This is a genomic window from Streptomyces sp. NPDC058195, from assembly GCF_042883525.1.
Classification (GTDB): domain Bacteria; phylum Actinomycetota; class Actinomycetes; order Streptomycetales; family Streptomycetaceae; genus Streptomyces.
Window position 1 is genome coordinate 55,586 of the sequence record NZ_JBHVVM010000007.1, and the last position, 115,343, is coordinate 170,928.

Annotated in this window: 87 protein-coding genes and 1 pseudogene (2 of these 88 running past the window's edge); 52 read left to right on the forward strand and 36 right to left on the reverse strand. The window is 72.4% G+C overall.

Going from position 1 to position 115,343, the window contains the following annotated elements; genetic code table 11:
- The 3 genes from ACFVWY_RS11270 to ACFVWY_RS11280 all read right to left on the reverse strand — a co-directional run.
- Window positions 1-1,152, reverse strand: partial view of an MFS transporter gene (locus ACFVWY_RS11270; RefSeq protein WP_389869848.1) — the 5' portion only. The gene continues 135 nt to the left of window position 1, outside the view; the window shows 1,152 of its 1,287 coding nt (coding positions 1-1,152); it begins with the start codon at window positions 1,150-1,152; the stop codon falls past the left edge of the window.
- Window positions 1,153-1,321: 169 nt separating this feature from the next.
- Window positions 1,322-1,549, reverse strand: a complete 228-nt coding sequence (locus tag ACFVWY_RS11275) for a hypothetical protein (RefSeq protein WP_389869850.1) — start codon at window positions 1,547-1,549, stop codon at window positions 1,322-1,324.
- A 163-nt stretch (window positions 1,550-1,712) separates the two neighbouring features.
- Window positions 1,713-2,333, reverse strand: coding sequence for an L-threonylcarbamoyladenylate synthase (locus ACFVWY_RS11280; protein WP_389869852.1), 621 nt, complete (start codon window positions 2,331-2,333; stop codon window positions 1,713-1,715).
- Window positions 2,334-3,108: 775 nt separating this feature from the next.
- Between ACFVWY_RS11280 and ACFVWY_RS11285 the strand changes: the two genes are divergently transcribed.
- The 3 genes from ACFVWY_RS11285 to ACFVWY_RS11295 all read left to right on the forward strand — a co-directional run bounded on the left by ACFVWY_RS11285 (window position 3,109) and on the right by ACFVWY_RS11295 (window position 7,359).
- A complete protein-coding gene (locus ACFVWY_RS11285) occupies window positions 3,109-4,542 on the forward strand; it encodes a purine-cytosine permease family protein (RefSeq protein WP_389869855.1) in 1,434 nt (477 codons plus the stop codon).
- A 79-nt stretch (window positions 4,543-4,621) separates the two neighbouring features.
- Window positions 4,622-6,253 (forward strand): amidohydrolase, encoded by a 1,632-nt coding sequence (locus ACFVWY_RS11290; protein ID WP_389869857.1) that lies wholly within the window; start codon window positions 4,622-4,624, stop codon window positions 6,251-6,253.
- Window positions 6,250-7,359 carry a C45 family autoproteolytic acyltransferase/hydolase gene (locus ACFVWY_RS11295; RefSeq protein ID WP_389869858.1) on the forward strand — a complete coding sequence of 370 codons (1,110 nt, stop codon included), beginning with the start codon at window positions 6,250-6,252 and terminating at the stop codon, window positions 7,357-7,359. The genes ACFVWY_RS11290 and ACFVWY_RS11295 overlap by 4 nt, the downstream gene beginning before the upstream one ends.
- Before the next feature lie 63 nt (window positions 7,360-7,422).
- Here ACFVWY_RS11295 and ACFVWY_RS11300 read toward each other — a convergent pair whose 3' ends face one another.
- From ACFVWY_RS11300 to ACFVWY_RS11310, 3 genes are all read right to left on the reverse strand, one after another.
- Entirely contained in the window at window positions 7,423-7,782 is a 360-nt protein-coding gene (locus ACFVWY_RS11300) for an anti-sigma factor family protein (RefSeq protein WP_389869861.1), read from the reverse strand.
- A 162-nt stretch (window positions 7,783-7,944) separates the two neighbouring features.
- A complete protein-coding gene (locus ACFVWY_RS11305) occupies window positions 7,945-8,628 on the reverse strand; it encodes a response regulator (protein ID WP_389869864.1) in 684 nt (227 codons plus the stop codon).
- A complete protein-coding gene (locus tag ACFVWY_RS11310; RefSeq protein WP_389870377.1) occupies window positions 8,600-9,838 on the reverse strand; it encodes a sensor histidine kinase in 1,239 nt (412 codons plus the stop codon). Before ACFVWY_RS11310 ends, ACFVWY_RS11305 begins: the two co-directional genes overlap by 29 nt.
- 411 nt (window positions 9,839-10,249) lie before the next feature.
- Here ACFVWY_RS11310 and ACFVWY_RS11315 point away from each other — a divergent pair, with 411 nt between their 5' ends.
- The 5 genes from ACFVWY_RS11315 to ACFVWY_RS11335 all read left to right on the forward strand — a co-directional run bounded on the left by ACFVWY_RS11315 (window position 10,250) and on the right by ACFVWY_RS11335 (window position 24,057).
- A complete protein-coding gene (locus ACFVWY_RS11315) occupies window positions 10,250-17,110 on the forward strand; it encodes an SDR family NAD(P)-dependent oxidoreductase (protein WP_389869867.1) in 6,861 nt (2,286 codons plus the stop codon).
- On the forward strand, window positions 17,107-21,654 hold the full coding sequence (locus ACFVWY_RS11320; RefSeq protein ID WP_389869869.1) for a beta-ketoacyl synthase N-terminal-like domain-containing protein: 4,548 nt from the start codon (window positions 17,107-17,109) through the stop codon (window positions 21,652-21,654). Before ACFVWY_RS11315 ends, ACFVWY_RS11320 begins: the two co-directional genes overlap by 4 nt.
- A complete protein-coding gene (locus ACFVWY_RS11325) occupies window positions 21,644-21,991 on the forward strand; it encodes an acyl carrier protein (protein WP_389869872.1) in 348 nt (115 codons plus the stop codon). Before ACFVWY_RS11320 ends, ACFVWY_RS11325 begins: the two co-directional genes overlap by 11 nt.
- Before the next feature lie 90 nt (window positions 21,992-22,081).
- On the forward strand, window positions 22,082-22,891 hold the full coding sequence (locus ACFVWY_RS11330; RefSeq protein WP_389869875.1) for an alpha/beta fold hydrolase: 810 nt from the start codon (window positions 22,082-22,084) through the stop codon (window positions 22,889-22,891).
- Window positions 22,888-24,057 (forward strand): glycosyltransferase, encoded by a 1,170-nt coding sequence (locus ACFVWY_RS11335; RefSeq protein ID WP_389869878.1) that lies wholly within the window; start codon window positions 22,888-22,890, stop codon window positions 24,055-24,057. The genes ACFVWY_RS11330 and ACFVWY_RS11335 overlap by 4 nt, the downstream gene beginning before the upstream one ends.
- Window positions 24,058-24,328: 271 nt before the next feature.
- Here the strand turns inward: ACFVWY_RS11335 and ACFVWY_RS11340 are convergent, their stop codons facing one another.
- Window positions 24,329-25,102 (reverse strand): SGNH/GDSL hydrolase family protein, encoded by a 774-nt coding sequence (locus ACFVWY_RS11340; RefSeq protein ID WP_389869881.1) that lies wholly within the window; start codon window positions 25,100-25,102, stop codon window positions 24,329-24,331.
- A 308-nt stretch (window positions 25,103-25,410) separates the two neighbouring features.
- Between ACFVWY_RS11340 and ACFVWY_RS11345 the strand changes: the two genes are divergently transcribed.
- Entirely contained in the window at window positions 25,411-27,339 is a 1,929-nt protein-coding gene (locus tag ACFVWY_RS11345) for a DUF4139 domain-containing protein (RefSeq protein WP_389869883.1), read from the forward strand.
- Between the two features lie 7 nt (window positions 27,340-27,346).
- Window positions 27,347-28,909, forward strand: a complete 1,563-nt coding sequence (locus tag ACFVWY_RS11350; RefSeq protein ID WP_389869886.1) for a mucoidy inhibitor MuiA family protein — start codon at window positions 27,347-27,349, stop codon at window positions 28,907-28,909.
- 119 nt (window positions 28,910-29,028) lie between these two features.
- On the opposite strand, the gene ACFVWY_RS11355 is transcribed toward ACFVWY_RS11350, so the two are convergent.
- On the reverse strand, window positions 29,029-29,370 hold the full coding sequence (locus ACFVWY_RS11355; protein WP_389869889.1) for a DoxX family protein: 342 nt from the start codon (window positions 29,368-29,370) through the stop codon (window positions 29,029-29,031).
- Between the two features lie 94 nt (window positions 29,371-29,464).
- Between ACFVWY_RS11355 and ACFVWY_RS11360 the strand changes: the two genes are divergently transcribed.
- A complete protein-coding gene (locus ACFVWY_RS11360; RefSeq protein WP_389869891.1) occupies window positions 29,465-29,908 on the forward strand; it encodes a MarR family winged helix-turn-helix transcriptional regulator in 444 nt (147 codons plus the stop codon).
- Between the two features lie 113 nt (window positions 29,909-30,021).
- On the opposite strand, the gene ACFVWY_RS11365 is transcribed toward ACFVWY_RS11360, so the two are convergent.
- Window positions 30,022-32,280 (reverse strand): serine/threonine-protein kinase, encoded by a 2,259-nt coding sequence (locus tag ACFVWY_RS11365; RefSeq protein ID WP_389869893.1) that lies wholly within the window; start codon window positions 32,278-32,280, stop codon window positions 30,022-30,024.
- A gap of 401 nt (window positions 32,281-32,681) precedes the next feature.
- Window positions 32,682-33,674: an alpha/beta fold hydrolase gene (locus ACFVWY_RS11370; protein ID WP_389869896.1), complete on the reverse strand. Its 993-nt coding sequence runs from the start codon at window positions 33,672-33,674 to the stop codon at window positions 32,682-32,684.
- Window positions 33,675-33,936: 262 nt separating this feature from the next.
- Here ACFVWY_RS11370 and ACFVWY_RS11375 point away from each other — a divergent pair, with 262 nt between their 5' ends.
- Window positions 33,937-34,374, forward strand: coding sequence for a DUF6083 domain-containing protein (locus tag ACFVWY_RS11375; RefSeq protein WP_389869898.1), 438 nt, complete (start codon window positions 33,937-33,939; stop codon window positions 34,372-34,374).
- 55 nt (window positions 34,375-34,429) lie between these two features.
- On the opposite strand, the gene ACFVWY_RS11380 is transcribed toward ACFVWY_RS11375, so the two are convergent.
- Window positions 34,430-35,005, reverse strand: coding sequence for a helix-turn-helix domain-containing protein (locus ACFVWY_RS11380; protein WP_389869899.1), 576 nt, complete (start codon window positions 35,003-35,005; stop codon window positions 34,430-34,432).
- Window positions 35,006-35,119: 114 nt separating this feature from the next.
- Here ACFVWY_RS11380 and ACFVWY_RS11385 point away from each other — a divergent pair, with 114 nt between their 5' ends.
- The 3 genes from ACFVWY_RS11385 to ACFVWY_RS11395 all read left to right on the forward strand — a co-directional run bounded on the left by ACFVWY_RS11385 (window position 35,120) and on the right by ACFVWY_RS11395 (window position 37,554).
- Window positions 35,120-35,956 (forward strand): EamA family transporter, encoded by an 837-nt coding sequence (locus ACFVWY_RS11385; RefSeq protein ID WP_389869901.1) that lies wholly within the window; start codon window positions 35,120-35,122, stop codon window positions 35,954-35,956.
- Between the two features lie 36 nt (window positions 35,957-35,992).
- On the forward strand, window positions 35,993-36,700 hold the full coding sequence (locus ACFVWY_RS11390) for a B3/4 domain-containing protein (protein ID WP_389869904.1): 708 nt from the start codon (window positions 35,993-35,995) through the stop codon (window positions 36,698-36,700).
- Window positions 36,701-36,954: 254 nt separating this feature from the next.
- Window positions 36,955-37,554 carry a GPP34 family phosphoprotein gene (locus tag ACFVWY_RS11395; protein WP_389869907.1) on the forward strand — a complete coding sequence of 200 codons (600 nt, stop codon included), beginning with the start codon at window positions 36,955-36,957 and terminating at the stop codon, window positions 37,552-37,554.
- A gap of 323 nt (window positions 37,555-37,877) precedes the next feature.
- Here ACFVWY_RS11395 and ACFVWY_RS11400 read toward each other — a convergent pair whose 3' ends face one another.
- Entirely contained in the window at window positions 37,878-38,033 is a 156-nt protein-coding gene (locus tag ACFVWY_RS11400; RefSeq protein WP_283850580.1) for a DUF6131 family protein, read from the reverse strand.
- Window positions 38,034-38,516: 483 nt separating this feature from the next.
- Between ACFVWY_RS11400 and ACFVWY_RS11405 the strand changes: the two genes are divergently transcribed.
- Window positions 38,517-39,575 carry an AI-2E family transporter gene (locus ACFVWY_RS11405; RefSeq protein ID WP_389869910.1) on the forward strand — a complete coding sequence of 353 codons (1,059 nt, stop codon included), beginning with the start codon at window positions 38,517-38,519 and terminating at the stop codon, window positions 39,573-39,575.
- Between the two features lie 208 nt (window positions 39,576-39,783).
- Here the strand turns inward: ACFVWY_RS11405 and ACFVWY_RS11410 are convergent, their stop codons facing one another.
- A complete protein-coding gene (locus ACFVWY_RS11410) occupies window positions 39,784-41,358 on the reverse strand; it encodes an FAD-dependent monooxygenase (protein WP_389869914.1) in 1,575 nt (524 codons plus the stop codon).
- Window positions 41,359-41,457: 99 nt separating this feature from the next.
- On the opposite strand from ACFVWY_RS11410, the gene ACFVWY_RS11415 reads away from it, so the two are divergent.
- The 7 genes and pseudogenes from ACFVWY_RS11415 (at window position 41,458) to ACFVWY_RS11445 (ending at window position 49,227) form a co-directional block, all read left to right on the forward strand.
- Window positions 41,458-41,994 carry a CGNR zinc finger domain-containing protein gene (locus tag ACFVWY_RS11415; protein ID WP_389869917.1) on the forward strand — a complete coding sequence of 179 codons (537 nt, stop codon included), beginning with the start codon at window positions 41,458-41,460 and terminating at the stop codon, window positions 41,992-41,994.
- Between the two features lie 274 nt (window positions 41,995-42,268).
- Window positions 42,269-42,478 carry a hypothetical protein gene (locus tag ACFVWY_RS11420; protein ID WP_389869920.1) on the forward strand — a complete coding sequence of 70 codons (210 nt, stop codon included), beginning with the start codon at window positions 42,269-42,271 and terminating at the stop codon, window positions 42,476-42,478.
- Window positions 42,475-43,200, forward strand: coding sequence for a restriction endonuclease (locus ACFVWY_RS11425; RefSeq protein WP_389869922.1), 726 nt, complete (start codon window positions 42,475-42,477; stop codon window positions 43,198-43,200). Before ACFVWY_RS11420 ends, ACFVWY_RS11425 begins: the two co-directional genes overlap by 4 nt.
- A gap of 320 nt (window positions 43,201-43,520) precedes the next feature.
- Window positions 43,521-43,936 (forward strand): annotated as a pseudogene (locus tag ACFVWY_RS11430) (hypothetical protein).
- 372 nt (window positions 43,937-44,308) lie between these two features.
- Window positions 44,309-45,676: a GH1 family beta-glucosidase gene (locus tag ACFVWY_RS11435; RefSeq protein ID WP_389869925.1), complete on the forward strand. Its 1,368-nt coding sequence runs from the start codon at window positions 44,309-44,311 to the stop codon at window positions 45,674-45,676.
- A 14-nt stretch (window positions 45,677-45,690) separates the two neighbouring features.
- Complete coding sequence (locus ACFVWY_RS11440; protein ID WP_389869928.1) at window positions 45,691-46,947, forward strand: MFS transporter; 1,257 nt, start codon at window positions 45,691-45,693, stop codon at window positions 46,945-46,947.
- Window positions 46,948-47,154: 207 nt separating this feature from the next.
- Window positions 47,155-49,227: a discoidin domain-containing protein gene (locus tag ACFVWY_RS11445; protein ID WP_389869931.1), complete on the forward strand. Its 2,073-nt coding sequence runs from the start codon at window positions 47,155-47,157 to the stop codon at window positions 49,225-49,227.
- Between the two features lie 188 nt (window positions 49,228-49,415).
- Here ACFVWY_RS11445 and ACFVWY_RS11450 read toward each other — a convergent pair whose 3' ends face one another.
- The 3 genes from ACFVWY_RS11450 to ACFVWY_RS11460 form a co-directional block, all read right to left on the reverse strand.
- Window positions 49,416-50,078 (reverse strand): TetR/AcrR family transcriptional regulator, encoded by a 663-nt coding sequence (locus tag ACFVWY_RS11450; protein ID WP_389869934.1) that lies wholly within the window; start codon window positions 50,076-50,078, stop codon window positions 49,416-49,418.
- A 200-nt stretch (window positions 50,079-50,278) separates the two neighbouring features.
- A complete protein-coding gene (locus tag ACFVWY_RS11455; protein ID WP_389869937.1) occupies window positions 50,279-51,370 on the reverse strand; it encodes a glutamate--cysteine ligase in 1,092 nt (363 codons plus the stop codon).
- A gap of 96 nt (window positions 51,371-51,466) precedes the next feature.
- Window positions 51,467-52,051 carry a hemerythrin domain-containing protein gene (locus ACFVWY_RS11460; RefSeq protein WP_389869940.1) on the reverse strand — a complete coding sequence of 195 codons (585 nt, stop codon included), beginning with the start codon at window positions 52,049-52,051 and terminating at the stop codon, window positions 51,467-51,469.
- 528 nt (window positions 52,052-52,579) lie between these two features.
- Here ACFVWY_RS11460 and ACFVWY_RS11465 point away from each other — a divergent pair.
- Entirely contained in the window at window positions 52,580-52,729 is a 150-nt protein-coding gene (locus tag ACFVWY_RS11465; protein WP_389869943.1) for a CsbD family protein, read from the forward strand.
- A 279-nt stretch (window positions 52,730-53,008) separates the two neighbouring features.
- Here ACFVWY_RS11465 and ACFVWY_RS11470 read toward each other — a convergent pair whose 3' ends face one another.
- Together ACFVWY_RS11470 and ACFVWY_RS11475 are read right to left on the reverse strand one after the other, a co-directional pair.
- On the reverse strand, window positions 53,009-55,204 hold the full coding sequence (locus ACFVWY_RS11470; protein WP_389869946.1) for an NACHT domain-containing protein: 2,196 nt from the start codon (window positions 55,202-55,204) through the stop codon (window positions 53,009-53,011).
- A gap of 8 nt (window positions 55,205-55,212) precedes the next feature.
- The gene (locus ACFVWY_RS11475; RefSeq protein ID WP_389869948.1) at window positions 55,213-56,115 is read right to left on the reverse strand and encodes a DUF6801 domain-containing protein; all 903 of its coding nucleotides are present in this window, start codon (window positions 56,113-56,115) and stop codon (window positions 55,213-55,215) included.
- Window positions 56,116-56,463: 348 nt separating this feature from the next.
- Here ACFVWY_RS11475 and ACFVWY_RS11480 point away from each other — a divergent pair, with 348 nt between their 5' ends.
- Both ACFVWY_RS11480 and ACFVWY_RS11485 read left to right on the forward strand, forming a co-directional pair.
- A complete protein-coding gene (locus tag ACFVWY_RS11480; protein ID WP_389869951.1) occupies window positions 56,464-57,447 on the forward strand; it encodes a helix-turn-helix domain-containing protein in 984 nt (327 codons plus the stop codon).
- 378 nt (window positions 57,448-57,825) lie between these two features.
- Window positions 57,826-58,266, forward strand: coding sequence for a hypothetical protein (locus ACFVWY_RS11485; RefSeq protein WP_389869954.1), 441 nt, complete (start codon window positions 57,826-57,828; stop codon window positions 58,264-58,266).
- Window positions 58,267-58,604: 338 nt separating this feature from the next.
- Here the strand turns inward: ACFVWY_RS11485 and ACFVWY_RS11490 are convergent, their stop codons facing one another.
- From ACFVWY_RS11490 to ACFVWY_RS11500, 3 genes are all read right to left on the reverse strand, one after another.
- On the reverse strand, window positions 58,605-59,009 hold the full coding sequence (locus ACFVWY_RS11490) for an FKBP-type peptidyl-prolyl cis-trans isomerase (RefSeq protein WP_389869956.1): 405 nt from the start codon (window positions 59,007-59,009) through the stop codon (window positions 58,605-58,607).
- A 155-nt stretch (window positions 59,010-59,164) separates the two neighbouring features.
- Window positions 59,165-59,494, reverse strand: coding sequence for a transposase (locus ACFVWY_RS11495; protein WP_389870380.1), 330 nt, complete (start codon window positions 59,492-59,494; stop codon window positions 59,165-59,167).
- A 142-nt stretch (window positions 59,495-59,636) separates the two neighbouring features.
- Window positions 59,637-60,164, reverse strand: coding sequence for a DapH/DapD/GlmU-related protein (locus ACFVWY_RS11500; protein ID WP_389870381.1), 528 nt, complete (start codon window positions 60,162-60,164; stop codon window positions 59,637-59,639).
- Window positions 60,165-60,278: 114 nt separating this feature from the next.
- Here ACFVWY_RS11500 and ACFVWY_RS11505 point away from each other — a divergent pair, with 114 nt between their 5' ends.
- Window positions 60,279-61,208 (forward strand): LysR family transcriptional regulator, encoded by a 930-nt coding sequence (locus ACFVWY_RS11505; RefSeq protein ID WP_389869958.1) that lies wholly within the window; start codon window positions 60,279-60,281, stop codon window positions 61,206-61,208.
- Between the two features lie 43 nt (window positions 61,209-61,251).
- On the opposite strand, the gene ACFVWY_RS11510 is transcribed toward ACFVWY_RS11505, so the two are convergent.
- Window positions 61,252-63,528, reverse strand: a complete 2,277-nt coding sequence (locus ACFVWY_RS11510; protein WP_389869961.1) for a DUF262 domain-containing protein — start codon at window positions 63,526-63,528, stop codon at window positions 61,252-61,254.
- A gap of 578 nt (window positions 63,529-64,106) precedes the next feature.
- Between ACFVWY_RS11510 and ACFVWY_RS11515 the strand changes: the two genes are divergently transcribed.
- Complete coding sequence (locus tag ACFVWY_RS11515; protein WP_389869963.1) at window positions 64,107-65,195, forward strand: FAD-dependent oxidoreductase; 1,089 nt, start codon at window positions 64,107-64,109, stop codon at window positions 65,193-65,195.
- A 93-nt stretch (window positions 65,196-65,288) separates the two neighbouring features.
- Here ACFVWY_RS11515 and mltG read toward each other — a convergent pair whose 3' ends face one another.
- A complete protein-coding gene (gene mltG / locus ACFVWY_RS11520) occupies window positions 65,289-66,137 on the reverse strand; it encodes an endolytic transglycosylase MltG (protein ID WP_389869966.1) in 849 nt (282 codons plus the stop codon).
- A gap of 441 nt (window positions 66,138-66,578) precedes the next feature.
- On the reverse strand, window positions 66,579-68,384 hold the full coding sequence (locus ACFVWY_RS11525; RefSeq protein ID WP_389869968.1) for an ABC transporter ATP-binding protein: 1,806 nt from the start codon (window positions 68,382-68,384) through the stop codon (window positions 66,579-66,581).
- Between the two features lie 150 nt (window positions 68,385-68,534).
- Between ACFVWY_RS11525 and ACFVWY_RS11530 the strand changes: the two genes are divergently transcribed.
- The 3 genes from ACFVWY_RS11530 to ACFVWY_RS11540 all read left to right on the forward strand — a co-directional run bounded on the left by ACFVWY_RS11530 (window position 68,535) and on the right by ACFVWY_RS11540 (window position 73,713).
- A complete protein-coding gene (locus tag ACFVWY_RS11530; RefSeq protein ID WP_389869971.1) occupies window positions 68,535-68,978 on the forward strand; it encodes a MarR family winged helix-turn-helix transcriptional regulator in 444 nt (147 codons plus the stop codon).
- A gap of 81 nt (window positions 68,979-69,059) precedes the next feature.
- Complete coding sequence (locus tag ACFVWY_RS11535; RefSeq protein WP_389869972.1) at window positions 69,060-72,011, forward strand: FAD-binding and (Fe-S)-binding domain-containing protein; 2,952 nt, start codon at window positions 69,060-69,062, stop codon at window positions 72,009-72,011.
- 250 nt (window positions 72,012-72,261) lie between these two features.
- Window positions 72,262-73,713, forward strand: a complete 1,452-nt coding sequence (locus ACFVWY_RS11540; RefSeq protein ID WP_389869974.1) for a Gfo/Idh/MocA family protein — start codon at window positions 72,262-72,264, stop codon at window positions 73,711-73,713.
- Between the two features lie 69 nt (window positions 73,714-73,782).
- Here the strand turns inward: ACFVWY_RS11540 and ACFVWY_RS11545 are convergent, their stop codons facing one another.
- Window positions 73,783-74,574 (reverse strand): metal-dependent hydrolase, encoded by a 792-nt coding sequence (locus ACFVWY_RS11545; RefSeq protein WP_389869977.1) that lies wholly within the window; start codon window positions 74,572-74,574, stop codon window positions 73,783-73,785.
- An 83-nt stretch (window positions 74,575-74,657) separates the two neighbouring features.
- On the opposite strand from ACFVWY_RS11545, the gene ACFVWY_RS11550 reads away from it, so the two are divergent.
- Entirely contained in the window at window positions 74,658-77,231 is a 2,574-nt protein-coding gene (locus ACFVWY_RS11550) for a DEAD/DEAH box helicase (RefSeq protein WP_389869980.1), read from the forward strand.
- A 55-nt stretch (window positions 77,232-77,286) separates the two neighbouring features.
- Window positions 77,287-78,159 carry an acyl-CoA thioesterase gene (locus ACFVWY_RS11555; protein WP_389869982.1) on the forward strand — a complete coding sequence of 291 codons (873 nt, stop codon included), beginning with the start codon at window positions 77,287-77,289 and terminating at the stop codon, window positions 78,157-78,159.
- 15 nt (window positions 78,160-78,174) lie between these two features.
- Here ACFVWY_RS11555 and ACFVWY_RS11560 read toward each other — a convergent pair whose 3' ends face one another.
- Complete coding sequence (locus ACFVWY_RS11560; RefSeq protein WP_389869985.1) at window positions 78,175-78,426, reverse strand: DUF6011 domain-containing protein; 252 nt, start codon at window positions 78,424-78,426, stop codon at window positions 78,175-78,177.
- A 66-nt stretch (window positions 78,427-78,492) separates the two neighbouring features.
- Here ACFVWY_RS11560 and ACFVWY_RS11565 point away from each other — a divergent pair, with 66 nt between their 5' ends.
- Window positions 78,493-79,158, forward strand: coding sequence for a hypothetical protein (locus ACFVWY_RS11565; protein ID WP_389869987.1), 666 nt, complete (start codon window positions 78,493-78,495; stop codon window positions 79,156-79,158).
- Window positions 79,159-79,170: 12 nt separating this feature from the next.
- On the opposite strand, the gene ACFVWY_RS11570 is transcribed toward ACFVWY_RS11565, so the two are convergent.
- Entirely contained in the window at window positions 79,171-79,467 is a 297-nt protein-coding gene (locus ACFVWY_RS11570; protein ID WP_389869989.1) for an SHOCT domain-containing protein, read from the reverse strand.
- Window positions 79,468-79,502: 35 nt separating this feature from the next.
- Window positions 79,503-79,952 carry a DUF6325 family protein gene (locus ACFVWY_RS11575; protein WP_389869992.1) on the reverse strand — a complete coding sequence of 150 codons (450 nt, stop codon included), beginning with the start codon at window positions 79,950-79,952 and terminating at the stop codon, window positions 79,503-79,505.
- 232 nt (window positions 79,953-80,184) lie between these two features.
- Here ACFVWY_RS11575 and ACFVWY_RS11580 point away from each other — a divergent pair, with 232 nt between their 5' ends.
- The 3 genes from ACFVWY_RS11580 to ACFVWY_RS11590 all read left to right on the forward strand — a co-directional run bounded on the left by ACFVWY_RS11580 (window position 80,185) and on the right by ACFVWY_RS11590 (window position 83,243).
- The gene (locus ACFVWY_RS11580; RefSeq protein ID WP_389869995.1) at window positions 80,185-81,954 is read left to right on the forward strand and encodes a cation:proton antiporter; all 1,770 of its coding nucleotides are present in this window, start codon (window positions 80,185-80,187) and stop codon (window positions 81,952-81,954) included.
- 70 nt (window positions 81,955-82,024) lie between these two features.
- Window positions 82,025-82,555, forward strand: a complete 531-nt coding sequence (locus tag ACFVWY_RS11585) for a GNAT family N-acetyltransferase (RefSeq protein WP_389869997.1) — start codon at window positions 82,025-82,027, stop codon at window positions 82,553-82,555.
- 199 nt (window positions 82,556-82,754) lie between these two features.
- On the forward strand, window positions 82,755-83,243 hold the full coding sequence (locus ACFVWY_RS11590; RefSeq protein ID WP_389870000.1) for a glutathione peroxidase: 489 nt from the start codon (window positions 82,755-82,757) through the stop codon (window positions 83,241-83,243).
- Window positions 83,244-83,331: 88 nt separating this feature from the next.
- On the opposite strand, the gene ACFVWY_RS11595 is transcribed toward ACFVWY_RS11590, so the two are convergent.
- The gene (locus ACFVWY_RS11595; RefSeq protein WP_389870003.1) at window positions 83,332-84,558 is read right to left on the reverse strand and encodes an acyl-CoA dehydrogenase family protein; all 1,227 of its coding nucleotides are present in this window, start codon (window positions 84,556-84,558) and stop codon (window positions 83,332-83,334) included.
- Window positions 84,559-84,731: 173 nt separating this feature from the next.
- Here ACFVWY_RS11595 and ACFVWY_RS11600 point away from each other — a divergent pair, with 173 nt between their 5' ends.
- Complete coding sequence (locus ACFVWY_RS11600; protein ID WP_389870005.1) at window positions 84,732-85,382, forward strand: TetR family transcriptional regulator; 651 nt, start codon at window positions 84,732-84,734, stop codon at window positions 85,380-85,382.
- 83 nt (window positions 85,383-85,465) lie between these two features.
- Here ACFVWY_RS11600 and def read toward each other — a convergent pair whose 3' ends face one another.
- Window positions 85,466-86,011 carry a peptide deformylase gene (def, locus tag ACFVWY_RS11605; RefSeq protein WP_389870008.1) on the reverse strand — a complete coding sequence of 182 codons (546 nt, stop codon included), beginning with the start codon at window positions 86,009-86,011 and terminating at the stop codon, window positions 85,466-85,468.
- Window positions 86,012-86,126: 115 nt separating this feature from the next.
- Here def and ACFVWY_RS11610 point away from each other — a divergent pair, with 115 nt between their 5' ends.
- The 6 genes from ACFVWY_RS11610 to ACFVWY_RS11635 all read left to right on the forward strand — a co-directional run bounded on the left by ACFVWY_RS11610 (window position 86,127) and on the right by ACFVWY_RS11635 (window position 92,414).
- On the forward strand, window positions 86,127-87,365 hold the full coding sequence (locus tag ACFVWY_RS11610; protein ID WP_389870010.1) for a MurT ligase domain-containing protein: 1,239 nt from the start codon (window positions 86,127-86,129) through the stop codon (window positions 87,363-87,365).
- Between the two features lie 34 nt (window positions 87,366-87,399).
- Window positions 87,400-88,128 carry a type 1 glutamine amidotransferase gene (locus tag ACFVWY_RS11615; protein WP_389870012.1) on the forward strand — a complete coding sequence of 243 codons (729 nt, stop codon included), beginning with the start codon at window positions 87,400-87,402 and terminating at the stop codon, window positions 88,126-88,128.
- A 143-nt stretch (window positions 88,129-88,271) separates the two neighbouring features.
- Window positions 88,272-89,300, forward strand: coding sequence for a 6-phosphofructokinase (locus tag ACFVWY_RS11620; protein WP_389870015.1), 1,029 nt, complete (start codon window positions 88,272-88,274; stop codon window positions 89,298-89,300).
- A gap of 111 nt (window positions 89,301-89,411) precedes the next feature.
- Window positions 89,412-90,362, forward strand: coding sequence for a cytochrome c oxidase assembly protein (locus ACFVWY_RS11625; protein ID WP_389870018.1), 951 nt, complete (start codon window positions 89,412-89,414; stop codon window positions 90,360-90,362).
- Between the two features lie 66 nt (window positions 90,363-90,428).
- Entirely contained in the window at window positions 90,429-90,587 is a 159-nt protein-coding gene (locus ACFVWY_RS11630) for a hypothetical protein (protein ID WP_356481634.1), read from the forward strand.
- 456 nt (window positions 90,588-91,043) lie between these two features.
- Window positions 91,044-92,414 carry a glycoside hydrolase family 6 protein gene (locus ACFVWY_RS11635; protein ID WP_389870022.1) on the forward strand — a complete coding sequence of 457 codons (1,371 nt, stop codon included), beginning with the start codon at window positions 91,044-91,046 and terminating at the stop codon, window positions 92,412-92,414.
- Window positions 92,415-92,498: 84 nt separating this feature from the next.
- Here the strand turns inward: ACFVWY_RS11635 and ACFVWY_RS11640 are convergent, their stop codons facing one another.
- Complete coding sequence (locus tag ACFVWY_RS11640; RefSeq protein ID WP_389870024.1) at window positions 92,499-94,097, reverse strand: alkaline phosphatase D family protein; 1,599 nt, start codon at window positions 94,095-94,097, stop codon at window positions 92,499-92,501.
- A 314-nt stretch (window positions 94,098-94,411) separates the two neighbouring features.
- Here ACFVWY_RS11640 and ACFVWY_RS11645 point away from each other — a divergent pair, with 314 nt between their 5' ends.
- From ACFVWY_RS11645 to ACFVWY_RS11665, 5 genes are read left to right on the forward strand one after another with little or no spacing between them, the layout of a single operon-like run.
- Window positions 94,412-97,243: a family 78 glycoside hydrolase catalytic domain gene (locus ACFVWY_RS11645; protein ID WP_389870027.1), complete on the forward strand. Its 2,832-nt coding sequence runs from the start codon at window positions 94,412-94,414 to the stop codon at window positions 97,241-97,243.
- Window positions 97,240-98,544, forward strand: a complete 1,305-nt coding sequence (locus tag ACFVWY_RS11650; RefSeq protein ID WP_389870030.1) for an extracellular solute-binding protein — start codon at window positions 97,240-97,242, stop codon at window positions 98,542-98,544. The genes ACFVWY_RS11645 and ACFVWY_RS11650 overlap by 4 nt, the downstream gene beginning before the upstream one ends.
- Entirely contained in the window at window positions 98,541-99,503 is a 963-nt protein-coding gene (locus tag ACFVWY_RS11655; RefSeq protein WP_389870033.1) for a carbohydrate ABC transporter permease, read from the forward strand. The genes ACFVWY_RS11650 and ACFVWY_RS11655 overlap by 4 nt, the downstream gene beginning before the upstream one ends.
- Complete coding sequence (locus ACFVWY_RS11660; protein WP_389870035.1) at window positions 99,500-100,375, forward strand: carbohydrate ABC transporter permease; 876 nt, start codon at window positions 99,500-99,502, stop codon at window positions 100,373-100,375. Before ACFVWY_RS11655 ends, ACFVWY_RS11660 begins: the two co-directional genes overlap by 4 nt.
- Before the next feature lie 9 nt (window positions 100,376-100,384).
- Window positions 100,385-104,464, forward strand: coding sequence for a hypothetical protein (locus tag ACFVWY_RS11665; RefSeq protein WP_389870038.1), 4,080 nt, complete (start codon window positions 100,385-100,387; stop codon window positions 104,462-104,464).
- Window positions 104,465-104,560: 96 nt separating this feature from the next.
- Here ACFVWY_RS11665 and ACFVWY_RS11670 read toward each other — a convergent pair whose 3' ends face one another.
- From ACFVWY_RS11670 to ACFVWY_RS11690, 5 genes are read right to left on the reverse strand one after another with little or no spacing between them, the layout of a single operon-like run.
- Entirely contained in the window at window positions 104,561-106,765 is a 2,205-nt protein-coding gene (locus ACFVWY_RS11670; protein WP_389870041.1) for a trehalase family glycosidase, read from the reverse strand.
- Window positions 106,762-108,792: a beta-galactosidase gene (locus ACFVWY_RS11675; protein ID WP_389870044.1), complete on the reverse strand. Its 2,031-nt coding sequence runs from the start codon at window positions 108,790-108,792 to the stop codon at window positions 106,762-106,764. The genes ACFVWY_RS11670 and ACFVWY_RS11675 overlap by 4 nt, the downstream gene beginning before the upstream one ends.
- Window positions 108,789-109,646: a carbohydrate ABC transporter permease gene (locus ACFVWY_RS11680; protein WP_389870047.1), complete on the reverse strand. Its 858-nt coding sequence runs from the start codon at window positions 109,644-109,646 to the stop codon at window positions 108,789-108,791. Before ACFVWY_RS11680 ends, ACFVWY_RS11675 begins: the two co-directional genes overlap by 4 nt.
- Complete coding sequence (locus tag ACFVWY_RS11685; protein WP_389870050.1) at window positions 109,643-110,563, reverse strand: carbohydrate ABC transporter permease; 921 nt, start codon at window positions 110,561-110,563, stop codon at window positions 109,643-109,645. The genes ACFVWY_RS11680 and ACFVWY_RS11685 overlap by 4 nt, the downstream gene beginning before the upstream one ends.
- A 4-nt stretch (window positions 110,564-110,567) precedes the next feature.
- Entirely contained in the window at window positions 110,568-111,905 is a 1,338-nt protein-coding gene (locus ACFVWY_RS11690; protein ID WP_389870053.1) for an ABC transporter substrate-binding protein, read from the reverse strand.
- A gap of 144 nt (window positions 111,906-112,049) precedes the next feature.
- Here ACFVWY_RS11690 and gcvPA point away from each other — a divergent pair, with 144 nt between their 5' ends.
- The 3 genes in view from gcvPA to ACFVWY_RS11705 are tightly spaced (each overlapping or abutting the next) and all read left to right on the forward strand, a layout consistent with a single transcriptional unit that may run on beyond the window.
- The gene (gene gcvPA / locus ACFVWY_RS11695) at window positions 112,050-113,441 is read left to right on the forward strand and encodes an aminomethyl-transferring glycine dehydrogenase subunit GcvPA (protein WP_389870056.1); all 1,392 of its coding nucleotides are present in this window, start codon (window positions 112,050-112,052) and stop codon (window positions 113,439-113,441) included.
- On the forward strand, window positions 113,438-115,036 hold the full coding sequence (gene gcvPB / locus ACFVWY_RS11700) for an aminomethyl-transferring glycine dehydrogenase subunit GcvPB (RefSeq protein WP_389870059.1): 1,599 nt from the start codon (window positions 113,438-113,440) through the stop codon (window positions 115,034-115,036). Before gcvPA ends, gcvPB begins: the two co-directional genes overlap by 4 nt.
- On the forward strand, window positions 115,033-115,343 hold the 5' portion of the coding sequence (locus tag ACFVWY_RS11705) for an ATP-NAD kinase family protein (protein ID WP_389870062.1). Its footprint extends 817 nt past the window's final position; 311 of the gene's 1,128 nt are visible here — the first part of the coding sequence; its start codon is at window positions 115,033-115,035; its stop codon lies beyond the right edge, outside the window. The genes gcvPB and ACFVWY_RS11705 overlap by 4 nt, the downstream gene beginning before the upstream one ends.

Sequence of the window (115,343 nt, forward strand, 5' to 3'; positions counted from 1 at the left end):
CCCCAGCGAGGCGGCCGGCATGACACCGATGGCGAGTTCCTGGAGCCCGAGGGCGCGTCCGCGCACCTCGGGCTCGGTCGTCATCAGCAGCAGGGTGGTCTGGAGCACCCCGAACGACGCGCTCATCAGACCAATGCAGGCCATCAGCGCGAAAGAGAGCGGCACACTCCGGGACAGCGCGAACAGTGACCACAGGGCGCCCCAGGCCGCCGTGCCCAGCACGAACAGGCCGCCCTTGAACCTGAAGTCGCCGAGCATGGCGATGGCCAGCGAGCCCACCAGACCGCCCAGCCCGCTACAGGTCAGCAGCCAGCCCAGCCCGGCGGCGTCCAGTCCCAGCGCGTCTTTCGCGAAGACCGGCATGAACCCCTGGTAGACGGGCCACAGCAGAACGTTGGCCGCCAGCGTGACGAACAGGACGGCCGCGGTGAGCCTGCTGGTCAGGACGGCACGGAATCCGCCGACAAGCATCCGCAGCACCGGCTCCGGACGGCCCCGCACCACCCGGCCCGTGCTGCGCAGCGGCCAGAGCGCCAGCAGGGACACCGCGTACCACGTCGTGGAGATCCAGAGCGCGGCAGGCGCGCCGAAGGCGCTGATCATCGCGCCGCCGACCGCCGGGCCGACGACCTGCGTCATGTTCATCGCCAGAGCGTTCAGCGCGTTGGCGTTGCTGAGGTTCTCCCGTCCGACGAGATCGAGGACGAGCGAGCCGCGCGCGGGCTGGGACGGGGACTGCGCCAGGCCGATCGCCAGTCCCCCGGCGACCAGCGCCCCGTACGACACCTGGCCCGCGGACGCCATGGCCGCCACCACGACGACGGCGCACAGGGCCCACAGGCAGGCGGCCATGAGCAGCCGCACCCGGTCGTACCGGTCGGAGAGCACCCCGGCGACGGGGCCCAGGAGCATGGGGGCGAGCCGTACCGCGGTGAACACGGCGAGCAGGAACTCGGAGTCGGTCGTGTCGAAGACCAGCCAGCCGAGCACCATGGTCTGGGTCCAGGCCCCGCCGTAGAAGAACAGGTTCGAGACCCACAGCAGGCGGAATCCCGGGCTGCCGCGCAGCGAGGCGATCGCCGCCTGCCCAGCCCCCGCCCCGCGCGGCCTCCCCGCTCCGGGCGACGTCTCCACCGGTTTTTCCCGCGACACCGCGCTCCTCCTCACCCGATACCGGCGAAATGGTATACCGAATGTGCCGCCGGGTACCGGGCGGGTCCGCGGGTACCGGAACACGGCGGCGGGCCGCCATGGCTCGCGCCCCTGCCGGGGCGCGCCTCGGGGCACCGGTGCCGGGAGCGCTTCCGCGCGCCCTCCCCGCTCAGCCCGCCCCGAGCGCTCCCGCGACGCGGGCGACGCGGCCGCTGGAGACGGCGGCCCCCGCCGTGAGCTCCGCGACGCGCTCCGTGGCCACCGCGAGCAGGTCATCACCGAGGACCGCGACGTCGCCCAGCAGGCCCTGGGCGAGGGCCGCCTCGATGTGCCCCTCGCGAACGGCGCGGGCCGGGCGGCCGAGCGCACATCGGACGGCCCGCCGACGCCCCCGCACGCGGGACGGGACGCCTCCCCTCGCGCCCGCGCCGCCGCCCGCGCCCCGGCCGGCGTCCCGCGCGCCGTCCGCGAGGAGCGGGCGGGGCAGCTCCCGGAGCCGCGATCAGGGAATCCGGTGGCCCCGGGGCCGGACCGGTGCGGGGCCGTGCGGGGCGGTGCGGTTACTCGAAGCGGCTGACGTCACCCGCGCCACGGCGGACGATCTCCGGTTCACCGCTGGAGAAGTCGACGACCGTGGTGGGCTCGGTGCCACAGTCGCCGGAGTCGACCACGGCGTCCACCACGTGGTCGAGCCGTTCCTTGATCTCCCAGCCCTGGGTCATCGGCTCGTCCTCGTCGGGCAGCAGCAGAGTGCTGGAGAGGAGGGGTTCGCCGAGTTCGGCGAGGAGGGCCTGGGCGACGACATGGTCGGGAATCCGCACCCCGACGGTCTTCTTCTTCGGGTGCAGCAGCTGGCGCGGCACCTCCTTCGTCGCGGGGAGGATGAAGGTGTAACTGCCCGGGGTCGCCGCCTTGATCGCCCGGAACACGTCGTTGTCGATGTGCACGAACTGCCCGAGCTGCGCGAAGTTCTGGCAGACGAGCGTGAAGTGGTGGCGATCGTCGAGCTGCCGGATCGACCGGATGCGGCCGATGCCGTCACGGCTGCCGATCCGGCACCCCAGCGCGTAGCAGGAATCCGTCGGGTACGCGACGAGCGCGCCGGAACGGATGCTGTCGGCCACGCTGCTGATGGTGCGCCGCTGAGGGTTCTCGGGGTGCACGTCGAAGTATTTCGCCATTCGCGGAGTCTAAGGGCTGTCTCCTGGCCGCCGACGGATCCGCGTGCGGCGTCAGGGGCGGGCACGGAGGGTGGCGGGGGCGAGGCCGGGCAGGCGTCCGGCCGTCGCGATGGCCATGTCCTCCAGCACCGGATGCCCCAGTGGTGCGCCGTCGTTCGCGTACACGCCGGGGCCGTCGGCGGTGACCGGGGCGTACAGGGCCGCTCGAACCGCGCCGCCGGTGGTGAAGGCCCGGCGCGCCGCCCCTCCTCGACGTGGTCCGCCAGGGCATGGCGGGTCGCGGACTCCTCGGTGCGCACCGCCTCACGCGGCCCGGGAAGGATTCCGCTGGCGTGCCGCGCGTCGAGCCGCAGCCGGCCGAGGCCACGGCAGGCACCGTCGGCGAGGCGGACGAGGAGGCGCGCGAGCCCGTACGTCGGCCGGGAGCCCGTGCCCGCCGGGCGGCAGCAGGGCTCCGCGTTCCTCCGTCGCCGCGCGCGAGAAGACCTCGCTCACCGGTCGGTCGGCGGCCGGGAAGCAGTGGCCGATGAGCCCGGGGCAAACGCCCAGCTCGTCCGCGACACGGCGCGGCGTGATGCCCTCCAGTCCCTCTCCCAGGGCGATGGCCGCCCGCCGGTCCGCAGGATCTCCGCGCGGCGCTCACCGGCCTGCTTGCGCGTCCGGACCGGTCTGAGGTCTTGACGTCACGGAGGACACGCTATTGGATGTGTGACCAACATGCAGTTGGCCATTCGCCCAATAGTGGTCGACGGCTGGCGGAACGCGAGAGGCCCCGATGACCACGCAAGAGACCGGCTCCTGCGCGAGCCCCCTGGACGAACCCGGCTCCGAACGCGCGGGGCACGTCGAGACCCGGGGTATCGGCCTGGTCCCGGCGGACGAACGCGGCGGACGCCCCCGTCAGTTGTTCGCCGTCTGGGCGGCGCCCAACGTCAGCTATCTCAGCTTCGTCGTCGGTGCCGCGCTGATCCTCATGGGCCTCACGCTCCCCCAGGCCCTCGGTGTGATCGCGGCCGGGAACCTGCTGTGGATCTGCACCGGCGTCCTCGCGGCGAGCGGCCCGGCCGCCGGAACGAGCGGGTCGGTGATCAGCCGCGCGTTCTACGGGGTCGTGGGCAACAAGGTGGTGCTGGTGGTGACCGGCTGGCTGATCGCCGCCGCCTACCTCGCGCTGAACTGGTCGGCCGCCTCCGTCGCCGGGATCGGCCTGGCGGGCCGGTTCGGCCTGCCGGACAACCCGGCCGTCGACGCCACGGTCATCTGCCTGATCGCCGGTGGCACACTGCTGATCGCGATCTTCGGATACGCGACGATCATCCGCCTCTACACCGCCCTGAGCGTGCTGCTGACCGTGGTGTTCGTCGTCGTCACGGGGTACGTGCTCGCCCGCACCGACTGGGCCTACGCACCGGCCGTACCGCTCAGGGGCGGCGCGCTCGCCGTGGCGCTCGGCACCGGCTTCACCCTCATCGCCTCCACGCCGCTCTCGTACAGCAACAGCCCCGATCTCGCCCGCTATCTGCCCCGCGACAGCAGCCCGTTCGCCGTCGCCGGGTGGACGGCGCTGGGCGCGTACCTGCCGAGCACCCTCTTCACCATGGTCGGCGCGCTGGCCGCGACCACCCTCGACATGAGCGAGCCGGAAGCGGCGCTGGAGAGCATCCTGCCGGGCTGGTTCATCCCCGTCTTCGTCCTCGCCGTCGTCGTCAACACCATGACGAACAACGGCATGACGGCCTACAGCGCCAGCCTCTCCATCCAGTCGGTCGGCGTCCGCCTGGCGCGCATCCCCGCGGTCCTGATCATCGGGGTGCTCGGTACGGTCATGACGCTGTACGCGATCCTCGTCTTCGACTTCCTGACCAGCGTCCAGACCATGCTCCAGCTGGTGGCCGTGGTGACCGGCCCGGCCATGGCGGTGGCGGTGTGCGACCTGCTCCTGCGGCGCAACCGCTACAGCGGGGCGGACCTCCTCGAACAGCGGCGCGGCGGCCCGTTCTGGTACCGCCACGGCGTCCACTGGGCCGGATTCCTCGCCATCGCGGCCGGCGGCCTCCTCGCCGCGCTGTGGGTGAACACCAGTTTCTGGGTCGGCCCGATCGCCGCGGCGCTGGGCGGCGTCGACCTGTCGATCCCCGCCGGGATGACCACCGCCGCCGTCGTCTACCGGGCGACGGCCCGCGCCCTCGGCAGCATCCCGCGCGGCTGACCCGCGCCCGGTCCGCGTACCGGGCCGGACACCTCGTCCGCACCCTCCGCCCCCCTCCGTACAACCCGAAGGAAACCCTGTGTACGCCGATGTCATCGTGCTCGCCCAGCACATCGAGCACCTGGCCGGGGAGGCCGTCGACGCCTTCGCCGACGCGATCGCGATCACCGACGGCCGGATCGTCGCGGTCGGCGCCGCGGCGGAACTCGGCGGGCTCCGGGGGCCCGGGACGGTCGTCCACGACTTCCCGGGCGCCACCGTCCTGCCGGGCCTCACCGACGTCCACGCCCACCCGGTGTGGGGGTCGGTCTCCCTCGGCAGCGGGGTGGACCTGTCCGGCGCCGCCACCCTGGAGGAGGTGTGCGCCCGTCTGGCCGGGGCGGCGGGCACCGGCCCCGCGGACGACTGGATCACCGGCTACGGCCTCGATGTGAACGTCTTCGACGGTGAACCAGACGGCTCCGTGTTCGAGGAACGCTTCCCCGGGCGTCCGGTCTCGCTGATGACCTGCGACGCGCACGCGCTCGTCATCAGCCCCGGGGCGGTGGAGCGCGCCGGGCTGACCGGCCGGGAGACCTTCACCGACGCCTCCTGCGTCACGGTCGGCCCCGACGGCCGCCCCACCGGCCACGTGGTCGAACTCCAGGCGATGGACCTGGTCTTCGCGCACTACCCCGACGTGCCCGTGGAGACCGCCGCCGGATACGTGCGCGAGCAGCTGGAACGGCTCGCGCGCGGCGGGCTGACCGGCCTGCACGCGCTCGACTTCTCCGATCCCTCCGAAGCGGTGTACCGGCATCTGGAGGAACACGGCGAGCTGCCGCTGCGCATCCGCTGCTCCCCGCTGGTCCCGGCCGACTCGCCGCCCGAGGTCTGGCAGCGGATCGCCGGTCTCCAGGGCCTGCGCGGGCGGCGCTGGCACGTCGAGGGCGCCAAGTTCATGCTGGACGGGACCGCGGACAACGGAACGGCCTGGTTCGAGGAGCCCGATATCCACGGCGAGAACCGCGAGCCGCTGTGGCGGGACACCGAGGCGTACCGGGCGGCGGTGCGCTTCTTCGCCGAGCGCGGCATCCCCACCGCCACCCACGCGATCGGTGACCGGGCCGTCCGCTTCGCCCTCGACGTCATCGAGGAGGCGGGCCCCGCCGCCCGCGGCCCGCACCGCATCGAGCACCTGGAGTCCGTCCCGGACGACCTGCTGGACCGGTTCGCCGAGCTCGACGTCGTGGCGAGCCTCCAGCCCGTGCACGGCACCCGGCACACCCGTGCGGACGGCACCGACAACTGGTCGCGGCGCATCGGCCCCGAGCGCGTCGCCCACGGCTGGCGCACCCGCGACCTGCTGGACCACGGCGCCGTCGTCGCGCTCGGCTCCGACTGGCCCATCGGTCCCGGCGATCCGCGCGTCGGCCTGGCCGACTGCCAGCTGCGCCGCCCGGTCGAGGAGTCCGGCGCCACGCCCGTCCAGCCCGGCCAGGCCGTCACCGCGCGCGAGGCGTACACCGCGATGACCGCCGCCGCCGCGTACGCCGCGGGGGCCGGGGCCGAGCTGGGGCGGATCGCCCCCGGCTGCCTCGCCGACCTCACCGTGTTCGCGGCCGACCCGCTCCGCCTCGCCCCCGAGGCACAGCCCGCCAACGCCGTGCTCGCGACGGTCGTCGGCGGTGCCGTACAGCTCCACCCGCACACCGCGAAAGGACCGTCATGACCACGACGCCGATACCCCGCCCCGCACACCGCCGCCACGTCGGGGCCACCGGCACCGACCCGCGCGCCCGGGGCATCGCCCGCGGCGAGCAACTGCGTGACGCCCTGCCCGCCACGGTCGACACGTACGACCGGCTCTTCGCGCTCGGTGGCATCGCCTCCGCCCGGGTGCGTGAGGACGCCGAGCGCGCCCTCGACGACATCGGCCGGTTCCGCCCCGGCGCCCGCGCCGAGATCGAGGGCATCGCCCACGGCTCCGGCCTCGACACCTGGCGCATCGGCGCCCTCAACGCGCGCACCGAGATCCTGGCGCGCAGCACGGCCGTGCCGCCCGGCGAGTGCACCACACTGGTGCGCCGGACCACCGGGGCCGACGGTTCGGCTCCGCGCACCTTCGGCGTCCAGACCTGGGACTGGCACGTGGAGCTGAGCGGCGCCTGGCACACCCAGGAGGTCCGCGGCGGCCGGCACGCCGTCGTCGGCCTCACCGAGGACGGCATCCTCGGCAAGATCGGGATCAACAGCGCCGGTCTCGCCCTGCACTTCAACATTCTCGGGCACGTGCGCGACGGCGTGGGCGGCATCCCCGTGCACGTGCTCGCGGCGGTCGTCCTCGAAGAGGCGGGCAGTGTCGCCGAGGCCGTCGAGCTGGTGCGCGCCGCTCCGCTGGCGTCCTCCGGCTCGTTCGCCCTGTTCGACGGGGCGGACGCGGTGCTGCTCGACCTGAGTCCGGTCGGGGTGTTCCCGGTGCGGGCCGGGAACGGCACGTTCGTACGTACCAACCACTTCCTGACCCCGGAGCCCGCCGCGGACGAGAAGTACTGGCTCTACCAGCCGGATTCGGGCGAGCGCCACGACTTCGTCCGTGCCCGGCTCGACCGGGGGCGGGCGCCCGCCACACCCGAGGAGCTCGCCGGTCTGCTGGTGACGGGCGAGAAGGAACCCCCGGTGACCTGTCTGCCGGACCTGGACAAGCCGCTCGGCCAGCGCTGGGCCAGTCTGGCGACGGTCGCCCTGGACCCGGCGTCGCGTACCGCCCGGATTCTCGACGGCACCCCGGCGGACATCGGCTCGCGCGACTGGCGTGTGCTCACCGCCGCCGCCTGACCGGGCCCGCGCCCGCCCGTCGCGGCCCCGGTGGGCCTGCCGGGCGGGGCCGGTCCGCGCCGCTCACCTGCTGTACGCGCAGGAGGCGGTCTTGCTGACCCACTGGGAGAGCGTGATCTGCCGGGTCGTGGCCCGCTGCGCGGAGCCGTCTCCCCGGCCCGGCCCGGCCGCCGGGCACGCGCGTCGGCGGCCCTGGCCGCGGGCGAGGGCTTCGCACAGCAGGGTCAGATGGGCCGGGACCGCCGCGGGGCGGCCGTACCTCCTGCGGCAGGCGGCGCAGACCGCCAGATGGGCGCCCACGGCGCGCGCCTCGTCGGGGGTGAGGGTCTCGGGGGCGTTCGCGGCCAGCTGTTCACGGATCGTGCGGCATTCCTCGGCAACGGGCTTCTCGCCTGACATCGTCAGGCCGTCGGCTCCGGTCATGGCGACACCTCCGTTCCTGGCCCCACCTTCCCTCCGTGAGGGCCCCCGGCACATCGTCCGCACACAGTGATTCGCGCCTACCACGGCTGCGGTATCCGGTGTGCCGCAGTACTGCCGCGGCCGGGCGGTCACGGCCGCCGGGCGCGGGCGCCATGCCACCGCTCAGGCGAGCGTCCCCGGGCCGCTCGGGCTCACCAGTCCGCACTGGTAGGCGGCGACCACGAGCTGGGCGCGGTCCCGGGCCGCCAGTTTGGTCATCGCCCGGTTGACGTGCGTCTTGGCGGTCAGCGGACTGACGAACAGGCGGTCGGCGATCTCCTCGTTGGACAGGCCCAGCGCGGCGAGCGCCGTGACATCGCGCTCCCTCGGCGTCAGGGAGGCCAGCCGCTCGTGCACGGCCACCGGGCAGGGGTCCGGCTGGGCCAGGAAGCGGGTGATCAGGGCCCGGGTCGCGGTCGGCGACAGCAGTGCCTCGCCGCTCGCGACCGTGCGGACGGCGTCCAGCAGTTCCTCCGGCCGGGCGCCCTTGCCGAGGAAGCCGCTGGCGCCCGCGCGCAACGCCTCGGCGACGTGCTCGTCGTTCTCGAAGGTGGTCAGGATGAGCACCTTGACCCCGGCCGGGCCGTCCGCCTCGGTGATCAGCCGGGTGGCCTCCAGCCCGTCCATCTCCGGCATGCGGATGTCCATCAGGACGACGTCCGGCTGCTCGGCGGCGGCCAGGTCGACCGCTTCGCGCCCGTCGGACGCCTCGCCCACGGTCTCCATGTCCTCGGTGGCGTCGAACAGCATCCGGAAGGTGCCCCGCAACAGGGCCTGGTCATCGGCAAGCAGTACGCGAATCGTCATGCCCGTCCCTCTGGTCCCGTGCTGGTCCGGCGCGGGACCGGCCGGGGCGCAGCGGCAGTTCGGCCGTCACCACGAATCCGCCCTCGGGGCGTGGTCCCGCGTGCAGGCGTCCGCCGAGGGCGGCGGCCCGTTCGCGCATGCCGATCAGTCCGTGACCGGCACCCGGATGCGGACGGCGCGGTCCGGCGGACCCGTCGTCCTCGACGGTGATCGTAAGGCGTTCGCGGTGGTAGCGCAGGGACAGCCGGGCGTGGTCGGCTCCGGCGTGCTTGCGCACATTGGTCAGGGATTCCTGCACGATGCGGAACGCGGCGAGGTCGACGGCCGGGTCCAGCGCTCCGGCGTCGCCGCGCCGGGTGTGGCTGACGGACAGCCCGGCGCGTTCGAACGAGGCCAGCAGGGCGGGCACCTGGGCCAGGCCCGGCATGGGGTCGCGGGGTGCCACCGGGTCGTCGGACTGCCGGAGCAGGCCCACGGTCACGCGGAGTTCGTCCAGGGCGGAGCGGCTGGTGTCGCGGATGTCCTCCAGCGCGGTGAGGATCTGTTCCGGCCGTTGGTCCACCAGGTGGACGGCGACGCCCGCCTGAGCGTTGATGAGGGCGATGTGGTGGGCGACGATGTCGTGCAGTTCGCGTGCGATCCGGACCCGCTCGGCGGCCACGCGCTGCCGTGCTTCCTGCTCACGGGTGCGTTCCGCGTGCTCCGCCCGTTCCTCGACGGCCATCACGTAGGCGCGGCGCGAGCGGACGCCCTCGCCCACGGCGACTGGCAGGGCGGTCCAGGCCAGCATCGCTACGGTGTCGGGTTCCAGCCAGGAGCCCGTGGCGCTCATCGTGGCGGCGGTCACCAGGACGGCGGCCGAGAGGGCGGCCGCGGTCCAGGCGGTACGCCGGTCGGTGCGCACCGCCACGGTGTAGACGGAGACCAGGACCGGGCTCGCCACCAGCGGGCTGTAGCGGACCCCGAGCAGCTGGAAGGCCACGCCGCAGACGGTGGTCACGGCCAGTACGCCGAGCGGGTGGCTGCGCCGCCGCACCAGGGCGGCGCAGCCGATCGCCGCCACGAGCACCGTGGGCCAGCTGACCTGGAACGTGCGCTGGCGGGGGTCGACCGAGGCCACCACGACGGACAGCGTGAACAGCACCACCGCGCGTGCCGCGTCCGCCGCGAGGAGCCGGGCCGGGCCGCCCGGCCGCCACACATTGATCATGGCCATTCCCCCACGGTAGGGGCGGGGGACGAATCGGGCATCGGGAGAGCCGGGAGCCTGGCCGGGGCGCCCCGGTCCGGGCCCCTCACCGGGCGTCCGTGTCCGGCTTCGGAGGCCCGCGCAGACGGAAAGCCCTTTCGGGTTGCTGTGACCTTCGACACATTGCTTGTTTCGTGCCGTACACACTCACGTCGTACACGTGTCATGGCCATGACTTGCAGGTGACGGCCGGTACACACGCGCGCGAGGAAGTCCGCATTGCCGCGCCTCGGGGTCTTTTCGGTTCACACCCGCTTAACGCGCGTAGACACCGAGGGTCAGACGGAACATCACGACCTGTTGACCCCGCCGAGTCCCCACCAGTTAACTACCGCAGATCACGCCCAACGGACCCTTGAATCGGGGGACTTCATGTCGATGCCGTTACCCGGCGCACCCGTTTTGCTCTCGGCGCCGGACCTGGTCATCGCGGTCAATCCGCTCCACCGCCCCTCCCCCCGGCTGACCGCCGCGGCGGCGCGGGCGGGCGCACTCGGCGTGCTGGAGCTGCCCATCGGGGACGCGCGTGAGGCCGAGGAGTTACTGGCCCGTACGGACCGCTGGACCCGGGCACCGTTCGGCGTACGGCTCCGCCCCGGCTGCGTGCTGCCGGACGGCGACAGCGCGGACTCGCTCCCCGGAGGCGCGGCCACCGTCCTGCTGGCCGATTCCGCCCGCAGCCCCGCGGGCTTCCCCGGCCGCCGGGTCCTGGTGGAGGTCACCTCCCTGGCCGAGGCCCACGAGGCGGCCCGTGACGGGGCACATGGCCTGGTGGCACGCGGCCACGAGAGCGGCGGCCGCGTCGGGGAACTGAGCACGTTCATCCTCCTCCAGCAGATCCTGGCCGACGAGGCGCTGGACCTCCCGGTGTGGGCCTGCGGGGGCATCGGCCCCTACAGCGCGGCGGCGGCCGTCGCGGGCGGCGCCGCCGGAGTGGTGATCGACACCCAGCTGGCGCTGTTCGACGAGGCCGAGTCCCCTGCCGGGGCCGCGGACGCCCTGCGCGGGCTCGACGGTTCCGAGACCGTGGTGCACCACGGCCACCGGGTGCTGCGCCGCCGGGGCCCCGGGGCGCCCCGGCCGCCCGAGGACGCCGCGGAGTTCGCCGCCCGGATCGGCGCGGACGATCTGCGCACCCAGTTCCTCCCGGTGGGGCAGGACGTCTACCTGGCCGGTTCGTTCGCCCGGCGCTACCCCAACGTCTCGCGGGCCCTGCGCGCGGTCCGCGACGCCGTCGCCGGGGCGCTGTCCGAAGGCGCCCGGGGAGACGCGCTGGCGGCGGGCTCGCCCGGGGCCCGGACGCTCGGCTGCGCCCTGCCCATCGCCCAGGGGCCGATGACCCGGGTCAGCGACCGGCCCGCGTTCGCCGCGGCCGTCGCGGACGAGGGCGGACTGCCGTTCCTCGCACTGGCGCTGGCGGGGCCCGAGCGCACCCGCGCCATGCTGGAGGAGACCAGGGACCTGCTCAAGGAGCGCGCCTGGGGCGTCGGCATCCTGGGCTTCGCGGACGACGCGGTGAAGGACGCCCAGCTGGAAGTGGTCCGTGAGCTGCGGCCCTCCCACGCGATCATCGCGGGCGGCAGGCCCGCGCAGGCCGCCGCCCTGGAGGCCGAGGGCATCACCGCCTTCCTCCACGTTCCCTCGCCGGGGCTGCTGCGGCAGTTCCTGGCCGCCGGGGCCCGCCGGTTCGTCTTCGAGGGCTCGGAGTGCGGCGGCCATGTGGGCCCGCGCGGCAGCTTCCCGCTGTGGCAGGCGCAGACCGAGGTACTGCTCGATTTCCTCGCCGAGTCCGGCGGCCGGGGCGCGGACGAGCTGACCGTGCTCCTCGCGGGCGGTATCCACGACGCGCGGTCGGCGGCGATGGCGGCGGCCCTGGCCGCCCCGCTGACCCGGGCCGGGGTGGGCTTCGGCGTACTGATGGGCACGGCGTACCTGTTCACCGAGGAGGCCGTGACCGCCGGGGCGATCCAGCCGCTGTACCAGCGTCAGGTGATCGCCGCGGACCGTACCGACCTCCTGGAGACCGCCCCCGGGCACGCCACCCGCTGCGCGCACTCCGCGATCACCCGGGACTTCGCGGCCCTCAAGGACGGTCTGCGCGAGCGCGGGGTGCCCGACCGGGAGGCGTGGGAACAGCTGGAGCGGTTCAACGTCGGGCGGCTGCGGCTGGCGTCCAAGGGCATCGAGCGGGCCGGCGACGAGCTGCTGGCGGTGGGTGAGGACCGCCAGGCGCACGAGGGCATGTTCATGGCGGGCGAAGTGGTGGTGCTGCGGCACGGCCCGACCAGGGTGGCGGCGCTGCACGCCTCGGTGACCGAGGACGCGGCCCGTCTGCTGCGGGAGCGCTCCGCAGGTCCGGACGCCCCCGCCGAGAAGCCCGCGCCGCTGCGGATCGCGGTGATCGGGATGGCCGGGATGTTCCCCGGCGCGGCCGATCTGGCCGAGTTCTGGGCCAACGTCCTGTCCGGCGCGGACTGTGTGACGGAGGTTCCGGCGGACCGCTGGGACGCGGAGCTCTACTACGCGCCGGACGGCGACGGCGAGCGCACTCCGTCGCGCTGGGGCGGCTTCCTGCCCGAGATCCCCTTCGACCCGCTGGTGTACGGCATCCCGCCGGCCTCGCTCGCGAGCATCGAGCCGGTGCAGCTGCTGGCGCTCGAAGCGGCCCGCCGGACGCTGGTGGACGCCGGGTACGACGCGCCGGGCACCGACCACCGGCGCACCTCGGTGATCTTCGGGGCTGAGGCGGGCAGCGACCTGTCCAACGCGACGACGCTGCGCACGGTGCTGCCCGCCTACACCGGGAGTGTTCCGGCGGGACTGGACGAGCAGCTGCCGCGCCTGACCGAGGACTCCTTCCCGGGGATGCTGGCCAATGTCATCGCGGGCCGGATCGCCAACCGGCTCGACCTGGGCGGCGCCAACTACACGGTGGACGCGGCCTGCGCCTCCTCGCTGACGGCGGTGGACGCGGCCTGCAAGGAACTGGTGACCGGTACCAGCGACCTGGTGCTGTGCGGCGGCGCCGATCTGCACAACGGCATCAACGACTACCTGCTGTTCTCCTCGGTGCACGCGCTCTCCCCCTCCGGCCGCTCGGCCACCTTCGACAGCGGCGCCGACGGCATCGCGCTCGGCGAGGGCGTGGGGTGCGTGGCGCTGAAACGGCTCGCCGACGCGGAGCGCGACGGGGACCGGATCTACGCCGTCATCGACGGGGTGGGCAGCGCGAGCGACGGCCGGGCGCTGGGGCTGACCGCGCCCCGTCCCGAGGGCCAGCGCGCGGCGCTGGAGCGGGCGTACGCGGGCGCGGGCGTCTCCCCCGCCGAGGTGGGCCTGATCGAGGCGCACGGCACCGGCACCGTCGTCGGTGACCGCACCGAACTCGCCACGCTCACCGAGATGTTCACCGAGTCCGGCGCACCGGCCGGGAGCTGTGCGGTCGGGTCGGTCAAATCCCAGATCGGGCACACCAAGTGCGCGGCGGGCATGGCTGGTCTGATCAAGACGGCGCTCGCCCTCCACCACGGGATCAGGCCGCCGACGCTGCACGTCCGCGAACCCAACGCGGCCTGGGACAAGGCGTCGAGCCCGTTCGTCTTCCACACCGAGGCCCGCCCCTGGCCGGCGGAGCCGGACCGGCGGATCGCCGGGGTCAGCGCCTTCGGATTCGGCGGCACCAACTTCCATGTGGTGATGCGCGCCCACGAGCAGGCACCGGCGCCCCACGCCCTGGACAGCTGGCCCGCCGAGCTGTTCGTGTTCCGCGGCGACGACCGGGCCGCCGCCCGCTCCGTACGGCGGCTGCTGGATCTGCTGGAGCGGGGCGGGACGTGGCGGCTGCGGGACTACGCCCGGCACGCCGCGCTCCGCGCCGACCGGGCCGCGCTGAACGGGGAGCCGGTCCGGTACGCGGTGGTGGCCGAATCGATCGAGGCGCTGCCCGGCCTGCTGGAACGGGCCGCCGCCGGTGAACACGCCCCCGGTGACGGGGTCTTCGCGGCAGAACGGGAACGGGAGGGGCTGTACGGGGACGCGGCGGAGAATCCCGCCGGGGCGCTGGCGTTCCTCTTCCCCGGACAGGGCAGCCAGCGGCCGGGCATGCTGGCGGACCTCTTCGTCGCCTTTCCCGAGCTCCACCGCTACCTGCACCTCGGCGCGCGGTGGGCCGAGGCGCTGCACCCGCCCGCCGCCTTCGACGCGGACACGAAGGCCGGGCAGCTGGCCCGGATCACCGACACGGCGGTGGCCCAGCCGGTGCTGGGCATCGTGGAGCTGGCCGCCGCCGAACTGCTCGGCAGCCTGGGCGTGCGGCCCGCGATGGCGGCGGGGCACAGCTACGGCGAACTGGCCGCGCTGGGCGCCGCCGGGGTGTTCGCGCCGCAGGACCTGCTGGCGGCGAGCGCCGCCCGCGCCGCGGCGATCCTCGGCGCGGCCGACGGCGGCGACCGGGGTGCGATGGCCGCCGTGAACGCCTCCGCGGAGCGGATCGAGGAGGTGCTGCGGCTCTCCGGCCGCCACGGCGACGTCGTGACCGCCAACCACAACTCGCCGGAACAGACCGTCATCTCGGGCCCGGCCCAGGCGGTGGACGCGGCCGGTGCCGCACTGCGGGACGCCGGTCACTCGGTCACCGGGCTCCAGGTGGCCTGCGCCTTCCACAGTCCGCTGCTGTCGGGGGCGGGCGAGACCTTCGCCGGGCATCTGGCGGGGGTCGTGATGCATCCGCCCGCCTTCGGCGTATGGGCGAACCGGACCGCCGCGCGCTACCCGGACGCGCCCGAGGAGATCCGCGCCTGGCTGGCGGCCCAGATCGAGGCGCCGGTGCGGTTCACCGAGCAGATCGAGGCCATGTACGCGGCGGGCGCCCGGGTCTTCGCCGAGGTCGGCCCCGGCCGCATGATGGCGCGGCTGGTGGACGCGATCCTCAAGGACCGCCCGCACCGCACCGTCTGCCTGGCCGCCGACCGCCGGGGCGGGCTGCGCGGACTGCTCGACGCCCTGGCCCGGCTCGCGGTCCTCGGCATCGACGTACGCCTGGCCCGGCTCGTCCAGGGCCGCGACTGCGTCGACCCCGAGACCGCCGCCGCGCCGCGCGCGGCGGGCTGGACGGTCGACGGCCATCTGCTGCGCCGCGCCGACGGCACCATTCCGTCGGGCGCCCTCCATCCCCCCACCCAGATATCGGAGTCGGTCGTGCCGGAGCATCCCCACCCCAGCGGTTCCCTGTCCGGCCCCGACGCCCTGATCGCTGAGTTCCTGCGCAGCAGCCGGGACATGGTCGCCGCCCAGCGCGACGTGCTGCTGCGCTATCTGGGCGGTCCCGAGGGCGGCCACCCGGCGGCGGTACCGGGCACGCCGGTGTACGCCCCGGCCGTGGCGTACGAGCCGCCCGCGCGGCCCGTACCCGCGCTCCAGGCCGCTGCGGCTCCCGCCGCGGCGGAGACGGCCGTGGCGTCCCCGCCCGCCACCGACCGGGCCGGGGTCCTCGGCGCCGTCCTCGATGTCGTCGCCGACCGCACCGGCTACCCGGTCGACATGATCGAACCCGAGCTCGACCTGGAGGCGGACCTCAGCGTCGACTCCATCAAGCGCGCCGAGATAGCGGGCGAGCTGGCCGGACGGCTCGGGCTGCCCACCAACACGCCCGACGGTCTGGACCGCCTCAGCGCGGCCCGTACCGCCGCCGCCCTCACCGACCTGCTCGTCGAGGCACTCGGCACCGGCACCCCGCGGCCCGAGGCCGCCGCGCCGGCACCGGCGGTGGCCGAACCGGCCGTGCCCGGGGCGGCCGAGCCGGAGATCATCGCCCCCGTCCGGCTGGAGTTCACCGAGGAGCCGCTGCCCGCGGTGACCGCCGCGCTCCCGGCCGGGGCCCGGGTCCTGCTGCTCGGCGGCGGCGCGTGCGCCGAAGCCCTCGCGAACCGGCTGCGGGAGGCGGGCGCCGATCCGTTCACCGCCGACGACGTGCCCGCCGACCTCCCCGGCACCGTGATCTACCTGGGCGCCCTGGACGCCGACACCCCGCCGCTGCCCGACGCCCTGCCGCTGTTCCAGAAGCTGCTCGCGGCGGCCCCGGCCCGGCTGATCGCGGTGGAGCGGCGCGCCGGGGGCGCGGTCAGCGGGCTGCGCGGCTTCTTCCGTACGGTCGCCCGCGAGTACCCCGCGTGCGACGCGACCCTGCTGGAGGTGGCGGAGGGCGCCGATGCCGGGGATGTCGCCGGGGCCCTGCTCACCGAGGCCGCGGCCACCGACCGGGAGCCGGTCGTGCTCACCGACGCGGCCGTACGGCGGGCGCTGCGGCTGACCCCGACCGGGCTGGGCGCGCTCGCCGAGACCGGTGCGGGCCCGGCCGGGGACGGGGTGGCGGAGGCGGAGGCCGTCGGTCTCGACCGGGACGCCGTGGTGCTCATGGTCGGCGGCGCGCGCGGCATCACCGCCCGGTTCGCCCGGACGCTGGCCGCCACCAGCCGCTGCCGCCTGGTCCTGATGGGCCGTACGCCGGTGCCGACGGAGGCCGAGGACCCGGCGACGGCGGGGGCCCAGGGCCGTGACGCGCTGCGCCGGGCGCTGCTGGCGACGGGGCTGACGCAGCCCGCCGAGATCGAGCGCAGGCTGCATTCCCTGCTGGCGGCCCGCGAGGTGCGCGGCACCCTGCGGGAGTTGCGGGAGCTGGGCAGCCAGGCCCGCTACCTCTGCGTGGACGTGCTGGACACCGAGGCCGTCAGCACCACGGTGAAGGAGGTGCACCGGGAGTACGGCCGTCTCGACGGGGTCGTCTACGCGGCCGGGGTCATCGAGGACAAGCTGATCGCGGAGAAGACCGCCGCTTCCTTCGACCGGGTCTTCTCCACCAAGGTCCAGGGGGCCAGGGCGGTGCTGGACGCGGTGGACACACTGCCCAGCGGGCCGCGTTTCGCGGTGCTCTTCGGCAGCATCGCGGCGGCCCTGGGCAACCGCGGCCAGTGCGACTACGCGAGCGCCAACGACGCCCTGGAGGAGCTGGGCCGCCGGTGGACCAGGCCCGGCCGTCGCGGGTTCACCGTGCACTGGGGCCCCTGGGCCGCGGAGGAGACCGGCGGCGGCATGGTGACCCCCGAGCTGATGCGCTCGTACGCGGCCCGCGGTATCAAGCTGATCGACCCGGACGAGGGCCCGCTGAGCCTGCTGCGGGAACTGGCCTGGGGTCTGCCCGAGACGCACGCCACGGTCTACACCGCCTCGGGCTGGTGACCGGCGTGCCCGCATCCACCCCGGTCGCGGTCGTCGGCATGGACGTCTTCCTCCCGGGCGCCGCCGACCTGGACACGTACTGGCAGAACATCGTCGGCGGGGTGGACGCCATCACGCAGGTGCCGGACGACTGCTGGGACGCCGGCTTCTACGCGCCGGGTGCCACGGACGGGGACCGGCGCAGCGACCGGATCTACTGCCGGCGCGGCGGGTTCGTGGACCGGACGGCCGAGTTCGACGTGGCACGGTTCGGGATCATGCCGTCGTCGGTGGCGGGGACCGAGCCGGACCAGCTGATCGCGCTGGAGGTGGCGCACCGCTCGCTCCAGGACGCCGGGGGCGCCGGTGTCCTGCCGTCCGCGCGGGAGCGGGCCGGGATCGTGCTGGGCCGGGGCGGCTACCTGACACCCGGTCTGGTCCGCCTGGACCAGCGGGTGCGTACCGCGCACCAGTTGGTGCGGACGCTGGGCGAGCTGGCCCCGCAGCTCGGCGCGGACCAGCTGGAGCGGGTGCGTGCGGCGTTCACCGAGCAGCTCGGGCCCGAGCAGCCGGAGTCCGCGATCGGGCTGGTGCCGAACCTGGTGGCCTCCCGGGTCGCCAACCGGCTCGATCTGCGCGGGCCCGCGTACACGGTCGACGCGGCGTGCGCGTCCTCGCTGATCGCGGTCGACCACGCGGTGCGCGAACTGGCCTCGGGGCGCTGCGACCTGATGCTGGCGGGCGGGGTGCACCACTGCCACGACATCACTCTGTGGAGCGTCTTCAGCCAGCTCGGGGCGCTCTCCCCCTCCGAGCGCATCCGCCCCTTCCACAGCGGCGCGGACGGGGTGCTGATCGGCGAGGGCACCGGGGTGGTCGTCCTGAAGCGGCTCGCCGACGCCGAACGGGACGGGGACCGTGTCTACGCCGTGATCACCGGTACCGGTGTGGCGGCGGACGGCCGCACGGCGAGCCTGCTCGCCCCGGACCCGGGCGGGCAGGTCCGTGCGGTGCGCCAGGCGTGGCAGGCCGCCGGGCTCGATCCCAGGGCCGCCGGGTCGATCGGCCTGCTGGAGGCGCACGGCACCGCGACCCCCGCCGGTGACAGGGCCGAACTCGCCACGCTCGCCGAGGTGTTCGGCCCGGCCGGGCCGGACGGCCGGGCGGTCATCGGCTCGGTGAAGTCGATGATCGGGCACACCATGCCCGCCGCCGGGATCGCCGGGCTGATCAAGGCGGCGCTGGCCGTGTACCACGGGGTGCTCCCCGCGACACTGCACTGCGAGGACCCCCATCCGGCGCTCGCGGACACCCGGTTCGCCCCGCTGGCCCAGGCCCGCCCCTGGCAGGACCCGGCGGACGGTGCGCCGCGCCGGGCGGGGGTGAACGCCTTCGGCTTCGGCGGCATCAACGCCCACGTGGTGCTGGAGCAGCCGGTTACGGCGGCGTCCCGGGCCGTGCCCCGGGTGGTGGTGAGCGAGCCGGAGCGGGTGCTGCGGCTGACCGCCGGCACGGTCGACGAGCTGGCCGGGCTGCTGGCCGGTGACGACGCCTCCGTCCTGGCCGCGGGCCGGGACGAGCGGGCCCCGGGCGGTGGCCCGGTGCGCCTGGGCATCGTCGCCCCGACCGAACGCAGGCTGAAGCTGGCCCGCAAGGCCGTGGCCAGGGGCGTGCCGTGGCGGGGGCGCAGTGACGTGTGGTTCACCCCGCGTCCGGTGCTGGGGGCGGGCGGCGGGCTGACCGCGTTCGTCTTCCCCGGGCTGGAGGCCGAATTCACGCCGCGCGTCGAGGAGCTGGCCGCCCGCTTCGCACTCCCCTGGTCCCCGGGCTCCGACGCGCGGGTCGGTGACGTGGGTCGGCACGGTGCCGCCGTCTTCCAGCTCGGCCGCCTGCTGGACACGGCACTGCGCCGGGTGGGTGTGGTGCCGGACGCCGTCGCCGGGCACAGTGTCGGCGAGTGGACGGCGATGGCCTGCGGCGGCATCCACGCGGCCGACGAGGTCGACGCGTTCCTCTCCGCCTTCGACCCGGACGCGCTGCGGGTGCCGGGCGTCGCCTTCGGGGTGCTGGGCATGCCCGCCGGACAGGTGCTGGAGGCGCTCGGGGACCGGGAGGACGTCGTGCTCTCGCACGACAACGCGCCGCGCCAGTCGATGATCTGCGGCCCCGAGGAGGCGGTGACCGCCCTGGTGCACCACTTCCGCGCCCAGGGCGTCATCTGCCAGGTGCTGCCGTTCCGCTCCGGGTTCCACACCCCCCTGCTGTCACCGTATCTGGGGCCGATCCGGGAGGCCGCCGAGCGGTACTCGCTGCACCCGCAGACCACCCCGGTCTGGTCCGCGACCACCGCCGCGCCCTTCCCGGCCGAGGAGGCGGCGGTGCGCGAGCTGTTCGTGCGCCATCTGCTGGAGCCCGTCCGCTTCCGCCAGACCGTCCTCGCGCTCCACGCGGCCGGGTTCCGGGCCTTCGTGCAGCTCGGCGCGGGCCAGCTCGGCTCGCTCATCGACGACACCCTCGCCGGGCAGGACCGGCTGGTCGTCTCGGCGCACTCCGCGGCGCACGACAGCCTCGCGCAGCTGCGCCGGGTGGTGACCGCGCTGTGGACGGAGGGCGCCGCCCCGGACGCCGCCCCGCTGCTCACCCCCGGCGCGACCGGGGCCGGGGCCGGGGCCCGCGCGGCGGAGCGCACCGCGCGTTCCGGGCGGCCGGGGGTACGCCTGGACCTCGGCGGGGCCCTGGTGTCCCTGCCCTCGCGGGAGCACGGTCTGCTGGCCCGGACATCCGGGGCCGGGACCAGCACCGCGCTCCCGGTCCCCGGTGCGGCGCACGACCCGCTGAGCGCCGAGCTGTCCGCGCTGCTCGACGACACCGTGTCGGTGGCCAGGGAGCTCATCGGTGCCCGCGGCCTCGGCCGCCGGGCCCCCGGCGCCCGGCCGGTCCGCCCGGCGAGCCCGGTCCCGCCTCCCCCGGCCCCGGGGGGACCGGGCCCCGGGGAACCGGCCCGTTCGGCGGGCCCGGTGCGGGCGGAACGGGCACTGCGGGTGGACGTGGCCACGATGCCCTATCTGCTGGACCACTGCTTCTTCCGCCAGCGCCCCGGCTGGCCCGACGAGGGGGACCGCTGGCCCGTGGTGCCCGCCACCACGGTCATCACCCACCTCATGGAGTTCGCCGAGCGGGCCCGCCCCGGGACGCGTGCCGTCGCCGTGCACGACGTGCGGCTGCTGAAGTGGATCGCCGCGATCCCCTCGGTACAGGTGCCGGTGGAAGTGCGGGACGTGGCCCCGGACCGGGTGGAGGTCGCCCTGACCGGCTACTCACGGGCGGTCGTCGAGCTGGCGCCGCGCTATCCCGAGGCCCCGGCGATGTGGCCCACCGCCCCGGCCGCGGAGCGCAGGCCCGAGCTGCGCGCGGAGCAGCTGTACACGGACCGGTGGATGTTCCACGGCCCCCGCTTCCAGGGGGTGAGCGAACTGACGGCCGAGGCCGACCACTACGTACGAGGAGTGCTGACCACTCCCGAGGCGCCCGGCGCGCTGCTGGACAACGTGGGCCAGCTGCTCGGCTACTGGATCATGTCGAAGCTCGACGAACGCACCACGGTCTTCCCCGTCGCCATGGAACGCATCCGCTTCTTCGGCCCCCACCCCGCCCCCGGGACCAGGCTGACCTGCGCGATCCGCATCACCGAGGTGACCGGTTCGACGCTCACCGCCGATATGCGTCTCAGCCATGAGGGCCGGGTGTGGGCCGAGTTCACCGGCTGGCAGGACCGGCGCTTCGACAACGACGCGACGATGCGGGCGGTCGACCGCTTCCCCGGCGCCAACACGCTCTCCGAGCGGCACCCCGGCGGCTGGCTGGCGGTCCGGGAGCGCTGGCCCGACCTCGCCACCCGCGAACTGGTGATGCGCAACATGCTGGGAAGCGCGGAACGCGAGGTGTACGACGGGCTGAAGCCCATGGTCCGCCGCCGCTGGCTGCTCGGCCGGATCGCCGCCAAGGACGCGGTGCGCACGCTGCTGTGGCAGGAGGGCCGGGGCGACATCTACCCGGCGGAGGTGGCCGTGCACAACGCCGCGTCCGGCCGGCCGCTGGTGCGCGGGGTGCACGGGTGCGAGCTGGGCGAGGGGCTGGTCGTCTCGCTGGCGCACTGCCGGGAGACCGGTGTGGCCCTAGCACGCCGGGGCCCCTGCGGGATCGACATCGAGGAGATCGCCGAACGCTCGCGCGACACCATGACGGCCTCCTGCGGTCCGGCGGAACTGGCCCTGCTGGACGGGCTCGTGGCAGCGGGCGAGGAGAGCGCGGCGGTCTGGTTCACCCGGTTCTGGACGGCCAAGGAGGCGGTCTCCAAGCGGCTCGGGACCGGGCTGCGGGGCCGCCCAGCCGACTTCCGGGTGGTCTCCGCGACCCCCGGACGGCTGAGCGTGGCGGCCGAGGGGGTGACGTACGAGGTGAGCAGCGCCGGGATGACCGGCGGGGTACGGGAGCCGGACGGACGGCGGTTCATCGTCGCCTGGACGACGGACGACAGAACGACAGGAGCCCAGAATGACCACTGAAGCGACCGAAGCGATCGGACGGAGCGCCGCGACGGCCACCGTCCCACCGGACGAACTGCGCGCGAGAACCCTCGACGACATCGCGGGCATGCTCCGCGAGCTGCTGGCCGAGGAGGGGCTGGACGATGTCGGGATCGAGCGGGGAACCCGGTTCCACGACGATCTCGAACTGGAGAGCATCGACCTGGTCACGCTCGCCGGTTCGCTGCGCGAGCACTATGGCGAAAAGGTCAATGTGGCCCTGTTCATCGCCGATCTGGAGCTCGACGAGATCATTGCCCTGACGGTGGGTCAGCTCGTCGATTTCGTGACGGACTCACTGCGGGCCGCGCCGTGAGCCGGGGCGCCTTCCCCGCCGGGTGAGGCGCCCGCTCCCGTGCCCGTCCGGCGCCCCCGCGCCACCACCCCACGAAAGGGCCAACCCCCCATGCCCAAGATCCGTACCGGCGAGATCACCACCCACGTCCAGCAGTTACCCGCCACCGCCGTGCCCGCTCACGGCGGTGAGCCACAGGTCGTCGTCTTCGTCCACGGACTGCTGACCGACAGCCTCGCCAGCTACTACTTCACGCTCGGCCCCGCCTTCGCCGCCGCCGGGCACGATGTCGTCATGTACGACCTGCGCGGCCACGGGCGCAGCGACCGGCCGCGCACCGGCTACCGCCTGGAGGCGTTCGTCGACGATCTGGCGGCGCTGCTGGACGGACTGGGCCGCACCGGCCGGGTGCACCTGGTCGGCAACTCCTTCGGAGGGACGGTCGCCGCCGGGTTCGCCGCCTGGTATCCGAACCGGGTGGCCACCATCACCATGATCGAGTCCGAACCGCCGGTCGCCCTGTGGAACGAGCACATGAAGGCGGGGCTCGCGGACGCCAAGGAGCATCTGGTCCTGGAGGAGTCGCTCAGCTGGATCGCCGCCCACCACGGCGCTCACACCGCCCGGCTCTCGCGCAACGCGGGCCGCATCCTGCGGGCGACGACGCTGGCCGAGGACGTGCCGCTGAGCCGGACCATCGAGGACGACCTGTCGGCGCTGGCCTGCCCGCTGCTCGCCGTCTTCGGGGACGAGTCGGGGCTCAGCGCCCAGGTGCCGGACCTGGAGGAACGGGTGGCTGGCTGCCGCACGGTGGTCCTGCCGGAACAGGGGCACTCGGTGCTGGTCGAACAGCCTGCCGTCACCCGGGACCTCATCCTGGGATGGATCGCCGAGCACACCCCGGCGGGAGCGTTGCGGTGACGCGTTTCCTGCTGGTCGTGCCGCCCCTGGTCGGTCACATCAACCCGCTGGTCGGGGTGGCCGACGAGCTGGCCGGGCGCGGGCACGACATCGCCTGGTGCGGGAACGCCGAGCAGCTCGGGCGGCTCGTGGGCGGGGACGCGCGGATCTACGACTGCCCGATGCCGGTCGACGGACGGATGGTCCGGCCGCCGGGACTGACCGGTCCGGCCGCGTTCCGGTTCCTGTGGGAGAACTTTTTCGTCCCGCTCGCCGAGGCGATGGCCCCGGGCGTCGATGCCGCCGTCGGCGACTTCGCGCCCGACCTGGTCCTCACCGACCAGCACACACTGGCCGGTGCGCTCGTCGCGGAACGGAGGGGCATCACGTACGTCAGCTCGGCCAGCACCTCGGCCGAACTCATCGACCCGCTCGCCGCGTTCCCGAAGATCGGTGCGTGGCTGCGGGAGCTGATGGACGGGCTGCGCCGCCGCATCGGAGACCCCGGCGCCGAGGGTGATCCGCGGTTCTCCCCTCACGGGGTGGTGGCCTTCACGGGGCGCGAACTGCTCGGTGACGCGCCGCTGCCGCACGACCGGGTCCGGCTGGTCGGCCCGGTCATCGCACCGCGCCCCGGCGACGGCGACTTCCCGTGGGAGGCGCTGGACGAGGGCCGCGCACTGGTGCTGGTCTCGCTGGGCACCGCCAACACCGACGCGGGGGGCCGCTTCCTGCGGGAGGCGGTCACCGCCCTCGACGCGCTCCGCGACCGGGTCCAGGGCGTGATCACCGACCCGGGCGGCCTGCTGGAGGACGTACCGGACGGCATTCTCGTACGGGGGTACGTGCCCCAGCTCGATCTGCTGGCACGGGCGTCCGCCGTGGTGTCGCACGGCGGGCACAACACCGTCTGCGAATCGCTGTGGCACGGGCTGCCGCTGGTCCTGGCCCCGATCCGGGACGACCAGCCGATCGTCACCGAGCAGGTGGTGGCGGCGGGCGCCGGTGTCCGGGTCAGGTTCGGACGGGTGGACGCGGCCCGGCTTCGAACGGCGCTGGAGACCGTCCTCGACGACACCGGAGGGCACCGGACCGCGGCCCGCGCCATCGGCCGCTCCCTGCGGGCGGCCGGTGGCCGGCGGGCCGCGGCCGATCTCGTGGAGAGTGCCGCGGCCGGCCGGGCCTGAGGTACGTCCGCCGCACCGGAGCGGGGGCGCCCGGCCGACCGGCCGAACACCCCCGCCCCCGCTTTCCCGGTCATTTCCCTTAATTATCACCCGGCGAGCCATCTGGATTCCCACCGGATTTCCACCGGATCTCCACCCGGACCTCCACCCAGATCTCCATCCGGATTTCCACCCCGGCAGGAAGGTCGGTATTTATTCTCCATCCCGCGGGCGCATCATTCCGCATGCCCTTTTCCAGGTTTCATCGCGGGGGAAATGAAGGCCGGTCGATTCAGCCGGTAATACCGTTGAGCAGTGCGAGATACCCGTCGCGGTGCCCGGCCGTGTTCGGGTGGTAGGACTCGTCCAGCTTGCTCCACTCCAGGCTCGTGACCCATTCGGGCCCCTTCGAGCAGATGGTGTGGGGGTCGAACGAGGACCTCGGGTCGAGGTAGGTGAACCCGGCGGCGGAGGCGGCCGCCGACTCCACCGCGGCCAGGGTGTCGGCCGCCGAGTTGAGCGCCGTGCGCTCCTTGTCGCTCAGCCCGAGGATGCCGCAGCTGCCACCGATGGTGTAGAGGCGCGGGTAGCCCACGACGACGACCCGGGCCTGGGGGGCGCGGGCCCGGATCGCGGCGTAGACCTGCTGGAGCTTGCCCGGGAGGTACCCGGTCGCGGCGGCCTTGGCGGCATCGACGCCCGCGACGCAGTCCTTGTCGTCGATGGTGAGGATGCAGTTCTTCAGCACCTCGACGAAGCCGACGTCGTTGCCGCCGACCTGAACGGTCACCAGGGTGGTGTCCGCGGTCACCTTGGGCACCTGGTTGGCCAGCATCTCCGTGGTGGTGTCACCGGAACACGACGCCTCGACGAAGGCGTAGCCGGTGTGCTGGGCCGCCCAGAGCCTGCTGTACGCCAGCGGCCCGCGGCGGCACGCGTCACCGGAGTTGTCGTACGTCCGTGTGCCGACACCCACCGCATAGGAGTCACCGAGCGCCACGTACTTTCCGCCCGCCGCTTGCGCCGGGGCGGCCGATATCGCTCCGGCCAATAAGGCGGAAGCCATAGCGAGAATGATCTTCAGGGATCTCATGGGGCCCTCTCCGATTGAGAAAATTTCCGACCCCCATGAAATACCATCGATGAATGCGACGGGAATACCCGTTCATCGGAAAAATCGAGAACTCCCGATGACGCCCGCGCGAACGGACACCGCTTTCTCCCGTCCCTCCCGGTACGGCACGGACGAGCGGATCGCCCCGGGCGTAGGCTGCGCTCAACATGGACACGGCAGGGGGGGCTGGACGGATGACGGCTGCGTCGCGTGAGTCGCTGGATTCGCCACCGAGGTGGGGTTCGGCCCTCGATTCGGTCGTGGTGTACGCGCGAGGCGCCGTCTGCCGTCGCCTGGCCCGGGGCAGTGTGCCGCCCGGCGGCCGGGTGCGGGTGACCGGACTGCCCCGCTCGCTGGATTCCGGCTCGCTGCGGGCCCGGGTCCTGGGGGACTCCGGAACACGGGTCGCCGCGGCCCGGGTGGAGGCCGAAGCCGAGCCGTCCGCCGCGGGCGCACCCGAGGGGCCGCGGCACGAGGTCGAGCGGCTGACCGAGGTGTGCGCGGCGGCACGGGGGCGGCGGGACCGGCAGCTGGGCCTGATCGAGGAGGTCGGCGCACTGCGCCCCGTCCCGCCTGCCCGCAGGCGCGAGGACCCGCACCGCCGCACCGCGGCCGATGCCTGGCTGGCCCTCGCCGACTTCGTCGACGCGCGGCTGACAAGCCTGCACGCCCGTCTGGCCGAGCTGGAGGAGGAGGTGCGCGAGGCGGAGCACCGGCTCGATCTGGCTGCCGGCCGTCTCGCCCGAGCTTCCACCGACGCGCCCTCGCCGCGTCTGGACACCACGGTCTGCGCGGTCCTGACGCTCGACGGTGACGTGGGCTCCGCAATCGAGGTGGAGCTGGAGTACGGGGTGCCGGGGGCCGTCTGGGTGCCGACGTACCGGCTGAGCCACCGTCAGGACGAGGACAGTGGCCGTCTGCTGCTGCGCGCCTCGGTCGCCCAGCGGACCGGCGAGGACTGGACGGACGTGCGCATCGCCCTGGCCACCGCCGATCTGCGGCGCCGCACCGGCCTGCCGAGGCTCCGCTCGGTGCGGATCGGCCGCGGCCAGCCCGCCCCCGCGCCCTCGGGCTGGCGCGAGCCCCCGGCCGGACTGAGCGATCTGTTCTCCGGTTACGACGCGGCGGGCCCCGTACCGGCTCCAACGGGCGTGCCCGTGAGCGCGGTCGCCGTGGCCGGTCCCGTACCGCCCCCGCCGCCTCCACCCCCTCCGCCGCCGACCGGGGCCCCGATGGCCGGGGGATACGGCGCTCCCCCGGCGGCCTTCCGCAGCATGCCGCCCGCGCCCGGGGGTGCCGCGCCCGCGGCACCCGGCCGGGCCGCACCGCCGCCCCCGCCCCCGGCACCGGGCCCACCGCAGCCGGGTGACACCGAGCTCGACTACGCCGGGCTCGTCCTGTGCGGCCCCGGCGAGCGGGGCGGCCGCCGGGGCAGGCTCTTTCCCGGTGCACCGTTCGACCCGGTGGCAGACGAGTTCCGCCGCCGCGCCGAGACCGTGGCCTCGCTGCCCCTGCCCGGCCACGCCGTGCGGCCCCGCGAGTCGGCGGGCTCCTTCGACCACCGCTTCGACGCCGCCGCGCGCGCCGACGTGCCCTCGGACGGCACCTGGCACACCGTCACCGTCGGGGAGATCCCGGTCGGTCTGCGGACCGAGCACCTCTGCGTGCCGTCCGTGGAGCAGACCGTGTACGCGGCCCTGGTCCTGTCCAACGCCACCGGCCAGGCGCTGCTCGCGGGCCCGGTGGAGGTCACCGTCGACGACGACTTCGTGCTGACCGCCGCGCTGCCCACGCTCGCCCCGGGCGGGGTGCGCCGGGTGGGGCTCGGCCCGGCGGAGGCCGTCCGCGTCACCCGCCGTACGCAACTGCGCGAGTCGGCCTCGGGCCTGCGCGGCACCACCACGGTGCTCGACCACCACGTCCACGTGGAGCTGGCCAACCGGCTCGCGAGACCGGTCACCGTGGAGGTCCACGAGCGGGTTCCGGTCACCTCCGACCCGGATGTACGGGTCGAGGAGCGGGCCGACTGGACGGTGCCCGAGGACGGCACCGGGCCCGAGCAGCACGCCCCGGGCACCCGCGTCTGGCGGCTGGACCTGGCCGCGGGCGCGACCGCCGCCCTCGACGGCGGCTACGAGATCCGCATCCCGGCCGGCAAGTCCCTGGCCGGCGGCAACCGAAGGAGCTGAGCCCACCATGTCCACGGACCCGAAGCCGATCGCCCTTCCCGTCACCGCCGTCACCTGTCTGGAGGACCGCGCCCATGTGGAGCGGACCGCTGTACTGGACCTGGTGGCCGGGGTCCAGCGGCTGCGTCTCGGCCCGGTCGGCGCGGCGGCGGTCGACCGGACCCTGCATGCCGAACTCACCTCAGGTCACGCCGCGACCGTGCTCGACGTACGGATCGTCCGTACATGGACACCGCGCGGACCGCAGCCGCCCGGCGACGGCGACTCCGCTCTGCGCCACCGCCTCCACGCCCTCGAAACGGAACTGCGGGAGCGGGAGCAGCTGCGTGACCGGCTCCGTACCCGCCTCGGGCTCCTCGGCCGGCTCGCCGACGATCTGCTCCGGGAGATCGGCGAGGGCACCGGTTCCGGGGAGAGCGAGCCCTCCCGCTGGACCCGTGAACTGGACCGCGCGGACGAGCAGCGCGACACGCACGCGGAACACCTTCGCGCCACCGAAGCCAGGCTGTCGGCACTCTCCACCGAACTCGCCGAGACCCGGCAGGCCATGGCGCTGGCCGAGGAGGAACCGGCCGAGCTGGTCGGACACATCGAGCTGACAGTGGCGGCCGGGGCGGCCGGGCCGGTCACGCTGCGCCTGAGCCATCTCACCCCGTGCGCGCTGTGGCGGCCCGCCTACCGGGCCGTGCTCGACGGGGACGCGCTGACGCTGGAGACCGACGCGGTGGTCTGGCAGCACACCGGCGAGGACTGGTCGGACGTGCGGCTGACCCTGTCGACGGCCCGCTCGTCCCTGGCCACCGGGCCGCCCCGGCTGGGCGAGGACCGGCTGACCCTGACGGACCGTTCCCCGGCCGAGCGCCGCACCATCGACGTGGAGCTGCGCGAGGAGGAGATCACGAGCCTGGGCCCCGCCCCGGTGCTCGGCCTGCCCGGGGTCGACGACGGCGGCGAGACCCGGGTCCTGCGGGCCCCGGCACCGGTCTCGGTGCCGGGCGACGGCCGCGCCCACCGGGTGCCGCTCTCCTCGTTCCGTACGGCCGCGCCCGCCGAGTACGCCTGCGCGCCGGAGCTTTCGCCACTGGTCACCCAGGTGGTCCGGTTCGGCAACCGGTCCGGCCACGCCCTGCTCGCCGGGCCCGTGGACCTGGTCCGCGACAGCGGTTTCACCGGGCGCGGCACGCTGGAGTTCACCGCCCCCGGCGCCCCGGTGGAGCTGTCCTTCGGCAGCTGCGACGACTACCGGGTGGTCCGCCGTACCGAGGAGTCCCGGGGCACCACCGGTCTGACCCAGCGGACCGTGGTCACCCGCACCGTGCGGCTGCACCTGTCACGGTTCTCGGCCCCCGGCGAGCGGGACGGGCGAACCGTCATGGTCCGCGAGCGTGTCCCGGTCTCCGAGGTCTCGGCGGTGGAGGTCCGCCTGCGTGAGGACGCCTGCTCCCCCGCCCCCGAGAAGGTCGACGCCGAGGGCATCGTCCACTGGGCCGTCCCCCTCCCGCCCGGCGGCCGGCGCACCGTCACCCTGGTGTACGAACTGTCGGCGAGCGCCAAGGTCACCGGCCTCTGAGCGGTGGCATCGGGGCCGTCGGACGGACTCCGCAAGCCCGGCGGGCCCTCACACCCCGGCTTGACGGGCGAGACGCCTCCCGGACGGAACAGGCTGTGCGCGTCGGACCAGGCCGACACCTACGCCGTGCGCAGCACCAGCGCGGCAGCCGCTATGAGGGTGAGCACGATCACCGGCGCCACCGCGTAGTCCTTGGCCCGCAGGTGAGTGATCACGGCTCCGGCGAAGTAGAGCACCAGCCCCGCGGCAGCGGCGATGCCGAGCGGCGCGACCACCAGGCCCGCGAGCAGGCCGAGCGCGCCCGCGCTCTTCGCGGTGGCGAGCCAGGGCAGCCAGGAATCCGGCACGCCCACCTTCGCCATGTTGCCCACGACCTGCGGATTGCGGGTGAACGTGAGGAAGGCTGAGGCTGCGGAGGCCAGCGCGAGCAGCGTGGCGACGACGACGTACCCGATGAACATGATGGAACGACTCCAATGATCCGTGAGCAATAATTATTGAAGGCTACCAACGATTTGCTCCGATCCACAATGGAGTCACTGTTACGGTGACGCCATGGCAGCTGCGCACCCGGACGAACGGCTCGGATTCCTCCTCTCCCTCCGCGGAGAGCTCACCGGGGCACGCATTCGCGCCGCCCTGGGCGTCGCCGGGCTGCACCCGCGCAATGCGATGACCCTGATGCGTCTGGCCCCCGGAGCCACGAGTCAGCGCGAACTGGCCGCCGTGATGGAGGTCGACCCCAGCCAGCTGGTCGCGATACTCAACGAGCTGGAGTCCTCGGGGCTGTGTGAGCGCCGACGGGATCCCGCCGACCGGCGCCGTCACATCGTGGAGATCACTCCGGCCGGCCAAGAGGCCCTGGAGCGCATGGACGAGGCGGTGAAGGAGGCCGAGCGCGAGCTCTTCGGCGATCTCACCGAGGCCGAGCAGACCCTGCTGCGGAATCTGCTCGACCGGGTCGTGGTCGATCCGGCCGCGCACGAATGCGGCGAGTAGCCGCGTACCGGCCCAGCCGGACGCCGCGGCGCAGCCGGTGCTGAGGCCAGTGCCGCTGGCGGCGCTGGCGCCGGTCTGACGGGGAAGGCGGCAGCCGGGCGGCGCCGCCCGGATCAGCCCGCCTTCGGCGGTTCCTGGGTGTCGAACGCGAAGAGCGTGTTCTGGGCCGCGGCCACGACCACCACCCGCCCCACGACGGTCACGCGCGGGCTCGCGCCCTGCTCGCCCGTCAGTCCGTCGGCCTGCGGGTCCGTCGTCCACAGAGACGTGCCGTCGCGCGGTGACAGCGCGACCACCCGGCCGGTGGCCGAGCTGAAGTACAGCGCACCGGCTCCCGCCACGGGGCCCGACGCCCCCTCCACTCCGGACTGCCGCGACCACTTCGTCCGGCCGGTCGCGGGATCGACAGCCGTGACAAGACCGGTCTGCCTGCTCACGTAGAGGGTGCCGTCCGCCATCCCGGGCGTCCCCGTGTACGTCTCGGCCAGCCGGGAGTAGGTGACCTTGCCCGAGTCCGGGTCGACCCGGACCACTGCGTCGTACCCGGCCGGAGCCGTCCCCGCCCTGTGCTCCTGGAGAAGTACGAGGGTGCCGTCCGCGACGCCCATCGGCACGGCGGGGCCGTCCACCGCGATGGCCTTGCCCAGTGCCCCCGAGGCGCGGTCGAGCACGTGCAGGGTGGGGTGGCTCACCTCCACGGCGTCCACCTCGGTCCGCGGGGCGCACATCGCCAGGAGCCGGGCGCCCGCCGGAACGGGAGAGCACTGCGTGTCCGCGGGGAACGGCGTCGTCCAGGCGACCTTGCCGCTGTGCGCGTCCCGGGCCTCGAAGCGGGAGTTGGACGCGTCGACCGTCACGACGGCGGAGCCGGTCACCAGAGCGTCCTGGGTCCGGCCCGTGACGGCCTGCGACTGGGCGCCGGACGGTACGGACCACAGTTCCCGGCCGCTGTCCGCGTCGACGGCCACCACCTCGATGGGCGCGTCCTGCGGGGCGCCCTCGGCGGCGACGCGGTAGCCGAGCACCGTGTCGCCGGTGGCGCCCACCAGGTGGAGGCCCTGGACAGGGACGCCCGGACTCTTCACCGTCCACACCGAAGAGCCGTCCAGCACGCTGATCCGGGTCGCGACCACGCTGCCGCCGCCGCAGAACACCGCGTCGCCGTGCGCCACGCAGCGCAGCTCGTCGGGCACGTCCTCACGGCCGCCCCGCGCGATGGTGTGCCACGGCGCGAAGCCGTCCGGCAGCGCGACAGCCGGCGGCGCGACGGCCGGCGGCGCGACGCGGTCGCCCTTGCCGCCGTCGTCCTCGCCGAGCCCGGCCACCGTCAGCGCGGCGGCTCCCCCGCCGATCGCCGCGACCGCGACCGCCGCCGCGAGCACGGGACGCCATCGGCGACGCGGACGGAGAGCGGCGGCGGTGCCGGTGTTCCCGGTGCCGGGTCCGGGCGGGGCATTCGGTGCCGGGGCGCCCGGTGCCGGAGTGGCCGGTGCCGCGAGGTGGTGCTGGGTACTCACGTCGCGGGTGTGGCCCGCGCCCGCCGCGTGCGCGCCGGTACCGCCGAGGTCGGCCGGGAGGTCCCGCAGCAGCACGAGGAGTTCGTCCGCCGAGGGCCGCCGCCCGGGTTCCTTGTCCAGACACAGCTCGACGACCGCGCGCAGCGCCGACGGCACGGCGTCCAGCGACGGTTCCTCGTGGAGTACCTGGTACGCCGTCATGTAGGGGCTGTCCGCGTCGAAGGGGCCGTGGCCCGTCGCCGAGTACACCAGCAGCGTGCCCAGCGAGAAGACATCGGATCGCGGTCCCACACCGCGCGGCGCCTGCAGTTGTTCCGGCGACATGAACGGCGGCGTACCGATGATCCGCCCGGTCATCGTCAGCGTCTGCTGGTCGATGGCACGTGAGATGCCGAAGTCGATCACGCGCGGTCCCTCGGGCGAGAGCACGACGTTCGAGGGCTTCAGGTCACGGTGGACGACCCCCACCCGGTGGATGTCGCGCAGCGCCTCCGCCAGCCCGATGGCCAGCCTCCTGAGCTCCGCCCCGTCCAGCGGGCCCTTCATGGCGATGTGCTGGGTGAGCGTCTGCCCCTCGATGTAGGCGGTCGCCATCCACGGCTGATCGGCCTCGGGGTCGGCGTCGACCACGGCGGCGGTGAACGCGCCGCTCACCCGCCTCGCCGCCGCGACCTCCTGACGGAAGCGGATGCGGAACTCGTCGTCCGCCGCGAACTGCTGGTGGATCAGCTTGATCGCGACGGGCCGCCCCGAACTGGTACGGGCCAGAAAGACCGTGCCCATGCCACCCGAGCCGAGCCGGGCCTCCAGCGGATAGCCGCCGACCTCGACCGGATCACCTCCGCGCAGCGACACTCTTCCCGACCTCCCGTCCCCCGTGCAGCTCGGTCGCCACGGGCCCGCGTACTTCTCCTGTGCACAAACTAGCCGCAGGTCAGTACAGCAGAGCAAAGCGGGTGGGTGACGAAGAGGTCGCGCATCAGCGCCCCGGAGGCGGCGGAGCACCGGACTTCGCCCCCCTCGCGGCCGTCCCGGGGACCGGGTCGGCCGGACCGGGTACGCAGCCCTGCGTCCCTCGTGGGCGCTGGCTCCGGCCCGCGCACCGGGCGCCTGAGCCCGGCTTCGCCTCCCGGCGCACCGGCACCGACGAGGCGTCCGGCCGCCGCGGTGAGCGCGGTCGTGCGCCTGGCGCAAGCCGTCGCCCACCAGCGCCCCCGTCACACCCGTCCGGCGCCCCGTCACACCCGTCCGGTGACTCAGCCGCCCAGCGATGCGAGCCATTCGGTCAGGAGGCGGTTGACCTCTTCGGGACGTTCCTGCTGAACCCAGTGCCCGCAGCCGTCCAGGATGTGGCAGGAGGTCAGCCCGGGGAGGGTGGCCGGGTAGGCGTCGACGGCGTCGGCCATCCAGGTCGTGGAGGCGTCCAGAGCGCCCCCGATGAACAGGGACGGCTGCTTGACCGGGGCACCGCGGTACGGGGCGAGGTCCTCCCAGTCGCGGTCCATGCTGCGGTAGCGGTTGAGGGCCCCGCTCATACCGGTGCGCTCGAACTCCCCGGCGTACACGTCGAGATCCTCCTCGGTCAGCCAGGCGGGGAGCGTGCCCGTGGGGAAGCGGTCGCGCATCCGGCCGCCGTCGCGCGTCACGAAGTGCGGGTCGGGCTCGTCCTGGGCGGGCATGGTGTCGGCGGACAGCGCCGCGTAGACGCCCGCGAGCCAGCCCCGGACGTCGGGCTCGATCTCCGCCTCGGCGCGGCCCGGTTCCTGGAAGTACGAGACGTAGAACTCCTGCTCGGGGCCGCCCATCTGACCGAAGATGCTGGTGGGACGGGGGCCGCCCGGCGGGGCGTACGGAACGCTCAGCAGGCCGACCGCACGAAACGTTCCGGGGTGGAGCAGAGCGGAGACCGCCGCGATGTTGGCCCCCCAGTCGTGGCCGATGACCACCGCGGTCTCCTCGCCCAGAGCCTGTACGAGGGCGACGTTGTCCTCCACCAGATCGAGCATCCGGTAGGCGTTCACCCCGGCGGGCTTGGACGAGCGGCCGTAGCCGCGCACATCGAGCGCGACGGCCCGGTACCCGGCTGACGCGAGGACCGGGAGCTGGTGGCGCCAGGAGTACCAGGACTCGGGGAAGCCGTGGACCAGCAGGACCAGCGGTCCGGCGCCCTGCTCGACCAGATGCAGCCGCCCGGCGGGGGTCTCGATGGTGCGATGACGGAGTTCGGCGGACGGCGCGGGCTGGCGCATGGGCTCCTCCTCGGGTCACTGACGGCTGCGGTTGCACGCCGATCATGCGGCGCGACGCTCTCCCCTGGCGAGCGGACTTGCCGGTCTGGCAAAGCCTCAGGCGCGGGACGACCGGTATCAGTTCAGCCTGCGGTGCGAAGTACCCCCGTGACGCCGTGTGCCTCATGGGGCGCCGCGCGGCCTCCCCGGCACCCCGCGCCACCCCCGTACCGGCCGGATCGTGCCCTACCGCCCCTGTCGGCCCGACCGGACCCTGAAGCGTATGGGGGACACCGAGAACTCCGCGCCCGGCCCGGCCCGCCCCGACGACGACCTGCAGGCCCTCCGCGAGGGTGCCACCGCGCCCCCACCACCCGCACCGCCCCACTGCCCGGACTGCGGACTCCCGCAGGACCGGTACCCCACCCTCTACCCCGGCCACTGGGTACTCCTCGAATCCGGTATCACCGTGCCCTCCCACCAACTGCCGCCCCGCCGCCGGTGGCTCACCGCCACCGACGGCACCGCGTGGAACACCTGGGACGCCGAACCCACCCCCGGGGCCCTGTGCCGCGTCGTCCACCACCTCGTCTGCCCCTACGCCACCACCACCGCCACCTGGCCCTGGCCCTGGGGAACGGCGCTGCGCGCGGAGAACGGCCGCCGGGCACAGCGCCTGTTCGGCCTTCCCGGTCTCCGGGACTTCCCGGACGCGTGCTGACGGACAGCACCCCGGCTGTTCCCCGCCCACCAGGGCGTGGCCGGGCGCACGCCGTTCAGGCGGGTCCAGGCGGCAGCTGGACGGTCATGATCAGACGGCAGGTCCCGGTCCCCGAACCCCGGTAGGCGTGGGAGACATCGCCGTCGAACGCCGCCGTCTGCCCCGCCCTGACCGGGTACGCGGCGTCGTCGACCACAAGCACCATCTCACCGGCGGTGACACTGACGGTTTCGGTCACACCGGCCTGATGGGGGTGGCTCGGGTACTCCTCGCCGGGCTCCAGCGTCCAGCACCAGACCTCGGTGGCCGCCGGGCCGCTGGTCGTCAGCATGAGCCGGCCCTCGCCCCCGCGCTCCCCCTCCCACAGCGGCGTGACGGCATCGGCGCTCACCACCCGGACACGTTCCCCGTAACGGCCTTCCACCAGGGCGGACACCGAGACGCCCAGGGTGTCGGCGAGACGGACCAGGGTGGCGAAGTTCGGGTTGCCCTGGGCCTTCTCCAGTGCGACCAGCGCCCCCTTGCTGACCTTGGCGCGGCGGCCGAGTTCGTCCAGGGACAGCCCGGCACGGGTGCGGGCCGCGCGGACGTTGTACGCGAGCGTCCGCAGCGCCGCCTCGGTCTCGGCCATCGCTTCCTCCCAGCAGGCGGGTCACCCCACTGCACCGCGCGGTCGGTTGGTTGACAACGTTCGGTCGGTGCGATGTACGGTGCAGTCGTTTCACTGATGCTAAGGGATACGCCCGTGATCGCTCTGCTGCTGGCCCTGGGCAGCTCTCTGGCCTACGGATGCGCCGACTTCCTCGGAGGTCTCGGCGCCCGCAAGGCCCACGTGCTGCGCACCGTGCTGATCGCCGCCCCTGCCTCGCTCACCGTCGAACTGCTGCTGTGGCCCTTTCTCGGCGCTTCCTTCGACCTTGCCACCCTCGGCTGGGGCGCGGCGTCCGGCTTCGCCTCGGCCGCCGTCTTCGCCCTGCTCTACCGCACGCTCGCGATCGGCCCGATGAACGTGCTCTCCCCGCTCACCGCGCTGGTCTCGGCGGTGCTGCCGGTCGGTGTCGGACTGCTGCAGGGCGAGCGTCTGGGACCGGCCGGGCTGATCGGCCTGCCGCTGGCGCTGGCAGCGGTGGTGCTGGTCAGCGCCGGGCACGGGTCCGGTAGCGGACGCCCGTCGCGTACCGCGCTGCTGCTGGCCTTCGGCGCCGGGTCCGCCATCGCCCTGCAGATGGTCTTCCTGCACCAGGCGCCCGCGGACAGCGGTGTCGGCCCGCTGCTCACCGGCCGCGTCGTCTCCTGCGCGGTCACCCTCACCGCGGCCGGTCTGCTGCGCCGGCGACTGGGGCCGGAGAAACCCGCGTACGCGATATCGGCCACGGCCGGGGCACTGGACTCGGTGGCCAACCTGCTGTTCCTGCTCGCCGCCCGCAGCGGCGACCTCGCCGTCGTCGCCGTGATCACCGCCCTGTACCCGGCCGGCACCGTCCTGCTCGCCCGCGGTGTCCTCGCCGAGCGGATCCACCGCGGCCAGCTGGTCGGGCTGGGCACCGCCGCCGTCGCCGTCGGCCTCCTCGCGCTGACCTGAACCCACAGCCCCGCCCGCCCTCCTGGAACGGACCCGATGACCGCCTTCCGCATCAGCCCCGCCGTCGCCGACGCCTTCCCCGACACCCTCATCACCGTCGTCACCGCCACCGGACTGCGGGGCGGCGAGCCCTGGCCCGCCACCACCGCCGCCGTGGAGAACCTGGAGCGGCGGCTCGCGGGCGGCGCCTGGCAGCCAGCCGACGAGAACGACCCGCGCATCGGGACATGGCACGACGCCTACCGCTCCTTCGGCACCAACCCCCGCCGCGTCCGCCCCAGCGTCGACGCCCTGGGCCGCCGCCTCGCCAAGAAGGGCACCCTGCCCCGGATCAACCCGGCCGTCGACTCCTACAACGCCGTCTCCGTGGGCCACGGTCTGCCCGCCGGAGCCTTCGACCTCGACCATGTCACCGGCGATGTCGAGATCCGCTACGCCGATGGCGACGAGACGTTCACCCCGCTCGGCGAGGCCGGCACCGTCGAACACCCCAAGCCCGGCGAGATCATCTACACCGACACCACCGGTGTCCTCACCCGGCACTGGAACCACCGCGACGCCCACCGCACCCGCGTCACCGAGGACTCCACCCGTGTCGCCTTCCTCCTGGAAACCCTCCACGCCGCCCGTGACGGTCGCCTGCTCACCGCTGCGGCCGACGACTTGCGGACCCTGCTCGAACCGCACTGCGAGACGAGCACCGTGCACTGCCTCAGCCCGGCGCACCCCTGCGTCGCCGTCTGACCACCGCCCCCGCTCCGCCCTGGGGAGACCGCCTCCCGCCTCCTGGCGGACAGGCGGACCGGGGCGACCGGGGAACCAGCACCGTAAGGACCCCTCGTCCATCGGCGGAACGACCCGCGGCCCCGTGAAAGGGTTCCGGCCGCCCGGACGGGGCGATACTGATCGTGACGCTCACCCCGGCCGCCGGGGCCAGCCCCGGACGCGGGCCCGGCCGGTGGGCGCGTCTTTGCCGACATCTCCGAGGGGAGCCGTTCATGACCACGGCGAAGGACCTTTTCATCATCGTCATGGACCTGGAGCACTCCGTGGGGCAGGGCGATCTGTCCCTCGCGCTCGCGGGAGCCGAGCTGGTCGATCTCATCGGTGCGGGGGCGATCGCCGTGGACGGAGACCGCGTCGTTCCGGGTGAGCCGCCGACGCCGGACGACCGGTTCCTGGCCGAGGCCGCGGCAGGGCTCACCCGGCAGGCGCCCTACGAGCGGATCGAGGACTGGCTGTGGCGCCGGGGTGAAGACCTCGCGGCCGCGTACCAGGCCGGCCTGGAGGAGAGCGGTGAGCTCCAGCCGCGGCGCAGCGGCCGACTGTCCTTCGGCCCGGAACGCGTGGAGCTGGCCGATACGCCCGCGCGCCGCCGCGCGGCCGACCGCTGGAAGGAGAAGGAACCCGTCCTGGCCGCTCTCGTCTCGGTCGTGGGCATCGACGACGAACGGTCCGACGAGGAGACCGGCCTCGACGACGAGGCGGTGACGACCGTGGTGGCCGCCGTCCACGACGCGGTGATGGAGCTGGAGGCCGTACGCCAGAGGCGGAACATCGAGAACGCGGCCTTCGCCAACCTCTGGCGCGGGCCGTGAGCCGAACCCGCCCTCCGGGCCGCATGCCCCTGACGGCCTGACACCGGCCTCCCGCGAGGACGAGTTCGCGCCGGGCCCTCGCGCACCGAGACGGCCCGGCGGGCGGATCGCCCTCCGGGCGCAGGCGCCGACGGCCCCGGCCTCCTGCGTCTCCTGGTCTCCTGCCGGACGGGGCAGCCGCCCCCGCCCATGCCCCGTCATCAGGTGACCGACGCCCTTCTGGGCACGTCGGCCGGTGTCGGCCCGTCCGTGCCCAGTGGTGGTTCGGCGGACGTCGTCGGTGACGTGCCGGTCAAGGCGGCCTAAACCGTCACCCGAGCGCCCTACCAGTAGTGTCTTCGCCCCGCGACCGCGTGTCCCATCCCGCCCAGGATCCACAGGATCAGACCGATGACGGCCAGGATGATCCCGATGGTCCACAGGATGGAAATTCCGGTCACGAAACCGATGACGAGCAGGATGACTCCCAGAATGATCACAACACGCTCCGATCTCGTGTGTGCTCCTCTTTCACTCTGTGCCTCATGAGCTCTTTGGGCAACTGCCCACAAAATCAAGGAACAGTAGCGCTGGTCCGCGCGAGCCGGACGGAGCTCGCGGCCTTCCCCGATGTGCGCCGCCCGGTGCCGAGGGGACGGCCGGGACCGTTTCGGCGCGTACGAACGTGATCGCCCCGTGCGCCGTACCCGGCTCCGCCCGCGGGGGTGACATCCCGAGCATGTCGCCGCGCGGTGCCGGGTTGACGCGGCCCCTTCTGGTACCAGCAGGGAATGCCCAGGCCCTCACACCCGCAGCCTGACCACGCGGATTCCGGCGTCCCGTCCGACCCGCGGCAAAGACGGCGCCGGACCCCCGCCGCGTCACGTCAGCTGCTACGGCGGCGCATGGCCCGTCCCGGCTCCCGGAGCCGGGGAGCGCGGCGGCAGGCGTCGGCCCGTCCGCAGTACGGGAACGAGCTCCGGGTGAACCCCGCGCTGCGGACAGCCGCCGCCTACGCCTGGCGGATCCTCGCCGTCGGAGCGGTCGTGTACGCGGTCTTCGCCGTGCTGGGACGGTTCCACGAGGTGGCCGCGGCCGTCTTCCTCGGACTGGTCGTCACCGCGGTGCTGGAGCCGGTCGCGAACCTGCTGGCTCGCCGGATGCCGCGACCGCTCGCCGTCGCCATGGCGCTGATCGGCAGTATCGTCCTCGTTCTCGGTGTGCTGAGCCTCGTCGGCGAGGCCGTCGCCGGAGAACAGAGCGTGCTGGAGAGGGAGTTCAGCGAAGGGCTCGGCAGGATCGAGCAGTGGCTGGAGGGGCCGCCGTTCCGGCTCGGCCGCGAGACGCTCGACGATATCCAGTCCCGCATCGGACAGTTCCTGTCCCGTCATCGTTCCACTGTCGTCAGCACGGCCGTCAGCGGGCTGGGGCGGCTGGTGGAAGTGGTGACGGTCCTGGTTCTCGCGTTGTTCTGCTCGGTCTTCTTCATCCATTCGGGTGATCGGCAGTGGCACTGGTTCTGCGGCCAACTGCCGGAGAAGGCCCGGGACGGGGTGTCGGTAGCGGGACGGGCGGCCTGGCGGACTTTCACCGGGTACACGCACGGCATCATCGTGGTGGCGGCGACCAACGCCGTGCTCGTGGGACTTGCCCTGTTCGCCCTCGGGGTGCCGCTGGCCCTTCCCCTGGCCCTGCTGGAGTTCTTCGCCGCCTTCATTCCGCTGATCGGCTCACCGATCGCCCTCGCGGTCGCCACCGTGGTGGCACTGGCGGCGAAAGGCCCGGTCGTGGCGGCGGTCGTCATCGCGCTGATCGTGGTCATCGGCCAGATCGAGGGCCACCTCCTGCACCCGCTCGTGATGAGCTGGGCCGTCCGGCTGCACCCGGTCGTGGTCGCGCTCTCGGTGATCGGCGGCGCCATCGCGGCCGGGGTGCTGGGCGCGGTGGTGGCCGTACCGCTCGTGTCGGTCGCCTGGTCGGTCCGGCAGTCCCTGCGCCGGGAAGCCGAGTCCGCGGGCGGTGCGAGCGGTACGGGTGGGTGAGCGGTACGGCACACCAGCCCCTCGCCTGGCGCGGCGGTCGGCCCGTGCCGAGAAGGCTGAACGGCGGCAGGGCCGCCCGCCTCCGCGTCACAGGGGCGGGGCCACAGCGTGACGCCGCCCCTGACCACACCATCTCCGGGAGGGGACGGTTCCGTTCGCTCCCGTCCGCACGGCCCGGCCGTGTCGGCCGGACCGGTTCCGGCGGACGTCACGACGCCGCGCGTACCCGTCTCACGAGGGCCGGGAGAGTCGACAGGTCCGCCGGGCAGGTGCCGCGCCAGGCGATGTGCCCATCGGGGCGCACCAGGAGCGCCACGTCCGCGTGCTCGGCACCGGTCAGGCGTGCCCACGGTCCGGCCTCGGCCTCACGCTGCGCGGCGGTGCGGACGGTACGGAGGGTGAGGGGGATGCCCGCCTGCCGCACGGCCTCGGCCTGCGGCCGCCACTGCGGGGCGTCGTCGGCCGCGACCAGCGTGAAGTCCGGACCGACGAGATCGAGGGTCGATGTCACGTGCGCGGGGCCCTCGGTGAGGCGTACGTGGGGCAGGCGCTCTCCCGGCCGGCAGCCGGGCCGGTAGCCGGTCGCGTCAAGGGCGCCGGGGTGACCGTCATCCGCCACCGGGGCCGGGATGACCGCGGCGGAGCGGTAGGCGGCGGTCAGGAGGAGTTCGTCGTCGATGCGGTAGCCGCTCGGGTTGGCCGCGTTGGCCATGGAGATGTCGATGACCTGGCGTGCGACGGGCCGCCGCTCGGTCCCGTAGGTGTCCAGGAGGGCTTCGGCGGCGTGTCCGGAGACGACCGCGGCGAGTTTCCAGGCGAGGTTGTCGGTGTCACCGATGCCGGTGTTCATGCCGTGTCCGCCGGTCGGCGGGATGACATGGGCCGCGTCGCCCGCCAGCAGGACGCGTGAGTGATGGTAGGAGTCGGCGAGTTGTGCGTCCATGCGCCAGGTCATCGTGTCGTGGATCGTCACGTCCAGGTCCGGGATACCGGCCGCCGTGCGGACGAGACCGGCCAGGAACCGGTGGTCGGCCGGGTCCGCTGCCGGGTCAGCGCCGAGCGGGTACTGGTAGATCCAGTGGCTGTCGTTGTCGACGGCCATGAATCCTCCTCGCCCGGGGACGGTGAGGAAGTACGAGGCGCTGGCGCGGTCGGCCACCACCCGTCCCAGCGGCGCCTCGAACCGGACACTGAGGTACCGGCCCAGACCGGTGGGGCCCTCCATCGAGATCCCGGCACCCTCGCGCACGGTACTCGCGGCGCCGTCGCAGCCGACGAGCCAGTCCGCCCGCAGACAGTACCGGCGACCGGTCGCCCGTTCCTCGATGACGGCCTGTACGCCGAGCCCGTCGTCGGCGAAGGAGTCCAGACGGGCGCCGAACCTGACCCGGGAGCCCGCCAGTTCTTCGGCACGCCGCAGCAGCAGGGGCTCCAGGACGTCCTGGGAACAGATGAGACCCGGTGACGGTGTGTGCTCAGGGCCCTCGCCGGGCTCCTGAGGGGGGCCGGTGCGGACGTAGTCGGGATCGACCAGGTCGCGGCCCCGGTAGAAGCGGACCTGTCCGGAGGGCAGTCCCGCGGCACGGACCGCGCTCTCCAGCCCGATGCGCCGGAAGATCTCCATGGACCGGGCGCAGACACCCCGGGCCTTGGGGTGGCGGGAGACAGCGGGGTGGGCCTCGATCAGGACGTGGTCCACCCCGTAACCCGACAGCAGACAGGACAGAGCCAGACCGGCCGGTCCGCCTCCGACGATCAGCACGGATGTGTGTGACTCGGTCACGCGAGCCTCCTTCTCCTGCACGGCTAACGAGGTAACGTCTAAATTGAATTTAGACGTTAGCATGACGGGGACGCCGTCCCACCGAAGCGGGAGAAGCCCATGGACCAGCAGTTCGCCGATGACAACCCGCGCGGCCTGTACTTCCTGACCGATCTGGTCAACGCCGTACAGGACGGGTCCGGAGCCACACCGGAAGGGCTCGAAGCCCTGGTGAAGGCGCACGGCGGCCCGCCCCTGCGGCTGACCAGCACCACCGCCGGTGAAGTACGGGAGGCCGCGGCGGCCATCACCCGCATCCTGGACATCAAGGACGAGGACAGCGCCGCCGGGGCGATCAACGCCCTGCTCGACCGGTACCCCGCCCGGCCTCGGCTCGTCCGGCTGCCGGAACGCCGCTGGTCGCTCCACGCCCCGGCCCCCCACGACGCGCGCCCGGCCCCGTGGCTGCTGTCCACCGCCGCACTGGCCCTGGCCCTGTGGCTCAGCGAACGCGGCTACTGCGCGTGGGGCCGCTGCGCCGCACCCGGATGCGACCGCTACTTCATCGACACGGGGCGCCGCACCCCGCAGCGCTACTGCTCGACCCGCTGCGGAACCCGGGTCCGAGTCGCCGCCCACCGCGACCGGAGCCATTGATCCGCGCGATCCGCGCCAACACCTTCGTCCGCGTCGTGGACCGCCACGGAGCGTCGGCCGCCACGACGGCGCACCCCGGCACCCGAAGCCGTCGACGGACGCAGCACATCGACCGCCGATCCGCCACCGCGCATATCCGGCCGGTTCCGATGACTTCGTGCCATTCGGCGATATCCCACCCTCAAGATCCAAGCGACCCGGCTACACATGGAGTCCGGGTAGTCGCATGCCTGCCCAGCGTGCTGACGGCCGGTCAGTGGGGAGGTCGGAACGGTTGCTGACCATCAATGTGGCGGTGCTGCTCACCATCGTCGTGATCCTGCGCTTGCGTCGACGCGTGCACGCACGCAGCCGTTTCGACGAGAGGATGACCGTCGTCATAGTCCTGGCACTGGGCCTCCTGCTGGCCCCGACCCCGGTCGGCCAGGGAATCCTCAGCTTTCTGGGGCAGTTGGCCAGCGGCGTCACGCAGGCCAGCCGGTGAGCCCCCGCCGACGCCGGGCCGTCGCGGCCGGGCGCCCGGCACGCCGACGCCCCCGCAGGCCCGGCAAGCGTCAACGGCAGCGGGCGCGGGAGAAGCTGTCCGGACTTCTCGCGGCCACGGCCCTGGCGTTCGCCGTGGTGGTCGCCGTCGTCAACTGGCTGCTGGCCCACTGGTGGGTCCTGGTCACCCTCGGAGTTCTCGCCGGTCTGGCCGGCTGCTTCTGGCTCCACCAGAAGCAGCAGCGGGCACGATGGGAAGCGGCCCGCACACACGGCCTGCGCTACGGACTGGCCCAGCTGGACGCCTTGCACCACACCCGGTTCGAGGAGGCGGTCCGCGAACTGATGCACCGTGACGGCTGCCGGGACGCGACCCGCGTCGGTGGCGGCGGCGACCTGGGAGCCGATGTGAAGGCCACCGATCCCTACGGACGCCGCTGGGTCATCCAGTGCAAACACCGCAGCAAGGGTCTCGCGGGCTCCGCCGTCGGAACCCCCGACTTCCAGGTCCTCAACGGCACCGCGCGCCCCGTCCACGGCGCCGATGTCGCAGTGATCGTCACCAACGGCCGCGTCACCGCCCCCGCTGTCACCTTCGCCGGACAGCAGCGCCTCCACGTCGTCGACCGTCACACCCTCGGCGTATGGGCGGCCGGCTCGCGCCCCCTGTGGGAACTGCTCCGGGCCGTCCCGCCGCCCCGTGGACCGGCCCCCCTTTCCTGACAGGCCGCCCACCCGGTCGGCCGACGCGGCCACGCGGGATGCGGGATGCGGGATGCGGCACTTGGGCCGTCCGGACGAACACGGACGCGATCCCGAGGCGCCGCCTCCCGTCCTGGGCAGAAGCCGCGGGCCTCCCCCGCGCGTCGGCTCGCCAGGCTCTGCCGCGCCCACCCGCTGCCCCGCTCCCCAGACACGTGAACACCGTTGGTTTCAAGGGATGTTGCCACCCCGGCGCGAGACAGGAGCCGAGCCGGAGCGCCCTTTTCCGCCCGGGAAAGACGGACTGAGGGGATTCCTCCGCCTGCGCCTATCCGTGGTTCATGGTGCCCTCTGACCACTTGCCCGCTGTCGCTGCGATGCCGTTCTCGCTGATCGTGGTTCCGGGGCCGAGCGCGCTGTTCGTAGTGGGCCGCACGCTGGAACAGGACCGCTGTGCCGCGCTGACCACCGTCTCGGGAAGCCGCTGGGCGCCTGCGTGCTCGCCGCCGCCGTGCCGCCGCAGTTCGTTGACCGCGGGCAAGGGCGCCTCATGGCCCAACTGACGCCGCTCGTCATGGTCTTCAACATCATGGCGTGGCCATCGCCCGCGTACGGGGGCAGGCAGCGGCAACCGCACGGAACTGGTTCGCCCGCTCACCCCCAGCGACTCTCCCTGGTCGGCAAAGTCGGCGGAGTCAGCGGACGCGCGAGGGCCGGTCCTGGCGTAACGGTCGCCGCGACGAGCCGCGAGGACTGATCTCGCACACGGCCGGACGGGGACTGCAAGTACCGTGCACAGCACGGCCCATACCGACGGCGAACGACCCTCGCAGCCGAAATGCGGTGCGGCACCACCGACGCACAGGTGGCGCCCCACCGTGTCCAGCCCCCTCGTCCGCTTCAGCGGGTTCCCGGGCCGACCGGAGTCGCGGCCAGGCCCGACCCATAGAACATGAACTCTCGTTCATGTTACGGTGCGGCCCACCTCGGACGGCGTACCCGGTCACGAACAACCGTCCCCCAGGGTGCCGTCAGGGCGCGGAGAGCGGCCAACGGCACCATCCCCTCAGCCACGCGCGGGCGGCCGAACCTGGGCAACTCGCGCAATCACCAGCGAAGGCAGGCGCCAGTGACGACGAGATCCACCGATGCCACCCGGATCCCCCGGCTCCCGGCCGGCTTCACCTGGGGCGCCTCGACCGCCGCGTACCAGATCGAGGGCGCGGCCGACGAGGACGGCAAGGGAGCGTCCGTCTGGGACACGTTCGTACGGCGTCCCGGTGCCGTACGCGACGGCCACACCGGCGACATCGCCTGCGACCACCACCGCAGGTTCGACGAGGACGTCACACTGATGCGCCAGCTCGGACTCGACGCGTACCGCTTCTCGGTCTCCTGGCCCCGCGTCCTGCCGACCGGCGCCGACAGGGTCGAGCCGCGCGGACTGGACTTCTACGACCGCCTGGTCGACGCGCTGCTCGACGCCGGGATCGAACCCACGCCCACCCTCTTCCACTGGGACCTGCCGCAGGCCCTGGAGGACAAGGGCGGGTGGCTGAACCGCGAGACGGCCCACCGGTTCGCCGCGTACGCGGCCGTGGTCGCGGAGCGCCTGGGCGACCGCGTGAAGCGATGGATCACCCTGAACGAGCCCTTCATCCACATGTCCTTCGGCTACGGCTTCGGTGTCCACGCCCCGGGCCACGCACTGATGCTGGACGCACTTCCCGTCGCGCATCACCAGCTGCTCGGCCACGGACTCGCGACCGCCGCGCTGCGGGCCACCGTGCCGGACGGGCAGGTACTGATCGCCAACAACTGCACGCCCGTCCGCATGCTCCCCGACGCCCGGCGGGACAAGGACGTGGCGGCAGCCCACGCGTATGACATCCTGCACAACCGTCTCTTCAACGACCCTGTCCTGACCGGGAGTTATCCCGACCTCTCGGCCTACGGCATGGCCGACGGACAGTGGGGAGGAGTGGTGCGTGACGGCGATCTCGCCACGATTTCCGCTCCGCTGGACGGACTGGGCGTCAACTACTACAACCCCACCTGGGTGACCGCCCCAGCCGATCCCGCCGCCGCGCTCCCCTTCGACCTGGCCGAGCCCGCGGAGCCGTACGAGCGAACCGCGTTCGACTGGCCGGTGGTCCCCGACGGACTGACGGAGCTGCTCACCGGCCTCAAGGACCGCTACGGGGACGGTCTTCCGCCCGTGTGGATCACCGAGAACGGCTGCTCGCAGCCAGCCGGGCTGCACGACCCCGCGCGCATCGAATACCTCGCCGGACACATCACCGCGGTCGCCCGCGCCGTATCCCTCGGGGTGGACGTACGCGGCTACTTCACCTGGTCACTGCTCGACAACTTCGAGTGGGCCGAGGGCTACCACCAGCGCTTCGGCCTGGTCGAGGTCGACTTCGACACCTGCCGCCGCACGCCCCGGGCGAGCTTCGAGTGGTACCGCGACCTGATTGCCTCCCAGCGGTCCTGAGCAACGGAGCCGTCATGCCACACGCCGCCGCGGCGGATGCCGCCGCCGTCTTCGCCGAGCCCACCGTCCCGGTCAGGACCGGCTGGACGGCGAACCTCTCACTGGCCACGCTCGCCGTCTTCATGGCGTTCATGACACCCATCCAGATCCTGCTGCCGCTTCAGCTGGAGCAGATCGACCCGCACGGCAAGAACGACGCGCTCTCGCTCGTCACCGGCCTCGGCGCGCTCGTCGCGGTCCTGGCCAACCCGCTCGCCGGTGCGTGGTCGGACCGCACCACGAGCCGGTTCGGCCGCCGTCGGCCCTGGATCCTCGGCGGTGCCCTCGCCGGGGCGGCGGGCCTGTCGGTCACCGCCTCCCAGCAGACCGTGGCCGGGGTCGCCCTCGGCTGGTGCCTCGCGCAGGCAGGTCTCAACGCGATGCTGGCCGGGGTCACCACCCCGATCGCCGACCGCGTACCGCTCACCCAGCGCGCCCAGGTCTCCGGCTGGACCGGCCTCATGCAGTCCTTCGGCCTCGTCCTCGGCGCGCTGATCACGACTCAGCTGATCACTGGCGTCCGCTCCGGCTACGCGGTCCTCGCCGTACTCACCGTCTCGCTCGCGCTCCCCTTCGTACTGCGCCACCGCGAGCCGCCCCTCCCCCGGGCGCTGCGCCCCGCCCTCGACGCCCGTACCTTCGCGCGCTCGCTCTGGGTGAGCCCCCGTCGGCACCCCGACTTCGGCTGGGCCTGGCTCACCCGATTCCTGATCAACCTGGGCAACGCCCTCGGCACCCTCTACCTGTTCTACTTCCTCTCCGACTCCGTCCACTACGGCGATCCCGGCACCGGCGTACTGATCCTCACGGTGGTCTACACCCTCTGCGCCGCGCTCACGGCCGTCCCCGCCGGGGTCCTGTCCGACCGCGTCGGGCGCCGCAAGGTCTTCGTCGTCCTCTGCTCGCTGGTCATGGCCGCGGCAGCGGTCATGCTCGCCCTGTTCCACACCTGGCCGTCCGCCCTCGCCGCCGCGGCCGTCCTCGGCGCGGGCTATGGTGTCTACCTCGCGGTCGATCAGGCCCTGGTCACCCAAGTCCTGCCCAAGGCCGCCGACCGCGCCAAGGACCTCGGCGTCATCAACATCGCCAACTCCGGCCCGCAAGTGCTCGCCCCCGCCCTCGCCGCGCCGATCATCACCCACCTCGGCGGCTACACCGGCCTCTACACCACCACGGCCCTGGTCACCCTCATCGGCGGCCTCCTCGTGAACCGCATCCGCAGCGTGGCCTGACGATGGCCCGCAGGGACGGATCCGCCGGTGCGGGCCATCCGGTTCCGATACCCGACGGGACGTCAACCGGCCTGCCGTTCAAGCGACTCCAGCAAACATGAGGAATTCTCATCTTCTTCGGCCCGGACCGTTGACTCCGCCGGTGACGATCGCGATTCTGATAACCCGCCAGTAACTTGTGCGTTACATGTCAACTCAAGGTGAGTGATGACCATGCCTCAACCTCCACGCCGCAGACTTCGATCCCTGACGCTGATGTCACTGCTCCTCGCCGTGATGGCCATGGTGCTCGGCCAGTTGCCCAGCTCCGCGGCGGAGCCCGGCCCCGGATGGTGGTCCCCGACCGCGCGGCCCGCGCCCGACGCTCAGATCAACGTCACGGGCGAGCCCTTCAAGGGCACCGACGCGCAGGGCCGCGTCAGAGGCTTCGTCGACGCCCACGACCACATCATGTCCAACGAGGGCTTCGGCGGCCGGCTGATCTGCGGCAAGCCGTTCTCGGAACAGGGTGTCGCCGACGCGCTCAAGGACTGCCCCGAGCACTACCCCGACGGCTCACTCGCCATCTTCGACATGATCACCAAGGGGGGCGACGGCAAGCACGACCCCAACGGGTGGCCCACCTTCAAGGACTGGCCCGCCTACGACTCGCTGACCCACCAGCAGAACTACTACGCCTGGATCGAGCGGGCCTGGCGCGGCGGACAGCGGGTGCTCGTCAACGACCTCGTCACCAACGGCGTGATCTGCTCGGTCTACTTCTTCAAGGACCGCGGCTGCGACGAGATGACCGCCATCCGTCTGGAGGCCAGGAAGTCGTACGACATGCAGGCCTTCATCGACAAGATGTACGGCGGTCCGGGCAAGGGCTGGTTCCGGATCGTCACCAGCAGCACGCAGGCCCGCCAGGTCGTCGAACAGGGCAAACTGGCGGTCGTCCTGGGCGTCGAGACCTCCGAGCCGTTCGGCTGCAAGCAGGTCCTGGACGTCGCCCAGTGCAGCAAGGAGGACATCGACCGTGGCCTGGACGAGCTGCGCGAACTGGGTGTGAGCAGCATGTTCCTGTGCCACAAGTTCGACAACGCCCTGTGCGGGGTGCGCTACGACTCCGGTGCCCTCGGGACGGCGATCAACGTGGGCCAGTTCCTGTCGACCGGCACGTTCTGGAAGACGGAGAACTGCCGCGGCCCGCAGCACGACAACCCCATCGGCAACGCGGCGGCGCCAGAGGCGGAGAGCCGGCTGCCGAAGGGCGTGTCCGTCCCCTCGTACGCCTCGGGCGCGCAGTGCAACACCCGCGGTCTGACCGACCTGGGGGCGTACGCGGTGCGCGGCATGATGAAGCGCCACATGATGCTGGAGCTCGACCACATGAGCGTCAAGGCCGCTGACCAGGCCTTCGAGATCCTTGAGTCCGAGTCGTACCCGGGCGTCATCTCCTCGCACAGCTGGATGGACCTGGGCTGGACCGAACGCCTCTACAAGCTGGGCGGGTTCGCCGCCCAGTACATGAGCGGCTCCGAGGGCTTCATCGCGGAGGCCGAACGTACCGACGCGCTGCGTGAGAAGTACCAGGTCGGCTACGGCTACGGCACCGACATGAACGGCGTCGGAGGCTGGCCGGCGCCGCGGGGCGCGGACGCCCCCAACCCGGTGAAGTACCCCTTCCGCAGCACCGACGGCGGCTCGGTGATCGACAAGCAGACCACGGGCGACCGCACGTGGGACGTCAACACCGCCGGTGGCGCGCACTACGGCATGGTCCCGGACTGGATCGAGGACATCCGCACCGTCGGCGGCCAGAAGGTCGTGGACGACCTCTTCACGGGTGCCGAGTCCTACCTGCGCACCTGGGGCAACGCCGAGAAGCACACGTACGGAGTGAATCTGGCCTCGGGCGCGGCCGCGTCGGCGTCCACGTCCGAGTGGTGGAACCCGGCCGTCAGCTTCGCTCCCGGCAAGGCCGTGGACGGAGACGAGGGCACCCGCTGGGCCAGCGAGTGGAAGGACGACCAGTGGCTGCAGATCGACCTCGGGTCCGCGAAGCCGGTCCAGCGCGTCACGCTCGACTGGGAGGCGGCATACGCGACGTCGTACCGCGTCGAGCTGTCGCAGGACGGCAAGAACTGGCAGACGGCCTGGTCCACAGCCACGGGTGACGGCGGCCTGGACACGGCGCGGTTCGCCCGGACGCCAGCGCGTTATGTACGCGTCCTCGGCCTGGAGCGCGGCACCCAATGGGGCTTGTCACTCCAGGAGGTCGGCGTCTACAGCGACTGACGGCACCGGTGACGGTGGACCTCGCCGGAACCGGCCAGGTCCACCCTCCCGGACCGCCGCACCTGAGGCCCCGGCGGGGGCACGGCACGAAGAGTCCAGACGGCCGCCGGTGCCGACGTCTGCGCACGCGTATGAGCCGGACCCCTGGCCCGGCAGACAAGGCCCGGCAAGCGGCTGACGGCCCCGGTTCACCCTTCCGCGGCCGTCAGTCGGCCGTGCAGGTCCGCCCAATAGGCGTTCAGCATGCGCTTGAGCTCGTCCACGGTTTCCAGGTCCGGCGCACCGTCACTCTTGAACACTTCGTGCAGCACGGCGTTGGCGGCCCACACCACCATCCGCGTCGCCCTCTGCACCCCGTGGCCGCCGGGCCCGCCGGTCAGGTGCTCCACGATGCGCTGCAGGCCCTCGGCGATGTACGTGTTGCTCGCCTCGTCGGCCCGCGCGAGTTCGGGGCTGAGGTGCCGCCCGGCCCACAGAGCCGTGCCGCCCGCCTGGGACCGGAAGATCTCGGCGTAAATGTCCACCATCATGCCGACCGGTTCGGCCAGTCCGCCTTCGACGGTACGCGCGACGAGTCCGTCGATGGCGGCCTTGAAGGCATCGAGGTACCGCTGGCCCAGCGCGTCCACGACGGCGCTCTTGTCCGGGTAGAACTGGTAGATACTGCCGACCGGCGTGCCCGCTCCCTCGGCGATCCGCCGCATCGTCAGCGCCTCGTACCCCTCCTGGGACAGGATCCGGTCGGCCGCGGCGAGGATGGCCTCGACCCTGGCACGACTGCGTGCCTGCTGAGGCTGCCTCCGTAGCCGGGCCGACGCCGCCGGCCGCGGTTCGCCTGTTTCCGTCACCACGCGCCCCCGGGTCGTCCGATGACGCGAACGTAGCACGCAGCCGCGAAGCGGTGGCGGGCCGTGCGCAGGGGATCGGCGGCTGGAGCGGCGACGTGGTCCGCGGAGTTTCGCCCGGCCGGTCCCGGCGCATGGCCATCACGTCAACGGCCGGGCCGATCCGTTCCCTCGTCGTTCGTTGCCGCGTGGCCGTGGTCAGGGTGTCAGCCGCGTGTCCTGGACACGCACTCGGCGACCACGGCCCCGAGGCTTCCGGTGCGGGTGAGCAGCTCCCGCTGGATCCGCGCGCCGGTCCCCCGCTCCGTCACGTTCTTCAGCGCCTTCTCCGCCGAGGCGTAGTCGTCCGTGTCCTCCAGGGCCTCACGGACGTGGGTGAGCAAGGCCGCGACCACGTCGGCCGCGGGCTGCGGGCGCATCGTGCGGGGGTGGAGCAGTTGTCCCTCAAGCCCTGACCGGGCGGCCTGCCAGGCGGCCATGCGCAACACGCTCACCCCCGCCCCGTCCGGCTCGTCGCCCGCTCGCCACTCGCGTGCCGCGGTCTCGACGAGGCCGCGCACGAGCGTGGCGAGGAGCACGGTGTCGGCCGGGTCCAGGCAGACGTCCGCGACCCTGACCTCGACCGTCGGATACCGGTGCGAGAGCCGTGCGTCGAAGTAGAGCATGCCCCGGTCCCGCAGGACGCGCGTCTCGATGAGTGCCCGGACCTGTTCGTGGTAGCGCTCCGCGGAGCGGAAGATCTCGACCGGCCCGGCAGACGGCCAGCGCCCCCACACCCTGCTCCGGTAGCTGCTGTACGCGGTGTCATTGCCCTGCCAGAACGGCGAGTTGGCGCTCAGTGCGAGCAGGACCGGCAACCAGATGCGCATACGGTCCAGCACGCCGACCCCCTCCTCGTCCGAGGCCACGGAGACGTGGACATGGCATCCGCACGTCAGTTGCTCCTGCGCGGTCTCGCCGAACTTGTCAGCCAGCCAGCTGTGCCGTTCCCCCTCGCCGACCGAGGGCCTGACCGGCAACGGCGCCGTGGCGAGCGCCACCACGGCCGCCCCGGCACGGGCAGCGCTCTCCGCCGCCTCGGCCCGCAGACGACGGATCTCCTCCCCGATCTCGCCCATCTCACGGTGGGGTGCGGTGGCGAACTCCAGCTGCTGGTGCTGGAGCTCCGGCTCGAAGGGCGAGTCTCCCTCCGAGCGGCGCTCCGCCACAGCCAGCACGGCCGCCGAAAGCGCCCGCGGCTCACCGCACCGGGGGTCGACGAGGAGCAGCTCCTCCTCCACACCGACTGTCCGCACCATCTGTTCCTCCCCGTGTCAACGCCGAACGGCTGAACCCGAGCACCCCGCCACCACGTTCTGCGGCATGGCCGCGGGCGCTCGCCGCCCCCGCGCACCTCACGAGTCGCCCTCGGGCCGGGCGACCTGATCACCGGGCCCCGCCCGTGGCCGCGCCGCGCCGGTCGCGTACGCGGTACACCGGCCTGGTGACGGGCGGCTGGCCGGAGGGCGGGGCGGCCGGGAGCGCGGAGGCGAGGCTGTCTCCCGGTCCCGGCGCACCATCCGGCCGAGTGCTTCGAGCTTCTCGGGCGGGAGCGCGGTCGTGAGTGCGGGGAAGAGGTCGTGCTCCGCCTCGCGCACAGGGGCCGCGACCGCGAACTTCAGCTTCGCGACGGTGTCGTTGAAGTCCGGATCGTCGGCGCTCAGGCCTTCGAGGTGCTTGAGCAGCTGCTCGCTCCTGGCGTGGTCGGCGGCCTCCTTGTCGGCCAGGGCCGGTCCGTGCGGCACGTGCTCACGCATCGCCGGGTGCAGGTGCCGTTCCTCGGACGCCGTGTGCCGTACCAGTTCCGCGGTCAGCCGGTCCGCGAGTTCCCGCCGCCGAGGAGCATCGACCGGCTGGAGCTCGACCTCCCGGAACAGCGCCTCCAGCTCACGGTGGTCGGCCACGAGCTCCGCGATCACATCGCCGACAGGTTCCGTCACGGCACCCTCCTTGCGTTCGCCTCTTGGAAGGAGGGCTCGTACAGACAACAGGCCCCGCAGGACAAAACCCGCTCTCCACACGCGGGAACGACCGGGCGGTCACCTCCCCGGCGGAGCGCACCGATGAGGGCCCGAGCGGGGGAAGCCGCCCGCCCGTACCTCTGAGGGGCGGCGCGGTCCCGTGCGCACTCCTCACGTTCCGCGCGCCGCTCGTGCAGCGGGCTGGCGGGCTGGCTTCGCGCGTCGGCCGAGGACCACACGTGCACGCCCGTGTGGTCCTCGGCCACGCCCCCGCACGCGGAATTGCCCGTGCCGCCCGCACCGGACCAGGGGCGCCGAAGCCCGTACGCACACGTCGAGGACGACGTGAAGCGGGGCGCCTCACAGCAGCGCGCGAAGGAAATCGCCGCGCGGAACACCAACGGGACACGGGCCCGGACGAAGGCGCCGACGGCATTCACCGCGCCCGTCTGCCGGGGACGAACTACGTTGGAAAGGGGCTGAACATCACCCATCGGAGGTTTCGCGATGACCCACGGAAGCGGCAAGGACAAGATCAAGGGCAAGGCGAAGGAAACCATGGGCAAGCTGACCGGCGACCGCCGGCAGCAGGCCGAGGGCAAGATGCAGCAGGCCAAGGGCGAGATCAAGAAGAAGATGAACGAGGGCAACGGCTGACCGGCCCTCGCCCCGGTCACTCAGGCCGCCCGGCAGCTCCAGCGGCGGCCCGGTCCGTGACCGCATCGGGTGGTACGCGCGACGTGCGCTGCCGGACGCGGAGGAACCGGGTGCACACCGCACCCCCGCGTCCGGCAGGGTCACACACGGCGAGCGCGTGCCACGCGGCATGCCGCGAGCGCGAACCGACGGGAAGCACACCGCCCCCGGTGCAGGAACGCAGCGGGCCCCGGACCGCGCCCCTGTGGTCTCACGCGGGCGCGGAACCCCCCTGTGGTCTCACGCGGGCGCGGGACCGCCGTCCGGCGGTTCGTGGCGGATGCCGCCTCGGGCGAGGAAGTCCTGGAGCTCGCGGTGGCGGAACTGGTAGCCGATCCCGGCGGTGCGCATCAGACCCGCGTCGCAGCACCAGTCGAGGAAGCGGCCGAGGCGCCAGGGCAGTGGCTGGTCGGACCACCAGCGGCGGGTGCAGAGCAGGAGAGCCACGTAACGGACCCCAGCCGCTCCGAGGGCCGGTCCCGCGCCCGTCTTGAACAGGGGTCCGAACGCGCGCCAGGGCCTGAACAGCGCGTCGAACGCGCCCCGGCGGCCGCATCTGAACAGACGGTTGTAGACCAGCGCGAGCACCCGCCCGCCACCGAGGCCGAACAGGGCCAGGTAGATGAACACCGCCCCGAACGCGAGGACGGGGCTCAGGGCGAACCAGTAGAAGGGGACGAACCCGAGCCCGACCACGAGGCCCGTCACGAGCCCGGTCACCAGGTCGTCCCGCACCATGCGGCGCGGCGACGCGAGCCCGTGCGGCCTGCGGATCTCGGGCGCGTCCGAGAGCACACCCGCCAGTCCGGCCCCGACCGTCGCCCCGCCGACGAGTCCCACCACCGCTCCGTACACGAGGGCGATCACCAGGCCGACGACGTTCCCGATGTCGAGCACGACGACGAGCCCTCCCCAGAACAGGCCGCCCACGAGCCCGTTCACGAGCTGGCGTCGTCCGACACGGGTTCCGACCGTGATGCGTTCCAGCCGGGACGGGATCGGCCAGGGAGGGATCCCCACGAGGAGGCTGCCCGCCGCCAGGAGCGTCACGTTCGTCACGTACACGCTCCACGCGTCGAGCAGCCCCGCGGGCAGGTCGGCGACGGCCCACACCGCGATGGTCAGCAGGACCTGGACGGTGCGGGCGCGGCGGCGGCCGGTGAGCGGCCACAGTTCGTGGAGCACGAGGTCGGTGTTCGACAGACGGCGTCCCGCCACCTCGCGGGCACCGGTGTTGGTACGCAGGTGACGGGCCAGGACCGTCAGCCAGCCGCACACCTGCTGCCGTGTGTAGGGCGCGGCGTCGTCGTCCGCCGGGGAGGCGCCTCGGATGTACAGGTCCAGCAGGTGATCCCGGATCTGTTCGGGGGTCCGCAGGCCGCGTTGACGGAGCTCCGCGGGGTCACGGACCCAGCCGTGCTCGGGGTCGCGCTCGTCGTGGACGGCGAGTGCCAGGGTCAGCCGCCAGGGGGTGGACAGGCCCCGGGCCAGCGGGCTGTCCGGGGCGGCGCGGAGCACCTCCAGAACGGGTGCCCAGCGGTCCGGGTCGATAGCCCGGTCGGTGACGAACGCCTCGGCCGCGGCCGGGCCGACGGGGGCGATGTCGATACGGGAGGCGTCCCGTGCCCACAGGCCCACGCGTTCGAGAGCGGCGTACGGGGCGCTGCGGCAGGTGAGGACGAGCTGGCCCTTGACGGTGCCGTGGAGGTACCTGTTCATGGCGTCCAGGGCAGCCGCGGCACGGGAGCCGAGCCCCGGATCGTCCCTGGCGTCCATCTCGTCGAGGCCGTCGAGCACCGGAAGGACCAGACGGGCTCTGACGAGGGCGGCCGCCGCGGCGGGGCGTAGCCGGTGCACACGGGCGAGCTGGTCGGCCAGCCAGTCGTCGAGTCCGGCCGGGCCGGGGTCGAAGGTGGACAACGAGAGCCGCAGGGGAACGGGGCCGCCCGGCGCCCGGTCGGCGAGCAGAAGCAGCATGAGGTGGAGGGCGAGCACCGTCTTCCCGGCTCCGGGCGCGCCGGTGATGACGAGCCGGCCGGACCCCAGAGCGCCGTAGTAGGCGGCGACCTCCTCCAAGGTGCCGTGGGGTGCCGTGTCCGCGGCCCGGTGGGTGCGGGAGGGCACGTGGACGAACTCGATGTTGATGGTGCGATCGCTGCCGCCGAGAAGTCTCTGGCGGGCTTCCTCCTCGCGCTTCCTGATGTCGAAGGCGAGGCGGTCGGCGAGCTGGGCGACATCGGTGTCCTCCCGGGCCTGGGAGGACCTGGCCTGGTCCAGGCCCGCCACCGTCAGCATCAGGCCGACCAGTCCGACCACCAGCCCGCCTGGGTCCACCTCCCCGGTTCCCGCCCGGACGGCCATGGCGAGCGAGACCGCCAGCGCCGCCACCGTCAGCACCGACCAGCCCCACCGCATGGGGCGTACGGTGCCGGTCATCCCCCTGGTCACCTGCCGCGCGAGCGGAAGCGGAAGGCGGCGGCCACGGCGAGGGTGCCCAGGAGGGCGGATCCCACGGCCAGCGGCACCAGAATCCTGGTGCCCCGGCTGCCGGTCTCGGCCATGGCGCCGGAGGGGTCGGCCGGGCCTTCCGGCGCCGTACTGGTCCCCGCGCCGTCGCCCGGGTTCCGTGACCCGGAAGTGCCCGGGGTGGCGGTGTCAGCCGCTCCGGACGGCGCCGGACCGGTCGTCGTTCCCGCCCCGGCGACGTCGAACGACGCCACGACGTTGTTCTGCCCGGGATCCAGCCCGCACGGCAGGTCGAGCTTGACGGTCACGATGCCGCCGCTCGCGGTGACGTGCGCGGTGAGGTCGCCGACGGTGATTCTCGCCCCGCCCGGCCGGGTGAAGGTGCGCGTCGGTGCGACACCGGTCGCCTCGACCCGGAACGGGCCGGACGCCGGAACGCTGGTCCTGGCCACCTGGAACGGCACGCCGAGGTCGGTCTCGACGCCCGGCGCCGTCACATGCGCCTTCGCGTCCACCGTGCCCGTGATGGTCTTGATGCCCGCCTTCCGCAGCGCCCGCGCGTCAGCCTCGCCAACCGACACCACCGCGTGAATGGCGAACTTCGGTGTGGGCTTGCCGACCGCCGCCGACTTCGGGACGTCGGAGTCGATCTCCACGGTGCCGCGCCGCTCGTCGGCCATCGGAACCGAGCAGGTGTACCGCAGTGTGCGCGACACAGGCTCCGCGGCCGCGGGTACGGCTCCGAAGACCCCCACGCCCGTGCCCATGACCCCCGCGGTCACCACAAGGCCCCAGGCCGCACGGGCCACCGGCCCTCTCGGCACGAACCGGGATGCCGCCTGCCGCCCACACGGGTTCTGGATCAGTTCGACGTTCGCCATCTTGTTCCTCAGTCGGGTACTCGGGCCTCCCGCGTGAAGCCCACGGATTCCTCCACCAGGCGGAACGGGCGCGGGGGCGTCCCGCCCGAGCGCACAGCCTGGTTCCACGGCCCACCGTAGGACTGGATCGCACGCCCGGAATTGCGCGTGCGCGTAGAGAAGTTGACACCACGCGCAGCACAACGAACTCCGCGCACGCATGTGCGTATCGAGCCATCGCCGACGCACTGCCAGGATCACACTGCCATCCACTACACTGTTGCGGCACTACCGCGGCCTCGTGCCAGAAGCACGCGTACCGGCTCCGGTGGTGCGCACGGTGAGAAGGCCGCGGTGAAAGGTGTTTCGATGGCCTTGGAAACCTACACGGTGAGTTCGTTCACGACCCGGGACGTGACGTCGCGTGAACGCGCCGAGTTCTGGGGCGAGCACGTGACGTCGTATCAGAGCCGGATGGGCTACGGGTACTCACGCACCGACGACTTCCGCGCGGGGACGATCCGCCAGCGCACCGCCACCTATCAGCTCGTCCAGTGGTGGTCGGACACGATCACCTACACCCGGACCACGAGCCAGGTACGCAACAGCCCGGACGAGGACTACCGCTTGCTGCTGCCGGTCACCGGAGAGCTGCTGCTGCGCCAGAACGGCCAGGAGCTGCGGCTGCTCCCGGACAGCGGGTGTCTGCTCACCTTCGGCGCACCGTTCGAGGTCCTGCAGTCCGCCTCCACACGGGCGTTCATCATGTCGATCCCCGCCCAGGAGGTGGACGGGCGGTTGAACCGGTCGTCGCCGCTCACCCTGGGCCTCGACCTCCGCTCGGGCCTGGGCCGGGTGGTGGGCGACATGCTGACCGGCCTGCACAGGGAGCGCGACGCCCTCACCAGCGGCCAGTTCGACGCGGTGTCGGAACGCCTGGTGGAGCTGTTGTGCATGCTCGCCGCGGGGGACGACCGCCCCGCCCCGGCCGGCCACCTGCCGGAGGTGGAGGCCGCGGTCCGCCGGTACGCCCGCGAGCACGCCGCCGACCCTCATCTGACCGGCGCCGCCGTGGCGCGGGCCCTGGGCTGGTCGCTGCGCCAGGTGCAGCTGGCCCTGCAACAGGCCGGGACGACACCCCGCGCGCTGATCCGCGAGGAGCGGCTGCGCCTGGTGCGGGACCGGCTGCGGACGCCCGCGTACCGGCACATGACCATCACCGAGCTGGCCTACGCGTCGGGATTCTCCTCCTCCAGCGCACTCAGCACGGCATTCCGGCAACGCTTCGGGGTGTGCCCGCGCGACATGCGTCAGGCGGGAACCCCGTCCGCCGGTGACGCGCATCGGAGCTGACCACAGTCCGGCGGACTTCCGGCCCGCGTGGCGACATCCACGGGCCACCGGGCGCACGGCACGTCATGGTGCCCCCTCGCTTTACGGACAGCCGGAGGGCCCGCGCACCGGGTGCCTCCGACGAACCGGCCGCGCACCGCGCTCGCCGTCCGTGCGCCCCTCGTGCGCAGACGTGGCGGCACGGCCAGGAGCGGCCCCGTGGCCGTCATCGATCCGGACGGCGCCTCATCCGGTGCGGCCGGAAGCCGCGCCCGCAGGGACGGCGGGCAAAGCCCTGCCTGAGGAACGGCACCCGCACGTGGCAGCGTTGCTGACCGGTGTTGACCTCGCCGGGGCCCTGGTGCGCGGGGTGGCGGCCGGGCAGGCTAGTTTGCTCGGATGAGTCTCCTTGATGATGTGGCCGAGCGCGACGGCTGGCGGTGCTGGGTGTGTGACGAAGCGGTCGACCCCGACGAGTCGGTGAACGACCCGCGGGGGCCCAGCGTCGACAGCCGGACTGCCGACCGGAAGGCAAAGGTCGCCGAACGGCTCGCGCACCGCGGATGCAACACCCGCAAGGGCGCGGTCAAGGCGGTCATCGAGTGGCCGGACCACCTGTACGTGGTCGAACCCGCGCCGCTGATCACCGTCGCCGGGAGACTGGAGCGCAAGGGGGGACGCGAGATGGTGGGCCGTTGTCCGACCGAGCGGGACGCCCAGGCGGCGGCGGACTGGCTGGTGGACCGGTTCTCCCGGCTGGTACCCGGGCTGCCGGTGACCGCCGGCATCGAGCCGGGCGGTGGCCAGTTCCTCGTCGTCCTGGCCGCCGGCCGCCGCTGACCGCACGCGCCGACGCACACGCACGCCGGCAGGACAGGTCGGCCCATGCCGACCTGTCCTGCCACGAGCAGCCCTCACACCGCTCGCCTGCGCCCGGCCACGGGCCGATGCCGCCGCTCGCCGCAGCCCGGACCGAAGACGCGGTGGGTGCTCTCCGAGGCTGACGCCCCGTACAACAAGGGCGTCGGCCTCGGCCGTATCGTCGGCGGACTTCCCCTCGGGGCGGGTGAGCGCCGAGGTGTATCCGGCCGTCGCGGACATCCGGTCTGTCCGGTCTGTCCGGGAGGTCATGACCAGGTACCAGGTCTTCGCCGGTGACGCTGTTCAGGCCGGGCCGGTCAAGCCGGGCCTCGCCCGGTCGGCCCGCCCACCACCGTGAGCAGGTCCACGACGAAGATCAGCGTCGAACCCGCCGGGATCAACGGAGAGGGTGACTGCCTGCCGTAACCGAGACGCGGGGGAACGATGATCTCGCGTCGGCCCCCGGCCTTCATCCCCCTCACGCCCCGGTCCCAGCCCTTGATGACCTTGCCGCCGCCGATGGCGAACTTGAACGGCCGGTCCCGCTCCCAGGAGGAGTCGAACTCCCTCCCGGACGCGAACGTGACCCCTACATAGTGAACCTGGACGACCCTGCCCGGCCGCGCCTCAGGACCATCCCCGACCACGAGGTCCCGGATCGTCAGCTCGGTGGGCGGGGCACCCTCCGGTACCTCGACTCCGGGCTTCGTCAGTTCGCTCATCACGGTCCCCTCCTCGCCACCGGAACCCCTCGCACGGGCCGACCGGACGCATGGACCCTCCATGTGGCAGGCAGTCACGCTACGGCAAAGCCCTGCTCCAAGGTGCGCCCCGGGTGACGGACACGTCGCACCGACCAGTGGTACGGCGCGGCTCCTCAGATCCTGACCTCCCGTCTTCGCGAGTCCGGCGCGTTCACCTGAGAGCAGGTGCTCCCGGGCGAGCCGGTTCCGGTCGTCCCCCTGTTGCTTCCGCGCCGTGTCGCGCAAGGATTCGGCAGCGGATCCAACGGCCTTGCGCCGGTCGATGAGCTGGGCGCGGCGGCGGGCGTCGCGAACCCGGCCGGGCCATCCCGCCAGGGGGTACCGGTGCGGTACCGGTGGGCGACCGCCTCCGCGATGTGGCGGTGACCGGCCCACGGCCTGCCGCGACGACCGGTACGGGAGGGCAGCACGGGCCTGACGCGGTCCCGCTGCCAGCCGGTCAGCCGGTCAGCCGGTCAGCCGGTCAGCCGGTCAGCCGGTCAGCCGGTCAGCCGGTCAGCCGGTCAGCCGGTCAGCCGAGTGTGACGAGGCATCGGGACTGGACCGCCGAAGTGCGGCGCACCCGGGCCGGCGGCCCGGCCTGGCTCAGCCGATCGTCTTGATCACCCGGGCGGGCACTCCCGCGGCCACGGCGCCGGCTGGGACATCACTCGTGACCACCGCACCGGCAGCCACCACCGCGCCGGCGCCGACGGTCACCCCCTGAGTGATCACGGCAGCCGTCCCGATCCAGACATCGTCCTCGATGACGATCGGGGCGAAGGAGAGGTACTCGCGGCGCTCGGCCAGGGGCAGTGGATGGCCTCCCGTGATGAGGCTGACCTTCGGGGCGATCATGACTCCGTTGCCGATGCGGATGCCTCCCCTGTCCATGAAGGTGCATCCCTGGTTGACGAAGACGTTCTCCCCGAACGTCGTGTTCAGCCCGTGCTCGGTGAAGAACGGCGGGTAGATCACCACCGACTCCGGCAGCGGGCCACCGAACACAACGGAAAGCAGTTCCGCACGACCTCCACTGTCACTGAACGGGAGCACGTTCAGACGGGACGTCGCATCGGTCACCTCCGTGATCCGCTCCACATGACGCGCGAACTCGGGCTTCTGGACATACATGATCTGGTCTGTGCGCGTAGACATGCGCTGATCCCACCACCCCGGAGAACCCACGATCAAACACCTTCGAGACCGGCCAGCGACAACCAACCGTTGTGAAATTAGGGTGGGAGTGTGGATGTTGAAGCGATGCGGACGTTCGTGGCCATCGCCAGGACCGGCCAGTTCCAGGCAGCGGCGGACGAGGCCGGGATCAGCCAGCAGGCGGTCTCCAAGCGGATCGCGGCTCTGGAGAAGCGCCTCGGGGTCACACTCCTGGTGCGAACCTCGCGCGGCTCCCGGCCGAGCCTGGACGGGCAGGTCTTCCTGCCGCACGCCCAGAAGATCCTGACTGCCGTCGAGCAGGCAGAGCAGGCCGTGCGCCCCGGCAGCCGGCCCTTGCGCGTCGATGTCCTCAACCGGCGCATCGCTCCTGCCCAGGCCGTCTACCGGTTCTACCGCTCCCACCCCGGGATGAGCCTGGACACGGTCGCGCTGAGCAACGAGAACGCCGCCCAGGCCGCCCAGGCGGTGCTCGAAGGAACCGTCGACGTGTCCTTCCGTGCCCTGCCGGTGGACCAGATCCCCTCCGGGCTCAGCGCCGAACGGCTCCTGGACGGACCCCTGGAGCTCCTGGTCGGCCCCGGCCACCCGTTGGCGGACGCGCCCTGGGTCAGGCCCGCGGACCTGACCGGCCACCGCATCTGGATCCCCGGGATCAGACCCGGCACGGAGTGGGCGGCGTTCTACCAGGCGCTGTCCGGGGCCTTCGGTCTGAGCATCGACGCGCTCGGCCCCCACTTCGGTGACGAGGCCCTGATGGACGCGCTCGCCGACTCGGTGTCGCTGGCCACCCTCGTCGGCAGCGGGGACCGGTATGTGTGGCCCCAGACCCACGACCTGCGGCGCGTCCCGTTGCGCGGACCGACCCCGGTGTACACGCACGCGCTGCTGTCCCGCACCGGAGACCAGCACCCCGTACTGACCGCGCTGCGCGACCATCTGCGCACCTCAAGGCCGCGCACCCCGGACGAGGTGTGGGCACCGGACTGGACAGACCGCTGATCAGACGGCCGATTCGACGGACACACCTCAGCCGCACGGGCGCTCATCCCCAGTGCTCCTCCTGGTAGCGCAGGAGGTCGTCGCCGTGGAGTTGCTTGGTGGCGTTGCCGACCCTGACCCAGAAGTCGGTGGCACCGTTGCCGCCCTTGGCGGACTTGGCGAACACGGGCCTGCCGGCCGCGGCAACGCTGATCTGGCAGACGACGTTGCCGGAAATCTCGGGGAAGCGTACGCGGACGGTGGTCGCTGTCGGCGTCGACAGACTGCTGTCGAGGAGTTGGCGTACGAAGAGCTCGTACCCGTCGACGCTGGCCTGCGACTCCAGAGTGGTGAGGTCGTTCTCGATGCCGAGGACAGTCCCGTCGTCGGCGACGCCGATGTACAGGTTTCCGCCCTCGCCGTTCAGGAAGCCGCAGACGGCCTTGACGATGTTGTGCCGCAGGGACTTGTCGGCCTGCCGGGTGTGCACGTTCCAGCGGGCGCTGGCCTTGAACTCGGTGCCCTGGGACTCGCCGGCGGCGATCATGTCGGAGGGGGTGGCCGGGACGTACGCGGGGCGCTCCCCCGTGAGGGTTTCGAACGCTTCCCGCACGACCTTGGCGATCAGCTGGCGCCGCCGTTCCAGGAAGGTGAAATAGTCGAGCTGCTCCCAGCCCACCGGGAGGGCGTGCCACCGCACCTGCCGCTCAAGCACCTCCGGGGCCATCGCGTCCGTGATTCTCGGCCAGTATTCATGGGGTGCGTCGGTGCGGGACAGCTCATCTGCCGGCCACGTCACGTAGGCCATGTTGGCGATGGCATGGACCTGGCGCCGGTCGGTGATCCCCCGTCTGGCGAGCGTCTTGCGGTGGAAGAGGTTGTCCCGGTCGACCGCCTTGGCGGGTTTGACCGAGGGGTCCAGCAGATCACGGATTCGCTGGTCGCCGAGGAGCATTTCGGCGTCGAGGATGTTGAGCGCCGCCTGGTAGGCGAACAGCACCGGCGAACGCGACGAGGACGTGTCCAGCCGGTTCGGCAGGGAGATGTCCCAGTAGTCGCCGGTGAAGTTCGCCGCGATGATCCGGTCGAGTTCCGCGGTGAAGGCCGGGCCGTCACCGGGCGGCAGACCGCCGATCCGTCCCAGGTCGAACTCCATCTGCGACTCCGGTGAGTTGGAGTACCGGCCGGTGGTGTGCGCCATGAAGAACCACCGTCCGATCACGGGACGGAGCTCATCGGCCGTCAGCCCGAAGTCGTGGCGTCCGATCAGCCAGATCGTGTAGCTGTACAGCAGGGCGTTGTCGGAAGTGATCATCTTGCGGCTGCGGAAGCCGGCTGCCGTGACGCACTGGAAGAACTCGTGCCAGCTGGTCAGGTCCAGGACCTTCGTGTGTGCCTGGGCGAGCCGGTCGAACTGCTCCTGCCGTCGGGCGGCGGTCACCTTTCCGGTTTCGAGGTCCTTTCCTCGCAGGACGCTGTAGACATGCTGCAGCCGGGCGCGCCGGAAGGCGACAGCGACGGCTACGCGCAGCAGTTGATCCGGCCTGGGGTCCAGAAAGGCGTTCCGGGGGCTCGGACCGGGGAGCCCCGCGATCACCGCGTCGCGGCTGAAGTCTTCGAGCTGACGGCGGCCCTTCTCCCAGTGCACGGACATCAGGGTGAGGATGAAATCGGACTGGTTGAGCTTCACCCCTTCGGAGTTGATGCGCACGAAGATGTCGGCGACCTGCTCCTCGTCGGCCGAATCCTCCAGCTCCACCACCTGGAAGCGGAATTCGTGCAGGTCCCGGACCCTGTCGATGCGTTCTTCGAGCTCATCCTTGGCGGCGTCCGACAAGGGCTGCCCGCCGGCCTGTTCGAGCCGCTGGAGGAACCGCCGGACGGTGGACTTGTGACCGCCCTGGGCCCAGAGCGCGGTGATGTCCGCGATGAAGTGGGCGTCACGCTCGATCGCCGCGTCCGTGACCTCGAACGTCTGGTCCTCCGGGCGGAACGCGATGCGCACGTTGATCTCGTCGAAGGACTTGGTGACGATCTTGCGCCCGGTGAGAACGGCGAACAGGGCGGTGAGCCGCTGCTGCCCGTCAACGACCAACAGCTGGGGTGCGCGATCGCCGGCTTCCGTTCCGATCCGCCGCGTCCCCACCTCAGCGCCGGTCTCCCAGAACATCAGCGTGCCGATCGGGTAGCCCCGGTACATCGAGTCGAAGAGGTCGCGGGTCTTCGCCGCGGACCAGACGAACGGGCGCTGGATGTCAGGCAGCCCGATACGGCCGCCTTCGATGTTCTCGATCAGGTGCCGGAGCGTGTATCCAGTGTCGCGGTACAGAGTGGGTGGCACGGCCGAGGGCTCCTAAAATCCGAGGGCAACTGGTCGGCGGAAGCGGTCAGAGCACGGGAACAGCATCAGGTTTCTACCACGCGGACACGCCGCGACGCAGGGCCGATGGCGCTCGCCGCAACGAGGAACGCATAGCGGCCTGACCCCAACTAGGCCGATTTTAGGGGTCCATGAGGATGAGCCTCGCCGGACGGCATCGCCATGTGTCACGCGGATTCGCCGAGAGGCCCTCGCACGGCACGTTTCGCCCGGACCGCGGAACCAAAACGACGAACGGTGCCTTGAGTGGGCGTGAGGGGCGTGCTGTGGCCCTCGTCGCGATCAGCTCGCTGCCGCGGCCGACGTCCCGGCTCAGTCCCGGTCGTGCGCCGTGGGCGCGGATGGCGCGAAGCGGACCGGGGCGCCGCTGCCGATCGCCGGGGCGCCGACCGGGGTGCGGGGCGTCCCGGTGACGTCCCGGGGGTCTGTCCTGCGCCCCTTCCTTGAGATCTTCCCGGCGGGCCGGTTCACCGCTTCACCGGCTCACTGGGAAGATCTCCGCACCCCGCACGGTTAGTAGAAACGTGAACGATTTTGGTGTGGTCACCGCACGCGAGGTCGAGGTCGTCGTGATAGGCGCCGGACAGGCCGGACTGTCCAGCGCCTATCACCTGCGGCGCACCGGCCTGGAGCCCGGCCGCGACTTCGTCGTGCTGGACCGTTCCCCGCACCCGGGCGGCGCCTGGCAGTACCGCTGGCCCTCGCTGACCTACGGCAAGGTGCACGGCATGCACGCCCTGCCCGGGATGGAACTCACCGGAGCCGACGACAGCCGCCCCTCCTCCGAGGTGATCGGCGCGTACTTCGACCAGTACGAGTCCGCCTTCGACCTGCGGGTCCATCGCCCCGTGGACGTGACCGCGGTGCGGGAGGGGGCCGACGGCCGGCTGCTGGTGGAGAGCTCCGAGGGGACCTACGCCACCCGGGCCCTGATCAACGCCACCGGCACCTGGGACCGGCCGTTCTGGCCGCACTACCCGGGCCAGGAGACCTTCCGGGGGCGGCAGCTGCACACGGCGGGGTATCCCGGCCCGGCGGCCTTCGCCGGGCAGCGGGTGGTGGTGGTCGGCGGCGGCGCCTCGGGGACGCAGCATCTGATGGAGATCGCCGAGGTGGCGGCCGAGACGTACTGGGTGACGCGTCGGCCACCGGTCTTCCGGGACGGGCCCTTCGACGCCGACCGGGGGCGGGCCGCGGTGGCGCTGGTGGAGGAGCGGGTACGGCGCGGGCTGCCGCCGCAGAGCGTGGTGAGCGTGACGGGACTGCCGCTCACGGAGGCGGTGCGCCGCGCCCGCGAGACGGGGGTGCTGGACCGGCTGCCGATGTTCGACCGGATCACCCCGGACGGGGTCGCCTGGGACGACGGCCGGACGGTCCGGGCGGACGTCATCCTCTGGGCCACCGGGTTCCGGGCCGCGATCGACCACCTCGCACCGCTGAAGCTGCGCGAACCGGGCGGCGGCATCCAGGTCGAGGGCACCCGGGCGGTACGCGACCGGCGGGTCCACCTCGTCGGGTACGGGCCCTCCGCCAGCACGATCGGCGCCAACCGGGCGGGACGGGCCGCGGCGCACGCCCTCGGCCGGCTGCTGGACCACCCGGACACGAAGGCACCCGTCGCGCTGTAGCGGAAGCGCTCGGACACCGTGGCACCCGTCCCCGGTACAGCGTGGGAGCCCCCAGGCACGGCGACGCCCTTCGCGGAGCGACGGGCGGGGCGCTCAGTCGCTGGGCGCCCCGCGGCGGTTTCGGTTGAACTCCTCGACGTTCCGCTGCTGTTCCGTATAGCTGCTGGTGAAGCGGGTGTCTCCCGGCGCGACCGTGACGAAGTACAGCCACGCTCCGGGGGTGGGGTCGATCGCGGCCGTCATCGCCTGCTCCCCCGGGTTCCCGATGGGCGTGGGCGGCAGGCCCTTGTGCTCGTAACTGTTGTACGGGCTGTCGATCTTCGTGTCGCCCGTGGTGGTGTGCAGGGTGCTGCGGTTCAGCGCGTAGTTGAGCGTGGAGTCCATCTGGAGCGGCATGCCACGGCGCAGCCGGTTGTACACCACTCGGGCGACCTTTCCCATGTCGGCCACGGTGTCCGCCTCGGCCTGCACGATGCTGGCGATCGTCACCGTCTCGTACACCGACACACCGTTGCGCCGGGCGCCCTCGGTGATGTGGTCCGCGCCGAACCGTCGCAGCGCGGTGTCGGCCATGTACCGGAGCAGGCTCCCCGGGGTCGTGGCGGAGGTGACGGGGTACGTCGCCGGGAAGAGGTAGCCCTCGGGGTTTCCCTTCGCCTCGGCGGGGAGCGGCAGGTCCGCCGTGCCGGCCGCCTTCTCGGCGGTGCCGGGCTCGGCCACGAGGGCCTTGTCGACCGCCGCGTACACCTGGGAGGCGCGCCACCCCTCGGGGATCACGAGCGAACCGGCCCGTTCGGTCCGTGGCTCTCTCGTCAGCAGCGGTACGAGTACGGCGGCCGCCACGGCGAGGACGAGCGCGATGCCGATGAACAGCGCCGGGCGGCCGCGCCAGGCCGGACGGGTTCTGCGGCGGGGCCGTGCGCCCGGAGGCTCGTTCACCATGCGGGCACGCTATCCCGGCGCCCGGAACCCGCCCGGGACGACACGGACCCGCCTCCCGCCCGTCACCTCTCCCCCGTTCCGTTCCCGCCCCCTTCCGTCAATGGAACATACGAACAGGGGATCGTGTGTTCGCTGGAACGCGTGATCGTTCCGTCATTCGTTGCTCAACTCCCTTACGGCGCAGGATGATTACAGGGCGCTAGCGACGGGCTGCAGACCGCGACGGCGCTGTCCCGCATATGCATCACGCACAAGGAGAAACACCGACATGAACATCCTCACCAACCTGCTCGCCGGCATCGTCCACTTCGTGGGTTGGCTCGTCTGACCGTTGCTCCGCACGGCGCCGTCGTTCCCCGTCCCACGGGAGCGGCGGCGTCGCCGCGTTTCCGGACCGATGCGCGCGGGCGTGCGCGCGGGTCCGGGCATGGCCGGGGCCCGTCAGCCGGTCACGGGGACCGGATGCGTCTCCCGGCCGACCAGCGCGGCGTAGCGGCCGTCCTGCCGAAGCAGCTCTTCGTGGCTGCCGCGCTCGGCGATGCGGCCGTCGTCCAGGACGACGATCTGGTCGGCGTCGCGGATGGTGGAGAGCCGGTGCGCGATGGTGAGGGTGGTGCGGCCCTCGGAGAGCGCGTCGATCGCTTCCTGCACCGCCAGCTCCGTCCGGGTGTCGAGGGCGCTGGTCGCCTCGTCGAGAACCAGGACGGGCGGGTCACGCAGAATCGTGCGGGCGATGGCGAGCCGCTGCTTCTCACCGCCCGAGAAGCGGTATCCCCGCTCGCCGACCAGGGTGTCGTAGCCGTCGGGGAGCGAGGCGATGTGGTCGTGGATCTGCGCCGCGCGGGCCGCCGTCTCGATCTCGGCGTCGGTGGCGTCCGGCTTGGCGAAGCGCAGGTTGTCGGCGACCGAGGCGTGAAAGAGGTAGGTCTCCTGGGAGACCACGCCCACGGCCCGTGCCAGGGTGTCGAAGTCCAGATCGCGCACGTCAGCACCGTCGAGCGTGACGCGGCCGCCGGTGACGTCGTAGAGCCTGGGCACCAGGTAGCTGAGGGTGGACTTGCCGGAGCCGGTCGCCCCGACGAGCGCGAGGCTGCCGCCCGCCGGAACGGTCAGATCGATGCCGCTGAGGGCCGGGCCGCTCTTCTCGTCGTAGCTGAAATCGACGTTCTCGAAGCGGATCTCGCCGCGTATCCGCTCCAGGCGGACCGGATTGACGGGCTCGGCGATCTCCACGTCGAGATCCAGGTACTCGAAGATCCGCTGGAAGAGCGCCAGGGACGTCTGCATGTCGACCCCGGTGGAGAGCAGGCTCACAGCGGGCCGGAACAGGCCCTGCTGGAGCGAGACGAAGGCGACCAGGGTGCCGAGGGAGACGACGGCTCCACCGGACTGGAGGGCGAGCCCCGCGGCCCAGTAGATGACGGCGGGCATGGCGGCCATGACGATGCCGATCGTGGACATCCGCCACCGCCCGGCCATGCTGGAGCGCACTTCGAGGCTGACGAGCTTCTCGGACTCCTCGGCGAAACCCCTGGTGAGGGAGTCCGCGCGGCCCATCGTCCGGCCGAGCAGGATGCCGCTGACGGAGAGCGATTCGGTGACCGTGGCGGCCATGGCGGCCATCTGCTTCTGGCGCTGGGTGGTGATCCGCTTGCGCTCGCGGCCGACCCGGCGGCTGATCCAGACGAAGACCGGCAGCAGCAGGAGCGAGACCAGGGTGAGCCGCCAGTCGAGCGCCACCATGGCGACGACCGTGGCGATCACGGCGGTGAGGTTGGAGACCAGGGAGGTCGCGGTGGAGGTGACGGTCGCCTGCATGCCGCCGATGTCGTTGGCGATGCGGGACTGGACCTCGCCGGTGCGGGTCCGGGTGAAGAAGGCGAGCGGCATCCGCTGGAGCTGGGCGTAGACCGCCGTGCGCAGGTCGTGCATGACGCGCTGGCCGACCGTCGTGGAGAGGAGGGTCTGCAGGACGCCGAAGACCCCGGTGGTCACGGCGGTGAGGATCATGCCGAGGGCGAGCAGCGACAGCAGGCCCGTACGCCCCTGGGGGATGGCCGTGTCCAGGATCTCGCGGAGCAGGAAGGGCGAGGCGACCGACACCAGCGAGGAGGCGCCGACCAGCAGGCCGACCAGGGCGAGGCGGCCCCGGTAGGGGCGGAAGAGGCGCAGGATGCGGCGCACCTCGGCAGGCGGACGGTCGGCGTCCCTCGGCGGGGGTGTCCAGTCGATCCGATCGGGTTTCATGGGCTCCTTCGTGGGATGCGCGGCCGCCGTGGCCCGGACCGGACCCGAGTGGAACGGGACGGGGCCGGGCGGGGACGGCCAGTGGATTCGCGAGCCTAGCTCATTGTTACCTATACTCACAATGAACAAGATCCTGATATTGTTCCCTCCATGGAATCCTCCGACGCCGACGGCGTGCTCGCAGAGCAGCTGCTGCGGGTGACCCGCAGACTCCAGCGCATCCAGAGCCGCCAGCTGGAGCCGATGGGCATCACGCCCGCGCAGTTCCGGCTGCTGCGCACCGTCGCCCACTACGACGGCCCGCCCCGGATGGCCGATCTGGCGCAGCGTCTGGACGTCGTCCCCCGCGCCGTGACCACACTGGTGGACGGTCTGGAGGCGAGCGGGCGGGTGCGGCGCGCCCCCGATCCCGACAGCCGGCGGGTGGTCCGGATCGAGATCACCGAGGAGGGTCTCGCCACCCTCCGGTCGCTGCGTGACGCGCGCCGGGCCGCCGCAGAGGAGATCCTGGCCCCACTGACCGCCGCTCAGCGCGAGGTGCTCGGTGATCTTCTGACCGCCCTGGTCAACGGGATGCCGGAGCGCCGCTGCTAGACATGTCACGGCGTAGGTGCGTCCGCTCGGGTGACGCGCGTGCGCCGGTACACCGAACCGAACCGCCGAGGAGAGCTCGACATGCCACTGCTGGAGCCCAAGCCGGAAGCCCTCCGCCCCGGAGCGGCACGTACCCCGTCCGTGGACCGGGTGGCCGCCCGGCAGGCTCCGGGCACGCCGGAGCCGCTGCGCGGCGACCTCGTCGCCCTGCTCGGGCCGGAGAAGGTGCTGTGGAAGGTCTCCGACCTGGTGAAGTACGCCTCCGACGCCAGCCCTTACCGCTTCGTCCCGCAGGTCGTCGTCGTCCCGGAGGACATCGACGACATCTCGGCGATCCTCTCGTACGCGCACGGGAAGGGCCGTGAGGTCGTCTTCCGGGCGGCGGGCACCAGCCTCAACGGCCAGGCCCAGGGCGAGGACATCCTGGTCGACGTCCGCCACCACTGGGCGGGCATCGAGGTCCTGGACGACGGGGCGCGGGCCCGCATCCGGCCGGGCACGACGGTGGTGCGGGCCAACGCCGCCCTCGCCCGGCACGGCCGGCTGCTGGGCCCCGACCCGGCCAGTGCCATCGCCTGCACGATCGGCGGGGTCGTCGCCAACAACGCCTCGGGGATGACGGCGGGCACCACGCGTAACTCGTACCGCACGGTCTCCTCCCTCACCTTCGTCCTGCCGAGCGGCACCGTCGTCGACACCGCCGACCCGGCGGCGGACGAGGACCTGGCCCACGCCGAGCCGCGGCTGTGCGAAGGGCTGATGGCCCTCAAGGCGGAGATCGAGGCGGATGCGGGCCTCACCGCCCGTATCCGCGCCAAGTACGAGATCAAGAACACCAACGGCTACCGCCTCGACGCCTTCCTGGACGGCTCGACCCCGGTCCAGATCCTGCGCGGTCTGATGGTGGGGTCCGAGGGCACCTTCGGCTTCATCTCCGAGGTCGTCTTCGACACGCTGCCGCTGGACCGCCGCGTCTCCACGGCCCTGCTGTTCTTCCCGTCGCTGACCGCGGCCGCCGCGGCGGTGCCCCGCTTCAACGAGGCGGGGGCGATCGCCGTCGAGCTGATGGACGGCAACACGCTCCGCGCCTCGGTGCGCGTCCAGGGCGTTCCCGCGGACTGGGCCGACCTGCCTGGCCAGACCACGGCGCTGCTGGTGGAGTTCCGGGCTCCCGACGAGTCCGGCCAGGAAAGGTACGAGCGGGCGGCGGCGGCCGTGGTCGAGGAGCTGGACCTGGTCGCGCCCGTCGCCTCCGTGACCAACGCGTTCACCCGCGACGCCAAGGTCATCTCCGGCTACTGGAAGGCCCGCAAGGCGTTCGTCACCGCGGTCGGCGGCTCCCGGCCCTCGGGTACGACCCTGATCACGGAAGACTTCGCGGTGCCGCCCGCCCGGCTGGCCGAGGCCTGCGAGGCCCTGCTCGGGCTCCAGGCGCGGCACGGCTTCGACGCCGCCGTAGCGGGCCACGCGGCCCATGGCAACCTGCACTTCCTGCTCGCCTTCGACGCGGCGAAGCCGTCCGACGTCGACCGCTACGCCGCGTTCATGGACGACTTCTGCCGACTGACGGTGGAGCGCTTCGACGGCTCCCTGAAGGCCGAGCACGCCACCGGCCGCAATATCGCGCCGTTCCTGGAGCTGGAGTGGGGCCCCGGGGCGACCGAGCTGATGTGGCGCACCAAGCAGGTCATCGACCCGGACGGGGTGCTGGCCCCCCGGATCGTCCTGGACCGTGACCCGAAGGCCCATCTGCGCGGGCTGAAGACCATCCCCGAGGTCGAGGCGATCGCCGATCCCTGTATCGAGTGCGGGTTCTGCGAGCCCACGTGTCCCAGCCACGACCTGACCACGTCCCCGCGCCAGCGGATCGTGCTGCGCCGCGAGATGATGCGCCAGCCGGCCGGTTCACCGGTGGAGACACAGCTGCTCGACGCGTACGGCTACGACGCCGTGGACACCTGCGCGGGCGACTCGACGTGCAAGCTCGCCTGTCCGGTGGGAATCGACACCGGGGCGCTGATGAAGGACTTCCGCCACCAGCGGCACTCCCCGCGCGAGGAGCGGATCGCGGCGCTCACGGCCAAGAACTTCAAGGCGGTGGAGGCGGCGGCCCGGCTCGCGGTGGCCGCCGCCGCCCGGATCGGCGACCGGATCGGCGACGGGCCGCTGGAGACCGTGACCGCGCTCGCCCGCAAGGCGGTGCGCCCCGACCTGGTGCCCGAGTGGCTGCCGGAGATTCCCGGCGCCGCCGCCCGGAAGCTGCCCCGGACCTCCCGCACCGGAGCGCGCGCCGTCTACTACCCGGCGTGTGTGAACCGCATCTTCGGCGGCCCCGAGGGCCACCACGGTCCCTCGCTGCCGCAGGCGGTCGTCGCCGTCTCCGCCCGCGCCAAGAAGCCCGTGTGGATTCCCGACGATGTCACCGGGACCTGCTGCGCGACGATCTGGCACTCCAAGGGCTACGACGAGGGCAACACCGTGATGGCCAACCGCATCGTGGAGGCGGCCTGGGGCTGGACGGCCGGGGGCAGGCTGCCGCTGGTCGTCGACGCCTCGTCGTGCACCCTGGGCATCGCCCACGAGGTGGTGCCGTATCTCACCGACGACAATCGGGAGCTGCACCGGGAGCTGACCGTCGTCGACTCCCTGGTCTGGGCGGCCGACGAGCTGCTGCCGGAGCTGACGGTGCTCCGGAAGACCGGCTCGGCGGTCCTGCACCCGACGTGCTCCATGGAGCATCTGGGCGATGTGGAGCAGTTGCGTACGGTCGCGGAGGCGTGTGCCGAGGAGGTCGTCATCCCTGACGACGCCGGGTGCTGCGCCTTCGCGGGCGACCGGGGCATGCTGCACAAGGAGCTGACCGCCTCGGCGACGGCGAAGGAGGCCGCCGAAGTGAACGGGCGCGCGTACGACGCGTATCTCTCGGCCAACCGCATGTGCGAGATCGGCATGGACCGGGCCACGGGCCATACGTACTACTCGGTGCTGATGGAGCTGGAGCGGGCGACCCGGCCCAAGGCCGCGACGCGCTGACCGCCGGGGCCGGCCGGCCCCGTACGCGCCCCTCGTCCACACCCGCACGGAAGCCGGGCGGGCCCGCAGGCAACGGGCCCGCCCGGCTTCCGCGTACCTGTGCGCAGGGCCTCGGGCGGGCCACGAAAGTCCATGGTTTCGGCACAGGAGTCCAATCGTCCCCCTTGCGTAACGGCCGCCCCGACTACCAAGGTCTTCACCGGAGTTCATTCCCGAGCCGCGCACGTCAGACCCCCCTTACGGAGGATCGATGAACGACGCAGCACAGCAGAACGACGGAACGCACCACGGCGACGAGGGCGCGATGAGCCGCCGCTCGGCCCTCCGGACGACCGCCGGGGTGGCCGGTGCCGGTCTGGGCCTCGGCGCCCTCGGGGCCCCCGCCGCGAGCGCCGCCCCCGGACCGGGTGCGCAGGCCGCCGCGGACCGGGCCCCCGAGGTCCCGAAGCGCCAGGGCAGGACCATGGTGGGGGTTCCCTTCGAGCCGCGCTCCACCGTCCGGGTCGGCATCGTCGGCCTCGGCAACCGCGGCGGCAGCATGATCGACCTGTTCCTCGCCGTCGGCGGCGTACGGGTCGTCGCCGTCTGTGACCCGGTCAAGGAGAAGGCGCGGCGGGCCGCGGCCAAGGTGACCGCCGCGGGCCAGCCGACGCCCGCCGTCTACACCAACGGGGAGGACGACTACGAGAAGCTCTGCGAGCGCGGGGACATCGACTTCGTCTACGTGGCGACGCCCTGGGACTTCCACTTCCAGATGGCGAAGACCGCGATGCTGAACGGCAAGCACGTCGGTGTGGAGTGTCCGATCGCTCTCCAGCTCGACCAGCTCTGGGAACTGGTCGACCTCTCCGAACGCACCAGGCGCCACTGCATGCAGCTGGAGAACTGCTGTTACGGGCAGAACGAGATGCGGGTACTGCGCATGGCGCACGCCGGTCTCTTCGGCGATCTGCTGCACGGCGCGGGCGCGTACAACCACGACCTGCGCGGTCTGATGTTCGACCCGGGCTATTACGAGGGGCCGTGGCGCAGGCTCTGGCACACCCGGCTGCGCGGCGACCTCTACCCCAACCACGGCTTCGGCCCGGTCGCCAACTACCTGGACATCAACCGCGGCGACCGCGCGGTGAGCATCACCAGTGTGGGTTCCCCGGCCCTCGGTCTCGCCGAGTACCGCGCGAAGCACATGCCTGCCGGTGACCCCAGCTGGAAGGAGACGTACATCGAGTCCGACCGGACGATCAGTCTCGTCCAGACCGCCAGGGGCCGGGTCATCCGGCTGGAGCACGACGTCTCCACCCCGCACCCGTACTCGCGGATCAACAGTCTCGGCGGTACGAAGGGGGTCTTCGAGGACTACCCCGCGCGGATCTACATCGAGCCCGACCACACCGACGACAACTGGGGCGACTTCGCCGCGTACCGGGAGTGGGACCACTGGCTGTGGAAGGAGCACGCCAATCCGCCGGGCGGTCACGGCGGGATGGACTACATGCTGGTGTTCCGGCTGATGCAGTGCATGCGGCTCGGGCTGGTCCCCGACTTCGACGTGTACGACGCGGCGACCTGGACCTCACCGGTGCCGCTGAGCCATCTGTCCATCAAGGCGAAGGGCGCCCCGCAGCTGATACCGGACTTCACCCGCGGTGAGTGGAGGAAGGCCCGCTCCGGCATGGATTCGGAGAACCCGGAGAAGGCCTGACGGCGGTGCACGCGGGCGGGCGGCCCGGGGCAGGTGCCCCGGGCCGCCCGTCCCACAGCTCCCCGGTCCTCAGAAGACGTTCAGCGCGGCTGCTCCGCCCACTCCCCCGAGCACCATGAACACCGGCATCAGCACCTTCAGCTCCACCCAGCTCCCGGCCCGGAACCGCATGGCCTTCGGAGGGCCGACCGGGTACCAGCGCTTGCGGCCGATCGGGATGGGCCACAGGATCGGGCAGCCGGAGACGGTCAGCGCGTCACCGATGTCGTGGACGAGGGCGCCGAGCACGATCGGCAGCCCGAGCCACAGGTACTCCTGGCCGGGGGCGGTGAACAGCCAGTCGGAACCGTTGCCCGGCTGGTCCAGGACCCCGGCCAGTATCCAGGCACTCGTCGCGCCGAGCAGCCACACCAGGACGTCGCTGGATACCCGGGCGGCCCGCCACAGCAGCCCTTCGACGGCCAGCACCAGATGGACGAAGAGGATGCCCAGGACCGCCCACCGGCCGCCGGTGATCGCTGCGGCGGAGGCCCCGGCGCCGATCAGGACGGCCCAGACCCAGGTGTGCGTCAGGGTGCGGTGGCCACCGTTGCGCTGCGAGTCGCCGCGCATCCTGGTGGCCTTGTAGACGGCGTGCGACAGCTTGTCGACGATCTCGCAGAGCCCCCGGGACACCGGCCCGAAGGCGCGCGAGATGGTCGCCGACTTGTGGTCGAGGTCCGGGGCGAGCGCCGCTCCGGCGGTGATGAGGGCGCCCACGACCAGGACGGGCCAGGGCATCGGATGGCCCGCGGCGGCCGCCGCGGCACCCGCCCCCAGCCAGGCCGCCGCCCCGGACAGAGAGTGTGCCGGTCCCATCATGGTTCTTCCGCCCCCAGAGTCTTTTTCACTTCGCCGCCATGGCCACCCAGGCACGGCCGAGTTGAGTGGGAAGCGTATCGCTCATGATCTTCATACGGTCGTCCGGTTCCCTCATCCGGGCGGAAGGAAGGCAAGATGGGGGCGTGACCCTTATCGATCAGCTGCCCCCGACCGACGACCCCGACGCCCTTTTCGAGGCTTTCTCGTCATGGACCGACACCCAGGGCATCACCCTCTATCCGGCCCAGGAGGAGGCGCTGATCGAGGTGGTCTCCGGTGCGAACGTGATCCTTTCCACCCCGACCGGCTCCGGGAAGAGCCTGGTCGCGGCAGGCGCGCACTTCACCGCGCTGGCCCAGGACAAGGTCACGTTCTACACCGCGCCGATCAAGGCACTGGTCTCGGAGAAGTTCTTCGACCTGTGCAAGCTGTTCGGCACGGAGAACGTCGGCATGCTCACCGGCGACGCCTCGGTCAACGCCGACGCCCCGGTGATCTGCTGCACGGCCGAGGTGCTGGCCTCCATCGCGCTGCGTGACGGCAAGTACGCCGACATCGGCCAGGTCGTGATGGACGAGTTCCACTTCTACGCGGAGGCGGACCGCGGCTGGGCCTGGCAGATCCCGCTGCTGGAGCTTCCGCAGGCCCAGTTCATCCTGATGTCGGCCACGCTCGGCGACGTCCGGATGTTCGAGGAGGACCTGACGCGCCGCACCGGCCGCCCCACCTCCGTGGTGCGCTCCGCGACCCGGCCGGTGCCGCTCAGCTACGAGTACCGGCTGACCCCGATCACCGAGACCCTGACCGAGCTGCTGGACACCCGGCAGTCGCCGGTCTACATCGTGCACTTCACGCAGGCCGCGGCCGTCGAGCGGGCGCAGTCGCTGATGAGCATCAACATGTGCACCAAGGAGGAGAAGGAGAAGATCGCCGACCTGATCGGCAACTTCCGCTTCACCACCAAGTTCGGCAAGAACCTCTCCCGCTACGTCCGGCACGGCATCGGGGTGCACCACGCGGGCATGCTGCCGAAGTACCGGCGGCTGGTGGAGAAGCTGGCCCAGGCCGGTCTGCTGAAGGTGATCTGCGGTACGGACACCCTCGGCGTCGGCGTCAACGTCCCCATCCGCACCGTGCTCTTCACGGCACTCACCAAGTACGACGGAACCCGTGTGCGTACGCTGCGGGCCCGGGAGTTCCACCAGATCGCCGGGCGGGCGGGCCGGGCCGGGTTCGACACGGCGGGCTTCGTGGTGGCGCAGGCGCCCGAGCACGTCATCGAGAACGAGAAGGCCGTCAAGAAGGCGGGCGACGACCCGAAGAAGAAGCGCAAGGTGGTCCGCAAGAAGGCCCCCGAGGGTTTCGTCGCCTGGTCGGAGACCACCTTCGACAAGCTGATCCAGTCCGATCCGGAACCGCTGACCTCCCGCTTCCGGGTCACGCACACCATGCTGCTGTCCGTGATCGCGCGTCCCCGCAACGCCTTCGAGGCGATGCGGCATCTGCTGGAGGACAACCACGAGCCGCGCAGGGCGCAGCTGCGGCACATCCGGCGGGCCATCGCGATCTACCGTTCGCTGCTGGACGGCGGCGTGGTGGAGCAGCTCGACGAGCCGGACGCGGAGGGCCGGATCGTCCGGCTCACGGTCGATCTCCAGCAGGACTTCGCGCTCAACCAGCCGCTGTCCACCTTCGCGCTGGCCTCGTTCGACCTGCTCGACCCGGACTCCCCCTCGTACGCCCTGGACATGGTCTCGGTCGTCGAGTCGACGCTCGACGACCCCCGGCAGATCCTCGCCGCGCAGCAGAACAAGGCGCGCGGCGAGGCCGTGGGGCAGATGAAGGCGGACGGGGTCGAGTACGAGGAGCGGATGGAGCTGCTCCAGGAGGTCACGTACCCGAAGCCGCTGAGCGAGCTGCTGTGGCACGCCTACGACGTGTACCGCAGGAGCCACCCGTGGGTGGGCGACCACCCGGTGTCGCCGAAGTCCGTCATCCGCGACATGTACGAACGTGCCATGACGTTCACGGAGTTCACCTCGCACTACGAGCTGGCCCGTACCGAGGGCATCGTGCTGCGGTATCTGGCGAGCGCGTACAAGGCGCTGGAGCACACGATTCCCGACGACCTCAAGTCCGAGGACCTGGAGGATCTGATCGCCTGGCTGGGCGAGATGGTCCGCCAGGTGGACTCCAGTCTGCTCGACGAGTGGGAGCAGCTGGCCAACCCGGAGGTGGAGACGGCCGAGGAGGCGCAGGAGAAGGCCGACGAGGTGAAGCCGGTGACGGCCAACGCCCGCGCCTTCCGGGTGCTGGTGCGCAACGCGATGTTCCGCCGGGTGGAGCTGGCCGCGCTGGACAAGGTGGGCGAGCTGGGAGAGCTGGACGGCGAGACGGGCTGGGACGCGGACGCCTGGGGCGAGGCGATGGACGCCTACTGGGACGAGTACGACGATCTGGGCACCGGTCCCGACGCCCGTGGCCCGAAGCTGCTGCGGATCGAGGAGGACACCGCGCACGGGTTGTGGCGGGTCCGGCAGAGCTTCGCCGACCCGAACGGCGACCACGACTGGGGCATCAGCGCGGAGATCGACCTGGCCGCTTCCGACGAGGAGGGCCGGGCCGTCGTCAAGGTCACCTCCGTGGGGCAGTTGTGAGGGTGTACGCCCTGGGGGCACGGTCACAGCGAGAGCGGAAGCGGAGGGGAACCGTATGACGAATCCCGCGGAGCGCCTGGTCGATCTCCTCGACCTGGAGCGCATCGAGGTGGACATCTTCCGGGGGCGCAGCCCCCACGAGTCACTGCAACGGGTCTTCGGCGGACAGGTCGCCGGGCAGGCGCTGGTCGCGGCGGGCCGCACCACCGACGGCGGCCGGCCGGTCCATTCGCTGCACGCGTACTTCCTGCGGCCGGGGCGGCCGGGGGTGCCGATCGTGTACCAGGTGGAGCGCGTCCGGGACGGCCGGTCGTTCACCACCCGCCGGGTCACGGCGATCCAGCAGGGCCGGACGATCTTCAATCTGACGGCGTCCTTCCACCGTCCGGAGGAGGCGGGATTCGAGCACCAGCTGCCGCCGTCCCGCGAGGTCCCGGATCCGGAGGGGCTGCCGACCGTCGCCGACGAGGTCCGTGAGCACCTGGGCGCGCTGCCGGAGGCTCTGGAGCGGATGGCCCGGCGGCAGCCGTTCGACATCCGGTACGCCGACCGGCTGCGCTGGACGAAGGAGGAGGTCAAGGACGCCGACCCGCGCAGCGCGGTGTGGATGCGCGCGGTCGGTCCGCTGGGCGACGATCCGCTGGTGCACACCTGCGCGCTGACGTACGCCAGCGACATGACCCTGCTCGACGCGGTCCGCATCCCGGTGGAGCCGCTGTGGGGGCCGCGCGGCTTCGACATGGCCTCCCTGGACCACGCCATGTGGTTCCATCGGCCGTTCCGGGCCGATGAGTGGTTCCTGTACGACCAGGAGTCGCCGGTCGCCACGGGCGGGCGGGGGCTGGCGCGCGGCCGGATCTACGACCGTGGCGGCAACCTGCTGGTGTCCGTGGTGCAGGAGGGGCTGTTCCGCCGACTCGGCGCGTAGGGCCTCGCGCCCGGTTCAGACGCCGGGCAGCGGGTCCTGTTCGACCTCGTGGCGGCGGGTGCGGATGTCCGGGGGCGCCGGGTGGAGTTTGGCGTCGCAGGAGGGGCCGAGGCCGGTGCGACGGGACGCCGTGCCGGTGAGCGGACGGCCGCACATGCGGCAGCGCACCACCCGTCGCCGGGCGGCGGTTTCGTCCGGTGCGTCCCCGGTCGGGGCTCCGGGGACGGATCCGGGGAGGGGCTCGGGGAGGGACTCGGCGGATTCCACGAATCGATCTTCTCAGGCCGCCCGTCTACTGTGCGACGTCCGAGCACATGACGGAGGAGTTGACGGGTGAGCAGCGTGCTGACGATGAAGCCTGCCACGGGGGTGACGGGGCCGGCCGGTCATGTCGTCGAGCTGTCCGACGCGCCCGGTGGTCCGTCCCGGGTCGTGGCCCACGTGGAGCGCGAGCTTCCGGAGGGCGGGATACCCGCGTACCTGGCGGCCCGCAAGACGGGCGCGCGGTCCTTCGTGCTGTGGGCCGGCCCCGAGCGCGGGGCCCGGCTGGCCACCCTGGTCACCGAGGCCGCGGCCGACGGCGTCGCGACGTACCGGGTGCTGGGCGCGCGGGGCGAGCTGATCGGCACCCTGGTCCGCGAGAAGGCCCTTCACGGCAAGGGGCTGCGGACCCGCTGGACGGTCGCGCAGGAGGGCTGCCCGGAGGCGGTCGGCTTCAAGGGCCGGATCTTCTGGTGGTACGTGTGGTGGCTGCTGTTCCCCGTCCAGGTGGCGATCGGGGTGGGGAGCCTGCTGAGCGGCGGGGGCGATGTGGCGCGCGGGCCCCGGCGCGTCATCTGGCGGGCGGGCCGGGAGGTGCCGCTGGAGTTCTTCTCGGACGACGACGAGGTCCATGTGCACGCGCCGTGGGTCGACTGGCGGCTCGCGGCGACGCTGAGCGCGCTGCTCCGCTCCTTCGACGGCTGGCTGGGCACGCCCTGGGACGACAGGAAGGACTGAGCGCGGGGCCGGTCAGGGGGCGAGGATGCGGGCCTTCTGGGCCTCGAACTCGCTCGGGCTCAGCACTCCCCGGCTCTTGAGGTCGCCGAGCTCCTTGAGCTGGGCGATCTTGGTGCTCATCTCCTCCTCCGGCGCGAGGGTGGTGGGAGCGGGGGACGGCGGCGGTGCCGGAAGGCCTGCCTCCTGGGCCCGCAGCGCGTCCTGCTGGGCCCAGCGGCCCTCCTGGCGCCGGGAGACCCGGTTGGAGACGGAGGTGGCGGTTCCGGCGATCACCGCGGTACGGGCGATGCCGCGAAGCAGACCTGGCATGGTGCGTTCTCCTCTGACTGGCTCTGCGGGGCGGCTCAGGCCCTGGCTGCGGCCTCGGCTGCGTCGAGCGAGGCCAGGACCTCCTGGATCGGGATGCGCCCGCCCGCGACGATGCGGCCACCGCCGCGGCGCAGGGCGGCGGCGAACGGCCCGGCCCACACGTTCTCGTAGATGACGATCCCGGCGGCGCTGCCCGGTTCGAGGACGGCGCCCACCTCGTCGATGTCGTCCCGGCCCACCAGCCCGGAGGAGGCTCCCTCGAAGACGGCCAGGTCGTCGTGGCCGTCGCCGGTCAGCTCGGAGAGCTCGACCCCCGTGACCGTCCCGTCCCGGTCCTTCCTCACGAAGACCAGGTCCAGAATGCGGATGATGCCCCGGTCGACCAGATCGACCAGCAGGGGAAGCCCCTCGCCCGTCATCCGGTTCCCCGGGAACTCGACCACCAGGTAGTCGACCGGCCCCGTCTCGTCGGTCTCGCTGCTCACACCGGCTCCTTGGAGTCTCGACCGCCCCGGGTCGGGCCCGGGGCCTGTGCCCTGGCCATTGGAACAGCGGGCGGGACGGGGCGCATCTCGGTCGGGGGCCGGACCGGACCGGGCCGGCTGCTCCGTCGGAGGGACGGCGGGTCCTCCCGATGGCCGAGCGGTGCGAGCCGCGCCCGGCACCGGTGCCGGGGGACGGCGATGATCGCGCCTGCGCTTCCAAGGAGGAACGGGCATGACGGCCGATCAGGTCATGGTGGGGGCGGGTCTGATCGTGGTACTCGCGGTCGGCTCCCAGGTGCTGGCGAGCCGGCTGCGGGTGCCCGCGCTGCTGGTCCTGCTTCCGGCCGGCTTCGTCGCGGGCGCGCTGACGGACACCGTCCATCCGGACGAACTGCTCGGCGGGGCGTTCTCCCCGCTGGTCTCCCTCGCGGTGGCGGTGATCCTGTACGAGGCGGGGCTCGGTCTGGAGCTGGGGCGGCTGGGGGGTGGCACGCGGCGCGTGGTGGTGCGGCTGCTCTGGCTGGGGACGCTCGTCACCTGGCTGTCCGCCGCGCTGTTCGCCGTACCGGTACTGGACATGTCCCGGGGTGCGGCGGTGATGCTGGGGGCGGTCCTCGTGGTGTCGGGGCCGACCGTCGTGGGGCCGCTGCTCCATTTCGTACGGCCCTCCGAGCGGGTGCAGCGGGTGCTCGTCTGGGAGGGGGCACTGATCGACCCGGTCGGAGGCATTCTGGGGGCGCTGGTCTTCCATGCCGTCGCGGCCGGTGAACTGAAGGGCTTCGGAAGCCAGCTGGAACAGTTCTCGGCCAGTGCGGCGGTCGGAGCGGTGGGCGGGGCGATCGGGGCCGGTCTGCTGTGGCTGCTGCTGCGCAAGGTCCGGCTCACCGAGGAGCTGGCGGCGTCGGCGCAGATCGCCGCGGTGGTCGGGATCGCGGCCGCGTGCGACGCGATCCGTGAGGACACCGGACTGATCTCCGCGATCGTGATGGGGGTGGCCATGGCCAATCTGCCGGGGCTGGACCTCCCGGCCCGGCGTCCGTTCCTCGACACGCTGGTCTCGCTGACCATCGGTCTGCTGTTCGTCTCGATCTCGGCCACGGTCACCCCTGCCTCGCTGCGGCACGTGGTGCTGCCCTCACTCGCGCTGGCCGGCTTCCTGGTACTGATCGTGCGTCCGCTCGTGGCACTGATGTCGACGGCCGGGACCGAGGTGCGCGGCGGGGAGCGGTGGTTCATCGGGTGGATGGCACCGCGCGGCATCGTCGCCGCGGCGACCGCCGCCACCTTCTCGGCCACCCTGGTGGCGCGGGGCGTCGATGGTGCCGAGCGGATTCTTCCCGCGACGTTCGTGGTGATCGTCGCCACCGTCACGCTGTACGGCCTGACGGCGTTCCCGGTCGCCCGGTGGCTCGGGGTGCTGCGCCCCTCGCGTTCCCGGCCGCTGCTGGTCGGCGGTGAGCCCTGGGCGCTCGATCTGGGACTGGCGCTGCGCTCGGCAGGGCTGGACGTGCTGATGTGGGCGGGTGCCGGACGGCAGCGGGAGCGGATCGGGGCGGCCGGGCTGCCGCTGGCCCCGGGCGAACTGCTCGCGGCGGCCTCCGGTACGGGGGCGGAGCTGGAGGGCATCACCGGCGTGCTGCTGCTCACCGGCGAGGACGACTTCAACGCGCTGGCCGCGATGACCCTGCGGGAGAGTGTCGAGGGCCCGGTGCACCGGCTCGCGCCCGCCGTGGGCGATCAGGGGGTGGTGGCGCCGTACACCGGGGGCGAGCCGCTGTTCCGTCCCGGTCTGACCGGACCGGAGCTGGCCCGCCGGTACGCGGCCGGGGCCCGGGTGCTGGCGCGGCGGGCCGACGGAGGTGTCCCGGCCGGACACGAGGTGCTGTTCGTCATCCGCGCGGACGGACGGCTCGTCCCGGTCACCCGGAGCCACGCGCCGAGAGCCCGGCCGGGCGACACCGCCGTGCTCCTGGCTCCCCCGCCCGTACCCGGTACCGCGTGAAGACCGCCGCGGGACGGGCGGGGACGATGTTCCCGCCCGTGAACCCGACTCCCGCGAAAGGCCCCCGCACATGACCGAGATCGTTCCCGTGAGCGGCCCCGAACTGATCACCTACGCCGATGAGCTGGCCGCGCTCCTGGTCGACGCCGTGGCGGCCGGAGCGTCGGTGGGCTTCCTCGCGCCGCTGGACCGGGAGGCAGCCGCCGCGTGGTGGAGGGAGCTGGCCCGGAGCGTCGAGTACGGCCCGTTGCGGATCTGGATCGCCCGCGACGGCGAACGGATCGCCGGGACCATCAGCCTGGCACGGGCCACCCTGCCCAACGCCCGCCACCGCGCGGAGGTGACCAAGCTGATGGTGCGTTCCTCGGTCCGTGGCCAGGGGCTGGGCCGGGCGCTGCTGGACGCGGTCGAGAGGTCGGCCGCCGACACGGGAGTCTCGCTGCTGGTCCTGGACACCGAGAGCGGAAGTCCGGCCGAGCGGCTCTACCGGTCGGCAGGCTGGACGGAGTGCGGCTCGATCCCGGAGTACGCCGCGGATCCTGCCGGGGCACTGCGGCCGACGACGCTCTACTACAAGACGATCGCCCCGGTACGGCTCTGAAACTTCGGACTGCCGTACGGGGAACGGTAGTCCGGTGCATGTTCCTGGTCGCCCGTCGAGGTCGTCCCATCGGGGCACCCGGGCCGGGAAGGCGCAGGCGGGCGGCGTGCGAGCGGTGCGGCGGCCGGACGGCCCGCTTCCGGCGGGCGGTTCCGGGACGTGACAATGGACACGGTAGCCATACCTATGAGGAGACCCCATGACGCTGCACGACATTCCCCTGCGCACCCTCACCGGCGAGCCCACCTCCCTGGCCGACTACAACGGCCAGGCGGTCCTGCTGGTGAACGTCGCGTCCCAGTGCGGGCTCACTCCGCAGTACGCGGGCCTGGAACGGCTCCAGAAGGCCTACGCCGGGCGCGGGTTCACCGTGCTCGGCGTGCCGTGCAACCAGTTCGCGGGCCAGGAGCCGGGCACGGCGGAGGAGATCGGGACCTTCTGCTCGACGACGTACGGCGTCACCTTCCCGCTGCTGGAGAAGACCGAGGTGAACGGTGAGGACCGCCACCCGCTCTACGCACAGCTGACGCAGCTGGCCGACGCGGACGGCGAGGCCGGTGACGTCCAGTGGAACTTCGAGAAGTTCCTCATCTCCCCGGCCGGGCTGCCGGTCGCGCGGCTGCGTCCGGGCACGGATCCTGAGGCTCCGGAACTCGTCGCGGCCATCGAGGCACAGCTCCCGGCCTGACACACCGCACGCCCGGCCGCCGGGCGGGTCCGGAGGTCCGGTCCCGCCCGGCGGCCGGGGCGCCCGTCGCGAAGGGTGCCGCGCGCGGTCAGCGGATCGGCATGCCCGAGAGGGTGCGGGCGATGACCAGGCGCTGGATCTCGCTGGTGCCCTCGAAGATGGTGTAGATCGCCGCGTCGCGGTGCATCCGTTCCACCGGGTACTCCCGGGTGAAGCCGTTGCCGCCGAGGATCTGGATGGCCTGGGCGGTGACCTTCTTGGCCGTCTCGCTGGCGTACAGCTTGGACATGGAGCCTTCGGCCGAGGTGAAGGGCTTGCCGGTGGTCGCCATCCAGGAGGCGCGCCAGACCAGCAGCCGGGCCGCGTCGATCTGCGTGCGCATATCGGCGAGCTGGAAGGCGACGCCCTGGTTGTCGATGATCGGGCGGCCGAACTGGGTGCGGGTCTTCGCGTAGTCCAGCGCCACTTCGTACGCGGCGCGGGCGGTGCCGACCGCCATCGCGCCGACCGCCGGGCGGGACGCCTCGAAGGTGGCCATGGCGGCGTTCTTCACCCGCTCCCCGCCGGTCGCGGCGCGCTCGCGGGCCCGTGCCAGGCGCTCGTCGAGCTTCTCCTTCCCGCCCAGCAGGCAGTGGCCGGGCACCCGCACGTCCTCCAGGACGACCTCGGCGGTGTGCGAGGCGCGGATGCCGTGCTTCTTGAACTTCTGGCCCTGGGACAGGCCGGGGGTGCCCGGCGGCACGATGAAGGAGGCGTGGCCCTTGGAGCCGAGCTCCGCGTCGACCACGGCGACGACCACGTGGACGTTGGCGATGCCGCCGTTGGTCGCCCAGGTCTTGGTGCCGTTCAGCACCCATTCGTCCTTGGCCCCGTCGTACACCGCGCGGGTGCGCATCGAGGCGACGTCGGAGCCCGCGTCCGGCTCGGAGGAGCAGAAGGCCGCGACCTTGACGTCCTCGGCGTCGCCGTACATCTGCGGTATCCAGGTGCCGATCTGCTCCTCGGTGCCGTTGGCGAGGACGCCCACGGCCGCCAGGCCCGTGCCGACGATGGACAGGGCGATGCCCGCGTCCCCCCAGAAGAGCTCCTCCATCGCCATCGGGATGCCGAGCCCCGTCGGGTCGAAGAACTGCTGGGCGTAGAAGTCGAGGGAGTAGATGCCGACCTTGGCCGCTTCCTGGATGACGGGCCAGGGCGTTTCCTCGCGCTCGTCCCATTCCGAGGCCGCCGGACGGATCACGTCCGCGGCGAAACCGTGAAGCCAGTCACGCACCTGCTTCTGGTCGTCGTTGAGTTCGAGCGTGAACTCCGCCATCTTCCCCTCCACGTACTACGGTGAAAAACCACTCGTTACTTGCGGTAACAGCAGTCTGTTACCGACAAGTAGCCTCTGTCAACCGCCCTGGTCCGGATCCGCGCCGAGCTGGGCGGAGTGTTACGTTGCGCAGGCAGAACGCAGGTGCACGGCCAGGGGCGGGGAGAGACGGCATGGAGAGCACACGACAGGCAGAGCGCCAGCGGACGGCGGCCGAGAATCGACGCCGCGAGCTGCTTGAGGCCGCCGACCGCGTGGTGCTCAGGGACGGCCCCGGCGCCTCGATGAACGCCATCGCGGCGGAGGCGGGCATCACCAAGCCCATCCTCTACCGGCACTTCGGGGACAAGGGCGGCCTCTACCGCGCGCTCGCCAAGCGCCACACCGACGCCCTGCTGATCGCTCTGCGCGCCGCGCTCGACGCCCCCTCCGAGCGCCGTCGGCGCGTCGAGTCGACGCTCGACACCTATCTCGCGGCCATCGAGGCCCGCCCGCAGGTCTACCGCTTCCTGATGCACCCGTCCGACGACGCGGCCCCCTCGGCGGAACACGGTTTCGACGTCGGACGGCACTCGGCGCCGCTGCTGCGCAGACTCGGCGAGGAGCTCGCCCTGGTGATAGCCGAGCGGGTGGACCTGGGACCGGACAGCGAGGCCATGGCCCGCATCTGGGGCCACGGCATCGTCGGCATGATGCACGCCGCGGGCGACTGGTGGCTGGGGGAACGCCCCTGCTCCCGTGAACAGTTGGTCCGCAGCCTGGCCGATCTGCTGTGGGGCAGACTGGCCGCGGTCGCCGACCGGGCGGGCGGCCCGGGCTTCTGAATCCCCGCACGCCGCGCACCACGCCCCGGACACCGCGGCCCCGCGTCGCCCCGGCCCCCTGCCGCCCCCGCCGGCGCGGACCGTCAGCCGGTACGCGCCCAGGGCGCCCGGCCGGCCGCGCGCAGCGCCCTGCGGCGGCGCAGCCCGGTCAACCGGTCGGTGTAGACGGCGCCTTCGAGGTGATCGCACTCATGCTGGAGGCAGCGCGCGAAGAAGCCGCTGCCGGTGACCCGGACCGGTTCGCCGGTCATCGTGACGCCCTCGACGACGGCCCGGTCGAACCGCTCGGTGCCCGCCTCGATGCCGGGCAGCGAGAGGCACCCCTCCGGGCCGCGTACGGTGACGCCGTCGGCCTCGACGAGCCTCGGGTTGACCAGGTGGCCGAGGTGGCGGACATCGTCGTCGTCCGGACAGTCGTAGACGAACACCCGCAGCGCGACGCCGATCTGGTTGGCCGCGAGGCCGACTCCCTCGGCCGCGTACATGGTGGCGTACATGTCCTCGACGAGCCGGGCGAGCGAGGGGCCGAAGTCCGTGACGGGTTCGCAGGCCTGGTGCAGCACCGGATCACCGAGCAGGCTCATGGCACGAATCAGTCCGGAACTACCGGGGATCGGGCGGTTTCGCATGCCCACGATCGTACGTTCCGCGGGGCCCCGGGCCTCGCGGCGGTGCCAGGGTGCGGCCTTCGCGCCGGACATCGATAGGCTGGACCGCGGACCGATGCAAGGAGGATCTAGGACGATGGCAGGCAACACGGAGCCGCTGTCGCCACGGGCCAAGCTGGCCGTGACGGCGGGCAAAGCCGCGGCGGCGGTGTCACGCGCCGCGGGGCGCGGCAGCGGATCGGTGATCGGCGGCCGGGTGGCGCTCAAGCTCGACCCCGACCTGCTGGGGCGGCTGGCGCAGCACCTGGACGTGATCCTCGTGTCGGCGACGAACGGCAAGACGACGACGACCCGGCTGATCGCCGAGGCCCTGCGGGCCGCGGGCCCGGTCGTGTCGAACGCGCTCGGCGCGAACATGCCCGCGGGCATCACCTCGGCGCTGGCGGGCGGCTCGGACGCGCAGTACGGCGTGATCGAGGTCGACGAGAAGTACCTCGCCGGGGTCGCCCGGGACACGACGCCCAAGGTGATCGCGCTGCTCAACCTCTCGCGCGACCAGCTGGACCGCGCGGCGGAGACCCGGATGCTGGCGGAGAAGTGGCGCGAGGGGCTGTCCGGCTCGAAGGCCGTGATCGTGGCCAACGCCGACGACCCGCTGATCGTCTGGGCCGCCTCCTCCTCCCCCAATGTGGTGTGGGTGGCGGCGGGTCAGGCGTGGAAGGACGACGCCTGGTCCTGCCCCGCCTGCGGCGGTGTGATGCAGCGCCCCGGCGATGACTGGTTCTGCGGCGAGTGCGGATTCCGCAGGCCCGCCCCGAGCTGGGTACTGCACGGCGACTACGTCCTGGACCCGCACGGTTCGGCCTGGCCGATCCACCTCCAGCTGCCGGGCCGCGCCAACAAGGCCAACGCCACCAGCTCCGCCGCCGTGGCCGCCGTCTTCGGTGTGCCGCCGCAGGTCGCGCTGGAGCGCATGTACCAGGTACAGGCGGTCGCGGGCCGGTACGACGTGGTGTCCTTCCTCGGCCGCGAGCTGCGGCTGCTGCTGGCGAAGAACCCGGCGGGCTGGCTGGAGACGTTCTCACTGATCGACCCGCCGCCCACGCCGGTGATCCTCTCCGTCAACGCGCGCGGCGCCGACGGCACGGACACCTCCTGGCTGTGGGACGTGGACTACCCCCAGCTCGCCGGACACCCGATCTTCGTGCTCGGTGACCGCAAGCTGGACCTGGCGGTCCGCCTCGAAGTGGCCGGGCTCGACTTCCGGGTCTGCGAGACCCTGGACGAGGCCGTGCAGCAGGCCCCGCCCGGCCGTATCGAGGTCATCGCCAACTACACCGCCTTCCAGGACCTGCGCCGTCGTGTCGGCAACTGACCCCGGGCCCGGCCATCTCCGGAGAGGACGAAGCATGAGCAACAACGGTCTGCGCCTGGTCTGGGTCTACCCCGACCTCCTCAGCACCTACGGCGACCAGGGCAACGCGCTGGTGGTGGAGCGCCGGGCCCGGCAGCGCGGTCTCGACGTGCAGCGCGTCGACGTGCGCAGCGACCAGCCGGTCCCGACGTCCGGTGACATCTATCTGATCGGTGGCGGTGAGGACCGGCCGCAGCGTCTGGCCGCGGAGCGGCTGCGCCGGGACGGCGGGCTCAGCCGGGCCGCGTCGAACGGCGCGATCATCTTCTCGGTCTGCGCGGGCTACCAGATCCTCGGCCACGAGTTCATCAACGATCTCGGCGAGCGCGAGCCCGGTCTCGGGCTGCTCGACGTGGTCTCCACCCGCGGCGAGGGGGCCCGGTGCGTCGGTGACGTACTGGCCGACATCGACCCCCGGCTCGGACTCCCGCCACTGACGGGCTTCGAGAACCACCAGGGCGTCACCCACCTCGGCCCGACGGCGCGGCCGTTCGCCCGGGTGCAGTTCGGCCGGGGCAACGGCACCGGCGACGGCACCGAGGGCGCGTACAACGACACCGTCTTCGGTACGTACATGCACGGTCCGGTGATGGCGCGCAACCCGCAGATCGCGGACCTGCTGCTGAAGCTGGCCCTCGATGTCAACGCGCTCCCGCCGACGGACGACCGCTGGTACGAGGCGCTGCGCAGCGAGCGCATCGCGTCCGCGACACAGCCCGCCTGATGAGGCGTAATTCGCTCGTCTGAGCGAATCCCAGCAGGTGGACGCCTGGTTCGGTCCCGCCACCCCACGCCGGTAGGGTGGCGGGGAACCAGCCGGACGACGGGGTCCGGTCGTCGGCCCACGTTGCAAAGGTTTCCCGGGCAATGCGAATTGGTGTGCTCACCTCCGGCGGCGACTGCCCCGGCCTCAACGCCGTCATCCGCTCCGTCGTGCATCGCGCGGTGGTCGACCACGGCGACGAGGTCATCGGCTTCCACGACGGGTGGAAGGGCCTGCTGGAGTGCGACTACCGCAAGCTTGACCTCGACGCGGTGGGTGGCATTCTCGCCAGCGGCGGCACGATCCTCGGCTCCTCCCGGGTCCAGCCCGCCCATCTGCGCGGCGGTGTCGAGCGGGCCCGGGGCCATGTCGCCGACCTCGGCCTCGACGCGATCATCCCGATCGGCGGCGAGGGCACCCTCAAGGCGGCCAGTCTGCTCTCCGAGGCGGGCCTGCCGATCGTCGGTGTCCCGAAGACCATCGACAACGACATAGCCTCCACCGACGTGACCTTCGGTTTCGACACCGCTGTGGGAGTCGCGACGGAGGCGCTCGACCGGCTCAAGACGACCGCCGAATCGCACCAGCGGGTGCTGATCGTGGAGGTCATGGGCCGCCACACCGGCTGGATCGCGCTGCACTCGGGCATGGCGGCCGGTGCGCACGCCATCGTCGTGCCGGAGCGCCCCTTCGACATAGAAGAGCTGGCCAAGGTGGTCGGCGCGCGTTTCACGGCGGGGAAGAAGTTCGCGATCGTGGTCGTCGCGGAGGGCGCCAAGCCCCGCGCGGGCTCGTCCATGGAGATCGAGCAGGGCAGCAAGGACGTCTACGGGCACGAGCGGTTCGCCGGCATGGCCACCCGGCTCTCCAGCGAGCTGGAGCAGCGGCTCGGCAAGGAGGCCCGCCCGGTGATACTCGGCCACGTCCAGCGCGGCGGCACGCCGACCGCCTACGACCGGGTGCTCGCCACCCGGTTCGGCTGGCACGCGGTGGAGGCGGCGCACCGCGGCGAGTTCGGCATGATGACGGCGCTGCGCGGCACGGACATCGTCATGGTGCCGCTGAGCGAGGCCGTGGAATCACTGAAGACCGTCCCGGCCGAGCGGTACGCCGAGGCGGAGTGCGTGCTCTGAGCGAGACCCGGTCCACTGGACTGCCCCCGGCCGCGACCGCGGCCGGGGGCAGTTCTACTCTGGTCGGGACAACCGGCACGAATCGGGGAAGCCCCCGGCGGGAGTGAACAGATGGATCACAGCGGGCACGGCATGGACATGGGCCTGCCGCCGTTCACGCTGGGGCGGGGACTCGCGTTCTCCGCGGACCCCTTCTTCCTCATCAGCTGCGTCCTCGCCATCGGCCTGTACGCGTACGCCGTACTGCGCCTGCGCAGACGTGGAGACAGCTGGCCGATCAGCCGGACCGCCTTCTTCGTCGTGGGTGTGCTGAGCATCGCCCTGGTGATGTGCACCAAGCTCAACGACTACGGCATGGTCATGTTCAGCGTGCACATGGTGCAGCACATGGTGATCAGCATGCTGTCGCCGATCCTGCTGCTGCTGGGTGCCCCGGTGACGCTGGCCCTGCGCGCGCTGCCGGTCGCGGGCCGCGGCCGGACGGGTCCGCGCGAGCTGCTGCTCAAGCTGCTGCACAGCCGGTACATGCGGGTGATCACGCACCCGGCCTTCACGATTCCGATGTTCATCGCGAGCCTGTACGCGCTGTACTTCACCCCCCTCTTCGACTTCCTGATGGGATCGAAGACCGGCCACATCGCGATGATGGTGCACTTCCTCGCGGTCGGCCTGGTGTTCTTCTGGCCGATCATGGGCGTCGACCCGGGTCCGCACCGGCCGGGCTACGTGATGCGGATGCTGGAGCTGTTCGCGGGAATGCCGTTCCACGCGTTCTTCGGGATCGCGCTGATGATGGCGTCGACGCCGATGGTGGGGACGTACCAGCACCCGCCGGCCTCGCTGGGCATCGATCCCCTGAGTGATCAGAGCTGGGCCGGCGGAATCGCCTGGGCCTTCAGCGAGATCCCGTCGGTGCTGGTGCTGATCGCGCTGGTCTACCAGTGGTACCACTCCGAGCAACGGATGGCGAAGCGCTCCGACCGGGCGGCCGACCGGGACGGTGACCAGGAGCTTGAGGCGTACAACGCGTATCTCGCCTCATTGCAGGCACGCGGGCGGTAGCGCCGGGCACGCCTCAGGGGTGACGATGGCCTCCACGGCCACACAGCCGATGAGGAGGGTGCGGGCATGTCCGGATCCACGAAGGCCATGGGAGTACTCACGCTGGCGGCCCTGGTCATGGTCACCGCCTACACGGTGGCTCTGGGCAGCAGCGGCTGGCTCTGGTTCGGGTGGGTGGTGCTCGGCCTGATCACCCTGGGGATGGCGGCGACACGCGAGTCCTGAGGCCGCGTCCCCTTTCCCGGGTCGTGTCCGGCCTCTGACCCCGCCGGGCAGGTCCGAAGCCCCCTTCATCCATCGATGAAGGGGGCTTCGGGCGTTTCGCGGGCCCGTGCGGCGCACCACGGACCGAACGCTCTTCTCCGGTTCTGGACACACCGCTCGCGACCTGCGGCTTTCCCGGGCACACCGGTGCCCGTCCGGCCTTCACCACCGAAGCGGCCGCGCTTCAACTCTTGACAGGTGCGCATCACCGCGTCACCTTGGGAGCGCTCCCACAGTCAAGACTCGCACACAGCGACGGCCGGACGACCGTCCTCGGGAGCACTCCTGAACGCCGGGTTCCCCCTCCCCGGAACCCGGTGCGGGCAGCGCGCCCCGAGCCGCTGCCTCCGTACGGCACCATCCCCGAGGCCCGCGGGCCGACCTCCCGCTGGCACCCGAGCGAATCACGGAGCCGCCATGAGAAGGACAGGTACCACCTCGCACCGAGCCCACCGAAGGTCCGCCGCGCTCTGCGCCCTCGCCCTGGGCGCGGCGCTGACGGTCACCCTCCCCGCGCCGGCCTCGGCCGCCGCCCGGGTGGACAACCCCTACGCGGGGGCCACCGCGTACGTGAATCCCGACTGGTCCGCCAGGGCCTCCGCCGAACCGGGCGGCAGCGTCATCGCCGACGAGCCCTCGTTCGTCTGGATGGACCGCATCGCGGCCATCGCGGGCACCTCGGGCGCACGCGGACTGCGCGCCCACCTCGACACGGCGCTGGCACAGGGCGCCGACCTCTTCCAGGTGGTCATCTACGACCTGCCGGGGCGGGACTGCGCCGCGCTGGCCTCCAACGGCGAGCTCGGCGCCACCGAGATCGACCGGTACAAGAACGAGTACATCGACCCCATCGCCAGCATTCTCGCCGACCCCGCCTACGCGAGCCTGCGCATCGTCGCCCTCATCGAACCGGACTCACTGCCGAACCTGGTGACCAACGCCGGCGGTTCGGACGGCTCCACCGCCGCCTGCGCGACCATGAAGGCGAACGGCAACTACGAGAAGGGGGTCGGCTACGCCCTGCACACCCTGGGCGCGATCCCCAACGTCTACAACTACGTGGACGCCGCTCATCACGGCTGGCTGGGCTGGGACTCCAACTTCGTACCCGCCGCGCAGGAATTCAGGAAGGCGGCTGCCACGGAGGGGGCGGCCGTCTCCGACGTACACGGATTCATCGTCAATACGGCCAACTACTCGTCCCTGAAAGAGCCCTATTTCAAGGTCACCGACGCCGTGAACGGGACGACGGTGCGCCAGTCGAAGTGGGTGGACTGGAATTACTACGTCGACGAGCTGTCGTTCGCGCAGGCGCTCCGCACCGAGCTGGTACGGCAGGGATTCGCCCCGGACATCGGCATGCTGGTCGACACGGCGCGCAACGGCTGGGGTGGCTCCGCCCGGCCCGGCGCGGCGGGGCCGCAGACCAGTGTGGACGCCTATGTCGACGGCGGCCGGGTGGACCGGCGCATCCACGCCGGCAACTGGTGCAACCAGAGTGGCGCGGGCATCGGCGAACGGCCGACCGCCGCCCCCGAACCGGGCATCGACGCCTACGTCTGGGCGAAGCCGCCGGGCGAGTCGGACGGCAACAGCCAGCCCGTCGACAACGACGAGGGCAAGGGCTTCGACCGGATGTGCGACCCGACGTACACCGGGAACGGCCGCAACGGCTACAACCCGTCGGGGGCCCTGCCGGGCGCTCCGCTGGCGGGGCACTGGTTCTCCGCGCAGTTCCAGGAGCTGCTGCGCAACGCCTACCCGCCGCTGAACGGCCAGGGCGCCTGACGCCCGCCGCCTCCGGGCGGTGACGGGCCCGCCCGGACACAGCCGCCCCCTGCCGCCCTTCCGGCAGGGGGCGGTCGCGCCGTGTCAGGCCTGCTGGAGCCCGGGGTGGCCGGACTCGGTCACATAGGAGGTCCGGGTCGAGACGGGGGCGCCGGGCGTGGTGACGTACGGGAGGACCCGGAAGTCGGCTCGGCACCGCTCCCGGGTCAGTGAGCAGCGTACGTAACCGCGCTGGAAGTTGGTGAACTCGATGTGCTCGTTGGCCGCGAGCAGTTTCGCGCCGGAGGGGTCGAGGTCCATTCCGTCCTTGGTGGTGGAGATGGACGAGCCGACGAATTCGACGCCGAGAGTGGGCGATCCGGGGTCGTCGAAGTCCTGCTTGAGGTTGGCGGCGAGGTGACGGTGCATGTCCCCGGTGAGGACCACGGGGTTGCTCACCTCGCGGTCGGTGAGCTCCTTGAACAGGCGTCGGCGGGCGTCCACGTATCCGTCCCAGAAGTCCATCACGAAGGACTGGCCGGGGCCCGGATCGGTGTCGACCTGGGTCACCGGGATCTGCTGCGAGATCATGTTCCACGTGGTGTCGGAGCGGCCGAGGCCGCGGTAGAGCCACTGCTCCTGCTCGGGGCCGAGGATGGTGCGGCCGGGGGTCAGCCGTTCGTCGCAGCCGCTCTTGGTGCCGTCGCCGCAGGGCTGGTCGTCGCGGAAGAGCCGGGTGTCGAGGACATGGAAGGTGGCCATCCGCCCGTAGCGCAGACGGCGGTACATCCGGGCCTGGAAACCGTGCGGCTTGTTCGGGAGCCGCAGCGGCAGATGCTCGTAGTACGCCTGGAAGGCGGCCGCGGCGCGCTGGCGGAAGACCGCCGGGTCCTGGTCGGGCTCGCTGTCGGTCTTGGACTTGTCGCCCGCCCAGTTGTCCTCGACCTCGTGGTCGTCCCAGACCAGGGCGAAGGGATGGGCCTGGTGGGCGGCGATCAGGTCGGGGTCGAAGCGGTGCAGGGCGTGACGGTTGCGGTACTGGACGAGGTTCATCGGCTCGGGGCGCAGTTCCGCGTCGACCGGGACCTTGCGTACGCCGCCCATGGCGTCGATGGCGTTCTCGTAGATGTAGTCGCCCAGGTGCAGGACGAGGTCGACGTCCTCCTCGGCGAGGTGGCGGTAGGCGGTGTAGAAGCCCTCGAACCACGCCTGGCAGGAGACGAAGGCGAAGTCGACCCCCTTGGGCAGGCTGTTCGGCGGGGGCGCGGTGCGGGTGCGGCCGACGGGGCTGAGCACACCACCGGCCTGGAAGCGGTAGTAGTAGTGACGGCCCGGCTGGAGCCCGGAGACCTCGACATGGACGGAGTGGGCGAGCTCGGGCACCGCGCGGGTCCGTCCACGGCGTACGACGTGGCGGAAGCGGTCGTCCTTGGCGACCTCCCACCGCACCTCGACGGCGTACGGCGGCATGCCCCCGTTCCCGTCGGGTGCGAGGGGCTGGGGGGCCAGCCGGGTCCACAGCACGACTCCGTCCGGCCAGGGATCGCCGGACGCCACCCCCAGAGCGAACGGATTCTCGCGGAAGCTGCTGTCGCCCCAGGCCCGGCTCGCCGACAGCCCGGCCGCGGCGAGGGCCATGCCGACGGTGCCGCCGAGCATCATTCGTCTTCCGAGCACTCCGGTACCACCTGACCCACTGTTCATTTGCATGAATCTCGTCCCTTCGTCGAACGGAATTCCGCCCGGTACGAGGTGGGATCGGCGCGTGATTTCACGCCCGTCCATGTGGTAATCACAGCGTGAATATCACAGGGGAATCATGCGCCACAAGACTACCGACTCATGGTCATTTTGCCGTTCACAGGTGCTTAGTTGGGGATACATCGACCATTTCCGAGGCGGCCGACGACAGCCGGGCGACACTCTTGACACCCCTTGGACCTGCTCATAGTCTCCACGCCACAGAATTAACGTTAGATTTCACATCGGGAAATTCGGTGCGACGGAAGGACGTGCTCGTGTCCGGTGTCCGGAGGCTGCGGCCGTACGCGCTGCGCTGCGAGCACCGCGCCACCCCGCTGGGGATCGACGAGCCCGCGCCCCGGCTCTCCTGGCGTCTGGCCTCCGACCTCCGGGGCGACGACCCGGTCGCCTACCGGGTCCAGGTCGCCGGGCGCGCCGAGGATCTGGACGGCGGCGGTCAACTCCTCTGGGACACGGGACGGGTGGCGGACCCCGGCGCGACGGCGGTCGGCTACGCGGGGCCGGTGCTCGCGGGCCTCACCCGCTTCCACTGGCGGGTCTCGGTGTGGCCGGCGGATCGAGGCGCTCCCGCCGAGGCCGATTCGTGGTTCGAGACCGGCTTCATGCCCGCCGACCGGTGGCACGCGGTGTGGATCGGCCAGGGCCCGCGTCCGGTCGATGTCATGGACGCGCCTACCGAGGGCGAGTTCGCGCTCGACGACCACGGACTCACCCCCTGCCCCCTGCTGCGCCGGTCCTTCACCGCCCCGGCCGGGGCCCGTGCCCGTGTCCATGTCAGTGCGCGTGGCCTGTACGAGCTGCGGCTCAACGGGGAGCGGGTCGGCGACGCCGAGCTGGCCCCCGGCTGGACGGACTACCACCACCGCGTCCAGTACCAGACGTACGACGTCACCGCGTTGCTGCGGGAGGGCGAGAACGTCCTCGCGGCCACCGTGGCCGACGGCTGGTGGAGCGGCTTCGTGGGGTTCGAGCCGCGCCGGGCCGGGGCCCACTACGGCTCGTTCCCGCAGTTCCTGGCCGAGCTCCGGCTGACCGGGGCGGACGGCGACAGCACCGTGATCGCCACCGACGCGAGCTGGCGCACCGCCACAGGAACGATCCGCCACGCCGATCTGCTGATGGGCGAGTGCCACGATCTGCGGCACGCCGCCGAGGGCTGGGAGCTGCCCGGCTTCGACGACTCCCACTGGCCGCCCGCCCGGGTCACCGACACCGGCCACGGGCCGCTCGTGGCCGCCGCCGACGAACCGGTGCGGGCAACGGGCGAGCTGCGCCCCCGCTCGGTGAAACGTCACTCCACCGGTGTCCACATCGTCGACTTCGGCCAGAACCTCGCCGGACGCTTACGCCTGACCATCCGTCATCTCGCCCCGGGCGCCCGCGTGGTGATCCGGCACGCCGAGGTGCTGGACGGCGCCGGGCAGCTGTACACGGCCAATCTGCGCACCGCCGCCGCGACCGACGTGCTCGTCGGGGACGGGCGCGAGCACATCGTGTTCGAACCGCGCTTCACCTACCACGGCTTCCGGTACGCGGAGATCAGCGGCCTCACGGAGCTGGCCGAACCGGACGTCGTGGCCGTGGTCCTGCACAGTGACACTCCGTGGGCCGGGGAGTTCGACTGCTCGGACGCGGGACTGCGGCAGCTGCACGACTGCGTGGCCTGGGGCCAGCGCTCGAATTTCGTCAGTGTGCCCACGGACTGTCCGCAGCGTGACGAGCGGCTCGGCTGGCTGGCCGACGCGCAGGTCTTCCTCCCGACCGCCGCGCTCAACGCGGACGTCGCCGCGTTCTTCACCAAGTGGCTGCGCGACATCGAGGACGCCCGCACCCCGGACGGCGGCTTCCCCAACGTGGCCCCGCGTCTGGCGGGGGTGGCCGACGAGGGCGCGCCCGGCTGGGCCGACGCGGGGGTGATCATCCCGTGGCACCTGTACCGCAGCTACGACGACCCCCGCTTCCTCGCCCGGTCCCTGGACTCCATGTGCGCCTGGGTCGATCTGGTGCACCGCCACAATCCGGACCTGGTCTGGCGCCACCGGGTGGGCCCGCACTTCTCGGACTGGCTCGCCCCCGGCACGCCCACCCCGCGCGAGGTCGTGGCCACCGCGTACTTCGCGCACAGCGCCCGGATCACCGCCAGGGCCGCCGGGGCGCTGGGCCGCCGGGAGCGGGAACGGCGCTACCACCGGCTGGCCGAGGACATCCGCCGTACGTTCGCCGAACGCTTCGTCACGGCCCGCGAGGAAACGGGCGAAGAGCCGGTCGTGCGGATCGCGGGCGACACCCAGACCGGGTACCTTCTCGCGCTCGCCTTCGAGCTGCTGCCCGCCCGGCAGGCCGCCGGTGCCGCCCGCCGTCTCGCCGAGCTCGTCGAGTCGGCCGGGCCCGCCCTGCTGACCGGCTTCCTCGGTGTGGCGCTCGCCGCCCCCGTCCTCGACGCCCACGGCCGGTCCGACCTCGCCCACGCGCTGCTGCTGCGCGAGGAGGTGCCGTCGTGGCGGTTCCCGCTGCGCCACGGCGCCACCACCATCTGGGAGCGGTGGGACGGCTGGACGCCCGGCGCCGGCTTCCGGGCGCCGTCGATGAACTCCTTCAACCACTACGCGCTCGGCTCCATCGGCGAGTGGCTGTACCGGGGGGTCGCGGGCCTGGACCAGACACCGGACTCCACGGGGTACCGCACACTGCGGATCAGGCCGCGCCCCGGCGGTCTGCGCCACGCGAGCGCCCGTCACGAATCGGTGCGCGGCACCATCACCGTGACCTGGGAGCGCAGCGACGGTCTGATCGCCCTGCGCGTCACGGTACCGCCCGGGGCCACCGCCGAGGTGCACCTGCCGACCACCGACCCCGGTTCGGTCCGTGAGTCGGGGCTGGTACCGGGCCCCGACGACCCCCACCTCACCCGGGTCTCGGCCGCGCCAGGCCACGTGATCTACCGCGTGTCCTCGGGCTCCTACCGCTTCACCGCCGCCCATCCCCCGGCCGAGGGCCGCTCCGGAACACCCGGGGCCCACCGGCCGCCGCCGTCGCCCGCCCCCGGCCGACGCGCATCAGGCTCGTACCAGGAGGACACACCATGACGACGGGTTCTCGCTTCCGGCCGGACCGGAGCACGGTCGGCCGCCGGGGATTCCTCCGGATCGGCGGCGGGGTGGCCGCGCTCGCCGCCCTGCCGTCCGCACTGACGGCCTGCTCGCAATCCGGTGGCGGTTCCGGCAAGGTCCGCGTCGTGGGCGTCGCCGATCAGCAGAAGCCGGTGGAGGAGCTGATCGCCCGCTACCGCACGGCCCGCCCGGACTCCGCGTTCGCCACGTCCTTCGCCCCTACCGACCAGGTGCAGACGGTGCTGCGCACCCAGCTCGCCGGGGGCAACGCCCCCGACGTGCACGTGCTCTATCCCGGCAGTGGCAGCGCCATGTCCATGACCGAGCTGGCCAGGGCCGGACTGCTGGCCGACCTGAGCGAGCAGTCCTGGACGAAGGAGGTCCCGGAGAACTTCCATCCGGCGTACCAGTACCGTGACAAAACGTATCTCTTCTCGGCGGGCAGCAGTGTCATCGGGGCCATCTACAACAAGAAGGCCTTCGCCAGAGCCGGCGTCGAGCCCCCGAAGACCTGGGGCGAGCTCCTCGACGTCTGCGCCAGGCTGAAGGCCGAGGGCATCATCCCGATCGCGCTCGGCACGCAGACCCCCTGGGTCACCCAGCTGATCACCTACGCCCTGGTGCCCAACGCCGTCTACGCGCAGAATCCCGGCTTCGACGCCGACATGGCCTCCGGCAAGGCGCACTTCCGCGGCTCCGGGTGGGCCGACGCACTGGGCAAGTACCAGGAACTCCAGCGCCGGGGCTTCTTCAACGAGAACCCCAACGGCACGACGTACGAGCAGCAGACCTCGATGGTCGCGAGCGGCCGGGCCGCGATGGCCGTGCAGGTGTCCGCCGTGCTGGCCGGCTTCCGTCAGGCGGCGCGCGAGCCGGAGGATCTGGGGATGTTCCCCTTCCCCGGCGGGGACGACCCCGAAAAGCTGTGGATCCCGGCGGGCATCGTCGTGGGGCTCGGAGTCTCGGCGCGGTCCCGCAAGGACGGGGCGAAGGAGTTCGTCGAGTTCCTCGGGAAGCAGGAGAACATCGACCGCTGGGCACAGGCCGTGGCGGCCATCCCCTTCAAGCGCGGCGCCACCACGAAGACCGACCCCGCTCTCGATGGCTTCCTGCCCGTCATCGACGACAGCCGGGCGGTGCCGTTCATGGACCAGAGCTGGCCCAACGCCGAGGTGCAGCCCGCCCATTTCGCCGCCGTGCAGGACCTCCTCGCGGGCAAGAAGGACATCGACGGGGCGCTGGGCCAGATGGACGAGGCATACGGGAAGAAGTCGTGACGAGCACCTCCGAACAGACCGTCCCCGACGCGCCGGGGCGGGGCGGTTCCGGCCCGCGCACCGGCGGCGGCCGGACCGTACGCCACCGCGACCACACCGTGCCGCCATGGCTCTTCGTCGCCCCCGCGCTCGTCGTCTACGCCGTCGTCGTGCTGTACCCGAGCCTCGCCGGGGTCATGTACGCCTTCACCGACTGGTCGGGGATCGGCGGCTTCTCCTTCACCGGCCTGGACAACTTCCGTGCCCTGCTCGACGACAGCCGGGCCCTGGAGTCGGTCGGCAACACCCTGCTCCTCACCGTCGCCGTGGTCGTCGTCCAGAACGGCATCGGCCTGCTGCTCGCGCTCGGCGTCCACGCCGGCATCAAGTCCCGGGCGGTGCTGCGGCTGGTCTTCTTCGCGCCGGCCGTGGTCAGCCCGGTCATGGTCGCCATCCTCTGGAAGTACATCTACAACCCGGAGAACGGCGCCGGTCTCAACGGCCTCCTCGGCGCGGTCGGTCTCGGCTCGCTGCGCCAGGACTGGCTGGGCGACCCCTCGCTCGCCCTGTGGTCCGTCGCGGCGATGGTGGTGTGGCAGTACGCGGGCTACTCGATGGTGGTCTTCCTGGCCGGGCTCCAGGGGGTGCCCGCCGAACTCCACGAAGCCGCCAGGATCGACGGCGCGGGCTCCTGGCAGCGTTTCCGCTATGTCACCTGGCCGCTGCTGGCCCCGGCGCTGACGATCAATCTGATGCTGTCGACCATCGGCGGCCTCAAGCTCTTCGACCAGGTCTACGCCGCCACCAACGGCGGTCCCGGCACCTCCAGCGAGACCCTGTCGACCGTCCTGTACAAGGAGGCGTTCGTCTACGGAAAGTTCGGCTACAGCACCGCCGTCGCCCTGGTCCTCGCCCTGTTCGTCGCCGCGGTCTCGCTGGTTCAGCTCCGCTACCTGCGTGCGCGGGAGGTCACCGCATGAACACCGCAACGGTCCCCGGCCCGACGGCGTCCCGCCCCGGACGCGGACGCCGCGGGCTGCCCTTCGGGCGGTACGCCCTGGAACTGCTGATGGCCGCCGTCGCCGTCGTCTTCCTGTTCCCGGTGTACGCCCTGGTCACCCTGGCCCTGAAGGACCCCCGGCAGATCTCCCAATCGCCGCTGTCGCCGCCCTCGCCGCCCACCCTCGGCAACTTCGGTGACGCCTGGTCCTCCGCCTCGCTGGGGCCCGCCCTGGTCAACAGCACCGTCATCACCGGCGTCAGCCTGCTGCTCCTGATCGTCCTCGGCTCCACCGGCGCGTACTACCTCGCCCGCTGCGCCCGGGGACTCGGCTACGGGCTGTACGTCCTGTTCCTGCTGGGGATCGTGCTGCCCTTCCAGCTGGGCATGATCCCGCTGTACAAACTGGTCGACGGCCTCGGCTGGCTCGGTACCTACCAGGGCATGGTGCTCTTCTACACCGGCATCCAGCTGCCCTTCACCGTCTTCCTGTACACCGGGTTCGTCCGCGCCCTGCCGCAGGACTACGCGCAGGCCGCGCTGATCGACGGCTGCAACCACCGGCAGGCGTTCACCCGGGTCGTGTTCCCCCTGCTGCGCCCGATCACCGGCACCGTGATCATCCTGAACGCGGTGTTCGTATGGAACGACTTCTTCACCCCACTGCTGTATCTGGGCGGTTCCGCCAAGGAGACCGTGCCGGTGGGCATCTTCGCGTTCGTCGGGCAGTACGTTTCGGACTACGGGCTCGTCTTCGCCGGGCTGGTGCTCGCCGCGCTGCCGGTCCTGATCGTTTTCGTGGTCCTCCAGCGCTATGTGATCAAGGGCTTCGCGGGCGGCCTCAAGGGCTGAGGAGCACTCATGGCGGACCCTGCGAGCGGGGTCCTGCCCGAGCGCCTCGCGGCGGTCCTGGCCAGACCGCCGCGCTCCTTCTCCCCCGTCGCGATCTGGTGGTGGAGCGGAGAGCGGCTCGACCGGGCCCGGCTGCGGGCGCAGCTGGAGCACTTCGCGCGGGGCGGGGTGCACCAGCTGGTGGTGCTCAACCTGGCGCCGTCGGGTCCGCTGTTCGGCTCGGACGCCGACGACCCGCCGTTCCTCTCCGAGGCGTGGTGGGAACTGTTCACCGGGGTCTGCGAGGACGCCCGCGTGCTGGGCACCGGTCTCTGGTTCTACGACCAGCTCGGCTTCTCCGGTGCCGACCTCCAGGCCCGGCTGGTCGACGAGCGGCCGGGGTACGCGGGGCGCCGGCTCTGCCGGACGCGGGCCGTGGTGGAGTGCCCGGCGGACGCGCCCGGCGAACTGCGCTGCCCGGCGGGCGGCCGGCCGCTGGCGGGCAGCGCGGAGCCAGTGGACGGTGAGGGCCACAGCGCCGGTCCGGCGGTGCGGGTGGCGGTGACCGACGGGGTGGTGCGGGCGCCGGGCGCGGGGCGATGGCGGCTGACGCTCCATCACGACGAGGCGCTCGGCTTCGACTATCTCGGCGCCGGGGCGTGCGCGGCACTGCTGGAGCGGGTGCACGGGGAGTTCGAGCGGCGGCTCGGCAGCCTGCTCGGGACGGTCGTGGTGGGCTCGTTCCAGGACGAACTGCCGTCACTGCCGACCTGGTCGGACGGTTTCGCCGGCGCGTTTCGGCGGCTGCGCGGCTACGACGTCGCCGACCGGCTCGACGCCCTGTACGCCGACGCGGCGGACCCGGACGCCCACCGGGTCCGCCGCGACTACCACCTCACCCGCGCCGAGCTGGCCGAGGATGCCTTCTTCCGGCCGCTGGCCGCCTGGCACGAGCGGCACGGGCTGCTCGTCGGCTGCGATCAGCAGGACCCCGCCCGCGCCGGGCATCCGGTGGCGGGCGTGGAGCTGTACGCCGACTACCCGCGCACCCACCGCTGGTTCTCGGCTCCCGGCTCGGATCACCACGGGGACGCCCGCGTCCACTCCTCGCTCGCCCACCTCTACGGCCGCCCCCGTACCTGGGTGGAGGCCTTCCACTCCACCGGCTGGGGCGGCACCCTGGAGGAGACCTTCGACTGGCTGCTCCCGTGGCTGCGGGCCGGGGCCACGCTCTACAACCCGCATGCCGTCTACTACACGACCAAGGGCGGCTGGTGGGAGTGGGCTCCCCCGGCGACCGACTGGCGTCAGCCGTACTGGCGCCACCACCGGGTCTTCGCCGATGCCGTGGCCCGGCTGTGCGCGGCCCTGAGCCTCGGTCACCACCTGTGCGACGTCGCGGTCCTGCTGCCCACCACGACCGCGCAGGCGGGCACCGCCCTGGACGGGGTGGCCCCGGACGCGGCGCGCGCCCAGTCGGTGTACCTCGGGCTCACCGGGGACATGGCCTGGTTCCGTACCCGGCCGGGTGCCCTGGACCGGCTGGGGGTGGACGCCGATGTCATCGACGACGCGTCGGTGGCCCGTGCCGAGGTCTCCCGGCTCGGCGACGGGGTACGGCTGCGGGTCGCGGCCGAGGCGTACGCCGCGGTGGTACTGCCCTCCTGCACCGTCCTCGAAGAGGTGACCGCGCGGCAACTGGGGGAGTTCGCCACCGCGGGCGGGCTGCTGATCGCGCTGGGCGCGCTGCCCGAACGGCTCGTCGGCCCCGGCACGCCCCGGCCCGCGACCGAGCTGCGGACGTGCTTCGCGGACGGCCGGGCGGTGCACATCCCCCTGCCGGACGGGGAAGGGGGCAGCGGGGCGGACGAAGCGCTCGGCGCGGCGCTGGGCGCTCTGCGGCCGGTCGTCCGCGCATCGGTCCCCGCGCTCGCGCGCCGGGTGGAGGGCGCCACGGTGGTGTTCCTGACAGCGGGCTCCCCCCGGGCCACCCGGGCGTCCGTGGCCGCCCCCGACGAGCGGGGGGCCGCACTGGGCTGGCTGGACGCCCGCTACGACTTCGACCCCGGCCGCTGGGCGCGCCGGGCCCGGGTCCGGGTACGGGACGTGGCGGGCCCGGCCGTGCTGGTGGACCCATTCGGCGGTGCTCCCCGGGTGCTGCCGGTGCTGCCCGTCACGGACGGGGGACCGGCGGTGGAGGTCGAGGTCCCCTTCGACACGGGCCCCGCGGCGCTGCTGGTCCTCCCGGCGCCGGGCCCGGCGCCCGGCCCGGCGCCCGCCGGGCCGCCGGTGTGCCGCGCGCCCGCCGCCGTCCTCGCCGTGGTGCCGCCGGACGCGGAGTGGGACATGGTGCTCGTCCCGACGCTCGACGACACCTGGGGCGACTTCGCCCGTCCGGCGACCGGTCCGCCCGGGGGCCCGGCCGTCACCGAGTGCCGGACCTTCGGACACCGGGCGGAGGCGCCCGGTGAGGACGGCGTCCGGGACGGGTGGGCCCTGCCGTCCGGCTCCGGGACTCCGGCACGGACCACGGTGCACGCGACGTTCGGTCCGCGCGCGGCCGTGCTGCGGGAGGGGCCCGCAGGCCGCGTCACCTCGGTCGTCGAGTGGTCCGAGACCCTGGGCGTGTACAAGGACCCGGTGCACCGCGCGGTGCTCGGTCCGAAGGGGCACGTGCCGGAGGAGTTCGTACGCCTCGGCCGGGTGGCCGCCGGGGAGCCGGTGCGGCTGCGGGTGGCCCTGCATCTGGACGCGCCCTTCGACGGGCACCTCGTGCTCGGGGCGGCGGCGGCCAAGCGGGCCCGGCTCGACGGGGTGTCCGTGGCCCTGGACGACGGCGGCCATCTCGCGACGGGCCCGGTGCGGGTGGCGGCCGGGGTACGGCTGCTCGACGTGGTGCTGACCCCCGGGCTGGACGGCGAGCTGCGGGCCCACCTGGCGCTGGTGCGCGAGGTGGGGCGGTGTCTGCGCCCGGAGTGGATCCACGCCGCGGGCACCATGGGGACGTCCCTGCGCCTCGCCGAGCTCCCCGGCAGGGCCATCGTCCAGCTGGCCTCCCGGGCCCCCTGTGTGCTCCGGGTGAACGGGCTGCTCATCGGCAGGCAGGGAGGCTTCGATCCGTACGCCGAACACGCGGTGCCCCGGGTGCGGCGGCACGATGTGACGGCGGCGCTGTGTACCGGCGACAACACCCTCACCGTGGAGGTCTCCGGGGGCGAGGACCCGGTCCTGGTGGACGCGGTCTTCGAGGACCGGGACGGCGTGCGGCTCGCGGCCCTGCACAGCGACGGCCGCTGGTGGGCCGAGGGGGCGCGTGGCCGCGGGCCGGTACGGGTGCGCCGGGAGCCGGAGGGCGATCCGGCCGCGCTGTTCCTGCGCCGCCGCCCCCATCCGCTGCCGGGTGCCGCGTGGCTGGACCCGGACGCCGATGACGGCACCGTGCTCCCGGTGCGGTGCGCGGTACCGGGGAGCCGGGGCGGGGTGGAGTGGCTGTGGTGCGCACTCCCGCCCGGGACCGTCGGGCTGGCGGTGCCGGTGCGCGGACCGCTCACCGTGTGGGTGGACGGCGCCGCGTGCCCGGTCAGCGTGTCCGCCGCCGATGCCCGCGGGGTGCGTACGGTGAGGGTCGCGGTGCCGCCGGGGGCGTCGGGCGGCCCTCGGCGTGCGGCACTGCGGGTGCGGACCCGCCCCGGGTACGAAGGGGGCGCGGCGCTGGCCGGGCCGGTGCGCTGCACGGTCGGCCCCGGGCTGATCAGGCTCGGGGACTGGGCGGAACAGGGCCTGTGCGAGTACAGCGGCGGCGTGCGGTACGGCCGCACGGTGTCGCTGCCCGCCGGGGCCGCCGCGGGACGGGTGTCGCTGGACCTCGGGCGGGTGCGGGGCACGGCGGAGGTACGGGTCGGCGGGGCCGCCGCGGGGGTGCGGGTGTGTTCCCCGTACGTGTTCGATCTGACGGGGCTGGTCGCGGCCGGGGACAACACGGTGGAGATCACCGTGTTCAACACCCTGGCGCCCCGGCTGGACGCCGTCGGCCCGACCCACTTCGTCTTCCCCGGGCAGCGGGTCAGCGGCCTGTTCGGCCCCGTACGGCTGCTGACGGGCCCGGCCTGAGCGGAAGCCGGGTGCCCGGGTGCCCGTCCCGGGGCAGGCCGGACGCATGCCCGGGGAGCATGGCGTCCGGCGTCGCGCGCCCCCGTGCCGGGCTCCCTACCGGTCGCGGGTCAGCATTGGCAGCAGCAGGGCCGCGGACCAGCTGAAGTGGGGCGAGTTGAGCGGCGCCCCGGTGGTCGGGTCGTAGTTCTCCATGACCGGCCCGTCGCCCGCGAGGCCCGAGGCCCGGTCCAGGAGCCGGTCGGTCAGGGTGTCCGCGTCCTTTCCGTACCCGTAGCGGCGCAGTCCGCCGAGCGCGAAGTAGGCCTGGTCGAGCCAGACGGGGCCGCGCCAGTACGCGGTCGGCGCGAAGTACGGGGAGCTCTTCGCGACGGTCGGGAACGGGACGGTGGTGGCGAACTCAGCCGGATCGGTCAGCTTCTCGCGCACGGCGCGCGCCTGCGTGGCGGAGGCTGTGCCGGTCCAGAGCGGGACGGCTCCCTCGATGCCGCGGCCACGGGCGGTGAGCGGGGCTTTGGTGCCGAGCGCGAGGTCGTGGAACCAGCCGTCGGAGGGGTCGTACATCCGGGTGCGCACGGCGGTGGCGGTGGTGTGCGCGCGGCGCTTCCAGCGGTCGGCGTCGGCGCCCCGGCCCAGCGCGCCCGCGATCTTCGCCAGGTACTCCTGGTCGGCGGCGAGGTAGGCGTTCAGGTCGACGGACTCCTGGTCGAGGGAGTAGCCGAGCAGCGTCCCGTCGGCGGCCCGGTTGGCGACGACCCCGGTGCCGAGGGCCGCGTCGAAGCGGGGCGCGTTGTCCATGCCGCTCTCCCAGGCGGCGGCCAGGCGCTGGTCCTCGGCGGTCGCGTTGGCGGGGTCGGCCGTCGCGCCGTACTCGGCGAGGCCGTTGCCGTCGTGGTCCCGGTTGCGGTACCACCACGTCTGGTAGGCGGCGAGCTTCGGGGACATCTCGCGCAGGAATCCCTTGTCCCCGCTCTTCTCGTACACCTCCCAGACCGCCCAGGCGGCCAGCGGGGGCTTGGAGTTGCGTTCGTTCCAGTTCCCGCCGCCGCGGGCGGGGTCGTTGTAGAAGATGACGTCGGGAATCATGCCGGCGTCCTGCGGGCGGGTGGCGGAGTCCGGGGTGACCTGCCAGTCGAACATGGCGCGGATCTGCGACTGGGCGAGTCCGGGCGCGAAGCGCGCGGTGCCGACGGCCTGCTTCCAGGTGTCCCAGGCCCAGATCCCGCCGGTGAACCACTTGTAGGAGATCGACGGGGTGATCCCGTCGTGCTTGATCTGCCCGGCGGCGCCGCGCCAGTTGGTGACGAGCGTCTCCAGCGACTTCACGGCGGTGCGCCGCCGGTCGGCCGGTACGCCCCGGGTCACTGCGGCGACGTAGCCCCGCCAGCGCCGGTCGGCGGCGGCCTCGACGGTCCGGGGGCGGGTCAGCACGGAGCGGGCCTTGGCGCGTTCCCCGGCGCGTTCGGCGGCGGTGAAGGTGTAGGACTCGGTCCAGTCGAAGCGGTGCGCGCGGCCGGGGGCGAGGGTCACCGGCCGCTCGGCCTCGGTGCGGTAGGTATCGCCGTCCACCGTGGTGCGGACGCGGTCCTTGTGGGTGACCTCGAAGCGCTCCGTACCGTCGGTGAGGTAGTCCCAGGTCTCACGGACCTTCGCGAAGTCGACGCCGACGCCGGAGGCAGTGGCGCTCAGCGTGGGCGCGTCGCGCATCGGACGGTCGGCGGGGCGCAGCAGGCTGCCCGTCCACTCGGCGCCCAGGGTACGCGGGCTGGGGCCGGTGTTGCGGAGCTCGGCGCCGACCAGGGCGGTGCGGTCGGTGGCGAAGCGGAGTTCGAGGGTGAGGCTCAGGCCCCGGCCGAGGGCGTAGGACTGGACGAGACGGCCCGGCAGCGAGGTGAAGCGGGGGGTGCCGCCCCCGGCCAGGTCGAGGGGGCGGCCCCGCTCGGTGAGCCGGATGCGGCTGAAGGAGCGGCTGAGCCACCAGGGGTACTCCTGGGCGATGTAGAGGGGGCCGGTGAAGCCGCCGTAGGCGTCCGTGTCGCCGGTCTCCGGCAGGGCGTAGGCGTGCCAGGCACCCAGGTCGGCGAAGACACCGACCGGGTTGTTGTCCTCTCCGTCGCCGGGCTCCGCCGCGGCGGGGGTGCCGTGCAGGTCGAGGACGTCGGCGTAGGCGGGCGGGGGTGACGGCCGGTCGTGGGCGGCGGCGGTCTGCGGTGCGGCGAGGGCGCCACCGGCCAGGAGGAGTGCGGTCAGGGCGCTCAGCGGGCGGTGCGCGGACGGGTGCCGGTCTCTCCAGCGGGTCATTTTCCGGTCTCTCCAGGGTGGGTGGCGAGGCGCAGCACGGCGGCGCCCAGCGGGCCGAGGTCGAGGTGGCCGCGGACGGTGGCGCCGGTGAGCAGGTCGGTGGCTCCGGCGGCCCAGGGGCCGGCCAGGGGGGTGCGCGTCGGGTGGTCGCGGTGGTTGAGGACGAAGAGGTGGCTGCCGTGCTCGCCGGTGCGCACGGTCGCCTCGACGCCTTGGGGGACGTCGAGCACGGGGCGTACGCCCGCCGCGCGCAGCGCCGGTCCGAGCACGGTGGCGATGCCGTCGTCGAGGTGGGCGCCGGTGTACCAGGCGGTGCCGCTGCCGTGGCGGCGGCGGGTGACGGCGGGGCGGCCGGCCAGTTCGCCGTCCGCGTACGTGTCGATGACCTCGGTGTCCGGGGCCTCGGGTTCGATCCACTCGCTCCACAGGGTGGCCCGGGTGCCGGAGGCGAGGGGGAGGAACGCCCCGTCGGGGATCGGCCAGAACTCGTCGACGGACACGCCGAGGAGTTCGCGCAGCGGTCCGGGCGCCCCGCCGTCGTGGATGTGGTCGTGGCCGTCGACGACGCCGCTGAAGGGGCCGCAGACGAAGTGGCCGCCGTCGTGCACGTAGGCGGTGATGCGTGCGGCGTCCTCGGGCCGCAGCAGGTGGAGGTTGGGGGCCAGGACGGCGCGGTAGCCGGTCAGGTCCGCGTGCGGGGGTACGAAGTCGGGGGTGACGGCACGGGTGTGGAGTGCGGCGTACCAGGGGCGCAGGAGGTCGCGCCAGCGCATCCGGGCGGAGGGGTGGTCCTCGGCCTCCAGGGCCCACCAGGAATCCCAGTCGAGGAGGATGGCCACGTCGGCGGTGGTGGTGGCGCCCGCTACGCTGCCGAGGCGGGCGAGTTCGGCTCCGAAGCGGACCGTCTCCCGCCAGCCGCGGGAGGCGGTGCCGCGGTGCGGGAGCATCGCGCTGTGGTACTTCTCCGCCCCGGCCCGGGAGGCCCGCCACTGGAAGTACATGACGCCGTCGGCTCCCCGGGCCAGGGCCTGGAGGGACCAGAGCCGTTGCAGTCCGGATTTCTTGGGGACGTTGACGGGCCTCCAGCTGACCGCGGAGGGTGCCTGTTCGAGGAGCAGCCAGGGTCGGCCGCCCTTGAGGGAGCGCATCAGGTCGTAGTTGAGGGCGGCGTTGACGTGGGCGTGCGGGTCGGCGGGGTCGGGGTAGGCGTCGTCGGAGACGAAGTCCTCGTGCCGGGCCCACTCCCAGTAGTCGAGTGCCTTGAACATCGACATGAAGTTGGTGGTCGCCGGGATGCCGGGGCTCAGTTCGCGCAGGGCCTCGCGCTCGGCGCGATGGCAGTCGAGCAGGGCGTCGGAGCAGAAGCGGCGCCAGTCCAGCAGCTGGGTCGGGTTGACCGGGCCGGGGGCGGTGCGGGGCGGTTCGATCTCCCCGTACGTGGTGTAGTGCTGCGACCAGAAGGCGGTGCCCCAGGCGTGGTTGAGGGCGTCGATCGTGCCGTAGCGCTCGGTGAGCCAGGTGCGGAAGTGTGTGGCGGAGCGGGCGCAGAAGCATTCGGTGACGTGGTCGCCGTACTCGTTGTGGATGTGCCAGAGCGCGAGCGCGGGGTGGTGTGCGTAGCGTTCGGCGAGGGTGCGGGTCAGGCGGAGCGCGGCGGCGCGGTATTCGGGCGAGGAGGGACAGTAGTGCTGGCGCGAGCCGAATTCGAGGCGTACGCCGTCGGCGGTGACCGGCAGGATCCCGGGGTGGGCGCGGATCAGCCACGCGGGCGGTGAGGCGGTCGCGGTGGCCAGGTCAACGGCGATGCCGTGCGCGTGGAGCAGGTCGAGGAGCCGGTCAAACCAGCCGAAGTCCCAGGCGCCGGGGCCGGTCTGGAGCCTGGCCCAGGAGAAGACGCCGACGGTGACCATGGTGACACCGGCCTCGCGCATCAGCCGGGCGTCCTCGGCCCGGACGTGCTCGGGCCACTGCTCGGGGTTGTAGTCGCCGCCGTAGAGGAGGCCGGGGACGCGGGTCAGGTGGTTCATCCCTTCACCGCCCCGCCGAGGAGTCCGGCGACGAACTGCCGCTGGAAGAGGAGGAAGAGGAGCATCAGCGGAAGGGTGGCGAGGAGCGAGCCGAGCATCAGGCCGGAGTAGTCGACGCGGGTGAGCCCGGTGAGGGTGTTGAGTGCGACGGGCACGGTGTACTTGTCCTCGGAGTTCAGCATGAGCAGCGGCCAGATGAAGCTGTTCCACTGCGCCATGAACGTGAAGATGACCAGGGCGCCGAGCTGGGGGCGCACGCAGGGCAGCACCACCTGGTAGAAGGTGCGGACCTCGCCGGAGCCGTCGATGCGGGCCGATTCGAGGAGTTCGTCGGGGAAGCCGACGAAGCCCTGCCGCATCAGCAGGATGCCGAAGGAGTTCACCAGGAACGGCAGGATGACCGCCTGGTAGGAGTCGATCCAGCCGACACTCGCCATCATCTGGAACAGCGGTACGAGCAGGACCTGGAAGGGGATCATCATCGTGGCGAGCACGACGCCGAGCAGCAGGCCGCGGCCGCGGAAGCGGAACTTGGCCAGGCCGTAGCCGCACATCGCGGAGATCAGCGAGCTGAGCACGGTGTGGATGACCGCGATCCCGACGCTGTTGAGCAGGACCTGTCCGAAGCCGATGGTGTCCTGGAGCCGGACGAGGTTGTCGAGCAGCCTGCCGCCGGGCAGGAAGGGCGGCGGCGAGCGGAACAGTTCGGAGGTGGAGTGGGTCGAGGCGATCGCCATCCAGAGGAACGGCAGGAGGCTGATGACGGCCCCGGCCGCGAGGGCCAGCCGGACGAGGAGCCGGCCCGCGCGCCGGGCCGGGTGGACGCGCGCGGGGGCCTGCGGGAGGGCGGTCACCGGCGGCGCTCCCTTCCGAAGGCGAGGTACTGGAGGGCGGAGACCGCGGCGATGAGGAGCACGACGACCCAGGCGATGGCGGCGGCGTAGCCGAAGTCGAACTGCTGGAAGCCGACCCGGTAGAGGTAGAGGACCGGGGTGAGGGTGGCGTCGTCGGGGCCGCCGCGGGTGAGGACGTAGTTCTCGTCGAAGAGCTGGAGCGTCCCGATGGTGGAGGTGATCACACAGAACAGGACGACGGGGCGCAGCTGCGGCAGGATGACGCGGGCGTACGTGGTCAGGGTGCCCGCGCCGTCGATCGCCGCGGCCTCGTACTGTTCCCTGCCGATGGACTGGAGTCCGGCGAGCAGGATGACGGCGTTGTAGCCGGTCCAGCGCCAGGTCAGGGAGACGATCAGGGAAACCCGGGCCCAGGTGGGGCTGTTGAGCCAGTCGATCTGGCCGATGCCGACGGCACCGAGTATCTGGTTGACCAGTCCGCCGTCGGTCTTGAGGAGCACCTGGAAGACCACGGCGTAGGCGACGAGGGTGGTGACGGCGGGCAGGAAGTAGACGGCGCGCCAGGTGCCGCGGAAGCGCAGCCAGGACTGGTTGAGCAGAACGGCGAGGACGAGCGCGAGGCCGATCATGACGGGGACCTGGACGACGAGGATGGCCCCGGTGTTGAGCAGGGACTTCAGGAACACCGGGTCGTCGGTCATCCGCCGGTACTGGTCGAGTCCGGCCCAGCGGGTGACTCCGGCGTCGTCGGTGGTGAAGCTCTGCAGCAGGCTCGCGCCCAGCGGGTAGGCGAAGAAGAGCGCGAAGAGGACGGCCGCGGGCCCGGCGAATATCCACGCGGTGGGGCGGCGCCGGACGCGGCGTGCCCGGGTGCGGGCGGGTGCGGGCGGCCTGTCGTGGGCGGTGGTGACGGCCATCGGGCTACTTCATCCTCTCGCGGCCGGTGGCCGCGGCGATCTGCCGGGCCGCCGATTCCAGGGAGGCGCGCGGGTCCTTGCCGCGGAGCGTCACACCGGTGACTGCGGCGACCATGATGTCGACGGCCTTCGCGTCGTCCTTGGTGTACTCGACCGGCGGGATACCGCGGGCCAGTTCAGCGAACACGTCGAGGACCGGCTGCCCGCCGAAATAGTCCTGTCCGGCGCTCAGGTACGGGTCGTCCAGTGCGGGAAGGTAGGCGGGGAAGAGCCCTTCGTGCTTGAGCATGGAGACCTGGTTGGTCCGGTTGGTGAGGACGAACTCGATGAAGGCCCAGGCGAGTTCGGGGTTCTCGCTCTGTGCGGGGACGCAGAGGGTGGAACCGCCCTCGTTCGAGGTGCGGGGGCCGGCGGCGGTGAAGCCGGGCAGCGGCACCACACCGAACCTGCCCTTCAGTTCCGGCATCTCCTCGGTGAGGGTGCCGGTCCACCAGGCGGCGGTGGGATTGGTGGCGGCCTTGCCCTCCTTGGTGCCGGTGACCAGCCCGCTCCAGCCCTTCTCGTAGTCGATCAGGTCCCGGTCGTGCAGGGTCTTCATCAGGGTGAGGGCCTTCACGGCCTCGGGGCTGTCGACCGCGACCCGGCCGTTCTTGAAGTAGGCCTGCCCCTGCTGCTGGAGAAGGGTGGGCAGGATTCCGGTGTTGGTGGTGTCCATGATGAGCAGCTTGTGGCCGGTGGCCTTCTTGATGCGGACGCCCGCCGCCACGTAGTCGTCCCAGGTGAGGAGCTTGCGCGGGTCGACTCCGGCGGCGCGGAAGTGGTCCTTGCGGTAGTAGAGCGCGCAGGGACCGATGTCCCAGGGCAGGCCGAAGACCTCATGGCCGGCTCCGCTGACGGTGCGCCAGGAGGCGCGGTCGAAGTCGCCTCCGTAGCGGCCTCCGAGACTGCCCAGGTCGTAGAAGCCCTGGGGGAAGTTCCCGGTGTACCGGGGCAGTTGGTTTCCGCCGATCGTGAGGACGTCGGCGAGTCCGGAGCCGCCGCGCAGTCCCACGGTGATCTTGTCGGCGGCGTTGTCGTAGCCGATGTCGGTGACGTCGACGGTGGTGCCGGGGTGGCGTTTCTCGAAGGTGCGGGCGAGGCGCTTGAGGGCGTTGGCCGCCACGTCCCACGACCAGACGGTGATCTTCCCGCTGACCTCGCCCCCTCCCTCCTTCGCCCCGCCCCCGATGTCGCGGGTCCTGCCGCCTCCGGTGCCGCCCATGGCGCATCCGCCGGCCAGGGTGGCCGCCGCGGTCGCGAGTCCCGTGGCCAGAACGGCCCTACGGGTGGGTCGTGTTGACACTCTTGCCTCCTGGAGCCTGAATGCCTAATGCTGTATTCAGAACACTGAATGACGGAGGCTGCCGTCAAGAGGTGTACACCCAAAGACTTTTGCTGCTGTGTCCATGACCGACCCGACCGAGTCGGCCCACGCGAAAGGCGCGGCATGACGCCACCTCAGGAATCCGTCCCCCCGTACACCCACCCGTACATCCCCAACGCCGTCCCGGCCGTGCGGCAGGCGATGCTGGACGAGATCGGCGCCGCGAGCGTCGAGGACTTCTACGCCGACATCCCGGACTCCATCCGGCTGCACCGCCCCCTCGACCTGCCCGCCCCGCTGCGTTCGGAAGCCGAACTCACCCGTCATATGGAGGAGCTGCTCGGCCGCAACACCTCGACGCGGCAGATGCTCAGCTTCCTCGGATCGGGCTGCTACCAGCACCATGTACCGGCCGTCGTGGACGAGGTCGTCAACCGCAGCGAGTTCCTCACCGCCTACGCGGGCGAGCCCTACGAGGACCACGGCCGCTTCCAGGCGCTGTGGGAGTACCAGTCGATGATGGCCGAACTCCTCGATGTCGAGGTCGTCAACGTTCCGGTGTACGACGGCTTCCAGGCGGCCGGGACCGCGCTGCGGATGGCTGGCCGGATCACCGGCCGCCGCCGGGTGGTGGTCGCCACCGCGGTCGACGCCGACAAACTCTCCCGCATCCATGACTACGTACGCCCCGACCACGAGGTGACGGTGGTCCCGGTCGACCCGGAAACCGGCTGCGCCGACCTCGACGCGGTCCGCGCGGTGCTCGCCCCCGGTGACACGGCGGCGGTGTACGCGGACACGCCCTCCGCGCTCGGCATCGTCGACGAGGCACTGCCCCTGCTCGCCGGGCTCGCCCACGACACCGGCGCGCTGTACGTGGTGGGCTGCAACCCGCTCACGCTCGGCGTGCTCGCCCCTCCCCGCGCATACGGCGCGGACATCGCCTGCGGTGACATCCAGCCGCTCGGCCTGCACCAGAGCTTCGGCGGCGGCAACGCGGGCTTCATCGCCACCCGCGACGAGGAACGGCTGGTCGCGGAGTACCCCTCCCGCCTGTTCGGACTGGTCCCGACGGCGGTCGAGGGCGAGTACGGCTTCGGCGACGTGGCCTACGAACGGACCTCCTTCGCGCTGCGCGAGGAGGGCAAGGAGTGGGTCGGTACCGCCGCCGCGCTGCACGGCATCGGCGCCGGGGTCTACCTCGCGCTGATGGGCCCGCAGGGCATGCGGGAGATCGGTGACACGATCCTCGCGCTCACCGCCTACGCCCGAAGGCGCCTGGCCGAGGTCCCCGGCATCGAGGTCCCGTACGGCGACGCCCTGCACTTCGCCGACTTCACCGTCCGCTACACGGGCGCCCGCACGGCCGCCGAGATCAGCGCCGGGCTCAAGGAGCGGGGCATCTTCGGCGGCACCCCGACCGGCGCCCGCACGGCCGCCTACTGCGTCACCGAAGTCCACACCAAGGCCGACATCGACCGGCTCGCCGCGACCCTGGAGGAGATCGTCAAGTGACCGCCCACACACCGGTTTCCGTGACGCCCGAGCAGGCGCGCGTCGCCGCCAAGCCGCCGCTGCGCAGGTTCCGGCAGGCCTCCTGGGACGAGAAGCTGATCTTCGAGCTGGGATCACCGGGCGAACGCGGCGTGCTCGTCCCCGCTCCGGATCCGTCCGTCGAGCCGGTGAGCGTCCCCGCCGCGCTGCGCCGGGCCGCGCCGCCCGCCCTGCCGGAGCTGTCCCAGCAGCAGGTGCTCCGCCACTACCTGCGCCTCTCGCAGGAGAATCTGGGCGCCGACCTCAACATCGACGTCGGCCAGGGCACCTGCACCATGAAATACAGCCCCAAGGTCAACGACCAGTTCGTCCGCGATCCCCGGATCGCCGCGCTCCACCCGCTCCAGGACGCCGACACCGTCCAGGGCGTCCTCGGGATCATCCACAGCCTGGAGCAACTGCTGAAGGAGATCTCCGGCATGGACCGGGTCTCGCTCCAGCCGGGCGCGGGCTCCGCCGCGATCTACACCAACGTCGCGATGATCCGGGCCCACTTCGCCGCCCGCGGCGAGCTGGAGCAGCGTGACGAGATCATCACGACGATCTTCTCCCATCCCTCGAACGCGGCCTGCGCGAAGACGGCGGGCTTCAAGGTCATCACCCTCCACCCGGACGCGGACGGCTACCCGGACATCGAGGCGCTGAAGGCGGCGGCCGGCCCGCGCACCGCGGCTCTCCTCATCACGAACCCCGAGGACACCGGCATCTACAACCCGCGCATCGAGGAGTTCGTGCGGATCGTGCACGAGGCGGGCGGCCTGTGCTCGTACGACCAGGCCAACGCGAACGGCATCCTCGGCATCACCCGGGCCCGGGACGCGGGCTTCGACCTGTGCCACTTCAACCTGCACAAGACGTTCTCGACACCGCACGCCTGCGGCGGCCCGGCGGCGGGCGCCTGCGCGGTCACCGAGGAGCTCGCCCCGTACCTGCCGCGTCCGACGGTCGAACGCGACCCGGACACCGGTCTGTTCCGCCTGGACGACGACCGGCCGGAGTCGGTCGGCAAGATGCGGCCGTTCTACGGCGTGGTGCCCAACCTGGTCCGCGCGTACGCCTGGATCATGTCGCTCGGCGCCGAGGGGCTGCGGGCCGCCGCCGAGACGGCCGTGCTCAACAACAACTACCTGCTCCACAAGGTACGGCGGATCCGGGGCGTCTCGGTGCCGTACGCGGCGGGGCGCCCGCGCGTGGAGCAGGTCCGCTACAGCTGGGAACAGCTCCACCAGGACACCGGGCTGCACTCCGAGGACCTCGGCCTGCGGGCCGCCGACTTCGGCACCCACTACTGGACCAGCCACCACCCCTACGTGGTGCCCGAGCCCATGACGCTGGAGCCCACCGAGTCCTACACCCGTGCCGACCTCGACGAGTACGCGGCGATCCTCGCGGAGGTCGCCCGCGAGGCGTACGAGGACCCGGAGACGGTACGCACCGCGCCGCACCGCTCGACGATCCACCGGGTACGCCCCGAAGCCCTGGACTCGCCGGAGACCTGGGCGGTCTCCTGGCGCGCCTACCGCCGCAAGGTGCTCGGCGAGGCGGACCGGGGATGACCCGGATCGGTCTGGTGGTCAACCCGGTCGCCGGACTCGGCGGCCGGGTGGGCCTGGGCGGCACCGACGGCCCCGACCGGGCACGCGCGGCGCTGGCGCTCGGCGCCCGCCCCCTGGCGGGGGCGCGGGCCACCACCGCGCTGGCCGGACTCGCGGCGGGCCGGGCGCCGCTCGTCGTCACCGCGGCCGGGGCCCTGGGGGCCGGACCGGTCGCCGCCGCCGGACTCACCGCGCGGGTCGTGTACGCCGCGCGGGACGGTCGGGACACCTCGGCGGCGGACACGGCCGCCGCGGTGCGGGCCGTCGT

Coding starts and splice junctions, on each gene's coding strand:
- ACFVWY_RS11615 (WP_389870012.1), top strand. CDS start 87,400: ATGAGCAACAACGGTCTGCGCCTGGTCTGGGTCTACCCCGACCTCCTC.
- ACFVWY_RS11380 (WP_389869899.1), bottom strand. CDS start 35,005: ATGGCCGAGACCGAGGCGGCGCTGCGGACGCTCGCGTACAACGTCCGC.
- ACFVWY_RS11635 (WP_389870022.1), top strand. CDS start 91,044: ATGAGAAGGACAGGTACCACCTCGCACCGAGCCCACCGAAGGTCCGCC.
- ACFVWY_RS11595 (WP_389870003.1), bottom strand. CDS start 84,558: ATGGCGGAGTTCACGCTCGAACTCAACGACGACCAGAAGCAGGTGCGT.
- ACFVWY_RS11585 (WP_389869997.1), top strand. CDS start 82,025: ATGACCGAGATCGTTCCCGTGAGCGGCCCCGAACTGATCACCTACGCC.
- ACFVWY_RS11355 (WP_389869889.1), bottom strand. CDS start 29,370: ATGTTCATCGGGTACGTCGTCGTCGCCACGCTGCTCGCGCTGGCCTCC.
- ACFVWY_RS11415 (WP_389869917.1), top strand. CDS start 41,458: ATGGACCAGCAGTTCGCCGATGACAACCCGCGCGGCCTGTACTTCCTG.
- def (WP_389870008.1), bottom strand. CDS start 86,011: ATGCGAAACCGCCCGATCCCCGGTAGTTCCGGACTGATTCGTGCCATG.
- ACFVWY_RS11535 (WP_389869972.1), top strand. CDS start 69,060: ATGCCACTGCTGGAGCCCAAGCCGGAAGCCCTCCGCCCCGGAGCGGCA.
- ACFVWY_RS11540 (WP_389869974.1), top strand. CDS start 72,262: ATGAACGACGCAGCACAGCAGAACGACGGAACGCACCACGGCGACGAG.
- ACFVWY_RS11440 (WP_389869928.1), top strand. CDS start 45,691: ATGCCACACGCCGCCGCGGCGGATGCCGCCGCCGTCTTCGCCGAGCCC.
- ACFVWY_RS11640 (WP_389870024.1), bottom strand. CDS start 94,097: ATGAACAGTGGGTCAGGTGGTACCGGAGTGCTCGGAAGACGAATGATG.
- ACFVWY_RS11675 (WP_389870044.1), bottom strand. CDS start 108,792: ATGAACCACCTGACCCGCGTCCCCGGCCTCCTCTACGGCGGCGACTAC.
- ACFVWY_RS11555 (WP_389869982.1), top strand. CDS start 77,287: ATGACGAATCCCGCGGAGCGCCTGGTCGATCTCCTCGACCTGGAGCGC.
- ACFVWY_RS11280 (WP_389869852.1), bottom strand. CDS start 2,333: ATGGCGAAATACTTCGACGTGCACCCCGAGAACCCTCAGCGGCGCACC.
- ACFVWY_RS11360 (WP_389869891.1), top strand. CDS start 29,465: ATGGCAGCTGCGCACCCGGACGAACGGCTCGGATTCCTCCTCTCCCTC.
- ACFVWY_RS11305 (WP_389869864.1), bottom strand. CDS start 8,628: ATGACGATTCGCGTACTGCTTGCCGATGACCAGGCCCTGTTGCGGGGC.
- ACFVWY_RS11375 (WP_389869898.1), top strand. CDS start 33,937: ATGGGGGACACCGAGAACTCCGCGCCCGGCCCGGCCCGCCCCGACGAC.
- ACFVWY_RS11350 (WP_389869886.1), top strand. CDS start 27,347: ATGTCCACGGACCCGAAGCCGATCGCCCTTCCCGTCACCGCCGTCACC.
- ACFVWY_RS11310 (WP_389870377.1), bottom strand. CDS start 9,838: ATGATCAATGTGTGGCGGCCGGGCGGCCCGGCCCGGCTCCTCGCGGCG.
- ACFVWY_RS11325 (WP_389869872.1), top strand. CDS start 21,644: ATGACCACTGAAGCGACCGAAGCGATCGGACGGAGCGCCGCGACGGCC.
- ACFVWY_RS11630 (WP_356481634.1), top strand. CDS start 90,429: ATGTCCGGATCCACGAAGGCCATGGGAGTACTCACGCTGGCGGCCCTG.
- ACFVWY_RS11530 (WP_389869971.1), top strand. CDS start 68,535: ATGGAATCCTCCGACGCCGACGGCGTGCTCGCAGAGCAGCTGCTGCGG.
- ACFVWY_RS11650 (WP_389870030.1), top strand. CDS start 97,240: ATGACGACGGGTTCTCGCTTCCGGCCGGACCGGAGCACGGTCGGCCGC.
- ACFVWY_RS11455 (WP_389869937.1), bottom strand. CDS start 51,370: ATGGTGCGGACAGTCGGTGTGGAGGAGGAGCTGCTCCTCGTCGACCCC.
- ACFVWY_RS11670 (WP_389870041.1), bottom strand. CDS start 106,765: ATGACCCGCTGGAGAGACCGGCACCCGTCCGCGCACCGCCCGCTGAGC.
- ACFVWY_RS11500 (WP_389870381.1), bottom strand. CDS start 60,164: ATGTATGTCCAGAAGCCCGAGTTCGCGCGTCATGTGGAGCGGATCACG.
- mltG (WP_389869966.1), bottom strand. CDS start 66,137: ATGGTGAACGAGCCTCCGGGCGCACGGCCCCGCCGCAGAACCCGTCCG.
- ACFVWY_RS11295 (WP_389869858.1), top strand. CDS start 6,250: ATGACCACGACGCCGATACCCCGCCCCGCACACCGCCGCCACGTCGGG.
- gcvPA (WP_389870056.1), top strand. CDS start 112,050: ATGACGCCACCTCAGGAATCCGTCCCCCCGTACACCCACCCGTACATC.
- ACFVWY_RS11660 (WP_389870035.1), top strand. CDS start 99,500: ATGAACACCGCAACGGTCCCCGGCCCGACGGCGTCCCGCCCCGGACGC.
- ACFVWY_RS11470 (WP_389869946.1), bottom strand. CDS start 55,204: ATGACCGGCACCGTACGCCCCATGCGGTGGGGCTGGTCGGTGCTGACG.
- ACFVWY_RS11340 (WP_389869881.1), bottom strand. CDS start 25,102: ATGGCTTCCGCCTTATTGGCCGGAGCGATATCGGCCGCCCCGGCGCAA.
- ACFVWY_RS11620 (WP_389870015.1), top strand. CDS start 88,272: ATGCGAATTGGTGTGCTCACCTCCGGCGGCGACTGCCCCGGCCTCAAC.
- ACFVWY_RS11525 (WP_389869968.1), bottom strand. CDS start 68,384: ATGAAACCCGATCGGATCGACTGGACACCCCCGCCGAGGGACGCCGAC.
- ACFVWY_RS11590 (WP_389870000.1), top strand. CDS start 82,755: ATGACGCTGCACGACATTCCCCTGCGCACCCTCACCGGCGAGCCCACC.
- ACFVWY_RS11370 (WP_389869896.1), bottom strand. CDS start 33,674: ATGCGCCAGCCCGCGCCGTCCGCCGAACTCCGTCATCGCACCATCGAG.
- ACFVWY_RS11610 (WP_389870010.1), top strand. CDS start 86,127: ATGGCAGGCAACACGGAGCCGCTGTCGCCACGGGCCAAGCTGGCCGTG.
- ACFVWY_RS11665 (WP_389870038.1), top strand. CDS start 100,385: ATGGCGGACCCTGCGAGCGGGGTCCTGCCCGAGCGCCTCGCGGCGGTC.
- ACFVWY_RS11545 (WP_389869977.1), bottom strand. CDS start 74,574: ATGATGGGACCGGCACACTCTCTGTCCGGGGCGGCGGCCTGGCTGGGG.
- ACFVWY_RS11685 (WP_389870050.1), bottom strand. CDS start 110,563: ATGGCCGTCACCACCGCCCACGACAGGCCGCCCGCACCCGCCCGCACC.
- ACFVWY_RS11480 (WP_389869951.1), top strand. CDS start 56,464: ATGGCCTTGGAAACCTACACGGTGAGTTCGTTCACGACCCGGGACGTG.
- ACFVWY_RS11465 (WP_389869943.1), top strand. CDS start 52,580: ATGACCCACGGAAGCGGCAAGGACAAGATCAAGGGCAAGGCGAAGGAA.
- ACFVWY_RS11285 (WP_389869855.1), top strand. CDS start 3,109: ATGACCACGCAAGAGACCGGCTCCTGCGCGAGCCCCCTGGACGAACCC.
- ACFVWY_RS11300 (WP_389869861.1), bottom strand. CDS start 7,782: ATGACCGGAGCCGACGGCCTGACGATGTCAGGCGAGAAGCCCGTTGCC.
- ACFVWY_RS11390 (WP_389869904.1), top strand. CDS start 35,993: ATGACCGCCTTCCGCATCAGCCCCGCCGTCGCCGACGCCTTCCCCGAC.
- ACFVWY_RS11315 (WP_389869867.1), top strand. CDS start 10,250: ATGTCGATGCCGTTACCCGGCGCACCCGTTTTGCTCTCGGCGCCGGAC.
- ACFVWY_RS11580 (WP_389869995.1), top strand. CDS start 80,185: ATGACGGCCGATCAGGTCATGGTGGGGGCGGGTCTGATCGTGGTACTC.
- ACFVWY_RS11330 (WP_389869875.1), top strand. CDS start 22,082: ATGCCCAAGATCCGTACCGGCGAGATCACCACCCACGTCCAGCAGTTA.
- ACFVWY_RS11445 (WP_389869931.1), top strand. CDS start 47,155: ATGACCATGCCTCAACCTCCACGCCGCAGACTTCGATCCCTGACGCTG.
- ACFVWY_RS11490 (WP_389869956.1), bottom strand. CDS start 59,009: ATGAGCGAACTGACGAAGCCCGGAGTCGAGGTACCGGAGGGTGCCCCG.
- ACFVWY_RS11570 (WP_389869989.1), bottom strand. CDS start 79,467: ATGCCAGGTCTGCTTCGCGGCATCGCCCGTACCGCGGTGATCGCCGGA.
- ACFVWY_RS11600 (WP_389870005.1), top strand. CDS start 84,732: ATGGAGAGCACACGACAGGCAGAGCGCCAGCGGACGGCGGCCGAGAAT.
- ACFVWY_RS11475 (WP_389869948.1), bottom strand. CDS start 56,115: ATGGCGAACGTCGAACTGATCCAGAACCCGTGTGGGCGGCAGGCGGCA.
- ACFVWY_RS11395 (WP_389869907.1), top strand. CDS start 36,955: ATGACCACGGCGAAGGACCTTTTCATCATCGTCATGGACCTGGAGCAC.
- ACFVWY_RS11485 (WP_389869954.1), top strand. CDS start 57,826: ATGAGTCTCCTTGATGATGTGGCCGAGCGCGACGGCTGGCGGTGCTGG.
- ACFVWY_RS11625 (WP_389870018.1), top strand. CDS start 89,412: ATGGATCACAGCGGGCACGGCATGGACATGGGCCTGCCGCCGTTCACG.
- ACFVWY_RS11550 (WP_389869980.1), top strand. CDS start 74,658: ATGATCTTCATACGGTCGTCCGGTTCCCTCATCCGGGCGGAAGGAAGG.